At 60.8% G+C, this 108,998-nt stretch carries 115 protein-coding genes (2 of these 115 running past the window's edge); 66 read left to right on the top strand and 49 right to left on the bottom strand.

The genetic code is table 11. From position 1 onward, the window contains the following. Positions 1–328, top strand: partial view of a DUF4159 domain-containing protein gene (locus ACR0J5_RS11225; RefSeq protein WP_480653327.1) — the final stretch only. 2,435 nt of this gene lie to the left of the window's left edge; only the last 328 of its 2,763 coding nucleotides appear in the window; the start codon falls outside the window, past its left edge; it ends in the stop codon at positions 326–328. After that, positions 325–2,367: a hypothetical protein gene (locus tag ACR0J5_RS11230; protein WP_480653329.1), complete on the top strand. Its 2,043-nt coding sequence runs from the start codon at positions 325–327 to the stop codon at positions 2,365–2,367. The genes ACR0J5_RS11225 and ACR0J5_RS11230 overlap by 4 nt, the downstream gene beginning before the upstream one ends. Here the strand turns inward: ACR0J5_RS11230 and ACR0J5_RS11235 are convergent, their stop codons facing one another. After that, positions 2,368–3,219, bottom strand: a complete 852-nt coding sequence (locus tag ACR0J5_RS11235; protein WP_480653331.1) for a 2-keto-4-pentenoate hydratase — start codon at positions 3,217–3,219, stop codon at positions 2,368–2,370. It lies immediately after the preceding gene. Positions 3,220–3,334: 115 nt separating this feature from the next. Between ACR0J5_RS11235 and ACR0J5_RS11240 the strand changes: the two genes are divergently transcribed. Next, entirely contained in the window at positions 3,335–5,536 is a 2,202-nt protein-coding gene (locus ACR0J5_RS11240) for a response regulator (RefSeq protein ID WP_480653333.1), read from the top strand. A gap of 9 nt (positions 5,537–5,545) precedes the next feature. Then, complete coding sequence (locus ACR0J5_RS11245) at positions 5,546–6,004, top strand: VOC family protein (protein ID WP_480653335.1); 459 nt, start codon at positions 5,546–5,548, stop codon at positions 6,002–6,004. Here the strand turns inward: ACR0J5_RS11245 and yaaA are convergent. The 3 genes from yaaA to ACR0J5_RS11260 form a co-directional block, all read right to left on the bottom strand. Further along, positions 5,995–6,765, bottom strand: a complete 771-nt coding sequence (gene yaaA, locus ACR0J5_RS11250; RefSeq protein ID WP_480653337.1) for a peroxide stress protein YaaA — start codon at positions 6,763–6,765, stop codon at positions 5,995–5,997. The two genes, ACR0J5_RS11245 and yaaA, sit on opposite strands and share 10 nt — an antisense overlap. Before the next feature lie 33 nt (positions 6,766–6,798). Further along, positions 6,799–8,838 (bottom strand): DNA helicase RecQ, encoded by a 2,040-nt coding sequence (gene recQ, locus ACR0J5_RS11255; RefSeq protein WP_480653339.1) that lies wholly within the window; start codon positions 8,836–8,838, stop codon positions 6,799–6,801. Positions 8,839–8,915: 77 nt separating this feature from the next. Next, positions 8,916–9,203, bottom strand: coding sequence for a YggT family protein (locus tag ACR0J5_RS11260; RefSeq protein ID WP_480653342.1), 288 nt, complete (start codon positions 9,201–9,203; stop codon positions 8,916–8,918). 127 nt (positions 9,204–9,330) lie between these two features. Here ACR0J5_RS11260 and ACR0J5_RS11265 point away from each other — a divergent pair, with 127 nt between their 5' ends. The 10 genes from ACR0J5_RS11265 to smpB all read left to right on the top strand — a co-directional run bounded on the left by ACR0J5_RS11265 (position 9,331) and on the right by smpB (position 17,596). Further along, the gene (locus ACR0J5_RS11265) at positions 9,331–10,698 is read left to right on the top strand and encodes an MFS transporter (protein ID WP_480653343.1); all 1,368 of its coding nucleotides are present in this window, start codon (positions 9,331–9,333) and stop codon (positions 10,696–10,698) included. Continuing rightward, positions 10,695–11,558 (top strand): penicillin-insensitive murein endopeptidase, encoded by an 864-nt coding sequence (gene mepA, locus ACR0J5_RS11270; protein WP_480653344.1) that lies wholly within the window; start codon positions 10,695–10,697, stop codon positions 11,556–11,558. The genes ACR0J5_RS11265 and mepA overlap by 4 nt, the downstream gene beginning before the upstream one ends. Continuing rightward, positions 11,531–12,415, top strand: a complete 885-nt coding sequence (locus ACR0J5_RS11275; RefSeq protein ID WP_480653346.1) for an esterase-like activity of phytase family protein — start codon at positions 11,531–11,533, stop codon at positions 12,413–12,415. The genes mepA and ACR0J5_RS11275 overlap by 28 nt, the downstream gene beginning before the upstream one ends. Before the next feature lie 91 nt (positions 12,416–12,506). After that, positions 12,507–13,151 (top strand): queuosine precursor transporter, encoded by a 645-nt coding sequence (locus ACR0J5_RS11280; RefSeq protein WP_480653348.1) that lies wholly within the window; start codon positions 12,507–12,509, stop codon positions 13,149–13,151. Between the two features lie 321 nt (positions 13,152–13,472). Beyond that, the gene (arfB, locus tag ACR0J5_RS11285) at positions 13,473–13,892 is read left to right on the top strand and encodes an alternative ribosome rescue aminoacyl-tRNA hydrolase ArfB (RefSeq protein WP_480653929.1); all 420 of its coding nucleotides are present in this window, start codon (positions 13,473–13,475) and stop codon (positions 13,890–13,892) included. Positions 13,893–13,947: 55 nt separating this feature from the next. Next, positions 13,948–14,691 carry an SDR family oxidoreductase gene (locus tag ACR0J5_RS11290; protein ID WP_480653350.1) on the top strand — a complete coding sequence of 248 codons (744 nt, stop codon included), beginning with the start codon at positions 13,948–13,950 and terminating at the stop codon, positions 14,689–14,691. Between the two features lie 81 nt (positions 14,692–14,772). After that, on the top strand, positions 14,773–15,789 hold the full coding sequence (locus ACR0J5_RS11295) for a P1 family peptidase (RefSeq protein WP_480653351.1): 1,017 nt from the start codon (positions 14,773–14,775) through the stop codon (positions 15,787–15,789). 114 nt (positions 15,790–15,903) lie between these two features. After that, the gene (locus tag ACR0J5_RS11300) at positions 15,904–16,317 is read left to right on the top strand and encodes a c-type cytochrome (protein WP_480653353.1); all 414 of its coding nucleotides are present in this window, start codon (positions 15,904–15,906) and stop codon (positions 16,315–16,317) included. A 206-nt stretch (positions 16,318–16,523) separates the two neighbouring features. Beyond that, on the top strand, positions 16,524–17,066 hold the full coding sequence (idi, locus tag ACR0J5_RS11305; RefSeq protein ID WP_480653355.1) for an isopentenyl-diphosphate Delta-isomerase: 543 nt from the start codon (positions 16,524–16,526) through the stop codon (positions 17,064–17,066). A 47-nt stretch (positions 17,067–17,113) separates the two neighbouring features. After that, positions 17,114–17,596, top strand: coding sequence for an SsrA-binding protein SmpB (gene smpB, locus ACR0J5_RS11310; protein WP_209195765.1), 483 nt, complete (start codon positions 17,114–17,116; stop codon positions 17,594–17,596). A gap of 13 nt (positions 17,597–17,609) precedes the next feature. On the opposite strand, the gene glpK is transcribed toward smpB, so the two are convergent. The 3 genes from glpK to panB all read right to left on the bottom strand — a co-directional run bounded on the left by glpK (position 17,610) and on the right by panB (position 20,837). Beyond that, positions 17,610–19,088: a glycerol kinase GlpK gene (gene glpK / locus ACR0J5_RS11315; RefSeq protein WP_480653358.1), complete on the bottom strand. Its 1,479-nt coding sequence runs from the start codon at positions 19,086–19,088 to the stop codon at positions 17,610–17,612. Between the two features lie 70 nt (positions 19,089–19,158). Continuing rightward, positions 19,159–20,001, bottom strand: a complete 843-nt coding sequence (panC, locus tag ACR0J5_RS11320; protein WP_480653360.1) for a pantoate--beta-alanine ligase — start codon at positions 19,999–20,001, stop codon at positions 19,159–19,161. Continuing rightward, complete coding sequence (panB, locus tag ACR0J5_RS11325) at positions 19,998–20,837, bottom strand: 3-methyl-2-oxobutanoate hydroxymethyltransferase (RefSeq protein ID WP_480653362.1); 840 nt, start codon at positions 20,835–20,837, stop codon at positions 19,998–20,000. Before panB ends, panC begins: the two co-directional genes overlap by 4 nt. A 171-nt stretch (positions 20,838–21,008) precedes the next feature. Here panB and ACR0J5_RS11330 point away from each other — a divergent pair, with 171 nt between their 5' ends. The 5 genes from ACR0J5_RS11330 to ACR0J5_RS11350 are packed head-to-tail and all read left to right on the top strand — an operon-like array spanning position 21,009 to position 27,385. Beyond that, a complete protein-coding gene (locus tag ACR0J5_RS11330) occupies positions 21,009–22,496 on the top strand; it encodes an ABC transporter substrate-binding protein (protein WP_480653363.1) in 1,488 nt (495 codons plus the stop codon). A 49-nt stretch (positions 22,497–22,545) separates the two neighbouring features. Next, positions 22,546–23,493, top strand: a complete 948-nt coding sequence (locus tag ACR0J5_RS11335; protein WP_480653365.1) for an ABC transporter permease — start codon at positions 22,546–22,548, stop codon at positions 23,491–23,493. Next, positions 23,490–24,305 (top strand): ABC transporter permease, encoded by an 816-nt coding sequence (locus ACR0J5_RS11340; RefSeq protein WP_480653367.1) that lies wholly within the window; start codon positions 23,490–23,492, stop codon positions 24,303–24,305. The genes ACR0J5_RS11335 and ACR0J5_RS11340 overlap by 4 nt, the downstream gene beginning before the upstream one ends. Further along, entirely contained in the window at positions 24,302–25,900 is a 1,599-nt protein-coding gene (locus tag ACR0J5_RS11345) for an ABC transporter ATP-binding protein (protein ID WP_480653369.1), read from the top strand. The genes ACR0J5_RS11340 and ACR0J5_RS11345 overlap by 4 nt, the downstream gene beginning before the upstream one ends. A 33-nt stretch (positions 25,901–25,933) precedes the next feature. After that, a complete protein-coding gene (locus tag ACR0J5_RS11350) occupies positions 25,934–27,385 on the top strand; it encodes an aldehyde dehydrogenase family protein (protein ID WP_480653371.1) in 1,452 nt (483 codons plus the stop codon). A 3-nt stretch (positions 27,386–27,388) separates the two neighbouring features. Here ACR0J5_RS11350 and pncB read toward each other — a convergent pair whose 3' ends face one another. Further along, the gene (pncB, locus tag ACR0J5_RS11355) at positions 27,389–28,681 is read right to left on the bottom strand and encodes a nicotinate phosphoribosyltransferase (RefSeq protein ID WP_480653372.1); all 1,293 of its coding nucleotides are present in this window, start codon (positions 28,679–28,681) and stop codon (positions 27,389–27,391) included. A 166-nt stretch (positions 28,682–28,847) separates the two neighbouring features. On the opposite strand from pncB, the gene ACR0J5_RS11360 reads away from it, so the two are divergent. Then, positions 28,848–29,381 (top strand): hypothetical protein, encoded by a 534-nt coding sequence (locus ACR0J5_RS11360; RefSeq protein WP_480653374.1) that lies wholly within the window; start codon positions 28,848–28,850, stop codon positions 29,379–29,381. Here ACR0J5_RS11360 and pncA read toward each other — a convergent pair. Further along, positions 29,378–29,971, bottom strand: a complete 594-nt coding sequence (pncA, locus tag ACR0J5_RS11365) for a bifunctional nicotinamidase/pyrazinamidase (protein WP_480653376.1) — start codon at positions 29,969–29,971, stop codon at positions 29,378–29,380. The two genes, ACR0J5_RS11360 and pncA, sit on opposite strands and share 4 nt — an antisense overlap. 93 nt (positions 29,972–30,064) lie before the next feature. Here pncA and trhO point away from each other — a divergent pair, with 93 nt between their 5' ends. Both trhO and ACR0J5_RS11375 read left to right on the top strand, forming a co-directional pair. Then, positions 30,065–30,970, top strand: coding sequence for an oxygen-dependent tRNA uridine(34) hydroxylase TrhO (gene trhO, locus ACR0J5_RS11370; RefSeq protein WP_480653378.1), 906 nt, complete (start codon positions 30,065–30,067; stop codon positions 30,968–30,970). A gap of 64 nt (positions 30,971–31,034) precedes the next feature. Continuing rightward, positions 31,035–31,541, top strand: coding sequence for a potassium channel family protein (locus ACR0J5_RS11375; protein WP_480653379.1), 507 nt, complete (start codon positions 31,035–31,037; stop codon positions 31,539–31,541). A 7-nt stretch (positions 31,542–31,548) separates the two neighbouring features. Here the strand turns inward: ACR0J5_RS11375 and ACR0J5_RS11380 are convergent, their stop codons facing one another. Beyond that, positions 31,549–31,878, bottom strand: coding sequence for a hypothetical protein (locus ACR0J5_RS11380; RefSeq protein ID WP_480653381.1), 330 nt, complete (start codon positions 31,876–31,878; stop codon positions 31,549–31,551). Positions 31,879–32,258: 380 nt separating this feature from the next. Between ACR0J5_RS11380 and ACR0J5_RS11385 the strand changes: the two genes are divergently transcribed. Together ACR0J5_RS11385 and ACR0J5_RS11390 are read left to right on the top strand one after the other, a co-directional pair. Further along, positions 32,259–34,697, top strand: a complete 2,439-nt coding sequence (locus tag ACR0J5_RS11385; protein ID WP_480653383.1) for a GcvT family protein — start codon at positions 32,259–32,261, stop codon at positions 34,695–34,697. After that, entirely contained in the window at positions 34,697–36,040 is a 1,344-nt protein-coding gene (locus ACR0J5_RS11390; protein ID WP_480653385.1) for an MmgE/PrpD family protein, read from the top strand. Before ACR0J5_RS11385 ends, ACR0J5_RS11390 begins: the two co-directional genes overlap by 1 nt. 37 nt (positions 36,041–36,077) lie before the next feature. On the opposite strand, the gene ACR0J5_RS11395 is transcribed toward ACR0J5_RS11390, so the two are convergent. Genes ACR0J5_RS11395 through ACR0J5_RS11415 form a run of 5 tightly spaced genes read right to left on the bottom strand, consistent with a single transcriptional unit; the run spans position 36,078 to position 40,771 of the window. Beyond that, positions 36,078–38,222, bottom strand: coding sequence for a hypothetical protein (locus tag ACR0J5_RS11395; protein WP_480653387.1), 2,145 nt, complete (start codon positions 38,220–38,222; stop codon positions 36,078–36,080). After that, positions 38,219–39,088: a flagellar motor stator protein MotA gene (gene motA, locus ACR0J5_RS11400; protein WP_480653389.1), complete on the bottom strand. Its 870-nt coding sequence runs from the start codon at positions 39,086–39,088 to the stop codon at positions 38,219–38,221. Before motA ends, ACR0J5_RS11395 begins: the two co-directional genes overlap by 4 nt. A 37-nt stretch (positions 39,089–39,125) precedes the next feature. After that, the gene (locus tag ACR0J5_RS11405; protein ID WP_480653391.1) at positions 39,126–39,701 is read right to left on the bottom strand and encodes a MotE family protein; all 576 of its coding nucleotides are present in this window, start codon (positions 39,699–39,701) and stop codon (positions 39,126–39,128) included. After that, complete coding sequence (locus ACR0J5_RS11410; protein ID WP_480653393.1) at positions 39,698–40,231, bottom strand: hypothetical protein; 534 nt, start codon at positions 40,229–40,231, stop codon at positions 39,698–39,700. The genes ACR0J5_RS11405 and ACR0J5_RS11410 overlap by 4 nt, the downstream gene beginning before the upstream one ends. Before the next feature lie 9 nt (positions 40,232–40,240). Next, positions 40,241–40,771 (bottom strand): flagellar basal body-associated FliL family protein, encoded by a 531-nt coding sequence (locus ACR0J5_RS11415; RefSeq protein WP_480653395.1) that lies wholly within the window; start codon positions 40,769–40,771, stop codon positions 40,241–40,243. 86 nt (positions 40,772–40,857) lie between these two features. Between ACR0J5_RS11415 and fliF the strand changes: the two genes are divergently transcribed. The 4 genes from fliF to fliP are packed head-to-tail and all read left to right on the top strand — an operon-like array spanning position 40,858 to position 44,048. After that, a complete protein-coding gene (gene fliF, locus ACR0J5_RS11420; RefSeq protein ID WP_480653397.1) occupies positions 40,858–42,447 on the top strand; it encodes a flagellar basal-body MS-ring/collar protein FliF in 1,590 nt (529 codons plus the stop codon). Continuing rightward, positions 42,447–43,043 carry a FliH/SctL family protein gene (locus tag ACR0J5_RS11425; protein ID WP_480653399.1) on the top strand — a complete coding sequence of 199 codons (597 nt, stop codon included), beginning with the start codon at positions 42,447–42,449 and terminating at the stop codon, positions 43,041–43,043. The genes fliF and ACR0J5_RS11425 overlap by 1 nt, the downstream gene beginning before the upstream one ends. Continuing rightward, on the top strand, positions 43,036–43,317 hold the full coding sequence (locus ACR0J5_RS11430) for a FliM/FliN family flagellar motor switch protein (protein ID WP_480653402.1): 282 nt from the start codon (positions 43,036–43,038) through the stop codon (positions 43,315–43,317). Before ACR0J5_RS11425 ends, ACR0J5_RS11430 begins: the two co-directional genes overlap by 8 nt. Then, on the top strand, positions 43,317–44,048 hold the full coding sequence (gene fliP / locus ACR0J5_RS11435) for a flagellar type III secretion system pore protein FliP (RefSeq protein WP_480653404.1): 732 nt from the start codon (positions 43,317–43,319) through the stop codon (positions 44,046–44,048). The genes ACR0J5_RS11430 and fliP overlap by 1 nt, the downstream gene beginning before the upstream one ends. 4 nt (positions 44,049–44,052) lie before the next feature. Here the strand turns inward: fliP and ACR0J5_RS11440 are convergent, their stop codons facing one another. Continuing rightward, on the bottom strand, positions 44,053–45,504 hold the full coding sequence (locus ACR0J5_RS11440) for a sensor histidine kinase (RefSeq protein WP_480653406.1): 1,452 nt from the start codon (positions 45,502–45,504) through the stop codon (positions 44,053–44,055). Then, positions 45,501–46,238, bottom strand: a complete 738-nt coding sequence (locus ACR0J5_RS11445; protein ID WP_480653408.1) for a response regulator transcription factor — start codon at positions 46,236–46,238, stop codon at positions 45,501–45,503. The genes ACR0J5_RS11440 and ACR0J5_RS11445 overlap by 4 nt, the downstream gene beginning before the upstream one ends. A gap of 219 nt (positions 46,239–46,457) precedes the next feature. Between ACR0J5_RS11445 and ACR0J5_RS11450 the strand changes: the two genes are divergently transcribed. The 4 genes from ACR0J5_RS11450 to ACR0J5_RS11465 are packed head-to-tail and all read left to right on the top strand — an operon-like array spanning position 46,458 to position 50,635. Continuing rightward, positions 46,458–47,702, top strand: a complete 1,245-nt coding sequence (locus ACR0J5_RS11450; protein ID WP_480653410.1) for an ABC transporter substrate-binding protein — start codon at positions 46,458–46,460, stop codon at positions 47,700–47,702. Positions 47,703–47,761: 59 nt separating this feature from the next. Further along, positions 47,762–48,634, top strand: a complete 873-nt coding sequence (locus tag ACR0J5_RS11455) for a carbohydrate ABC transporter permease (protein ID WP_480653412.1) — start codon at positions 47,762–47,764, stop codon at positions 48,632–48,634. Continuing rightward, positions 48,627–49,532, top strand: a complete 906-nt coding sequence (locus ACR0J5_RS11460; RefSeq protein WP_180885230.1) for a carbohydrate ABC transporter permease — start codon at positions 48,627–48,629, stop codon at positions 49,530–49,532. Before ACR0J5_RS11455 ends, ACR0J5_RS11460 begins: the two co-directional genes overlap by 8 nt. 5 nt (positions 49,533–49,537) lie before the next feature. Then, positions 49,538–50,635 (top strand): ABC transporter ATP-binding protein, encoded by a 1,098-nt coding sequence (locus ACR0J5_RS11465; RefSeq protein ID WP_480653414.1) that lies wholly within the window; start codon positions 49,538–49,540, stop codon positions 50,633–50,635. A gap of 65 nt (positions 50,636–50,700) precedes the next feature. Here the strand turns inward: ACR0J5_RS11465 and ACR0J5_RS11470 are convergent, their stop codons facing one another. After that, the gene (locus ACR0J5_RS11470) at positions 50,701–51,309 is read right to left on the bottom strand and encodes an MlaC/ttg2D family ABC transporter substrate-binding protein (protein WP_480653416.1); all 609 of its coding nucleotides are present in this window, start codon (positions 51,307–51,309) and stop codon (positions 50,701–50,703) included. Beyond that, a complete protein-coding gene (locus ACR0J5_RS11475) occupies positions 51,299–52,069 on the bottom strand; it encodes an MlaA family lipoprotein (protein WP_480653931.1) in 771 nt (256 codons plus the stop codon). The genes ACR0J5_RS11470 and ACR0J5_RS11475 overlap by 11 nt, the downstream gene beginning before the upstream one ends. Positions 52,070–52,406: 337 nt before the next feature. Here ACR0J5_RS11475 and ACR0J5_RS11480 point away from each other — a divergent pair, with 337 nt between their 5' ends. Genes ACR0J5_RS11480 through ACR0J5_RS11495 form a run of 4 tightly spaced genes read left to right on the top strand, consistent with a single transcriptional unit; the run spans position 52,407 to position 55,149 of the window. Beyond that, positions 52,407–52,862: a RidA family protein gene (locus ACR0J5_RS11480; protein ID WP_480653418.1), complete on the top strand. Its 456-nt coding sequence runs from the start codon at positions 52,407–52,409 to the stop codon at positions 52,860–52,862. Next, complete coding sequence (locus ACR0J5_RS11485; protein WP_480653419.1) at positions 52,859–53,626, top strand: glycerophosphodiester phosphodiesterase family protein; 768 nt, start codon at positions 52,859–52,861, stop codon at positions 53,624–53,626. The genes ACR0J5_RS11480 and ACR0J5_RS11485 overlap by 4 nt, the downstream gene beginning before the upstream one ends. 45 nt (positions 53,627–53,671) lie before the next feature. Further along, complete coding sequence (locus ACR0J5_RS11490) at positions 53,672–54,859, top strand: GNAT family N-acetyltransferase (RefSeq protein WP_480653421.1); 1,188 nt, start codon at positions 53,672–53,674, stop codon at positions 54,857–54,859. Then, positions 54,856–55,149, top strand: coding sequence for a 4a-hydroxytetrahydrobiopterin dehydratase (locus ACR0J5_RS11495; RefSeq protein WP_480653423.1), 294 nt, complete (start codon positions 54,856–54,858; stop codon positions 55,147–55,149). The genes ACR0J5_RS11490 and ACR0J5_RS11495 overlap by 4 nt, the downstream gene beginning before the upstream one ends. Here the strand turns inward: ACR0J5_RS11495 and ACR0J5_RS11500 are convergent. From ACR0J5_RS11500 to ACR0J5_RS11515, 4 genes are all read right to left on the bottom strand, one after another. After that, a complete protein-coding gene (locus ACR0J5_RS11500; RefSeq protein ID WP_480653425.1) occupies positions 55,146–55,457 on the bottom strand; it encodes a hypothetical protein in 312 nt (103 codons plus the stop codon). The genes ACR0J5_RS11495 and ACR0J5_RS11500 overlap by 4 nt on opposite strands. Before the next feature lie 52 nt (positions 55,458–55,509). Then, entirely contained in the window at positions 55,510–55,857 is a 348-nt protein-coding gene (locus ACR0J5_RS11505; RefSeq protein ID WP_480653427.1) for an EF-hand domain-containing protein, read from the bottom strand. An 11-nt stretch (positions 55,858–55,868) separates the two neighbouring features. Further along, positions 55,869–56,114 carry a glycine zipper 2TM domain-containing protein gene (locus ACR0J5_RS11510; protein ID WP_480653429.1) on the bottom strand — a complete coding sequence of 82 codons (246 nt, stop codon included), beginning with the start codon at positions 56,112–56,114 and terminating at the stop codon, positions 55,869–55,871. Positions 56,115–56,221: 107 nt separating this feature from the next. After that, a complete protein-coding gene (locus ACR0J5_RS11515; protein ID WP_480653431.1) occupies positions 56,222–56,707 on the bottom strand; it encodes a redoxin family protein in 486 nt (161 codons plus the stop codon). A 99-nt stretch (positions 56,708–56,806) separates the two neighbouring features. On the opposite strand from ACR0J5_RS11515, the gene ACR0J5_RS11520 reads away from it, so the two are divergent. The 4 genes from ACR0J5_RS11520 to ACR0J5_RS11535 all read left to right on the top strand — a co-directional run bounded on the left by ACR0J5_RS11520 (position 56,807) and on the right by ACR0J5_RS11535 (position 59,313). After that, positions 56,807–58,018, top strand: a complete 1,212-nt coding sequence (locus tag ACR0J5_RS11520; RefSeq protein ID WP_480653432.1) for an NAD(P)/FAD-dependent oxidoreductase — start codon at positions 56,807–56,809, stop codon at positions 58,016–58,018. Continuing rightward, a complete protein-coding gene (rsmD, locus tag ACR0J5_RS11525) occupies positions 58,015–58,569 on the top strand; it encodes a 16S rRNA (guanine(966)-N(2))-methyltransferase RsmD (protein WP_480653434.1) in 555 nt (184 codons plus the stop codon). Before ACR0J5_RS11520 ends, rsmD begins: the two co-directional genes overlap by 4 nt. Before the next feature lie 151 nt (positions 58,570–58,720). Further along, on the top strand, positions 58,721–59,068 hold the full coding sequence (locus ACR0J5_RS11530; RefSeq protein ID WP_480653436.1) for a hypothetical protein: 348 nt from the start codon (positions 58,721–58,723) through the stop codon (positions 59,066–59,068). A gap of 65 nt (positions 59,069–59,133) precedes the next feature. Further along, positions 59,134–59,313, top strand: a complete 180-nt coding sequence (locus tag ACR0J5_RS11535; RefSeq protein WP_480653437.1) for a hypothetical protein — start codon at positions 59,134–59,136, stop codon at positions 59,311–59,313. Here ACR0J5_RS11535 and map read toward each other — a convergent pair. Next, positions 59,301–60,113, bottom strand: a complete 813-nt coding sequence (gene map, locus ACR0J5_RS11540) for a type I methionyl aminopeptidase (RefSeq protein WP_480653439.1) — start codon at positions 60,111–60,113, stop codon at positions 59,301–59,303. The two genes, ACR0J5_RS11535 and map, sit on opposite strands and share 13 nt — an antisense overlap. Positions 60,114–60,482: 369 nt before the next feature. Here map and ACR0J5_RS11545 point away from each other — a divergent pair, with 369 nt between their 5' ends. Then, the gene (locus ACR0J5_RS11545; RefSeq protein ID WP_480653441.1) at positions 60,483–60,848 is read left to right on the top strand and encodes a hypothetical protein; all 366 of its coding nucleotides are present in this window, start codon (positions 60,483–60,485) and stop codon (positions 60,846–60,848) included. Between the two features lie 9 nt (positions 60,849–60,857). Here ACR0J5_RS11545 and sfsA read toward each other — a convergent pair whose 3' ends face one another. Then, complete coding sequence (gene sfsA / locus ACR0J5_RS11550; protein WP_480653443.1) at positions 60,858–61,559, bottom strand: DNA/RNA nuclease SfsA; 702 nt, start codon at positions 61,557–61,559, stop codon at positions 60,858–60,860. Positions 61,560–61,610: 51 nt separating this feature from the next. On the opposite strand from sfsA, the gene ACR0J5_RS11555 reads away from it, so the two are divergent. Genes ACR0J5_RS11555 through ACR0J5_RS11570 form a run of 4 tightly spaced genes read left to right on the top strand, consistent with a single transcriptional unit; the run spans position 61,611 to position 64,526 of the window. Beyond that, positions 61,611–62,333 (top strand): competence/damage-inducible protein A, encoded by a 723-nt coding sequence (locus ACR0J5_RS11555; RefSeq protein ID WP_480653445.1) that lies wholly within the window; start codon positions 61,611–61,613, stop codon positions 62,331–62,333. Then, positions 62,330–63,058: a GNAT family N-acetyltransferase gene (locus ACR0J5_RS11560; RefSeq protein WP_480653447.1), complete on the top strand. Its 729-nt coding sequence runs from the start codon at positions 62,330–62,332 to the stop codon at positions 63,056–63,058. The genes ACR0J5_RS11555 and ACR0J5_RS11560 overlap by 4 nt, the downstream gene beginning before the upstream one ends. Next, the gene (locus tag ACR0J5_RS11565) at positions 63,055–63,627 is read left to right on the top strand and encodes a peroxidase-related enzyme (protein ID WP_480653449.1); all 573 of its coding nucleotides are present in this window, start codon (positions 63,055–63,057) and stop codon (positions 63,625–63,627) included. Before ACR0J5_RS11560 ends, ACR0J5_RS11565 begins: the two co-directional genes overlap by 4 nt. Next, complete coding sequence (locus tag ACR0J5_RS11570; protein WP_480653451.1) at positions 63,624–64,526, top strand: OmpA family protein; 903 nt, start codon at positions 63,624–63,626, stop codon at positions 64,524–64,526. The genes ACR0J5_RS11565 and ACR0J5_RS11570 overlap by 4 nt, the downstream gene beginning before the upstream one ends. A gap of 68 nt (positions 64,527–64,594) precedes the next feature. Here the strand turns inward: ACR0J5_RS11570 and ACR0J5_RS11575 are convergent, their stop codons facing one another. Next, a complete protein-coding gene (locus ACR0J5_RS11575; RefSeq protein WP_480653453.1) occupies positions 64,595–65,500 on the bottom strand; it encodes a LysR family transcriptional regulator in 906 nt (301 codons plus the stop codon). Positions 65,501–65,728: 228 nt separating this feature from the next. On the opposite strand from ACR0J5_RS11575, the gene ACR0J5_RS11580 reads away from it, so the two are divergent. Both ACR0J5_RS11580 and ACR0J5_RS11585 read left to right on the top strand, forming a co-directional pair. Continuing rightward, positions 65,729–66,169 carry a DUF4399 domain-containing protein gene (locus ACR0J5_RS11580; protein ID WP_480653455.1) on the top strand — a complete coding sequence of 147 codons (441 nt, stop codon included), beginning with the start codon at positions 65,729–65,731 and terminating at the stop codon, positions 66,167–66,169. 74 nt (positions 66,170–66,243) lie between these two features. Next, complete coding sequence (locus ACR0J5_RS11585) at positions 66,244–66,852, top strand: LysE family translocator (protein WP_480653457.1); 609 nt, start codon at positions 66,244–66,246, stop codon at positions 66,850–66,852. Here ACR0J5_RS11585 and ACR0J5_RS11590 read toward each other — a convergent pair whose 3' ends face one another. Next, a complete protein-coding gene (locus ACR0J5_RS11590; RefSeq protein ID WP_480653459.1) occupies positions 66,853–68,880 on the bottom strand; it encodes an FAD-dependent oxidoreductase in 2,028 nt (675 codons plus the stop codon). A 138-nt stretch (positions 68,881–69,018) separates the two neighbouring features. On the opposite strand from ACR0J5_RS11590, the gene ACR0J5_RS11595 reads away from it, so the two are divergent. The 3 genes from ACR0J5_RS11595 (at position 69,019) to ACR0J5_RS11605 (ending at position 71,822) form a co-directional block, all read left to right on the top strand. Further along, positions 69,019–69,504, top strand: coding sequence for an RNA pyrophosphohydrolase (locus tag ACR0J5_RS11595; RefSeq protein ID WP_480653461.1), 486 nt, complete (start codon positions 69,019–69,021; stop codon positions 69,502–69,504). 108 nt (positions 69,505–69,612) lie between these two features. Then, a complete protein-coding gene (locus ACR0J5_RS11600; RefSeq protein WP_480653463.1) occupies positions 69,613–70,986 on the top strand; it encodes a radical SAM protein in 1,374 nt (457 codons plus the stop codon). After that, the gene (locus ACR0J5_RS11605) at positions 70,983–71,822 is read left to right on the top strand and encodes a DUF547 domain-containing protein (RefSeq protein ID WP_480653465.1); all 840 of its coding nucleotides are present in this window, start codon (positions 70,983–70,985) and stop codon (positions 71,820–71,822) included. Before ACR0J5_RS11600 ends, ACR0J5_RS11605 begins: the two co-directional genes overlap by 4 nt. Before the next feature lie 16 nt (positions 71,823–71,838). Here ACR0J5_RS11605 and ACR0J5_RS11610 read toward each other — a convergent pair whose 3' ends face one another. Together ACR0J5_RS11610 and nth are read right to left on the bottom strand one after the other, a co-directional pair. Next, entirely contained in the window at positions 71,839–72,828 is a 990-nt protein-coding gene (locus ACR0J5_RS11610) for an adenosine kinase (protein WP_480653467.1), read from the bottom strand. Next, on the bottom strand, positions 72,825–73,469 hold the full coding sequence (gene nth, locus ACR0J5_RS11615) for an endonuclease III (protein WP_480653469.1): 645 nt from the start codon (positions 73,467–73,469) through the stop codon (positions 72,825–72,827). The genes ACR0J5_RS11610 and nth overlap by 4 nt, the downstream gene beginning before the upstream one ends. A 116-nt stretch (positions 73,470–73,585) precedes the next feature. On the opposite strand from nth, the gene ACR0J5_RS11620 reads away from it, so the two are divergent. Next, positions 73,586–74,428, top strand: a complete 843-nt coding sequence (locus ACR0J5_RS11620) for a methylated-DNA--[protein]-cysteine S-methyltransferase (protein WP_480653471.1) — start codon at positions 73,586–73,588, stop codon at positions 74,426–74,428. 51 nt (positions 74,429–74,479) lie between these two features. Here the strand turns inward: ACR0J5_RS11620 and ACR0J5_RS11625 are convergent, their stop codons facing one another. Then, positions 74,480–75,919, bottom strand: a complete 1,440-nt coding sequence (locus ACR0J5_RS11625) for an aldehyde dehydrogenase family protein (protein ID WP_480653473.1) — start codon at positions 75,917–75,919, stop codon at positions 74,480–74,482. A gap of 184 nt (positions 75,920–76,103) precedes the next feature. Here ACR0J5_RS11625 and ACR0J5_RS11630 point away from each other — a divergent pair, with 184 nt between their 5' ends. Then, entirely contained in the window at positions 76,104–76,754 is a 651-nt protein-coding gene (locus tag ACR0J5_RS11630; RefSeq protein ID WP_170794155.1) for a peroxiredoxin, read from the top strand. 70 nt (positions 76,755–76,824) lie between these two features. On the opposite strand, the gene ACR0J5_RS11635 is transcribed toward ACR0J5_RS11630, so the two are convergent. The 3 genes from ACR0J5_RS11635 to ACR0J5_RS11645 all read right to left on the bottom strand — a co-directional run bounded on the left by ACR0J5_RS11635 (position 76,825) and on the right by ACR0J5_RS11645 (position 78,933). Beyond that, positions 76,825–77,556, bottom strand: a complete 732-nt coding sequence (locus ACR0J5_RS11635; RefSeq protein WP_480653475.1) for a glycosyltransferase family 25 protein — start codon at positions 77,554–77,556, stop codon at positions 76,825–76,827. A 69-nt stretch (positions 77,557–77,625) separates the two neighbouring features. Continuing rightward, positions 77,626–78,315, bottom strand: a complete 690-nt coding sequence (locus ACR0J5_RS11640; protein WP_480653477.1) for an outer membrane protein — start codon at positions 78,313–78,315, stop codon at positions 77,626–77,628. Between the two features lie 141 nt (positions 78,316–78,456). Then, positions 78,457–78,933, bottom strand: coding sequence for a PACE efflux transporter (locus ACR0J5_RS11645; protein WP_480653479.1), 477 nt, complete (start codon positions 78,931–78,933; stop codon positions 78,457–78,459). A gap of 249 nt (positions 78,934–79,182) precedes the next feature. Here ACR0J5_RS11645 and ACR0J5_RS11650 point away from each other — a divergent pair, with 249 nt between their 5' ends. Next, positions 79,183–79,818, top strand: coding sequence for a DUF1326 domain-containing protein (locus tag ACR0J5_RS11650; protein WP_480653481.1), 636 nt, complete (start codon positions 79,183–79,185; stop codon positions 79,816–79,818). 184 nt (positions 79,819–80,002) lie between these two features. Then, positions 80,003–80,728, top strand: a complete 726-nt coding sequence (locus ACR0J5_RS11655; protein WP_480653482.1) for an ImmA/IrrE family metallo-endopeptidase — start codon at positions 80,003–80,005, stop codon at positions 80,726–80,728. A 57-nt stretch (positions 80,729–80,785) separates the two neighbouring features. Here ACR0J5_RS11655 and pnp read toward each other — a convergent pair whose 3' ends face one another. From pnp to rbfA, 8 genes are all read right to left on the bottom strand, one after another. Continuing rightward, positions 80,786–82,933 carry a polyribonucleotide nucleotidyltransferase gene (pnp, locus tag ACR0J5_RS11660; protein WP_480653484.1) on the bottom strand — a complete coding sequence of 716 codons (2,148 nt, stop codon included), beginning with the start codon at positions 82,931–82,933 and terminating at the stop codon, positions 80,786–80,788. Between the two features lie 199 nt (positions 82,934–83,132). Further along, positions 83,133–84,014 (bottom strand): hypothetical protein, encoded by an 882-nt coding sequence (locus ACR0J5_RS11665; protein WP_480653486.1) that lies wholly within the window; start codon positions 84,012–84,014, stop codon positions 83,133–83,135. 162 nt (positions 84,015–84,176) lie between these two features. Further along, positions 84,177–84,446: a 30S ribosomal protein S15 gene (rpsO, locus tag ACR0J5_RS11670; RefSeq protein WP_068336567.1), complete on the bottom strand. Its 270-nt coding sequence runs from the start codon at positions 84,444–84,446 to the stop codon at positions 84,177–84,179. Positions 84,447–84,591: 145 nt separating this feature from the next. Then, positions 84,592–85,629 carry a calcium-binding protein gene (locus ACR0J5_RS11675; protein ID WP_480653488.1) on the bottom strand — a complete coding sequence of 346 codons (1,038 nt, stop codon included), beginning with the start codon at positions 85,627–85,629 and terminating at the stop codon, positions 84,592–84,594. Between the two features lie 94 nt (positions 85,630–85,723). Next, entirely contained in the window at positions 85,724–86,227 is a 504-nt protein-coding gene (locus ACR0J5_RS11680; protein WP_480653489.1) for a DUF1643 domain-containing protein, read from the bottom strand. A gap of 20 nt (positions 86,228–86,247) precedes the next feature. Next, the gene (truB, locus tag ACR0J5_RS11685; protein WP_480653491.1) at positions 86,248–87,153 is read right to left on the bottom strand and encodes a tRNA pseudouridine(55) synthase TruB; all 906 of its coding nucleotides are present in this window, start codon (positions 87,151–87,153) and stop codon (positions 86,248–86,250) included. A 54-nt stretch (positions 87,154–87,207) separates the two neighbouring features. Then, positions 87,208–87,951, bottom strand: a complete 744-nt coding sequence (locus tag ACR0J5_RS11690; RefSeq protein ID WP_480653493.1) for a phosphodiester glycosidase family protein — start codon at positions 87,949–87,951, stop codon at positions 87,208–87,210. Next, positions 87,948–88,343 (bottom strand): 30S ribosome-binding factor RbfA, encoded by a 396-nt coding sequence (rbfA, locus tag ACR0J5_RS11695; protein ID WP_170401134.1) that lies wholly within the window; start codon positions 88,341–88,343, stop codon positions 87,948–87,950. Before rbfA ends, ACR0J5_RS11690 begins: the two co-directional genes overlap by 4 nt. A gap of 91 nt (positions 88,344–88,434) precedes the next feature. Here rbfA and dapB point away from each other — a divergent pair, with 91 nt between their 5' ends. Then, a complete protein-coding gene (gene dapB / locus ACR0J5_RS11700; protein WP_480653496.1) occupies positions 88,435–89,244 on the top strand; it encodes a 4-hydroxy-tetrahydrodipicolinate reductase in 810 nt (269 codons plus the stop codon). 6 nt (positions 89,245–89,250) lie between these two features. On the opposite strand, the gene ACR0J5_RS11705 is transcribed toward dapB, so the two are convergent. The 3 genes from ACR0J5_RS11705 to tmpA form a co-directional block, all read right to left on the bottom strand. Further along, on the bottom strand, positions 89,251–90,102 hold the full coding sequence (locus tag ACR0J5_RS11705) for a hypothetical protein (RefSeq protein ID WP_480653498.1): 852 nt from the start codon (positions 90,100–90,102) through the stop codon (positions 89,251–89,253). 77 nt (positions 90,103–90,179) lie between these two features. Then, positions 90,180–90,770 carry a (R)-1-hydroxy-2-trimethylaminoethylphosphonate oxygenase gene (tmpB, locus tag ACR0J5_RS11710; RefSeq protein WP_480653500.1) on the bottom strand — a complete coding sequence of 197 codons (591 nt, stop codon included), beginning with the start codon at positions 90,768–90,770 and terminating at the stop codon, positions 90,180–90,182. Continuing rightward, a complete protein-coding gene (gene tmpA, locus ACR0J5_RS11715) occupies positions 90,767–91,903 on the bottom strand; it encodes a 2-trimethylaminoethylphosphonate dioxygenase (protein WP_480653502.1) in 1,137 nt (378 codons plus the stop codon). The genes tmpB and tmpA overlap by 4 nt, the downstream gene beginning before the upstream one ends. A 99-nt stretch (positions 91,904–92,002) precedes the next feature. Here tmpA and ACR0J5_RS11720 point away from each other — a divergent pair, with 99 nt between their 5' ends. After that, positions 92,003–92,857 (top strand): LysR family transcriptional regulator, encoded by an 855-nt coding sequence (locus tag ACR0J5_RS11720; protein ID WP_480653504.1) that lies wholly within the window; start codon positions 92,003–92,005, stop codon positions 92,855–92,857. Between the two features lie 4 nt (positions 92,858–92,861). Here ACR0J5_RS11720 and ACR0J5_RS11725 read toward each other — a convergent pair whose 3' ends face one another. Continuing rightward, positions 92,862–93,044, bottom strand: a complete 183-nt coding sequence (locus ACR0J5_RS11725) for a DUF1674 domain-containing protein (RefSeq protein WP_480653506.1) — start codon at positions 93,042–93,044, stop codon at positions 92,862–92,864. An 89-nt stretch (positions 93,045–93,133) separates the two neighbouring features. On the opposite strand from ACR0J5_RS11725, the gene ACR0J5_RS11730 reads away from it, so the two are divergent. The 7 genes from ACR0J5_RS11730 (at position 93,134) to ACR0J5_RS11760 (ending at position 101,594) form a co-directional block, all read left to right on the top strand. Continuing rightward, positions 93,134–94,390, top strand: coding sequence for an RsmB/NOP family class I SAM-dependent RNA methyltransferase (locus tag ACR0J5_RS11730; protein WP_480653508.1), 1,257 nt, complete (start codon positions 93,134–93,136; stop codon positions 94,388–94,390). A 90-nt stretch (positions 94,391–94,480) separates the two neighbouring features. Further along, entirely contained in the window at positions 94,481–96,220 is a 1,740-nt protein-coding gene (locus ACR0J5_RS11735) for a heparinase II/III family protein (RefSeq protein WP_480653510.1), read from the top strand. A 22-nt stretch (positions 96,221–96,242) separates the two neighbouring features. After that, the gene (purH, locus tag ACR0J5_RS11740; RefSeq protein ID WP_480653512.1) at positions 96,243–97,832 is read left to right on the top strand and encodes a bifunctional phosphoribosylaminoimidazolecarboxamide formyltransferase/IMP cyclohydrolase; all 1,590 of its coding nucleotides are present in this window, start codon (positions 96,243–96,245) and stop codon (positions 97,830–97,832) included. Beyond that, positions 97,832–98,302: a signal peptidase II gene (lspA, locus tag ACR0J5_RS11745; RefSeq protein WP_480653514.1), complete on the top strand. Its 471-nt coding sequence runs from the start codon at positions 97,832–97,834 to the stop codon at positions 98,300–98,302. The genes purH and lspA overlap by 1 nt, the downstream gene beginning before the upstream one ends. Positions 98,303–98,352: 50 nt before the next feature. Next, positions 98,353–98,871 carry a DUF3035 domain-containing protein gene (locus tag ACR0J5_RS11750; RefSeq protein WP_480653516.1) on the top strand — a complete coding sequence of 173 codons (519 nt, stop codon included), beginning with the start codon at positions 98,353–98,355 and terminating at the stop codon, positions 98,869–98,871. Between the two features lie 81 nt (positions 98,872–98,952). Further along, on the top strand, positions 98,953–100,293 hold the full coding sequence (locus ACR0J5_RS11755; protein WP_480653518.1) for a M16 family metallopeptidase: 1,341 nt from the start codon (positions 98,953–98,955) through the stop codon (positions 100,291–100,293). After that, positions 100,290–101,594 carry a M16 family metallopeptidase gene (locus ACR0J5_RS11760; RefSeq protein ID WP_480653520.1) on the top strand — a complete coding sequence of 435 codons (1,305 nt, stop codon included), beginning with the start codon at positions 100,290–100,292 and terminating at the stop codon, positions 101,592–101,594. The genes ACR0J5_RS11755 and ACR0J5_RS11760 overlap by 4 nt, the downstream gene beginning before the upstream one ends. Before the next feature lie 6 nt (positions 101,595–101,600). Here the strand turns inward: ACR0J5_RS11760 and ACR0J5_RS11765 are convergent, their stop codons facing one another. From ACR0J5_RS11765 to deoC, 4 genes are all read right to left on the bottom strand, one after another. Continuing rightward, positions 101,601–102,332 carry a cyclic nucleotide-binding domain-containing protein gene (locus ACR0J5_RS11765; RefSeq protein WP_480653522.1) on the bottom strand — a complete coding sequence of 244 codons (732 nt, stop codon included), beginning with the start codon at positions 102,330–102,332 and terminating at the stop codon, positions 101,601–101,603. Positions 102,333–102,419: 87 nt separating this feature from the next. Beyond that, positions 102,420–103,235, bottom strand: a complete 816-nt coding sequence (locus ACR0J5_RS11770; protein ID WP_480653523.1) for an SDR family oxidoreductase — start codon at positions 103,233–103,235, stop codon at positions 102,420–102,422. Between the two features lie 26 nt (positions 103,236–103,261). Beyond that, on the bottom strand, positions 103,262–105,595 hold the full coding sequence (locus tag ACR0J5_RS11775; protein ID WP_480653524.1) for an aldehyde dehydrogenase family protein: 2,334 nt from the start codon (positions 105,593–105,595) through the stop codon (positions 103,262–103,264). 10 nt (positions 105,596–105,605) lie between these two features. Next, positions 105,606–106,604, bottom strand: coding sequence for a deoxyribose-phosphate aldolase (gene deoC / locus ACR0J5_RS11780; RefSeq protein ID WP_480653525.1), 999 nt, complete (start codon positions 106,602–106,604; stop codon positions 105,606–105,608). 201 nt (positions 106,605–106,805) lie between these two features. On the opposite strand from deoC, the gene ACR0J5_RS11785 reads away from it, so the two are divergent. The 3 genes in view from ACR0J5_RS11785 to ACR0J5_RS11795 are tightly spaced (at most 4 nt apart) and all read left to right on the top strand, a layout consistent with a single transcriptional unit that may run on beyond the window. Continuing rightward, positions 106,806–107,759 (top strand): metal ABC transporter solute-binding protein, Zn/Mn family, encoded by a 954-nt coding sequence (locus ACR0J5_RS11785; RefSeq protein ID WP_480653526.1) that lies wholly within the window; start codon positions 106,806–106,808, stop codon positions 107,757–107,759. A gap of 4 nt (positions 107,760–107,763) precedes the next feature. Beyond that, the gene (locus ACR0J5_RS11790) at positions 107,764–108,567 is read left to right on the top strand and encodes a metal ABC transporter ATP-binding protein (RefSeq protein WP_480653527.1); all 804 of its coding nucleotides are present in this window, start codon (positions 107,764–107,766) and stop codon (positions 108,565–108,567) included. A 2-nt stretch (positions 108,568–108,569) separates the two neighbouring features. Continuing rightward, a protein-coding gene (locus ACR0J5_RS11795) for a metal ABC transporter permease (protein ID WP_480653529.1) crosses the window boundary here: on the top strand, positions 108,570–108,998 show its 5' end (the start). The gene runs 777 nt beyond the window's last position; 429 of the gene's 1,206 nt are visible here — the first part of the coding sequence; the start codon lies at positions 108,570–108,572; its stop codon lies beyond the right edge, outside the window.

The following is a 108,998-nucleotide window of genomic DNA, read 5'->3' on the forward strand; positions in this document are numbered from 1 at the left end:
GTTGCAGGATTTCCCGGGCCGCTATTCCGGGACCGAGGTCTGGGTTGAGGCCGCGCCGCTGGATGCCGAACAGATTGAGGGGATGCCCTTCCGCAACCTCAATGACAACGTGACGCCGGTGGTCATCGGTGGCAATGACTGGGCCTCGGCCTGGGCCGTGGACCGCAACGGTCAGGCGCTGTTGCCGGTGGGTCGGGGCTATGCGGGCGAGCGTCAGCGTGAGCTTGCGAACCGCTTTGGCGTGAATTTGGTGATGCATGTGCTGACCGGGAACTACAAATCCGATCAGGTGCATGTGCCTGCTTTGCTGGACAGGTTGGGACAATGACCGGAACCGTCATATTCGATCCGTTGGTGCCATGGCCCGTTCTGGCGATTGTCGCAGCGATTGCAGGCACAGGTGTGATACTGGCCCTGTGGCGCGGATTGTCGGGCTGGGCGCTGCGCGGGTTGGCGGCGCTGGTGGTGGTCGCGGCGCTGAGTGGACCTGTGTATCAGGTCGAAGATCGCGCGCCCCTGACCGATATCGTTCTGATGATCGAGGATCAAAGCGCCAGCCAGAGCCTGTCGGACCGGGCCGAACAGACAGCGCAGGCCGCCGACAGCCTGGCTGCCGAAATTGAAAGCCGGGACAACACCGAACTGCGCCGGATCGCGGTCGGGGACGGCGATGGCGATGCGGGCACGCAGGTCATGGCGGCCCTGAATGCCGCGCTGGCCGAGGAACCGCGCGCCCGGATTGCGGGTATTCTGGTGGTTTCGGACGGGATCGTTCACGATGTGGATCAGGCCCCGGACCTGCCCGCCCCGCTGCATTTGCTGCAGACCGGTCGGGCCGGTGACTGGGATCGCCGCCTGATTGTCCGCAACGCCCCTGCCTTTGCCATCATTGATGAGCCGGTGACCCTGACCTTGCGGGTCGAAGACAGCGGTGCCGCCCCGGCCGGTGCTTTGACCGCGCCGCTTGAGGTCTCGGTTGACGGGGCCGAGCCCGAGCAGTTCACCATTCCTATTGGTGTCGATGTGGAATTGCCGATTGCCTTGCCCCATGGCGGGCGCAATGTGCTGCAATTCACCGTGCCGCGCGCCGAAGGGGAACTGACCGATCGCAACAACACGGCGCTGATCCAGATGAACGGCGTGCGCGACCGGCTGCGGGTGCTGCTGGTTTCGGGTGAGCCGCATCCGGGTGGGCGCACATGGCGCAACCTGCTGAAATCCGACAGCTCGGTCGATCTGGTGCATTTCACCATCCTGCGCCCGCCGGAAAAACAGGACGGCGTGCCGGTGGATGAACTTTCGCTGATCGCCTTTCCAACGCGCGAGCTGTTTCTGGAAAAGATCAACGATTTCGATCTGATCATCTTTGACCGCTACAAGCGCCGGGGCATCCTGCCTGCGATTTATCTGGATAACGTCACCCAGTATATCAACGATGGCGGCGCGGTTCTGGTCGCGGCAGGCCCGGATTTTGCCAGTGCCGACAGTATCTTCCGCTCACCACTGGCCCCGATCCTGCCAGCCCATCCCACGGCGCGGGTGATTGAGGAACGCTTTGTGCCAATGGTGACCGATCTGGGGCACCGCCACCCTGTGACCACCGAACTGGGCGATTCCGAGGATTGGGGGGCCTGGCTGCGCCAGATCGATGTCAGCCAGCGTTCGGGCGAGATGTTGATGACCGGCGTTGATGACCGTCCGCTGCTGGTGCTGGACCGCGTGGGCGAAGGGCGCGTGGCGCTGCTGGCGTCGGACCATGCGTGGCTGTGGAGTCGCGGCTTTGAAGGCGGCGGCCCGCAGCTGGAACTGCTGCGCCGTCTGGCCCATTGGATGATGAAAGAGCCCGAGCTTGAGGAAGAGGCCATGTGGGCCGAAGCCAACGGTCAGGTCATGCGTATCATCCGCCAAACGCTGGGGGATGAGATCGGTCCCGTCACCATCACCCGTCCCAACGGTAAAACGCTTGAGATCACGCTGGACGAGGTCTCTCCGGGCCGGTTCGAGGCACAGTATTTCGGCCCCGAGATTGGGTTGTACCGCCTGCAAGAGGGCGATCAGTCTGCCGTGATCGGCCTTGGCCCTGCCGCGCCGAAGGAATTTGAGCGCACAATCGCAACCGATGAGGTTCTTGCGCCCCTGCTGGCCGAAATGCGGGGCGGCGCGCTGGCGGTTGAAGATGGCCTGCCCGCGATCCGCGAGGTGCGCGCCGGGCGTCCCGCTGCCGGGCGCGGCTGGATTGGCCTGACCCCGCGCAACGCTTATGAAACGCGCGATGTCACGCAGGCCGGGCTGTTGCCGCCATGGCTGGTTCTGCTGCTGGCAGGTGGTTTCCTGCTGGGCGGGTGGCTGCGCGAGGGGCGGCGCTGATTACTCGAACACCACGCTGACGCTAGGATTACCCGGCAACCCGGCATAGGTGACCGACGCGCCCCTTTTGCCTTTCGCGGGGGGAACAAGCGGCCCGAATGACCCGACCGAGATCAGGTCTCCGGGCTGGAACGAGATGCCTTTTGACATCAGCCATAGCGCCGCATTGGCCGGATGCCCCAGAACCGCAATGCCCGGGACCTGTGCCAGAATCTCACCATCCGCTGCGAGGAGCGTAACGGTCATATCGGCCAGCGCCTGCGTCATTGACGCTGGGTCTGACACCGGAATCTTTGCACCCAACACGCCCAGTTTTGGCGCAACCCCGATGGCGGTCAGGGTTTCCGGCGTGATCGGTTCACCTTCGGCCAGGGTCAGATCGGGCAACTCGACAAAGGGATGAACGGCCGAGATATGCTCCATGATCTCAACCGGGGTTGTGGCCTGATTGATGTCTGCATCGCCAACGACCAAAATCAAATCGGCCTCAAACACCGGACGGGCGCCCCATTGCGCCGGAACCCTTGCGCCATCGCTTAGCATCATGTCGCGGAACAGCACGCCCTGAACCGGCTCGGACGCGCCGAACCGTTCTTGCGCAGGCGGGCTGGTCAAACCGGCCTTATAGCCAATGACTGGACCCAAATGCGGCTCTAACGCGGCGACAATCCGCGCCTGAGTGCACAGCGCATCCTCCATCGTGCCCGTGGCGGACAGGGCTACGGTCGGGGTGTTGCTCAGGTAGTCTTTTACATACTGCGCGACCTGTTCGTCGGTGGCGCAGTCGGCCCGCGCGACCGAGGTGGATAAGGCGAACACGCAAGCCGCGCAGATAAGTTGGATGGGACGCATGGCAAACCTTTCATTGCCAAAACTCTGACACGGGGCGCATCGGTCCGGCAACGGCTTAAGCACTTTTTCACGCTCTGCCCGGATGCTGGACCCGACTGACCCGGGATCACCTAAGATGAGTCTTGCAAACAAACTGGCGCAGGAACGGCGCGCGCGTCTGGCGGCGGAACGGCTGTTAGAGATGAAACAGGCCGAGCTTTCGGCGGCCAACCGCAAGCTGGGCCTGCATGCCGTGGCGTTGACGAAACGTATCGGTGAAACCCAGGCCGAGGTTGAAACGGTGCGCGGCGAAAACGAAAAGGTCAAATCCGATCTGACACGCGCGAATGCCAAGATGGAACTGGCCGAGCGCCGGTTGTGGCAGTCCATGCAGACCATTCAGGATGGCTTTGCCTTCTTTGATCACCAGAACTGTCTGATCGCGGCGAATGCCACCTATCTGATGCTGTTTGACGGATTGGATGAGGTCGCTCCGGGCATTTCCTATGCGCGTATCCTTGAGATTCTGACCGACGAGGGCCTTGTGGATATCGGCACGGAACCGGCCTCGGACTGGCGGCGCAGAATGTTGGAGCGCTGGACGCTGCCGCATCCTGAATCGGTGGTGATCAAGCTGTGGAATGGCGAGTATTTCAAGATGATCGACCAGCGCGGCAATGGTGGTGACGTCATCAGCCTTGGCCTGAACATCACCGCCACCGTCCGCAATGAGGCCGAGTTGAACGCCGCCCGCGAACGGGCCGAGGCCGCGAACAGAGCCAAATCCGCCTTTCTGGCCAATATGAGCCATGAGATCCGAACCCCGATGAACGGCATTGTCGGCATGACCGAGCTGTTGTCGGAAACCCCTTTGGATGAGGAACAGCGCCTGTATCTCAACACCATCCGCAATTCGGGTGAGGCGCTGTTGGTGATCATCAACGACGTTTTGGACTATTCGAAAATCGAAGCGGACAAGCTGATCCTGCACCCTGAACAGTTCGACTTCGAACGCTGCATTCTTGAGGTCGCGATGCTGTTGCAGCCCAGCGTGCGCGACAAGGGGCTGTCTTTGCTGGTGGATTACGACCTGTTCCTGCCGACACTCTTTGTGGGCGATCCCGGACGTGTCCGGCAGGTGCTGACCAATCTGGTCGGCAACGCGGTGAAGTTCACCTCGGACGGGCATGTGTTGATCCGCGTGACCGGGGTGCCGAATGCCGAGACAAACAGCTGCGACATTCACGTGGCGATCGAGGATACAGGCATCGGGATCGAGGCTGAAAAGGTCACGCATATCTTTGGTGAGTTCAATCAGGTCGAGGATGCGAAAAACCGCGAATTCGAAGGCACCGGGCTGGGTCTGGCGATCACCAAACGTCTGGTGACCCTGATGGGCGGCTCGGTCTGGGTCGAAAGTGAGCCGGGTCAGGGATCATGTTTCGGGTTCCGGGTGTCGCTGCCCACGGTTGAGGGGCCGCAGCCCGCACCGCCCGATCTTCACGGGCGTCTGCGCCATGTCATCGTGGTCGAGGATCTGGCCGTGAACCGCGCGATCCTGTCGAAACAGCTGGGCCGGTTGGGCTCACGCGTGACGGTCTGCGCCACCGGGGCCGAGGCGCTGGCGGCCGTGGACGATTCCGTGGACCTGCTGCTGTGCGATCATGACCTGCCGGATATGGACGGGCTGGATCTGGCGACAACGCTGAAAGACCGCGGCTGGGGCGATGTTCCGGTGGTGGTGATGTCTGCCAATCCCGGCATCATCCACGCCAATCCGGCCCGGCATCTGATCGAAGGTGTGTTGCAAAAACCGATCCCGCGGGCCGAGCTTTATGCCCGCCTGACCACTCTGGGTCGCGCGCCGGTGGACCCGCAGCCGGACGCGCCCGTCGTTCAGCCCGCGCCGACCGCGGACCACCCGCGCAAAATGCGCGTTCTGGCGGCCGAGGATAACCGAACCAACCAGTTGATCCTGCAAAAGATGGTCAAGGATCTGGATATTGACCTGAAATTCGCAGGTAACGGGCTTGAGGCTGTTGAATACTATCAGACATTCGACCCGGACCTGATCTTCATGGATATCTCGATGCCCAAGATGGATGGCAAACAGGCGACCTCGGAGATCCGGTGGCGTGAGGTTGAGACCGGCCGCCATGTGCCCATTGTGGCGCTGACGGCTCATGCCATGGCGGGGGATGACCAGGGCATCCTTGCGGCGGGGCTGGACCACTATCTGACCAAACCGCTGCAAAAACGCAAAATCCAACAGATGATCCTGGATCATCAACCGGAACAGACCTTGCCCGTGATTGCCGACCCCGCCACGGCTGACTAAGTTGGTTTCATGACAGATCGTGGATTTCAGCCCCGCGCTTTGGGCGAGATCGCCATTCGCTGCGCCGATATGGCGGCAATGGTTGCGTTTTACGAAGATGTGATCGGTCTAAAGCGCCTGATGGGCGACCATAACAGTGCCATCACATTCTTTGAAATTGCCCAGGGATTCGGCGGCCATACGCAGGTGCTGGCGCTGTTTCACCACACCGCAGCACCGCGTCCCGGCCTGCATCCCTCGGGGTCTGATGCGCCTGTGACCGGGGCGGGGTCGTCCCTGCATCACATCGCACTCTCGCTGCCTTTTGCCGAACAAGAGGCGGTGATGCGTTGGTATGACAAACTGGGCCAGCCCTACCGCGTTGAACAGTTCGGCTGGATCGGTTGGCGCGGCATTTTCACCGAAGACCCCGAAGGTAATACGGTGGAACTGGTGGCCTATGACCCCTCGATGCGGGATCAGGCCTGATAGGGGCGCACAAAGACCGGTTTGTCTTCTTCCGACAGGTCGGCGCGGTATTCATAGCCTCCGGTGTCGAAATCCAGCAGACCCTTGGGATCGGTCAGGCGATGTTGGACGATGTAGCGCGCCATGGCACCGCGCGCTTTCTTGGCGAAAAAGCTGACAATTTTGGGGGTGCCCGCCTTGTCTTCCATGAAGACGGGCGTAATGACCTGCAGTTTCAGCGCCTTGAGGTCGACCGCACCGAAGTATTCCTGGCTGGCGCAATTCACCAAGACATCTGATCCGATCTGATCGCCTTGGGCGTTCAGCGCCTTGCTCAGCTGGTCGCGCCAATATTCATACAGGTTCTTGCCGCGCCGGGTTTTCAGCTTGCTGCCCATCTCAAGCCGATAGGGCTGAATGGCGTCCAGCGGACGCAGCATGCCGTAAAGACCCGACAGAATGCGCAGGTGATCCTGCGCCCAGGCCATTTCGTCTGCATCCAAAGACGCGGCCTCAAGCCCCTGATAGGTGTCGCCTGCAAAGGCCAGCGCGGCGGGGCGGGTCAGATCGGCCTCGGGCGCGTCTGAGAAGGCGCGGTACCGGTCACGGTTCAGGCGCGCCAGATCATCGCTCAGGTCCATCAGCTTTTTCAGATCGCCCAGCGTCAGGTTGCGGGCGGTTTTCGACAAGCGGATCGCGTCGTCCTGAAAATCGGGTTGCGTGACCGTCACATCGCGCTCGGCCCAGTCCAGCCGCTTGGCCGGGGAAATCACTACCAGCATATCCGCCCTTACTCCTTGCCTGATACCCGGTACTTAGCCCGCCTGTTCCAGCACGTCCAGAAAGGCCGCGCCAAACCTTTCGTGACGACGATCGCCCAGCACCTGTTCCAGCCCGCGCTGATCGCCGGGCCGCAGCTGCGCCACCTTGGCCAGTTGCGAGGCCGAGCAGGTCAGCGGTTTGTCGATCCCGTCGGGCCCGCGCGACAGCTGGGTCTGAACCTCAAGCAGCTGGTCGTAAATATCCCCCTGATCGCGTCCAGCCAGTTTGCGGCGGGCAGGGTGCAGGGCCGCGGCTTCGCCCGCGATCACCTCAAGGAACGTATCGCCATAGCGCTCCAGCTTTTTTGCGCCCACACCGCCGATCCGGGCCATGTCGTCCAGCGTCATCGGGCGGGTTTCGGCCATCTCGATCAGGGTTCGGTCGGGGAAGATGACATAGGCCGGCACCCGCTGCGATTCCGCCAGCGCGCGGCGTTTGGCCTTGAGCGCGGACAGCAGAGGCGCGTCTTCTTCAGCCACCATCGCTTTGACGGCGGGGCGGCGGGTGGCTTTGCGGATCGTGTCCTTGCGCAGGTTGATCTGCGCCTCGCCTTTCAGGATCGGTTTTGCGGCCTCGGTCATGCGCAGGGCACCGTGGCGGTCGGGGTCGGGGCGGACCAGATCGTGCCCCATCATTTGCCGGAAGATCGCTTGCCATTGCGGACGCGACCAATCCTTGCCGATGCCCCATGTGGACAGGGCGTCATGCCGCCGGGCGCGGATTTTGTCGGTTTCATTGGCCAACAGGATGTCGATCAGATGGCCCGATCCAAACCATTCCTCTGTGCGCAGGATACATGAAAGGGCCATACGGACAGGCGTGGTGCCGTCGAAAACCTCGGGCGGGGTGTCGCACAGATCGCATTTGCCGCAGGGCTCGGCCTGTTCCCCGAAATAGCCCAGCAGAGTTTGACGGCGGCAGACCAGCGCCTCGGCCAGCCCAAGTAGAGCGTTCAGACGGGCATGGTCGGCCATGCGCCGTTCCGGCGGGGCCAGCCCCTCGTCGATTTGCGAGCGGCGCAGGCGGATGTCGTCGGGGCCAAAAAGGGTTAGCGTTTCCGCGGGCCCGCCATCGCGGCCCGCACGACCGATCTCCTGATAATAGGCTTCGATGGATTTGGGCAGGTCCGCATGGGCGACCCAGCGGATGTCGGGTTTGTCGATGCCCATGCCAAAGGCCACGGTGGCAACGACGATCAACCCGTCCTCACGCGCAAAACGGGTTTCGACAATGCGCCGATCTTCGGGGTCCATGCCGCCGTGATAGTGGCAGGCCACGTGGCCCTCGGCGCGCAGGGCCTGCGCCAGCACCTCGGTCTTGTTGCGGGTGCCGCAATAGGCGATGCCGGATTGCCCTTTGCGCGCGGCGGCGAAATCCAGCACCTGTTTGCGCGGCCCGTCCTTGGCAGCAAAGGCCAGATGGATGTTGGGCCGGTCAAACCCGCGCAGGAATTTGCGCGGTGCGGTGCCGTCGAACAGTTTCTCGACAATCTCGTCCTGCGTTTCCGCATCCGCTGTGGCAGTGAAGGCCGCCAAGGGCACATTCAGGGCGCGCCGCAGTTCTCCGATCCGTAGGTAGTCAGGGCGGAAATCATGGCCCCATTGGCTGACGCAATGGGCCTCGTCCACCGCAATAAGACTTACATTGATCCGCCGCAGCATGCCCAAAGCCGACCCGGCGGCCAGACGTTCGGGGGCCATGTAGAGCAGTTTCAGCCGACCGGCCTCCAACGCCTCCCACACTGCGTCGGTCTCTTCGGGGGTGTTGCCGGATGTCAGGGCACCGGCCTCGACACCGGCCTCTTGCAACCCGCGTACCTGATCGCGCATCAGGGCGATGAGGGGGGAAATCACCACCGTCACCCCGTCGCGCATCAGCGCAGGCAATTGGAAACACAGGGATTTTCCGCCCCCGGTGGGCATGATGGCCAACACATTTTCGCCCAGCGTGACGGCATCGACGATCTCTTCCTGACCGGGGCGGAAGTCGTCGAATCCAAAGACATCTCGCAGCAAAGGCGCGGCGTCGAACATGTGGGGGGTGCCCTGTTTTAAGGTTTATCTGCTCTTAAGACAGGACAATCACATACTAAGATTCGGTGAACAAGAGGTCAGACGAAATAGACCATATTGTTGATCAGGATGATCCGTAGGGCATAGACCCCGATCAGCACTACCAAAGGCGTCAGGTCCAGCCCGCCCATATTGGGCAGAATGCGCCGGATCGGGCCATAAATAGGTTCCAGTATCCGGTTCAGACCATACCAGATTTGCGCCACCAGCTGCTGGTGCAGGTTGAGCACCTGAAAGTTGATCAGCCAGCTCATGATCACATGGGCCAGAATGATGAACCAGACAATGTCCAGGATCAGCAACAGAATTTGGATCAGCGACAGCATGGGGCCTCCGGGTAGTCGATTGCCTGAGACCTAAGCGCCCCCGCACCAAAGAGCAAGCCCGCCAACAGAGTGCTTGCGAAATGACCCAAAGCCCCGTCTTATGAATGCAACGATAACAGGGGCAGTCATGGCAGAGATTTCCAAGCGCAAGCGCATCTGGGGCTGGTGGTTTTTCGATTGGGCATCGCAGCCCTATCACTCGCTGCTGGTGACCTTTGTCTTTGGACCCTATTTCGCCGGTGTCGCGGCCGGGTATTTCTCGGGCACCGGGCTGGATGCCGAGGCTGCGGCTGCGCGGGCGCAGACGGTCTGGGCCAATTGCCTGACCATTACAGGCCTGATTATCGCCTTTGGCGCTCCGCTTTTGGGGGCGTTGGCGGATGTGTCCGGGCGGCGCATTCCTTGGATATTCGGCTTTTCGGTGATGTATGCCGTGGGATCAGCCGCGCTGTGGTACACGATGCCCGACGGATCAAACATGTGGCTGATGCTGTCGGCCTTTGGTCTGGGGTTTGTGGGTGCCGAATACGCGCTGATCTTCATCAACTCGCAGCTGCCCGAGCTGGGCGATGACAATGAGGTGGGCGAGATTTCGGGCTCGGGATTTGCGTTCGGGTATTTTGGCGGGCTGATCTCACTTGCGATCATGCTGACCCTGTTTGTCGAGCAACCCAACGGCAAAACGCTGATCGGTATTGCGCCGATCCTTGGGCTGGACGCCGCCGCGCAAGAGGGGACGCGGTTCGTCGGTCCCTTTACCGCCGGGTGGTTCATTCTGTTCATGGTGCCCTATTTCCTGTGGGTGCGGGATGACCCGGACAGCAACAAGAAAGGCAGTTTTGCTGAAGCGCTGCGCCTGCTGGGCAAGTCCATTTCCGATCTCAGGCACCGGGGTAGCCTGGCCAGCTATCTGGTGTCGTCGATGTTCTACCGGGATGCGCTGAACGGGCTTTACAGTTTTGGCGGCGTTTACGCGCGGCTGGTGCTGGAATGGGATCTGATCAAGATCGGCGTATTTGGGATTGTCAGCGTTCTGGCCTCAGCCATCTTTGCGTGGATCGGGGGCAAGGCCGATAAGAAATACGGCCCTAAGCCGGTCATTCTGTTGGCGATCTGGGTTCTGATCTTTGTCTGCATCACGGTGGTGTCGATGGACCGCACACAGATTTACGGAATCCCGCTGGCCGAAGGTTCAAACCTGCCCGACATGGTGTTCTTTGGTTGTGGTGTTCTGATTGGTGGCATGGGCGGCATTTTGCAATCGGCCAGCCGATCCCTGATGGTGCGCCACACTGATCCCAAGGCCCCTGTGGAAAGCTTTGGTCTGTATGGTCTGTCGGGGCGTGCCACCGCCTTTGCCGCGCCCTTGCTGATCGGAATTGCCACAACGGTCACCGGCAGCGCGCGTCTGGGGGTGTCACCGATCATCGCTTTGTTTATTCTGGGCCTATTCCTGATGCGCTGGGTGAAACCGGAAGGGGATCAGAGCAGATGATTTTACGACGTTTTTTGGCAATAATTGCCGCGATTACATTGGCAGGAACGGCTGGGGCGCAACCTCTGGCCAAGCAATTGTTCGGGGCGCAAAAGCAAAGCTCAGCCCAAAAACCGGCCGCGTTCGGCAGTTATTCGCGCGGATGTGCAGCCGGATCGGTCCAACTGCCCGAGACAGGGCCAACATGGCAGGCCATGCGCCTGTCGCGCAACCGAAACTGGGGCCACCCCGAGGCGATCGACTATGTGCAGGACCTCAGCCGGTTTGCGGCGAAACAACCGGGGTGGAATGGTCTCTATATCGGGGATATCAGCCAGCCGCGGGGCGGGCCGATGACATCCGGGCATCGCTCTCATCAGATGGGTCTGGATATCGATATCTGGATGCTGCCGGGCGACAACATGCGCCTGAGCCGCAAAGCGCGCGAGAACCTCTCATCGATTTCCCTGCGCCGCGCCAATGGGGCTTTTGTCAATGGCAACTGGACCAAACAACATCATGAGATTCTGAAAGCAGCCGCCAAGGACAAGCGCGTGGCGCGGATTTTCGTCTTTCCCGGTGCCAAGGTTCAGATGTGCAAGGACGAGAAAGGCAACCGCGCATATCTGCGCAAAATCCGGCCATGGTGGGGGCATCACTATCATTTCCACGTGCGTCTCGCCTGTCCGCGCGGTTCCAACGGGTGTGTCAACCAAGATCCGCCCCCCAAGGGGGATGGCTGTGATCAGGCGCAGGAGTGGGTGAACAATATCCTTAACCCGCCGCCGCCTGACCCGAATGCGCCTGCGCCAAAGCCCCGGCGTGAATATCGTCTGGCTGATCTGCCACAGCAATGCGCCGCCGTACTGCAATCCAACTGATCGCAACGCTGCCATTGGCGGGAATGGCATGGGGGGTCGAGGTTAAATCGGCCACCCACCTGCACAGTTTTGCCTGGCGGCACAGTGCCGACTGGTTTGGCGGGTTCTCGGCCCTGCAGATCACCGACAATGGCCGTCAGATGATTGCGCTCAGTGACCGCGCTGTTTTGGTGCGCGCAGCCATCACGCGGGACGGGGACGCGATCACCGGTATTCGGATCACCGGAAACTGTCCGGTCCTGTCCAGCAAGGGTCGCCCGTTGAACGGCGGAGCGGGGGATTCCGAAGGGATCGCCTTTGCCCCGGATGGAAGCTTTTACATCTCGTTCGAGGCCGTCCACCGCGTGGCCTGGTATGCAGGCCCCGATAGCCCCGCCCGCGTGCTTCCGCGCCCGGACAGTTTCAACGGGCTGAACCCCAACGGCTCGTTCGAGGGGCTGGCCATCGATGATCGGGGGCGTCTCTATACCTTACCGGAAAAAAGCCGCACGGCTGAGGGCGCAATCCCGGTCTATCGCTGGGATGGTCAGGCATGGTCGACCCCGTTTGTGCTGCCGCAACGGGGCAAGTTCCTGCCCGTCTCGGCTGATTTCGGGCCGGATGGCCGGTTCTATGTGCTCGAACGCAGCCTGTCGCTGATCGGGTTTCAATCGCGCCTGCGCCGGTGGCGGATCGCGGGATCAAAGGCTGAGGCCGAAGAAACCCTGTTCACAACCGGCATCGGCGCGCATGACAACCTAGAAGGTCTGTCCGTCTGGCGCGACGATCAGGGGCGTTTGCGGGCCACCATGATCTCGGACGACAATTTCCTGGCCCTGCAACGCACCGAGTTGGTGGAATACCTGCTGCCTGATTGACTTGGGCGATCCAAAGGTCTAAACGCACAGCTTGCCTTGGGACGGTCCCTTGGCCAAGTCGCCGCTACCTTGTCAAAACGGGCATCAAAACATGCAACGCGCTTACATCCCCGGCATTATTGCCATGGCCGCCATTGTTGTGGCCTCGAACATCCTGGTCCAGTTCCTTGTCTTTGACGGGCTGTTGACCTGGGGAGCCTTTACCTATCCGCTGGCCTTTCTGGTCACTGATATCATGAACCGCGTCTACGGCGTGGCCACCGCCCGCAAAGTTGTCTTCGCGGGTTTCATAACGGGCATCATCTGCTCGCTGATCGGCAGCCAGATCATGCTGCAGGGTGACGGGTTCACCTATGCCGCCGTGCCGCTGCGGATCGCTGTTGCATCCGGCACTGCCTTTCTGATCGCGCAACTGACCGACGTCACCGTGTTCAACGCGATGCGCGGCGGCCGCTGGTGGCGCGCGCCGCTGGTCTCGACGTTGGTCGGGTCGGCGCTGGATACGACGATCTTCTTCACACTGGCCTTTTCGGCCTCGGTCACGGTCTTCGGTGCCAATGCCGACGCCGCAATCAACTGGGCGTGGGAGCCTGTGCCATTTATGCTGACCGGCCCGATGGCTCCGCTGTGGGTGACGCTGGCCTTTGCCGACTGGCTGGTGAAACTGTCGCTGGCGATGATCGCGCTGGTTCCGTTCAAGGTGATCGTCGCGCGTCTGACCGCACGCCCGGCATAAATGCGCGCTTGACTGCGCATCCGGCATAACTGAGCGCCTGACCGCACGGCCTGCGAAAAAAGTGCTTTGAGAATGGCGCATCTTGTGTCAGGCTTAAAGTTAACCGCAACAGATAGAAAAGGAGGTGATCCAGTGTCAAGAAAGAGATTGGAGAGAGGTGTCGGAACAACCGGGGGGATCGCCTGTTAAGGCAGCCCTTGGCGGAGCGCTCGCTCCGGCTGGTCGATTGATCTAACCGACCCGACCTCCTTATACTTTCGAAGGGCCGTCCCGCCGGGGCGGCCCTTTCTGTTTCCCCGCATGACGGCTATGGTCCGTCTCATGTTGCGCATCACGGACGATATCGCCCTGCAGGATTGGGAAATGACGGAAAGCTTCGTGCGATCCTCTGGCCCCGGCGGGCAGAATGTGAACAAGGTTTCCACCGCCGTTGAGCTGCGGTTCGAGGCCGCGCGCTCGCCTTCTCTGCCTGATCCTGTGAAGAACCGGCTGAAACGGCTGGCCGGTCGCCGCTGGACCAAGGATGGCGCGATTATCATCCAATGCGAAGAAACCCGGTCGCAGGCCCGCAACCGCGAGATCGCCCGCGCCCGGCTGGCTGAACTCATCACCCGCGCGCTGGTCAAACCCAAGCGCCGGATTGCCACCAAGCCCACCTATGGCTCGGTCAAGCGCCGTCTGGCCGCCAAAAAGGCGCGCGGGGATGTGAAGGCGCTGCGCGGCAAGGTGTCCGAAGTTTGAACTGGCAGTTTCGCCGCACCTTGCTAGTCTGACCCCGGCAAGGGAGAGCAAGATCATGAGGTTACAGGGCAAAACCGCAATCGTGACGGGCGGCGCGTCAGGTTTTGGCGCGGGGATCGTGCAAAAATTTCTGTCCGAAGGCGCACGGGTCATGATCGCCGATATCAACGGCGCAGCGGCTGAAGAACTGGCGCAGCAGCATGACAACGCCGTGGCGCAACAGGTTGACGTGGCCGATGCGGCCTCGGTGCAGGCAATGGCCAAGGCGGCGATGGACCAATTCGGCCCGCTGGACATTCTGGTCAACAATGCCGGTGTCACCCATATGCCCACCCCACTTGAGGACGTCTCTGAGGATGATTTTGACCGCGTTTTCAACGTGAATATGAAATCCGTCTACCTCACGGCGCGCGCTTTCGTGCCCGCCATGAAGGCGCGGGGGGCAGGGGCAATCCTGAACGTGGCCTCAACTGCCGGTCTGTCGCCGCGCCCGAACCTGAACTGGTATAATGCTTCCAAGGGCTGGATGATCACCGCAACCAAGACCATGGCCGTTGAACTCGCCCCGTCCGGCGTGCGGGTGAACGCCATCTGTCCCGTGGCCGGAGAAACCCCTCTGCTGAAATCCTTCATGGGCGAAGATACGCCCGAGATGCGTGCCAAATTCCTGTCAACCATCCCCATCGGGCGCTTCTCAACCCCCGAAGACATGGCCAACGCGGCCCTGTTCCTTTGCTCGGACGAGGCCAGCATGATCACCGGCACTGCATTGGAGGTCGACGGTGGCCGCTGTATCTGATCCGCTCTTCATCTGTCCAAAAATATCCCCGCCGGAGGCAGCGCGCCTGCGCGCTTTCCCACGCCAACATCAAAGCCTGCCATGACCCCCGGAACCCGCAACCTGATCACCGATGTCCCCGGCCTGTTGGTCGGCAACGCACAGGACGCGGCACTGAAATCCGGCACCACGGTTCTGACCGCAGATCAGCCCTTCACCGCGTCGGTGCATGTGATGGGCGGCGCACCGGGTACGCGGGAAACCGATCTTCTGGCGCCGGACAAATCTGTCACGCAGGTGGATGCGATTGCGCTGTCGGGCGGATCGGCCTTTGGTTTGGATGCGTGCTCGGGCGTGTCCGACGCCCTGCGCGCGCGGGGCCGGGGCTATGCGGTGGGGGATATTGCCGTTCCGATCGTGCCCGGTGCGATTCTGTTCGACCTGTTGAATGGCGGTCAGAAAAACTGGACCGAGAACCCCTATCGCGCCCTTGGATACGCAGCGTTCGACGCCGCCTCGCAAGACTTCGCGCTGGGAAGCACGGGCGCGGGCACCGGGGCATTGGCAGCCAGACATAAAGGCGGGCTGGGCTCTGCCTCTGTGGTGCTGGAAAGCGGTGTAACTGTCGGGGCATTGGTTGCGGCCAATCCATTGGGCAGTGTGACAACCCCCAATGACCGGCACTTTTGGGCCGCTCCGTTTGAAATTGACGGCGAGTTCGGCGGTTTAGGGCCTGATATCGGTACGGGTCTGGGTCAACCAGCGCCCAGCCTCAAGGCGCAGGCCATGCGGCCCGCCGATCCGGGTAAGGGCAATACCACAATTGCCATTGTCGCCACCGATGCCACGCTGACAAAACCTCAATGCCAGCGGCTTGCCGTGGCAGCCCATGACGGAATTGCCCGCGCGATCCTGCCCGCCCACACGCCGGGGGACGGAGATCTGGTCTTTGGCGTCAGCACCGGTACGCGCGCCTCTTGTACGGATACTGAACTTGGGATGATCGGACACGCCGCCGCGTTGTGCCTGGCGCGGGCCATTGCGCGGGCGATTTATCTGGCGACGCCGGCCGAAGGGGATCTTTTGCCCTGCTGGTCGCAGCCACTTGATCTCGGTTAAGGACGACTAAGGTCGGATTGTGACACGGTGCCCTCGCGCGGCAATCTGCGCGTTGACTCTTTTCTGTGCCGGCGTTCCATTCGGTGCAGCCAAAATGTATCGGAGCAAACAGCTATGAACCGCATTCTCGCGACCGTAATTGTCGGCCTGTTGGCCCTTCCCGCTTATGCAGAAGGTGACGCAGAAGCCGGAAAGAAGGCGTTTAACAAATGCAAATCCTGCCATATGATCGCTGACCCTGACGGCGAAGTGATCGTCAAAGGCGGCAAGACCGGACCGAACCTGTATGGCATCGCAGGCCGTACTGCAGGCACCGTTGAAGGGTTCAAATACGGCGACAGCATCGTTGCCGCTGGCGAAAACGGACTGGTTTGGGACGAAACGACCTTTGTTGAATACGCTCAGGACCCCAAGGCGTTCCTGAAAGACTATCTGGGCGAAACCTCGGCCAAGTCGAAGATGACCTTCCGCCTGAAGAAAGGCGGCGAGGACGTTTATGCCTATATCGTCAGCGTTTCGGGCGAATAACGCCTGACGTCTGCCCATTCCTGTTAACGTTACAAAAGGCCGCAGCCCCTGCGGCCTTTCGTGCGATTGATCACAAGCCGCATCAGCGCCACGTTGGAGGGACGAGGAGCGTCATGACTGGAATCGCTTCTCAGAGCCAAGCCGATCTGGCGGCAGCCAACCCGCATTTCCCGCCATCCCGGCGGATCGGCAGCAGGAGACAACATATGGGAATCATGATCCCGGCCTGGGTTGATGGCGAACTGACCGCAGTAGACAAGCTTGAGGCGCATGAAAAGGGCCTGCGGCACAAGGCTGTGTCTGTTTTCGTTGTTCGGGGCACTGAAATCCTGCTGCAGCGCCGAGCCTTGGGAAAATACCACACGCCGGGCCTTTGGGCGAACACCTGCTGCACCCATCCCCGTTGGGGTGAGACGCCATCAGAATGCGCCGTGCGCCGCCTGAGACAAGAGCTGGGCATCACCGGGCTTTATCCGGAATACCGCCACCGGCTGGAATACCATGCCGATGTGGGCAATGCGATGATCGAGCATGAGGTGGTCGATGTCTTTCTGGCCCATGTCCGCGGCCCATTGCAGATCGAACCGAACCCGGATGAAGTGATGGATATCCGCTGGATCGATTATCATGACCTGTTGGCCGAGGTGCAGCGCCATCCAACACGGTTCACCCCTTGGCTGAAGATCTATCTGCACAACTATGCCGACACGATTTTTGGCCCTGATCTGATCATCTCGGCCGCCACCTGAACGCTACGGCTTGCAAGGGCCGTCCAAGCCGCCTAAATCAACGCGTCATGGCCAAGCAAAAGCAGAAGACCGACCCGAATTACAAAGTCATCGCCGAAAACCGGCGCGCCCGCTTCGATTACGCGATCGAAGAGGATATCGAGTGCGGCATCATGCTGGAAGGGTCCGAAGTCAAATCCCTGCGCGCAGGTGGCTCGAACATTGCGGAAAGCTATGCCTCGGTCGACGACGGAGAGCTGTGGCTGATCAACAGCTATATCGCGCCTTATGAGCAGGCGAAGGTGTTCAAACACGAAGAACGTCGTCGCCGCAAGCTGTTGGTCTCGCGCAAGGAATTGTCGAATCTTTGGAATGCGACCCAGCGCAAGGGCATGACGCTGGTGCCGCTGGTTTTGTATTTCAACCACAAAGGCCGGGCCAAGCTGAAGATCGGCATCGCCAAGGGTAAAAAGCTGCACGACAAGCGTGAAACGCAGGCCAAGCGCGACTGGTCACGTCAGAAACAGCGGTTGATGAAGGATCACAGCTGATCCTTCCCCCGGTTCAGAACGCCATCGCGGCTGACACGGCCCGTTTCCAGCGATCATAGGCGGCGTCACGCTCCTCGGCGGATAGTTCCGGTTCAAACCGGCGATCCAGCGCCCAGGTTTCCGAAAACCCTTCCTGGTCCGGGTAAACGCCTGCGCGCATCCCCGCCAGCCACGCAGCCCCCAATGCGGTGGTTTCCTGCATGACCGGTCGGTCAACTTCGGCCCCCAGATAGTCCGACAACCCCTGCATCGCCCAGTCGGACGCGCTGGCCCCGCCATCCACACGCAGGGTTACGTCAGTCTCGGCGCCCCAATCGCCTTGCATGGCGTGCCACAGGTCGCGGGTCTGGTAGGCGATGCTTTCCAGCGTGGCCTTGGCGAATTCCGCCCGGCCCGAATTGCGGGTCAGGCCGAACACCGCGCCCCGGCAGTCAGGTTTCCAGTAAGGTGCGCCGAGGCCGGTGAAGGCAGGCACCAGCACGACATGCTGGTTCGGGTCGGCTTGCTGTGCCAGTTCCCCGCTTTCGGGGGCTGTTTCGATGATTTGCAGCGCATCGCGCAGCCATTGCACCGCAGCCCCGGCCACAAAGATCGAGCCTTCCAGCGCATAGGTCCGTTTGCCGTCCAGTTGATAGGCAATCGTCGTCAGCAGGCGGTTTTTCGACTCCACCGGCTTGTCGCCGGTGTTCAGCAGCGCAAAACACCCCGTGCCATAGGTCGATTTCATCATGCCCGGCTGGAAACACGCCTGCCCGATGGTGGCGGCCTGTTGGTCCCCCGCCACACCCAGAATGGGGATATTTCCCCCTAATAGGGTCGTTTCGCCGAAGTCCGAGGCACAGTCATGGACCTGCGGCAGCATGTTCATCGGCACGTCCAGCAGGTCGCAGATTTCCGTGCTCCATTCGCCTTTGTGGATGCCGAACAACAGGGTGCGGGCCGCGTTGGTGGCGTCGGTGGCGTGGCTGCGGCCTTCGGTCAGACGCCAGATCAGGAAACAGTCGATGGTGCCGAACAGCAGCTCTCCGGCTTCGGCTTTTTCGCGGGCACCGGGGACGGTATCCAGCAGCCATTTCACCTTGGTGCCCGAGAAATACGGGTCCAGCAGCAAGCCGGTTTGGGCGGTCACGTCATCCTCGCAGCCCGCTTGTTTGTAGCGGGCACAAATCTCGGCGGTGCGGCGGTCCTGCCAGACAATGGCGTTGTGGATCGGTTTCCCGGTGGCGCGGTCCCAGACCACGGTGGTTTCGCGCTGATTGGTGATGCCGATTCCGGCGATCTGGTCAGGGGTGACACCAACGGTTTCCATCACCTCATGGCAGACGCGTAGCACGCTGTCCCAGATTTCCTCGGGGTCGTGTTCGACCCAGCCCTCCTGCGGGAAATGCTGGGTGAATTCGTGCTGCGCGGTGCCTGCGCGCTGCATGTCCGCGTCAAACAAAATGGCCCGCGATGATGTGGTGCCCTGATCAATGGCGAGAATATAGGTCATGCCCCGCGCCCCCCTCCGGTATTGGTTTTGCGGGACTTTAGCGCAAACAATGGCGCGGGGGCCAGTGCGTTCAGACGGGAATATTGTCGATCAACCGAACCCCATCCGCCCAGGCCGCCGCGAACAGCCGCGCGGGACGATCCGCATGGGTCAAAGGGTCCAGCGTTTCAGCGCAGCGCAGCTGGATGTATTCGACCTGCGTGAACCCGGCCGCCAGAAGGTCGGTCTGGGCCTGCGCGGACAAACCGTCAAAGGCTGCGCCATCTTTCAAAGCGGCGGCCAGATCGGTCATGATCCGGTGCTTATGGGCCGCAACCTCCAGCCCCTCGGGCGACAGGCGCAGGTTGCGCGAGGACATCGCCAGACCCGAGGCTTCGCGCACCGTGGGGCAGCCGATCACCTTGATCGGGATATCCAGATCGCGGGCCATGCGGCGGACGACCATCAGCTGTTGATAGTCTTTTTCCCCGAAATAGGCCCTGTCCGCTTGTGTCTGCAGGAACAGCTTTGCAACCACAGTTGCAACCCCGTCGAAGTGGCCGGGGCGGAATTCGCCCTCCATCACATTGGTCAGACCGGCGACGGATACGGTGGTGGCAAAGCCCTGCGGATAGATTTCATCGGGGTCCGGTACATAGATCGCATCAACGCCGTAGGGGGCCAGTTTCTGCGCATCCTCATTTTCGGTGCGGGGGTATTTGGCCAGATCTTCGGGGTTGTTGAACTGTTTGGGGTTCACAAAGATCGTGACGATGACCCGATCCGTGCCCGCCTTGGCGGCCTGAACCAAAGACAGATGCCCCTGATGCAGCGCGCCCATGGTGGGGACGACGCCGATGACCTCGCCCTTGCGGTGCCATTCGGTGGTCAGCGCGCGCAGATCGGACAGGCGGCGCAGGATGGGGGCGGTCATGTGTTGGACCCTTTGCTGGGGGATTGATCGGCAAAGACGTGTTCGTCGGCTGGAAAGGCGCGGCTGCGCACTTCGGCTGCGTATTCGGCGATGGCGGCTTCGGCCTGTGGGCCTAGCTCGGCATAGCGTTTGACGAATTTCGGTTTGAAGGCAGTGAAAAAGCCCACCATGTCGTCGACCACAAGGATTTGCCCGTCACACCCGGCTGAGGCCCCAATGCCAATGGTGGGAATCGCAACCTCGGCCGTGATCCGGTCAGCCAAACCTTGGGGCACCTTCTCAAGCACCACGGAAAAGGCACCGGCCCCGGCCACGGCGCGGGCATCGGCCAGAACGGCCTGTGCCTGTTCGTCGCGACCCTGCACCTTGTAGCCGCCCAGCGTGTTGATCGATTGCGGCGTCAGGCCGATATGCGCCATCACCGGAATGCCGCGCTTGACCAGAAAGCGGATGGTCTCGGCCATCTCAACCCCGCCTTCCAGCTTGACAGCCCCTGCGCCGGTCTCGGCCATCAGGCGGGCGGCATTGCGGAACGCGTCCGCAGGCGAGTGCTCATAGCTGCCAAAGGGCATGTCGATGACCATCATGGCGCGCTCCAGACCGCGTGCGACGGCCTGGCCGTGCATCACCATCATCTCCATCGTCACGCCCAGCGTCGATTCCAGCCCGTGCAGCACCATTCCGACACTGTCACCCACCAGAACAAAGTCGCAATGCGCATCCATCAGCCGTGCCATCGGCGTGGTATAGGCGGTCAGCGAGACCAGCGGCGTACCGCCTTTGCGGGCGCGAATATCCTCGGCATTCGGGGCTTTTTTGCGGGCGGTGGCGCTCATGCTCGCTCCTTGCGGGGTCCATGTTGCAGCGCGGCATAGCAGACCGGGCAGGGTTATAGAAACCCCGGTTGCGCGAACATTCCCTTGATTGACCCAAGGTTTAAAGGGACACTCCCCCCGGAAAAGCCCGCAAAACAGCGGGTTCACAGATTGAAACGTGGGGAGATTATTATGACCAAGCAGATGCTAAGAGGTTTCGCATCCGCCCTTGCATTGGGCGTCAGTGTTCTTGCCAGCGGGGCCTGGGCCAAGTCGGACATCACCATCGCCATGCAGCTGGAACCGCCGCATCTGGACCCCACAAGTGCTGCGGCGCAGGCAATTGATTCCGTGGTCTATACCAACATTTTCGAAGGGCTGACGCGGTTCATGGGCGACGGCTCGGTCGTGCCGGGGCTGGCCGAAAGCTGGGAGATTTCGGAAGACGGCAAAACCTATACCTTCAAGCTGCGCGATGGCGTGACCTTTCATGACGGCACCGTGATGGATGCCGAGGACGTCAAGTTCAGCCTGGACCGCGCCACTGCCGAAGACAGCGCCAATGCGCAAAAGGCGCTGTTTGCCGGGATTGAAAGCACTGAGGTTGTCGATCCGCTGACGGTCAAGGTCAAGTTGTCCGAACCCAACGGGAATTTTCTGTTCAACATGGCCTGGGGCGATGCGGTGATCGTGTCGTCAGACAGTATCGACGATATCAAGACCAACCCCGTGGGCACCGGGGCCTATACCTTTGGCAACTGGGTGCAGGGCGACAGCATCACGCTGAACCGCAATCCGAATTACTGGGGCGAACAGCCCAGCCTGGAGACGGCGACGTTCAAATTCATCTCGGACCCGACCGCCGCCTTTGCCGCCATGATGGCCGAGGATGTGGATGTGTTCGACAATTTCCCCGCCCCGGAAAACCTGCCGCAGTTCGAGGCCGATCCGCGTTTTCAGGTGCTGGTTGGCTCGACCGAGGGTGAAACGATCCTGTCCACCAACAACAAGCAGGCCCCGTTCGACGATATCCGCGTTCGGCAAGCTCTGGCCCATGCCATCGACCGGCAGGCCATCATCGACGGGGCGATGTTCGGTTACGGCACCCCGATCGGCACGCATTTCGCGCCACATAACCCGGCCTATGTCGATCTGACCGGCAATTCGGCCCATGACCCGGAAAAGGCGGCCAAGCTGCTGGCAGATGCGGGATATGCGGACGGGTTGAAGACAACTCTGCACCTGCCGCCCCCCTCTTATGCGCGCCGCGGGGGTGAGATCATCGCCGCCCAATTGGCCGAGGTCGGCATCGAGGCCGAGATTATCAACGTGGAATGGGCGCAATGGCTGGAATCGGTGTTCAAGGGCAAGGATTACGGCCTGACCATCGTCAGCCATACCGAGCCGATGGATATCGGCATCTATGCGCGGCCGGATTATTATTTCCAGTATGACAGCGTTGATGCCCAGACCCTGATGGAAACGCTGACCGCAACCACTGACCCGGATGAGCGGAAAAGGCTGATGGGCGACATGCAGCGGCTGATCGCAAGTGATTATGTGAATGGCTACCTGTTCCAGCTGGCCAAACTGGGCGTTGCCAAGGCGGGTGTTCAGGGCCTGTGGGAGAACGCGCCCACCGCCGCAATCGACCTGACCCAGATCAGCTGGTCCGAGTAAACCGGCAATCCTTCTGGACGCGTAGCACCACCGGGCCTAACGTGGCCTGATGGTGCGCTATACCCTCAAACGCCTGATCTCATTGATGATCAGCCTGGCTGTCGCCTCGGTCGTCATCTTCGCGGTGATCGAGGTGGCGCCGGGCGATCCCGCGTCCTTTATGCTGGGGGTGAACGCACAAGAGGACACGCTGGCCGCGCTGCGGGCCGAGCTTGGATTGGACGTGTCCAAAGCCCAGCGGTATTTCAACTGGGTCGGCGGGATGCTGGCGGGGGATTTCGGCACCTCTTACACCTATCGCACACCGGTGTCTCAGATGATCGCGGACCGGATGTGGGTGTCGTTGCCGCTCGCGCTTTATGCGCTGACGCTGTCCACCCTGATCGCCTTTCCTGCGGGCATCTATGCCGCCGCGCGCCGGGGCAGGCCGGGCGATCTGACGGTGATGGGGGCGACGCAGCTGGGCATTGCCGTGCCGAATTTCTGGTTCGCGATGATGCTGGTTCTGATCTTTGCCATCAACCTGCGCTGGTTCAACGCCGGTGGCTTTGCCGGTTGGCAGGATGGTGTCTGGACCGGTCTGCATTCCCTGACCCTGCCGGCCATTGCGCTGGCCCTGCCGCAGGCGGCGATTCTGGCGCGGGTCATGCGATCCTCTCTGCTGGATATTCTGGGCGAGGATTTCATGCGCACCGCCCGCGCCAAGGGGCTGTCGCGCCGTCAGGCGCTGTGGCGGCACGGGGTGCGCAATGCGCTGATCCCGGTGCTGACCATCATCGGCCTGCAGTTTTCCTTTCTTCTGGCCGGGTCGATCATCATCGAACAGGTCTTTTACCTGCCCGGCCTTGGCCGTCTGGTGTTTCAGGCCATTTCCGCGCGCGATCTGATCGTGGTGGAATCGGTGGTGATGCTGCTGGTCTTTGCGGTCATCACCGTGAACTTTCTGGTCGATCTGGCCTATGCCGCCGTTGACCCAAGGCTAAGAGGCCGGACATGAGCCGAAACCTGATCCTTGGCGCGGTCTTGTCCTCGCTGGTTCTGCTGGCAGCGCTGCTGAGCTTTGTCTGGACGCCCTATGACTATGCGGCTTTGGATATTCCCAACAAGTTGAAACCTCCGAACGCGCAGCACTGGTTCGGGACGGATCATTTCGGCCGCGACATGTTCTCGATGATCATGGTGGGCGCGCGGACGTCTATTGCGGTGGCCTTGGTGGCGGTGGGGATCGGCATGGCGCTGGGCGTGCCGCTGGGTCTGACGGCGGCGGCGCGCAAGGGGTCGTGGCTGGATGAGGTGATCATGCGCGGCAATGATCTGGTCTTTGCCTTCCCGTCGCTGGTCATTGCAATCCTGATCACCGCCGTATTCGGTGCGGGGGCGATAAACGCCATCATCGCCATCGGCATCTTCAACATCCCCGTCTTTGCCCGCATCACCCGAGGGGCCGCCCTGTCCTTGTGGGAGCGTGAATTCATCCTCGCCGCCCGTGTCTCGGGCAAAGGGGCAGCGCGGATTTCGGCGGAACATATCCTGCCTAACGTGGCGAACCTGTTGATTGTGCAGGGGACCATTCAGTTCAGCCTTGGTATTCTTGCCGAGGCGGGTCTGTCTTATGTCGGCCTTGGCGCGCAGCCCCCCACGCCCAGCTGGGGCCGTATGCTGGCCGATGCGCAGACAATGGTCAGTTTTGCCCCGCATTTGGCTCTGATTCCGGGATTGGCGATCATCGTCACCGTACTGGGGCTGAACCTGCTGGGCGACGGGTTGCGCGACTGGCTGGATCCTCGGATACGGGTGGCGCGCGCATGACTCTGTTGCAGATCGAGAACCTGTCGCTGTCCATCCACGGGGCGGGAATCTTGAAACAGGTCAGCCTGACCATCGATCCCGGTCAGATCGTGGCGGTGACGGGGGAAAGCGGTTCGGGCAAATCGATGACCGCCTTGGCCGTGTTGCAATTGCTGCCGAATGGGGCTGACCCGCGCGGTGCGATCCGGTTGGAAGGGCGCGACCTGCTGACCACCTCTGAACCCGAAATGTGCGCCCTGCGCGGGGCAGAGATCGGGATGGTGTTTCAGGAACCGATGACGGCGCTGAATCCGGTCAAGACCATCGGGGATCAGGTCATGGAAACAATCCTGATCCACAAAGCCATGACGCCTGCTGAGGCCCGCGCCCGCGCGGCAGAGGTTCTGGCGCGTGTGGGCCTGCCGCCGGATCGCTTCCCCCTGAGCCGCTACCCGCATGAGCTGTCCGGCGGGCAACGCCAGCGTGTCGTCATTGCCATGGCCATTGCCCTGCGCCCCAAACTGCTGATCGCGGATGAACCGACAACCGCCCTGGACGTGACCACGCAGGCGCAAATCCTTGAGCTGCTCAAAGGGTTGGTGCGCGAATACGGTATGGGTCTGTTGATGATCACCCATGATCTGGCGGTTGTCGCCGATATGGCCGACCGCATTGTGGTCATGCGGCACGGAGCGGTTGTTGAAAGCGGCGCAACCGCCGACCTGTTGCGCAACATGCAGCACCCCTACACGCGGATGCTGTTTGAGGCGTCGGGCCATCAGGTGGCACTGCCCGACACGGCGGCCAACGCTCCGCTGTTGGAGGTCACACAGGTCGTCCGCGATTACCGCCTGCCGCGCAAACGTCTGTTCTACAAGCCGGGCCTGCACCGCGCTGTGGATCATGTCAGCTTTACGCTCAATCGTGGTGAGAGGTTGGGGCTGGTCGGAGAGTCTGGTTGCGGAAAATCGACCCTAACTCGGGCTATTTTAGGGCTGGAAGACGTGCAGGGCGGGGACATCCGGCTGGAGGGTGAGCCTGTCTTTACCGGCCACAAGCCGAACCCGGCGGTGCGTCGTAAGATGCAGGTGGTGTTTCAGGACCCCTATGGCAGCTTTAACCCTCGCCACAAAGTCGCGCGGCTGATTACCGAGCCGTTTCACCTGCTGGACACGCCGCCCACCGGTTCCGAGCGGCAGGACCGGATTGCCGAGATGCTGACCGCCGTGGGCCTCAGCCCCGATGATGCGGGCAAATACATCCACGAATTCTCGGGCGGGCAGCGGCAGCGCATTGCCATCGCCCGCGCCCTGATCATCCGGCCGGAACTGATCTTGTTTGATGAGGCGGTCTCGGCCCTGGATGTCTCGGTCCGTGCGCAAATTCTGGACCTGCTGGCGGACCTGTGTGCGGCCTATGATCTGACCTATCTGTTCATCAGCCACGATCTGAGCGTCGTGCGCACGATCACCGACCGGGTGATGGTCATGCAGGCGGGCCGGATCGTCGAACAGGGCGCGACCGAGCAGGTCTTTTCCAACCCGCAACATGCCTACACAAAAACCCTGATCGAAGCCGCGCCGACCTTGCCGGAAATCGGCAGCCAAGTGGCCTGAAAAGTCCAATTTAGAGCCTATATGGAGGCCCCAATGTCCAATCCCCTCTGGTTCAATCCCACCCTTTGTTTGATCGGGGGCGAATGGGTCGCCCCAGCCTCGGGCGCTGATCTGCCGTTGATCAACCCATCCGACGGGTCCGAGATTTGCCGCATTGCGCGTGGGGATGGTGCGGATATCGACGCGGCGGTTGGCGCTGCGCAGGCCGCGCTGGACGGCGATTGGGGCCGCAAAACCGCGTTGGAGCGCGGCCGCGTCCTGACCCGGCTGGGACAGCTGGTGTTGGAGCGCGTCGACGATCTGGCCGCGCTAGAGGCGATGGATGTGGGCAAACCGCTGACACAAGCCCGTGCCGATGCGGTGGCCTTAGCGCGATACTGCGAATTCTACGGTGGCGCAGCGGATAAAGTGACGGGCCAGACCATCCCGTATCTGGATGGCTACACCGTATATACTTTGCGCGAACCGCACGGGGTGACGGGTCATATCGTGCCTTGGAATTACCCGATGCAGATCATCGGACGCTCGGTCGGGGCGGCGTTGGCGATGGGCAATGCCTGTGTGCTGAAACCGGCCGAAGAGGCGTGTTTGACCGCGTTGGCCTTTGCCCATCTGGCGCAACAGGCGGGGCTGCCCGCTGGCGCGTTGAACGTGGTCCCCGGCATCGGGGCCGAGGCTGGGGCGGCGCTGTCAGGGCATCCGGGTGTGCATCATATCTCGTTCACCGGGTCGGTCGCGACCGGCGCCTTGGTGCAACAGGCAGCGGGCCGCAATGTGGTGCCGGTGACGTTGGAATTGGGCGGGAAATCCCCGCAGCTTGTCTTTGATGACGCCGATCTGGACGCCGCGCTGCCGTTTCTGGTGAATGCAGGAATTCAGAACGCAGGTCAGACCTGTTCGGCCTCGTCCCGCATTCTGGTGCAGCGCGGGGTGTATTGCCAGGTCAAACAGCGCATGGCCGCCGCTTATGCCGATCTGACCGTTGGCCCGGCGGCGCAGGACTTGCGCGTGGGGCCGCTGATCTCGGCCCGTCAAAAGCAGATTGTTGAGGGGTTTCTGACCAAAGGCGCAGACTTGACCATCGCGGGGCAGGGGCATATCGTGGCGGATGCGCCCGCGTCAGGGGCTTATGTCCAGCCCACTTTGTTCGCTGATGTGCCGCCGGATCACAGCCTCGCGCAGGATGAGATTTTTGGCCCCGTTCAGGTGTTGATCCCGTTTGAGACCGAGGACGAGGCGGTGCAGATCGCCAACGGCACCGACTATGGCCTTGTCGCCAGTGTCTGGACCCGCGACGGCGCGCGGCAGATGCGGCTGGCAAAACACCTGCGCGCGGGTCAGGTCTTTGTCAACAATTACGGGGCCGGGGGCGGGGTTGAGCTGCCCTTTGGCGGGGTCGGCAAATCAGGCCACGGCCGCGAAAAGGGGTTCGAGGCGCTGTACGGCTTCTCGCAGCTCAAAACCGTGGCAAATCACCATGGTTAGGGTCTAAACGATCACCTCAATCGCCTCTTGCGCCCCGACGCCAAAGACACGTTTGTAGCGTGCTATTTCATCCTGCGGGCCCATCGCCTTTTCCGGGTTGTCCGACAATTTGACCGTCGGGCGCCCATTGGCCGAGACCGCCTTGCACACCAGCGAGAACGGCGCCAGCGCGTCATCAGGGACCAGGCCGCGGAAGTCGTTGGTCAGCAATGTGCCCCAGCCAAAGGACACTTTGGTCCGCCCGGCGAACTGGGTCTGCAATTCGCGAATTTTCTCTACGTCCAGCCCATCGGAAAAGATCACGCGTTTCTGCTTTGGGTCTTCGCCGCGCGATTTCCACCATTTGATGGCCACTTCGGCCCCGGTGGCGGGATCGCCGCTGTCGATGCGGATGCCGGTCCAGCCCGCCAGCCAATCCGGCGCGCGGTCCAGAAATCCCTGCGTGCCATAGGTGTCGGGCAGAATGATGCGCAGATTGCCTTCGTGTTCGTCGTGCCAATCGCTCAGAACGTCATAGGGCGCGCGGGCCAAAGCCTCATCGGTGTCGGCCAGCGCAGAATAGACCATGGGCAGCTCATGCGCGTTGGTGCCGATCGCCTCAACCTCGCGCCGCATGGCGATCAGGCAGTTGGATGTGCCCGAAAACGCGGGGCCCAGCCCCTCGATCATCGCCTGCACGCACCAATCCTGCCATAGAAAGGAGTGGCGGCGGCGGGTGCCGAAATCGGCGATGCCCAGCCCCTCGATCTGGCGCAGCTGTTCGATCTTTTCCCATACGCGGGTCATGGCGCGGGCATAAAGCACTTGCAGCTCGAAGCGGCGCATGTCGTTCAGAACCGCGCGGGATCGCAGCTCCATCAGTACCGCCAGTGCGGGGATTTCCCACAGCATGACCTCGTGCCATTTGCCCTCAAACGTCAGCTCATACTGATCGCCCTTGCGCTCCAGATGATAGGGCGGCAGGCGCATATTCTCGAACCACTCCATGAAATCGGATCGGAACATCTGCCGTTTGCCGTAGAACGTATTGCCCCGCAGCCAGGTGCTTTCCCCCCGGCTGAGACCCAGCGACCGGATGTGATCAAGCTGTTCACGCAGTTCGCCTTCGTCGATCAATTTGGCGAGAGGGATGTGATTCGACCGGTTGATCAGCGAAAAAACCACATTCGTTTGGGGCTTATTTCGAAACACTGACTGGCACATCAGCAGTTTGTAGAAATCTGTGTCGATCAAAGACCGCACAATCGGGTCAATTTTCCATTTGTGATTGTACACACGCGTCGCAATATCGACCATGAGTGAACTCCAGCGATTTCTTTCGTTAGATCAATAGGCGAAAGGATTGGCAAGAGTCGCCGGATCGTAGACAATGACAAGGTGAGGTCACAAATCGAGCATATTGTGTGATCCTTTCATTTATTAGTGAAAAGGAAGGGACGGAAGAACAAGGTTTAGTCGGTGAATGGGTTTCGAGTACGACTTTGATATTGTAGCGATTGCACCGGATGAAGTGGATCCTGAACATGGCGTGGCCGCCGTGACCGGGAACCGTGCCGTTCGCGCATCCTTTCGCAGTGCCCAAACGGTCGAGGCGCTGCACAGCGCGTCCCCTAAGATTCGGCGTATTTTTGAGGAATCCGGCTTTAGCCTGGAATGCCGGGGCAACGGTTTGCCACATGGCTATTACCTGCCCGAGGACGGCCCCGACCGCGAACGCATTCTGAAGCGTCTGTTCGCCAATATCCGCAATATGGGTGTTCAGGGTGAAAGCTGCGGGGATTTCGATTTTTGGCAGTTTCTGGATGACGTAAAGCGCGCACGTCCGCGACCGGGCATGACGCGCGCCGTACAGGACTGGAAGCCCAAGCCGGAACCGACCGAGGCGCAAAAGCCCAAGCGGCGTTCGATTCAAGGCCGTATAGGCGTGGCACTTGGGCTTGCCGTTTTGGTGATTGTGGTCCTCAGATATCTGGCATCCGAAGGGGCAGCGCCTTAGGCTAGGCGCGCACCGACCGCCCGCATTGCCTGCTCGGCCGCAGCAAGCGATCCGTTCAGATCGATGGCCCGGCAGGCATCCAGCCGCACAGTCACGTCAAACCCAAGCCGGGCGGCATCCACAGCCGAGAAGTGAACACAGAAATCCGTGGCCAATCCGACCATCGTCAGCCGGTCAATGCCGCGCGTTTTCAAATAGCCCTCAAGCCCGGTCGGGGTCGATTGATCGTTTTCGAAAAATGCGGAATAGCTGTCGATCGCAGACCGAAACCCTTTGCGTATGATCAGATCGGCATCGGTGCGAAGATCGGGATGAAACGCAGCCCCTTGCGTACCCTGAACACAGTGATCGGGCCACAAGACCTGCGGGCCATAGGGCATGTCCGTCATATCATAGGGGTTTTTTCCGGCGTGCGAACTGGCGAATGAGGAATGCCCCGCCGGGTGCCAGTCCTGGGTCAGGATCACGGCGTCAAAATCGTCCATCATGGCATTGATCAGGGCCACGATCTGATCCCCTTCGGGCACGGCCAATGCGCCACCGGGGCAGAAATCGTTCTGGACGTCGATTACGATCAGGGCATGGGTCATCGCTGTCTCCTTTTGCTGTATCGGTAAGGGGGTGTGCGGGGGGCGTCAATCCGATCCCTTGCGACTCTGCGCGCGTGGGGCTAGACCGCGCGCATGTATACTATTGCTGCTCTCTATCATTTCACCCGTTTCGCTGATCACGTTGCCCTGCGTGAACCCCTGTTGGACCTCTGCCGCGCGCAATCGGTCAAAGGCACCCTGTTGCTGGCGCAAGAGGGGATCAATGGCACAATCGCAGGCCCGCGCGCCGGGATCGACGCGGTGCTGGCGCATATCAAAGCGCTGCCGGGATGTGCGGATCTGGACTGGAAAGAGGCCACCGCTGACCATCCGCCCTTTGGCAAAATGAAGGTGCGCCTGAAGAAAGAGATCGTCACCATGGGTCAGCCGGATGTCGATCCGCGCGCCCGTGTTGGCAACTATGTTGAACCCGAAGATTGGAACGACTTGATCCGCTCGGACGACGTGGTGGTGATCGACACGCGCAACGATTACGAAGTGGCGATTGGCACGTTTGAGGGCGCAATAGACCCTGAAACCGCCAGTTTCCGCGAATTCCCCGCATGGTGGGAGGATAACAAGGACCGCTTTCACAACAAGCGCGTCGCCATGTTCTGCACGGGCGGTATCCGGTGCGAGAAATCCACCAACTTCCTGCTGGGGCAGGGGGTTGAGGATGTGTATCACCTGAAAGGCGGCATTCTGCGCTATCTCGAAGAAATGCCGGCCGAGGACAGCACCTGGCAGGGTGAGTGTTTCGTGTTCGACAACCGCGTCTCGGTTGGTCACGGGCTGGTCGAAGGGCCGCATAACCTGTGCCACGGCTGCCGTCGCCCCATTCTGCCCGAGGATATGAAACGCCCTGAATATGAACATGGCGTGTGCTGTCACCAGTGTATTGATGAGACCTCTGAGGCGGATAAGGCCCGCTTTCGCGAACGTCAGAAACAGATCGGCCTGGCCCTTCAACGCGGGCAAGAGCATCTGGGCGCGGATTGAATCCGGTTGCGGCGTCCGGCCCAAACCCGGATGATCCAAGGCAATTGAACTGATCGGAGGCGCAATGTCCCGCAAGCCCACAACTCTGGCCGAATGGAAATCGACCCTGCTGGCGGCGGGGGGCATGGTTGTGGCCAGCTTTTTGGCCTGGTTCGGCCTGTCCCGCCTGAGCGAAGCAACCGCAGGCGATACGCTGGGCACGTTTGCGTCCGTCGGGCTGTTGCTGTGGATCGTGTCGCAATCCTGGTTCTACCTGACTCAGGTAAAATCACCACGCCGCCTGCTGTTTTTGATGGGAGTGTCCTTTATTCAGGTCGTCCCCTTCCTGTTCGCGGCCGTTTATGGCGCGTTTGGCTATACTGACAATTGCGTCATTGGTGCACGTGGGCCGGGTGACATCCTGTATTTTTCATATGTCACCTTCACCACAGTTGGATATGGCGACATGTCCCCAACCGGGCTGTGCCGGGGGTTGGCAGTGTCCGAAGCGGTAACAGGCTATATCCTGCTGGGGATGTTCGTGGCCGCAGCAGTATCGCTTTATTCCCATAACCACGAGAACAGACCCTGATCAGGTTCTATTTGTTGTGATCGATCCAGCGCGACATCATCTGCTTGTCGCGAAAACACTCGGCCGGGATCGGACGGCGCTTGCTGCGTGAAATACGCTCGGCAAAGGCCACCTGTTTGCCGGTGGGATAGTTGGCAAAGGGGGACGGGTCGACTGGTTTGTTGGCAGAAATCCAGTTCGACAAAGCCTTGCGGTCGCGCTGCGCTTCAACCGGGATTTCCAGGGCGGACTTCTCGGCGATTGCACGGGCATAGCGCATCTGCCGGTCGGTGACAGGCAGCATGTGATAATCGTTGCTGGGTGCGTCGTACCAGCTTTGACGGGCAGCATTGGTCATAGCTCGAATACCTCCGTTCCACCTTTGACATCCGCCTGGAACAAATATAGAACATTTTAGGAACTTTATCAAGATTTCCGCTGATCCACGCAGTTTTCACCGCGTTTCAAACCAGCCTGTCCCGTCGTTTTCGACCAAATCGGCACGTATTTTCGTGCTTCTTTAACTAATCAAAGAATCGGCGAGTCTTATTTCAATACACAGGCGCTCACGACATCGCGCGCGCGGGTGACAAAGGCGATGTTCCGCCGATGCCGGGCTTGTTTCCGCCGCTTTGATCGCCATTACCGACATTTTGCGTCGGGAACAGAGCATAAGCCGCACCGCTCCTGTGGCTGACTTTCCAACAAGCGCCCAGTTTCCACGCAGGAGGTTCCGCCATGAAAACCCACGCTCAGGCCGTCGTGATCGGAGGAGGGTTGGTCGGATGCTCGATCCTTTACCATCTGGCCAAGCTCGGCTGGACCGATGTGATCCTGCTGGAACGGGATGAGCTGACCTCGGGCTCCACCTGGCATGCGGCGGCCAATATTCACGGGCTGCACGACAATAACAACATCACGCGCATCCAGCACTATACGATGAACCTGTACAAAGAGCTGGAGAAAGAAACCGGGCAGGGCTGCGGCGTGTTCCAGTCCGGCTCACTGTATCTGGCGCAGACCGAAGATCGTGAACACCAGCTGCGCCTGCAAGAGGCCAAGGCGCGGTTCTATGGTCTGAAGTTTTATGAGGTCAGCCGCGCACAGGCGATGGAGCTGCATCCGCTGGCGCAGTTCGATGACGTCAGGTGCATCATGTTCGAACCCGATGGCGGCAATGTGGACCCCTCGGGCGTAACCCATGCCTATGCCGCCGGTGCGCGGGCGATGGGGGCCACGATAGAGCGGTTTTGCCCTGTAATAGGGACTGAACAGCAGCCAGACGGGTCGTGGATCGTGCGCACGGAAAAGGGTGACATCCACACGCAATGGGTGGTGAACGCAGGCGGTCTTTGGGGACGCGAAGTGGCGGCGATGGCCGGGATCGAATTGCCCCTGCAACCGACCGAGCACCAATATTTCGTCACCGAAGCGATTGACGAGGTTGCCGCCCTGGGCCGCCGCCTGCCGTCCATCGCGGATCGGGATGGCGAGTATTACTTTCGGCAGGAAGGCAACGGGTTGCTCATCGGGGCCTATGAGAAAGACATGCGCTTTTGGGCCGAAAACGGCACGCCGCTGGATTTCGCCCATGATCTGTTCCCCGACGATCTGGACCGCATCATGGAGAACGTCATCCGCGCCACGGAACGAGTGCCGGTGGCCGCGACCGCCGGGGTTAAGCGGGTGATCAACGGGCCGATGATCTGGTCGCCGGATTCCAACGCGATCTGGGGGCCTGTGCCCGAGCTTCGGAACTATTTCTGCTGCAACGGAATCATCCCCGGCTTTTCGCAATCCGGCGGGCTTGGGCTGCTGTCGGCGCAATGGATGATCGAGGGTGAGCCGCAATACGACATGTTCGCCTGGGATCTGGCGCGGTTCGGCGATTGGGCCGACAAGTCATTCACCAAGGCGCGGGTCGAGGATGCCTATACCCACCGTTTTGCCATCCATTTCCCGAACGAAGAACGCAGCGCAGGCCGCCCGGCCCGCCTGCGCCCGGCCTATCAGATGCAAAAAGACATGGGCTGCGTCTTTGGCCTGAACTGCGGGTGGGAGCATCCGCTGTGGTTCGCCGACCAGCCCGGCACGGTCGAAACCAACGGCTTCACGCGCCAAAACTGGTGGGAGCCCGTGGGCCGCGAAGTGAAGATGCTGCGAGAGCACGTCGGTGTCATCGATATCTCGAACTTTGCAAATTACGTGATCAAGGGGCCGGGCGCGCAGGCATGGCTGGATCGTCTGGTTGCCAACCGGGTGCCGTCCGAGGTCGGGCGGTCCTGTCTGACCCCGCTGATCTCGGTCCGGGGTGGGGTGGCCGGGGATTTCACCATCACCATGGTGGCCGAGGATGAATACATGATGATCGGCTCGGGCATGGCCGAGCGGTATCATCAGCGCTTTTTCAATATGGTCGATCTGCCCAAGGACACGACGTTCGAGGTCGCGACCAATCGCATTGCAGGCTTTAATGTGGCCGGCCCGAAATCGCGCGACCTGTTGCAACGCCTGACCAATGCAGACCTGTCGAATGAAAGCTTCCGCTTTATGCGATCCCGTACGATCGATGTTGCCGGTGTAACCTGCCTTGCCATCCGCGTCAGCTTTACCGGCGATCTGGGGTGGGAGTTGCACTGCGCCGAAGAAGACCAAATCAGGCTCTACACAGCGCTTTTGGACGCTGCGACCGCACTGAATGGCGGCCCGGTCGGGGGACGGGCTCTCGGGTCGTTGCGCATCGAAAAAGGGTATGGCTCGTGGGGCCGCGAGTATTCTCAGGAATACTGGCCGCAAGAGGTCGGGCTGGCAGGTCTGATCAAGCTGGACAAGGATTTCCTGCACAAGGACGCCTATCTTGCCATCAAGGACAACCCGGCGCGCGAAGTTCTGTCGATCTTCGAAGTCGATGCGGATCAGGCCGATGCCTCGGGTGGTGAACCGATCTTTACACCCGATGGCAAACCCGTCGGGCGCGTGACCTCGGGCGCTTATGGCTATTCGGTCGGTAAATCGCTGACTCTTGGCTATGCCGACCCGAATGTGGCTGGGCCGGGGGATGACGTAGAGATCTTTATCCTCGGCAAACCGCATCGCGCGACAATCCTGCACAAGCCCCCCTTTGATCCCGAAGGCCACCGTTTGCGCGATATCCGTCCTGCGCTAGAGGCGACCTGATGACCGACAGTTTCACACGCGTGGCGGATTTCACCTTGCACCGGTCTGCCGATGATATGCCGGACAGTGCCAAAAAGGCTGCTGCCCTGATGATGCTGGATACGATGGGTATCCTGATCGCCTCTGGCCCGATGGAGGCCGGGGTGATCGCGCGCGACACCGCAGCCTTGCTTTATGCCAGTTCCGACCCGGCCTATAGCGCGCGCATGATGTTCGATGGCCGTTCGGTCAGCATGGCGGGGGCGGCCTATGCGGCGGCCACCCAAACCGACAATCTGGATGGGCATGACGGGTACAACCCGACCAAAGGCCATATCGGTGTTGTGGTTTTGCCCACGTTGGTCGCCCTTGCCGAACATCACCCTGACCTGACGGGGCCGCAGGCTTTGGCGGCGGTTGTGACAGGGTATGAGATCGCGGGTCGGGCCGGGCTGTCTCTTCACGCGTCGGTCAGCGACTACCACACCTCGGGCGCATGGAATGCGCTGGGCGTTGCAGCGATGGCGGCGCGGCTGCGGGGCTTTTCCCCGGATCAATTGCGGCAGGCGATGGGCATTGCCGAATACCACGGCCCCCGCAGCCAGATGATGCGCGAGATTGCCAATCCCACGATGCTGCATGACGGGTCAGGCTGGGGCGCGATGGTTGGCGTTTCGGCCGCCATTCTGGCCGAGCGTGGATTCACCGGAGCGCCCGCCATTACGATCGAGGCTGAAACCGCCGCCCCCCATTGGGGCGATCTGGGCCAGTTCTGGCAGGTGGAACACCAATACGTAAAACCCTATCCGATCTGCCGATGGGCGCATGCGGCGATTGACGCGGTGCGTGCGGTGATGATGGAACATGATCTGTCCATCGACCAGATCCGGCAAATTCGCATCAACAGCTTTCACGAGGCCGCGTGCCTGTTTGCAGGAATGCCTGACACGACCTCGCAAGCGCAATATTCGCTGCCTTTTGCGGTGGCGGTTCAGGCGCTTTACGGGCGGATCGGGGTCGAACATATCTCTGGGCCGGGCCTGTCCGATCCGCGCGTGGCAGAGTTTATCACTCGGATCGAGGTGGCCGAAGTAGACCGCCACACCGCCCGCTTTCCGCGGGGTCGCTGGGCTGATGTCAGCATCACAACCGTGGACGGAACAGTTCTGCAATCGGGGGACATCCACGCCCGAGGCGGCCCCGAAGCGCCATTCACCCAAGATGAGGTGTTCACAAAATTCAACGATTTCGCAGCCCCGATCCTGGGGCAGGCCCGAGCCGATGCGATACGGGATGCCATCCTGAATTGGGAGAGCCCGAAATCCCGGTTTGCCGACCTTTCACCGCTGATTTTTGAACCCTGACGGACGACATGTACCGTATTATACCTTTATTAGAGTCTTATTCATTGACGTCGAGGATTGAGAGCAGCCCCGTAATCCTATCCCGCGTCTCCGCACTCTCCACCAGCAATGTCGCTGCTTCGGCCAATGGCGTCTCGGGCAGCTGAGGGGGCTGGGTCAGCAGGTTTTGCGTGGTGTCAGAGACCTCGCTGAATGTCTCGCCCTCTTGCAGAACGGTGTTCTCGGGCAGATCGGCCAACCAGAACAGGCGGTTGGCCCCATCCCGATTGCCCGCAGCCAGTTGCAGTTCACCCGCCGCAGCGAACTCTCCGGCGGCCTCAAGCGCGGTTGCCCGCAATGTCTCCGCCTCGGGCGACGGGTCATCGCCAAGCTCCAGCATGGCCTGATGCGGTCGCTGCGCCGACAAGGCTGCCTTGGCCCGCAATCGCGCCCGTTCGCCCCGTTTCAAACTGTCCTGAGGTCGCTTGGCCAGAGCCTGCGCTTGCCGCGAAAATCCAAGTCCTGCCAACCGGTGGGCAACAGCGATGGCGGCGTCCAGCGTAAGCTGTTCCACCTGATCCTGAGACAGGATCAACGTGCGGCGCAGAAACGTCGCATCATCCGCACGCTCGGTCAGTATCCAGATCACGCGGTTCAACGGGTCGGCCGCCGCCTCTGTCGGCAGTTCAGTGACAAGGTCCAGCGCCGCGTCGAATTCCTGACCCAGGCTCAGGGCAACTGCTTGCGTCTGCTGCATCTGAAGGCCGATGTCCGAGCGGCGAAATTCGACCGTATAGGATTCCGCAAGGTCCAGTTCCTGCGGTGACACGGCCCCCCGCTCGCGCCAGCGCGTGTCGACCAGTTGTGCCAATGCCAGCGGGGCCTCAAGCGTTGCGTCCGAGGTTTCGATCGCTTCGGTCAGCAAAGCCTCGGCCTTGGGGGCGTCGTCCTCGGCCGTTGCGACCTTTGCCTTGGCCTGAACCGTATCGGCGCTGGTTTGCGTTTCCACACGATCCACAGACCGCAAAACGCGCCGGGCGGCCTCTACCTCTTCACCGTCGACCAGAATGTCCGACAGCATGGGGCCAACATGACGCCGCAAATGCTCGGGCAGGCGTGCAAAAGCTTGCTCTATCGCGACCAGATTGGCATCCGCTTGCAAATGGCCTTCGGTCAGCGTGGCCCACAGGGATGCGTCGCTGTCACAGCGTTGCAGGCCCGTGAATGGATTGGACTCACTTAATGGGCCACTATCCAGAACGCGGGCGATTGCAGCAATTCGCTCGGTCTCGGGGGTGCGCTGACCCAACAGGTCCAGCGCTTTGACCGCCTCGGCCCCGAACCCGGAATGAGCGTAAAGCTTGGCCAATCGCAGGGCGGCGTCTTCGTCGATGACGTCAAATTCCTGGTAGAGCCCTGCGCGCAAATGTGCGGCCTGTTCCGCAAAGGCAAGGTCGCCCGACCAGTCCTCAAAACCCAGTTCGGCGGTAGACACACAGGGGGGGCGGCGTTCCAGTTGCGGTACATCCGGCCCCAACAGCCCGTTCAGATCGTCCAGGATCGAGGTGACCTGAACATTCAGCTCAACATCAGGCGGTATGAACAGGCTCTGGTTCCCGGTCGAGGCGCGCGGGCCGACTTGCGCGATATTCAGATCAACGATCCCGCGGTCGGCCCCTTGCAGCAGGCGTGAGGACAATTGGTTTTCAAACCCGTGCGCGTTCAGGTTCAGCAAGGGCAATTCCAGAGCGGCAATTTCCTGATCCGGCTTTGGCCTCTCATCCTGTTGTGGCGCTTTGGGAAGGGTCAGGCCGGGAATATCGCTGGTGATCGGCGGTAAGAAAGTGCCCGGAGCAATGTCGACCACGATCATCGTGTTCTTGAACAAAAAGGCCGAGGCGACACATTCGCAGCCAAACTCCATCTCAAGCGCGGCACCGGGTTCCGTTTGTGAGACACTGGCCAATCGGTCCTCGGTCAGGCGTTGAAAGACGGCCCCGGTCCGGAACGTCGCATCCTCAAGCGCGATGTTCAGACGGGCGCCGTTTTTGGTCTGTTTCAGAACCCAATCTGTGTCGCGTGGGACCTGAACAACCAGTCGCGTATAGCCGTCATGTTCGCCCGAACGCACGGTCAGATCCTGTGCCGCCGCGCCAGTGGCTGCCACCATCAGCGCAGCCGAGAGACATGCAAACCGGGTCATGCCGCCGCCTGTTTGAGTTCTTTCAGCGCCTCTTCCAGCTCGGTAAAGCCGGGGCGATTGTGCGTTGGGGTATTCTGACGTCCGACCTCGATACACAAGGCGGCGTTGTGGTTGTGCAGATTGGCAACCAGCACCTCTTTGATCAGCTGGTAGAAATGGTTGTCTTCTTCCACCACGGCCTTCAATTTGCCTGCGAACGGGCCGACAAGACCATAGGCCAGGAACACGCCCAAAAACGTCCCCACCAGCGCGCCACCGATCAGCTTGCCCAACACCTCAGGCGGTTGGTCGATTGAGCCCATCGTTTTGATCACACCCAGAACAGCGGCCACGATGCCCAGGGCGGGCAGGCCATCGGCAACGGTTTGCAGCGCGTGGCTGGAATGCATGGCGTGGTGGAAATTGGCCTCCATCCGCTTTTCCAGCACCTCTTCGACCTGATGCGGGTCGTCATAGTTCATTGAGGCGGAACGCATCGTGTCACAGATCAGGTCCACAGCTTCTTTGTCGGCTTGAATCCTGGGGTAGGCCGAAAACAGGGCAGAGCCCTCGGGGTCTTCGATATGCTGTTCAACCTCAACCGGGTTGGCCTTGGCGATGCGGATCAGTGAAAACAGCAGGCACAGCAGGTCGCGGTAATCCTCGGGCTTCCATTTCGGGCCTTTGAACACTTTGCCCATGTCTTTGAGTGTGTGTTTGACCGCGCTCATGTCGTTGCTGATCATAAAGGCCCCAACGGCGGCACCGCCGATCATCATCATCTCAAACGGAAGGGATTTCATGATGATGGTCATCTTGCCGCCGGCAGCCAGATAGCCGCCGAACACCATGGCGAAAATGACGACAATTCCGAGTATTCCGATCATGGGAGGTCTCCAGCAAAGTCCTGTGCGGGGTTAAATCTTATTCCTGCGGTGCCGCAGCGTTGCGGCCCGCCATTATGACACTGATGGTATAGGCGGCCTCGGGGCTCAGCCCCGCCAGAACGCCCGCCGCTGCGTCAGGGGGCATGCGCGACAGGAAACCAGCGGCAAAGCTGGGATCCATTGTTTCAAACAACGCTGCCGCGTCCTTGGGTTTCATGCTTTGGTAGACATCCGTCAGGCGCGTCAGGTCCGTCTCGGCCGCCTTTTCGGCAAGGGCGAGCGTGGAGCGCAGTGCTTCTTCGGCCTCTTGCAGGGCAACCAGGCGGGTTTCGATCGCCTGTTCTGCGATAGACAGCGCCTTTTCTTTGTCCAATGCCGCAGCCTCGCGCTGTTTCAGCGCCTCTTCCCGGCGCAGCAACTCGGTCAGCAGAACCTGAGCGCCGGGCAAGTCCGATTGCGTTTGCTGGGGTTTGGGGGCGTCAGACTCTTCGGTTTTGGCCAGTGCAGGGCCCGCCTCCAGCCCCAGACGAATCGCGGCGGACCCGATCATCAGCATCGAAATGACCGCCAGCACGCCGCCCCTTGGACGTTTATCGCGTTGCCTGCGTGTCATGTCGCGACCTCGGGCTGGGCACGTTTGTGACGGAAGAACATCACGCCGCCGGGTTTCTTTGCCGGAGGTTCAGCGGGTGTCTCTTTTTCCGGTTCGACTGAGTCGTTTGTATCGTCTGCGTCGTCCGCTGCTGTGACGGTGTTGTCCTCAGCCGCGGTGACTTCAACCGACTCAGTCTCGGCTTCAGTCGAAACTTCGGTCTTAGATGCCTGTTCCTGCTGCGGCTCAGGTGTGCTTTGTTGCTGCGCTTCAAGGTCGTGCATCGACGCCATCATCAGCTCAAGCCGCTGCGCAACCGATTCGGCGCGTTGGGTCAGCTCTTTCAGAACTGCGCCCGACTGGTCCGAGGCATCCCGCGCCGAATCCAGGGATTTCTTCAATTCATCCGCCTGGCTGGACAGCACCGCCACTGCGCCGCCAACGCCTTTTTCCAGATCGGTAAAGCGTTTAAGGCGCCGGGACAGCACGAAACAATAAAGACCCGCACCCAGCGCGCCCGCGACCAGCAAAATATCTGCAATAAGCTCCAATTTCGCCTCCTAGTTCATTACAAATTCCATCACGAGGACATCGCGCACGCGCCCCTCGCCGACGACAATTTCGATGCGCCGCAGCAGGTGGCCGCGAATGCGCATCAGGGCCAGCGAATCCTCAAGATCCGACACTTCGACCGCCCGCAGATACCCGTTCAGGATGTCCATGATTCGCGGCTTCATCTTTTCGACATCGGCGGCGTATTCGCTGTTCACCTCAAGCTGAGCGTGAAATTTCAGATGTCGCGAATCGCCCGTGTTGACCGACACGATCACCGGCGGCAGATCGATAAAACCAACCTGCGGCAACGCCTTGACGTCCTTGCCTTTGTCTTCTGTCTTGACCTCTTCGCCCGTGGCCTTGCCGCCAATGGGCAGCATGCCGGACGTGGTTGCGAAATACCCGCCACCAGCCCCGGCCAGGGCCAGAATCACCCCGATGATCAATCCCTTTTTCCCAGACTTTTCCGGGCTTTCTGCCTGTTCCGCCGTTGCGTCAGTCATGACGTCCTCATCCATCCGTTCTGCAATCGTCATAACCCGGCAGGGACTAACCGATTGTTAAGGGCAATCGTTCAAACAAGGGATGCGCCGGGCAGAATGTCGGCGAGTCGGAGGTGAGCGTGCAGCAGATCGGAACTGTCTGGGCAAGTTTGGACAGGCGTAAACAAATCATCGTAGCCGGTGCAGTTGTGCTGGTATTTTTTGGGGTTCTGGCGATGTCGCGTCTGGTGACGGCGCCGTCGATGACCTTGCTATATGCCGGGCTGGAAAGTGGCGCGGCGGGGGATATCGTCCGGTCGCTGGAACAACGCGGCGTTCCCTATGAGATCAGGGGCGGCTCAATCTACGTGCCGGGCGCGCAGCGGGATGAGCTGCGCATGACCCTGGCCAGCGAGGGCCTGCCAGCGAACGGCAATCAGGGGTATGAGCTGCTGGATTCGCTCAGCGGTTTCGGCACCACCTCGCAGATGTTCGACGCCGCCTATTGGCGCGCGAAAGAAGGTGAACTGGCCCGCACCATCGTCGGCAGCCCGCATGTCAGTCAGGCGCGGGTGCATATTGCCAATGGATCGACCAACCCGTTTCAGCGCAGCGTCGCGCCGACGGCCTCGGTCTATCTGGTGCCGTCGGGAGGGCAGATCACTGCGGAACAGGCCAAGGCGATCCGCTTCTTGGTGTCTTCTGCCGTCAGCGGTCTGGCACCGGAGAATGTGACGGTCGTTGATTCGAACGGCGCCGTGATCGGCGCGCAAGAGACGGCCGTGGCCGCAGATACCGCCGATGACAAGGCGCGCCAACTGCGCGAGCGCGTGATGCGTCTGGTTGAGGCGCGGGTTGGGACCGGCAACGCGGTGGTCGAAGTCAGCGTGGATACGGTGACCAAGACCGAATCCATCCGCGAACGCCGCTTTGATCCCAATGGCCGCGTCGCGATCAGCACCGATATTGAAGAGCGGTCTGACAGTGCCCGCAACCAGTCGGCGGATGTCACCGTGGCTTCGAACCTGCCCGATGGTGATGGGGCCGGAGGGGACGAATCGAACTCGAACGCGACGCAAACACGCGAGCGGGTGAATTATGAGGTCTCGGAAACCGAGCTTGAGGTTCACAATGCCCCGGGTGCGATCAAACGCCTGACCGTGGCGGTTCTGGTCAACGGCACCACCGTAGTGGACGCGAATGGCGTGGAAGTCTTTGAGCCCATGCCCGAGGGGGAGATGCAGGCGCTTCGCGAGCTGGTCGCCTCGGCCGTTGGGTTTGATGAGGCGCGTGGGGATGTCATTACCCTGAAATCTCTGGACCTGCCGATGGTTGAACCGCAAGGCACGCTGGCTGCGTCCTCGATCTGGCAAAAAGTGCATTTCGACGCGATGTCGCTGATCCAGATGGCGGTCTTGGCGATTGTGTCTCTGATTTTGGGTCTGTTCGTGATCCGACCCATCCTGACGAAGCCCGCGATGGCACCTGCGTTGTTGCCTGCAGGGGCCGCGCCCGAGCCAGACACAGTTCTGACCGGCGAAATCGCCACGGATGAGAACGGTCAATTCACCCCGCTTCCCGGGCAGGCTGCGGGCGGTGACGTTCCGGCGCTGGCCGCACAGCAAGGCGCTGATCCGGTCGACCGGCTGCGCGCGATGATTGGCGACAAGCAGGAAGAAACCGTGGAAATTCTGCGCAGCTGGCTTGAAGAAAGCGAGGAGCGTGTCTGATGTCGATTGCTCATCTTCTTGAGGATTTCACGCTGCAGGCCGGAGGCGGTCAGTTGCATCTGCTGGATGAGGACGCGTTGGAGGAACAACGCCTCGCCTCGTTCGAACAGGGCTACAGCGCCGGGTGGGAGGACGCGGTACAAGCGCAGGAGCAAAGCCGGGGGCAGGTCTCGGCCGAGCTGGCCAAATCGCTTGAGGACATGTCCTTTACTTATCATGAGGCCACCACGCGCATGACCCTGTCGCTGGAGCCGATGTTCCAGAGCCTTGTGGATGCGGTCCTGCCCGAAACGCTGGATCGTGGCTTTGCGGCCCGATTGGTCGAGCAGCTGACCGATATGGCCCGCGATCAGATCGGCCAGCCGATGCAAATCTTTGTCCCCCAGGGGCGCGTGGCTGAGGTTGAGGCGTTGCTGCCACCCGAGATGACGACGCCCACCCGAGTGATCGAGGACCCCGCGCTGGAGCCCGGGCAGGCAAGGCTGCAGGTGGGCACATCCCAGCGCGAGGTGGATTGCAGCGGCCTGCTCGCCTCGGTCGCCGGGGCATTCGACGCATATGTATTTGAGGCAAAAGAGGCAGTGACCCATGAGTGATGCTCAGAAACCCGAAAAAGCCAACCCGTTCGAAGCTGTCCCGATTGAGGTCACCGTCTCGGTCGGGCGTGCGCGCCCCTTGATCCGGGACTTGCTGAATATGGGCGAAAACGCCGTTTTGACGTTGGACAAGCGGATCGAGGACCCGGTTGACCTCTATGTCGGGGACCAGTTGGTCGCGCGTGGTCTGCTTGAGGAGATGGAGGGCGATCAAGCGGGTCAGCTTGCGGTGCGCCTGACCGAGATCGCGGATTTGCAGAACGGGATCGGTTGATGCGCGGTCTGCTTTGGCTGGTGGTCGCGCTGGCGACGCTGTCCCCATCTCTGGCTGCGGCGCAGGACGTGTCGCTGTCGCTGGGTGAGGGCGGATCCATCTCGGCGCGCACGATCCAGCTGATCCTGTTGATCACCGTCCTCAGCCTTGCACCGGGGCTGGCGATCATGATCACCTGTTTCCCGTTTCTGATTACCGTTCTGGCCATTTTGCGCCAAGGCATCGGGTTGCAGCAATCTCCGCCCAATATGCTGATCGTCAGTCTGGCGATGTTCCTGACCTATTTCATCATGGAACCGGTCTTTACCGAGGCTTGGATCACCGGCATCAAACCCATGGTCGATGAAACGATGGAGGTGGAACCCGCGCTTGAGATCGCCCTGCAACCGTTTCGCGCCTTTATGGCCGCGCGGCTGGACCCGGACACGTTTCACTCGATGGCGGCGCTGCGCCCCGGCGGTGACGCGATTGATTTGACGCCTGAGGCCCCGCTGTCGATCCTGATGCCATCTTTCATGCTGTCCGAGATCGCGCGCGCGTTTCAGATCGGTTTTCTGATCTTTCTGCCGTTCCTGATCATCGATCTGGTGGTGGCGGCGGTTCTCATGTCGATGGGGATGATGATGGTCCCTCCGGCAACGGTTTCGCTGCCGTTCAAGCTGGCGTTTTTTGTCATCGCAGACGGATGGTCGCTGATCGCGGGCGCCTTGGTGCGCAGCTATATGAATTGACGCGCTATTGCCGGGTGATCTGCAACCGCGCGCGCAGGCCCTGATCCCCGGCCTCAAAGCTTAACGTGCCGCCATGTTGTTCGGCGATTGTGGCGACGATGGTCAGGCCCAGCCCGAACCCGTCGGACGACCCGGTGTTTGACCCGCGCCGGAACGGGGCCATGAGGTCTTCGATATCCGAAACGGACAGATCGGTGCCTTTATCCTCGACGGTGATGGTAGCCGTGCGGGCATCGGTTTCCAGCTGAACCTCGGCGCGGCGGCCATATTTCAGCGCGTTGTCGATCAGGTTGGTCAGCGCGCGTTTCAGCGCGATGGGCCGCCCCGTCACCAGCATGCGCCGCGTTTCGGGCAAGGACCCGTGCCCGCGCCGCGACATGAAGACCGAGGGCGCGCCTTCGACCGCGACCGGTGCGATTTTCCGCAGACTCACCGGCAGGTCCATATCCTGATAGTCGGCCACGAGGGACTCGACCAAAGCCGTCAGTGAAATCTGGCGCGGCTCTTCAACGCTCAGCTCGGATCGCGTGTAGGTCAGCACGCTTTCGATCATGCCAGTCATCTGATCCACGTCGGCCTCAAGCTTTTCGCGAAGATCATCATCCGGGATAAGCGCGGCGCGCAGACGGACACGCGTAGCCGGGGTGCCCAGATCGTGGCTGACACCGGACAGGACAGTGGCGCGTTTCTCCAGCTGCATACGCTCGGCATCCAGATGATCGTTCACGGCCGAGACGATCTCGCGCAGTTCGGCGGGGCCGCCGGCCTCATAGCTGTTTGGCCCGCCCCGGCGCTTGCGGTCCCGCAGCGCGCCCGAAAACCGGGTGAAACTGTCCGAGACATTGCCGATCGAGGTCAGGATGACCGCCAGCGCCACAATCGCCACCAGAATGGCGGGCAGGCGCAGATCGGCGGGGGCGGCCTTACAGCCCCAGACCTCGGTCCCGTCCACGTACTGCCAATCGTTACGCCCGAATTGCGCGATCAGGATCGGTTCGCTGCAATAGGTGGCCAGCAGGCGGGTCAGGTTACCCATCTTCTCAGCCGCAGTCTGATCGGCGCGCGACAGGATATCCGAGACCGGATAGATCAGCCGGTCGGACATCACGGCCAGCGTCAGCTCACGACCGGCCAGAGGGGCGGAATTGTCGGTGCGGATCGACAGGTTGGTGACAAAGCTGCGGTCTGACAGGCCGGGCAATTGTTCAAACTGTCCGGCATTGGCCAGCTGCGCCATTTCTGGCGACAGCGGGCGCACCGACACACCCGGCGGCGGTGCCAGGCCAACGCGCAGCTCTTCGTAGACCGAAAACCCGGCCACATAGGCGCGGGTCAGGAACTCATCCCAGGCCCGCGCCGAGGAAAACCACATCCCGGCCGACAACAGCCCCGCAGCAAAGGCCGCGACGGTCCAGATCCAGCCCAGGCTGCGCAAGCGCGGCGCGCGCGCTGTCATGCGTCCTCGTCCACCGCAACCTCGGCGGCAAAGATATAGCCTACGCCCCGTTCGGTGCGCAGCATTTGCGGGTCTTTCGGATTGGCCTCGATCTTGGAGCGCAACCGTCCGACCAGCATGTCGATGGCGCGCCCCTGCGCCTCGGGCTTGTCGGCGCTGCCGGTGACATCCAGCGCGGCGGCGATCTCATCGCGGGTCAGAGGAATATGGGGATTGGCCAGTAAAACCTTGAGCAGCGCGGTTTCCCGCTGCGACAGGGGCACCAGATAGCCCTCGGGCGAGTGTACCTCATCCCGCTTGCCATCATAGGTCCAGCCGTTGAACTGAAACCGACGCGTGCGGCGGCGATAGGCCAGCGACGGTGTCCGGCGCGCGCGCTGCATCACCGCGCGGACCCGCGCCAGCAGCAGCTGCGGGTTGAACGGTTTGGCTATATAGTCATCGGCGCCGACCTCATAGCCTGCCATGCGCTGATGATCGGCTGACAGGGCCGAAACCAGAATGATCGGCACATCCTGTTCGGCGCGCAGGCGGGCGCAAATCTCAACTCCGTTTTCGTCACCCAGCATCACATCCAGCAGGATCAGGTCGATGCGGCCCGCATTCAGGTGCCCCCGAATTTCGGATTCGGAACTGCCGGGCAGGGCGATGAAGCCGTTCTGTTGCAGGAACTGAGTCATCATCGACCGCATCTCGGGGTCGTCATCTACCACCAATAGGCGCGGAATGCTCACGCGGTTGATCCTCCCAAACTTTGCTCCTCTGGCATCATCCATTGTAACGAACGGAAACAGATTCAATGTCAACGTAACACGCTGTAACAGATGTGACGAAAATCTGGGCGGCGGTGGGCATTTACCCCGTATTTCGCGTTGCCAGATGGCAATCCGGACGCAGTATGTCGGGCATCGCTGCGTTTGCAGTCACAAAGTTCTCTAGGGAGGAGACACATCATGAAGCGTTTTGCATGCGCCACCGTTTCGACGCTGGCCGTCATGGCCGGGTCGTCGGTTCTGGCCGGGCCAGAGGCCGAAGTTCTGCATTGGTGGACCTCGGGTGGTGAGGCCAAATCGGTCGCCGTTCTGCAGGAAGAGTTCGCCGCCAATGGGGGCAGCTGGACCGACATGCCGGTTGCCGGCGGTGGCGGTGACGCGGCGATGACCGCGCTGCGCGCTCGCGTTCTGTCGGGCAACGCCCCGACCGCCGTTCAGTTGAAAGGCCCCGCCATTCAGGAATGGTACGAAGAAGGCGTGCTGGCCGACATCTCATCGGTGGCTGAGGCCGAAGGCTGGGCAGATGTTCTGCCCGCCTCGATCGCGGGCCACATGAAGTGCGAGGGCGCATGGTGCGCCGCGCCGGTGAACGTGCACCGCGTTGACTGGATCTGGGCAAATGCCGATGTTCTAGCCGCCAACGGTATCGAAATGCCGACCACCTGGGACGAGTTCAACGCCGCTGCGACCAAGCTGATGGATGCAGGCGTCATCCCGCTGGCCCATGGCGGTCAGGCATGGCAGGACGCCACCGTGTTTGAAACCGTGGTTCTGGGCATTGGCGGGCCGGAGTTCTTCCAAAAGGCGCTGGTCGATCTGGACCCCGAGGCACTGACCTCGGACACGATGGTGCAGGTGTTCGACCAGATGCGCCTGATGCGTGGTTACGTGGACGAAAACTTCTCGGGCCGCGACTGGAACCTGGCAACTGCCATGGTGATGAATGGCGAGGCCGCGTTCCAGATCATGGGCGACTGGGCCAAGGGTGAGTTTCTGGCGGCGGGCAAAAAGCCCGGCGAGGATTTCCTGTGCGCCTCGACCCCCGGTGACGGCTACCTGTACAATGTCGACAGCTTTGCCATGTTCGACGTGGACGGCGACGAAAAGAAAGCCGGTCAGGACCTGCTGGCCAAGCTGATCGTTGCGCCGAACTTCCAGAAAGTGTTCAACCTGAACAAGGGCTCGATCCCTGCGCGTACCGACGTGGCGCTGGATGACTTTGACATCTGCGCCAACCTCTCGGCCGAAGATATGGGCTCGACCTCGGCCAGCGGGTCGCTGCTGCCGTCCTATGCGCATGGTATGGCACTGCGCGGGTCGCAGTCTGGTGCGATCACCGATGTTGTGACCGCGCATTTCAACTCGGACATGTCCTCGGCTGACGCGGTTCAGCAATTGGCGGACGCGGTGGCAAACAGCTACTGATCCGAATCTGCTCTGCCCCCTATACTGACGGGGCAGAGCACCTTTCCCCGGAGGAAATCATGTCCGAATGGCTGGAAAACCACCTGCCCAAGGTGGTGCTGGCACCGTCGTTCATTGCCGTATTGATCTTTGTCTACGGCTTTATCGGATGGACGGCCTGGGTGTCACTGACCCGATCGAAACTGTTGCCGAAATACGAAATCAAAGGCTTCATCCAATATGAACGCCTGTTCGACTCCCCTCGCTGGGATACGGCAATCAACAACCTGTATATCTTTGGCGCGCTGTTCATCGTGATTGCGATGGTGCTGGGCCTGTTGCTGGCCATTCTGCTGGATCAGAAAATCCGCGTCGAAGGAGCTATCCGGACGATTTACCTCTACCCAATGGCGCTGTCGATGATTGTGACCGGTACCGCGTGGAAGTGGATACTGAACCCCGGTCTGGGGGTCGAATCCATGGTGCAGGGCTGGGGCTTTACCAATTTTGAATTCGACTGGCTGGTGAACCCCGATTACGCCATTTACACCATCGTGATGGCAGCGATCTGGCAAAGCTCGGGCTTTGTCATGGCGCTGTTCCTCGCTGGTCTGCGGTCGGTGGACGGAGAGATCATCAAGGCCGCCCAAGTCGATGGCATCCCCACATGGCGCATCTATACGGCGATCATCATCCCCTCAATGGCTCCGATCTTCCTGTCGGCCTTCATCGTGCTGGCTCACCTTGCGATCAAAAGCTTTGATCTGGTCATCGCGCTGACAGGTGGCGGTCCGGGCTACGCAACCGATCTGCCGGCCACATACATGTACGCCATGGCGTTTTCGCGCGGCGATATCGGTCAGGCGGCCTCGTCCGCGATGATCATGATGCTGGTCGTCTTTGCCATCGTCGTTCCCTATCTTTACTCAGAGCTGAGGGCGAAAAATGACTGATCTGTCGATGCCCCAATCCCAAACCGAACCCCGCAGCCAAAGTGCCGCTGGCAAGATTGCCTTGCGTTGGCTGCTCTATGTCCTGCTGGGCCTCTTTGCGCTGTACTACCTGATGCCGCTTTTCGTGATGTTGACCACATCGCTGAAAAGCCTTGAGGAAATCCGCACAGGAAGCCTGATTTCCTTGCCGCGCGAGGTCAGTTTTGACGCCTGGAAAACCGCATGGTCGGGCGCCTGTACCGGCATTCAGTGCGAAGGTCTGCGGCCTTATTTCTGGAACTCGGTCCTGATCGCGGTGCCTGCGGTGGCAATCTCGACCCTGTTGGGCGCACTGAACGGCTATGTCGTGGCACAATGGCGGTTCAAAGGGGCGAATATCATCTTCTCGCTGATGCTGTTTGGCTGTTTCATCCCGTTTCAGGTGGTTCTGCTGCCGATGGCGCGTCTGCTGGGCATGATGGGGATCGCCGGAACCATTCCGGGGCTGATCTTTGTCCACGTGATCTACGGGCTGGGCTTCACCACGCTGTTTTTCCGCAACTACTATGTCACCATCCCGTCCGAGCTGACCAAGGCCGCGCGCGTCGATGGGGCCGGGTTCCTGCGGATTTTCTGGTCGATCTTCCTGCCGCTGTCGCTGCCGATCATCGTGGTGACGGTGATCTGGCAGTTCACGCAGATCTGGAACGACTTCCTGTTCGGCGTGTCGTTCAGCCAAGCGGGCACGCAGCCTGTGACCGTGGCGCTGAATAACATCGTAAACTCCACCACCGGCGTCAAAGAATACAACGTCGACATGGCCGCCGCGATCATCGCGGGGCTGCCGACGCTGCTCGTCTATGTCGTTGCCGGTAAGTATTTCATCCGCGGCCTGACCGCCGGTTCTGTGAAGGGATAAGACCCATGGCACCCATCCTTGATATCAACAAACTCTACAAGAATTACGGCGCGACCGAGATTCTGAAGGACATCAACATCTCGATCGAGCCGGGGGATTTCCTGGTGCTGGTCGGGCCCTCGGGCTGTGGCAAATCCACCCTGCTGAACTGCATCGCTGGGCTGGAGGAGATTACCGGCGGCACCCTGTCTATTGGCGGAAATGACATGACACATGTCAGCCCCAAGGACCGCGACATCGCGATGGTGTTCCAATCCTACGCCTTGTACCCGACCATGAGCGTGGCCAAGAACATCACCTTTGGCATGAAAGTGCGTGGGGTGGATCAGGCGACGCAGGATGCCAAGCTGAAAGAAGTCGCCCAACTGCTGCAGATCGAGCCGCTGCTGAACCGCCGCCCCAGCCAATTGTCGGGTGGTCAGCGTCAGCGGGTGGCGATGGGTCGGGCGCTGGTGCGCGATCCCAAGCTGTTCCTGTTCGACGAGCCGCTGTCAAACCTCGATGCCAAGCTGCGGGTCGAGATGCGGACCGAGATCAAGAAGCTGCACCAGACGCTGGATGCGTCCATCGTCTATGTCACCCATGACCAGATCGAGGCGATGACGCTGGCGACCAAGATCGTCGTGCTGAAAGGCGGTGTTGTGCAGCAGATCGGCACCCCGGCTGAAATCTACAACAACCCGGCCAATCTGTTTGTGGCCGATTTCATGGGCTCACCTGCGATGAACCTGATCCCGGCGCAGGCGCACAAGAATGGTTCGGGCACCCAGATTGCGATTTCGCGCGAAAGCGGCGAGACGCTGGTTCTGAACGATGCCCGCGATCTGACGCTGCCCAAAGATGTGATTTTGGGCCTGCGCCCCGAAGACATCGCCGAGGCCGGGTTCCGCGCAGGCGATGGCGTGCAAGAGGCCGAATGCCTGGTCGACATGGTCGAACCCGCGGGGGCCGATACCTATGTGGTCTCGGAACTGGGGGGCAAACAGGTGACGGCGCGGCTGCATGCGGAAACCAGCGCGCAGGCAGGGCGGACGCTGAATCTGGCCTTTGACATGAGCAAAGTGTCTTATTTTGCCAAGGAAACCGGTGAACGCCTGAACTAAGACCACCCGAACAAAAAAGCGCCGCGCGATTGGGATCGCGCGGCGCTTTTTTCATGTGAACCGGATCAGCTGAGCTTGTTCTGGTTCATATCCTTGATCAGACGGTTCAGATCGCCGCCACGGGCATCCAGCATCGCGCCGATTTCGGTGCGTTCGGTCAGCAGCATATTCACTCCTTCGATGAACATGTTGAAGAACTTGTCGCGGCCCGATTTGTCCGACACCAGGAAGGTCACCTCGAACGGGGACGACCCCTGCAGCTTGACCGAGGTGCGCACCTCGTACCCGGCCTTGATCTTGCGCGCATTTCGAACGGTCACCTGACCGCCTATGAATTCCCGGAAACGGCGGCCATATTTGTTCGAGATATAGCCTTGAAAGGCGCTGGTGAACTGCCGCAGCTGTGCCGGGCTGGCTGATCGGCCATCCGCCCCCAGCACATAGCGCGCCATGATCGGCACATCGGCATATTGCGTAAAGATCTTTTCGAAATCGCGGATCATCGCCTTTTCGGATTTGCCCGAAGCGATCACGCGGTTGATGTCATCCACCACACTGACCACCAGCGCCTTGGCGCTGGCTTCGGTCTGGGCAAAGGCGGGCAGGGCGGTCAGCATCGCGCCGGCTAGGCCGGTGGCGATGAAACCGCGTCGATTCAGATGATTATTCGGCATAGGGGTCCTCGTAGGGGTCTAGGTAGGGGTCCCTGACTGGGTCAGTCCCGATATCTGCATAGGGGTCGTCATACAGGCCCAGATAGGCCTCTTCATCATCCCGTGCCAGTTCGAACCGGCGATTCTGGATGTAGATTGTCTGCGCCTGCGCATAGCTGTCGGCACTTTCATAAAGGATCGAATCAACCGTGTCCGAGAACCGTCCCCGATCCCCCATTCGACGCACGACCTCGGCATAGACACCGATATTGTCGACAGGGCGAACAGGGGTAAAGTTGATCGGGTTCGAGAACAGGTTGACCACGACCCCGATTGCGTCGCGCTGGGTCGAGGGGCCATAGAAGGGCAGCTCGACATAGGCGCCTTCGCCCACGCCCCAGACATGCAGGGTTTCGCCGAAATCCGTATCGACGGGGGGCAGGTTCAATTCATCTGCCGGTTTGGCCAGCCCGGCCCCTCCGACGGTCGAATTCACTGCAAACCGCAGCAGTGCATTGCCCGATTGTTTCAGATTGCCCTGCAGCAAGTAATCCAGTGCTTGCCCTGGCATCGTCAGGTTCTCGGCGAAATTGCTGAAGCTGGTGACCACAGGGTCGGGCACGATCTTCACATAGCCTTTTGAGGCCGGGCGGAACAGGAACCGGTCAACGCCCAGGTTAAACTTGTGAACGCCTCTGTTGTTGCGCTCATAGGGGTCGAATACTTCGCCCGGTGGCGTGCCTTCGGGCGCACGTGTCGCACAGGCGCTGAGCACTGCCATCAGGGACAGGACGATCAGGTGTTTTAGCTTGGGTTTGCTCAACACGGTTTTTGTCACTCCAAACCGCTCGGGACTGGGGATTGCCCGAACTTTCAATCAATACTGTCTTCGGTCACGTAGTGTGACCCAATCCGTTGTCACATAGGCGCGTCACATTCAATATGAAACAGATAGCGTTTAACCCGCCGGGCAGGTCAAGGTAAAGTGACAGTGGGTGAGCTGATCGGAACAAGTGGAGTTATGCCCACACCCTGGGCAGGTCTGCGCCCTTTTCCGGCTTTTCGATCCCGAACTTCCCGGTTAGCTTCGCCGCGACTCAAGATTTGGAGGACCCCTCATGAGCATCGCAGCAAAACTGGAAAGCTTGGGCGTAGCATTGCCCGATGCGCCCGCGCCGGCGGCGAATTACGTGCCTTTTGTCCGCGTCGGTAACACTGTCTATGTGTCGGGCCAGATTTCCAAGGCCGATGACCTGATCACCGGCAAGCTGGGCGATGACATGGATGTCGAAGCGGGCGCTGCCGCGGCCAAAGTGTGCGCGATCAACCTGCTGGCTCAGGTCAAGGCGGCCTGTGGTGGCGATATTGAAAAGCTGGTGCGCGTAATCAAGCTGACCGGCTTTGTGAACTCGACCGCTGACTTCACTGCGCAGCCGCAGGTGATCAACGGGGCCTCGGATTTTCTGGTCGAAGCGCTGGGCGAGGCTGGCCGCCATTCCCGTTCCGCCGTCAGCGCCGCGTCGCTGCCGCTGGGCGTGGCTGTTGAAATCGAAGGGATCTTCGAGGTCGCATGACACCCCCCCTGCCTTCTGCGTTCCTGCAGGTCCCGATTGCGCATCGGGCGCTGCACGATCTTGCCGATAACCGCCCGGAAAACAGCCGGGCGGCCATTCGCGCTGCCATTCACGCCGGGTATGGGATCGAGATTGACCTGCAGCGCACGTCCGACAACCGGGCGATGGTGTTTCATGACTACGACATGACCCGCCTGACCGGGCAGCCGGGCCCGATCCAGCAGATCACCGCCGAACAGGCGCATGCCACGCAGTTGCTGCACGCCGAAGACGGCATCCCGACGCTGGATGAGGTGTTGGACATGGTGGCCGGGCAGGTGCCTCTGCTGATCGAGTTCAAGGATCAGGACGGTGCCATGGGCACTAATGTCGGCGCGCTTGAGGCCGATGCAGTACGTGCCTTGCAGGGCTACGACGGCCCTGTGGCGCTGATGTCGTTCAACCCAAACTCTGTTGCGGAACTGGCGCGGCTTGCCCCGCATCTGCCGCGCGGCATTGTGACCTGTTCCTACCAGCCCAAGGTTGAGCTGTTGCCGCAAGATGTCTGCGATCATCTGCGTAACATTCCCGATTTCGATCGGGTCGGGGCCAGCTTTATCAGCCATGAGGCCGCCGACCTGTCGCGCCCCCGCGTGGCCGAATTGAAGGCGCAAGGCGTGCCGATTCTATGCTGGACCATTCGCTCGCCTGAACAAGAGGCGCAGGCCCGTCAGGTTGCTGATAATGTGACCTTCGAAGGGTATTTGGCCCCGCAAACGGGTTGAACCTGTCCCCTGCCGTCACAGATAAAGATCAGACGCGGAGGGCATATGGATCAGGCGCAAATCGAAGTTCAGGTTCTGGGATCGCTCTCGCAAATCTCTGCGGCCGAGTGGGACAGTTGCGCCTGCCCCGAGACCGCTGATGGTGATCGTCCACTGGACCCGTTCACCACGCATCGGTTTTTGCTGGCGCTGGAAAACAGTGGCTCAGTCGGGCGCGGCACCGGTTGGCAACCGCAATACCTGACGGCCTATATGGACGGGATGCTGATTGCGGCGGCCCCGATGTACGCCAAGTCGCACAGTCAGGGCGAATATATTTTCGACCACAGTTGGGCCCATGCCTATGAAAATGCGGGCGGGCGGTACTATCCCAAATTGCAGATCGCGGTGCCCTTTACCCCTGCCACCGGGCGCCGTTTTCTGGTGCGACCGGGGTATGAGGCGATGGGCATGTCAGCGCTGGTGCAGGGGGCCGTGCAACTGGCCGCCGACAACCGTGTCTCATCGCTGCATGCCACGTTCTGCACCGAAGATGAGGCCATCGCGGGCGAAGAAATGGGCCTGATGGCGCGCCATTCGCAGCAGTTTCACTGGCTGAATGACGGCTACGCCGATTTCGACGGGTTTTTGCAGGCGCTGTCGTCGCGCAAGCGCAAGAATATCCGAAAAGAACGCGCGCAGGCCAGCGGCTTTGGCGGTGAGATCACGGCCTATACGGGCCAGGATCTGCGCCCCGAACACTGGGACGCGTTCTGGCGGTTTTATCAGGATACCGGCATGCGCAAGTGGGGATCGCCCTATCTGACGCGCCAGTTCTTTGATCTTGCGCAGGACACCATGGCCGATGACATGGTTTTGGTTCTGGCGGAACGCAATGGTTATCCCATCGCCGGCGCGCTGAACTTCATTGGGCGGGAAACGCTGTTTGGCCGCTATTGGGGCTGTGTCGAACATCACCCCTGTCTGCATTTCGAACTGTGCTACTATAGGGCGATTGATTTTGCGATCGCCCACGGATTGGCGCGGGTCGAGGCAGGCGCGCAAGGCGAGCACAAGCTGGCGCGCGGCTATTTGCCCACGCGCACGCATAGCCTGCATTGGGTTGGTGATCCCGGCTTTGCCGATGCAATCAGAAAATATCTGGACGCCGAGGCCCACGCAGTGGGAGAAGAGATTGAGATTCTGACGGATTACGGCCCGTTCAGAAAATCGAACCCGGAGGAACAGCAATGACCGAACTTTTGTCGACCGAGACCCGCGGCCCCCTTCTGGACCCGCTATTCAAGAACGGCTGGACCATGGTCGAAGGCCGGGATGCGATTACCAAGACCTTCATCTTTGAGGATTTCGTGCATGCCTTTGGCTGGATGACACAGGTGGCGATTTTTGCGGAAAAATGGAACCACCATCCAGAATGGTCCAACGTCTACCGCACGGTCGAGGTCACGCTGGCCACCCATGATGTGGGCGGGTTGTCGTCGCTGGATGCCAAGCTGGCGCGCAAGATGGACAGCCTGGTTTAACCCCGGTCGCTTTGCGATCCTTCGCCACCGGCCAGGGCTGCCACTGTTCCCAGCTGCCGGAACTCAACTGGCGTCACAGTTCCGTCGCTTGTGTCGATATTGCCCGGAATGCCGGTTGTGCGATTGCCGATCTGGCGCACGCTGCGCGCAAAGGGGTTAATATCGAGGCATTTGTTGTTGTAGCAGGTCAGGCCGGAGGTGTTGATCTGAATGCGCGGCTGTCCATCCGGCCCGGTCACAACCGGGGCCTGCGGCACATCGCAAGCGGCCAGCAGTCCCATAGCGCCAAGAAAAATCCACTTGTTCATAGTCCGCCTCCACCTGATTGGGCCTGCCCCGCAGGTCACGGGGCACGCCGGTTCAATCCAGCAGGCCGTTCTGATCCTGATCGGCGGACTGGAAATCATCGTTCATCTGAGCGTCGTATTCCGCCCTTGAGATAAAGTCATCCTTGTCGCGGTCAACTTTTTGAAACTGCTTGATGTCCAGAAACGGCTTGGCCTCGTCCAGACCCAGCGTGCCATTCTTGTCCTCGTCCATTTCCTGAAAGGCATAGTCGGAAAAGGCGTTAAACTCATCGCGCGACAGGAACCCGTCATTGTTGGTGTCGACGGATTGCAGCTCTTTCTCGTGCAGCTCGCTTACGGTTTCGGAAATGGCCGGGCTGGCCAGGGCGACGGTTGCGGCGAAAATAAATCCACGTGTCATCTCGGCTCTCCTCAGCATGCGTATCTGTTGCCTTCAAACCCACCGGCAGCAGCGCCTGCTGCGGTCAGAATGGTTTTGCCGGACCCGCCGCCGAATTGATTGCCGATGGCCCCGCCGATCAGAGCACCGCCCAAGGTGCCGCTGAGACAGGCGATTTCATGCTGACGTGCGGCCTGTTGTTGCGGTGTCGGGGCCGGACCGCAGGCCGCCAATGCCCCGGCAGTGCCAAGCAAAAGCGTGAATACTTTCAGTTTCATCAAAAATCTCCCTGATCATATGCCACAACTATTGGCTGATCAGGGCATTGCATCAAGTTAAATAGCGGATAAGGCCCCGGCATGGATGGCACCGGGGCCAAACCGTATCAGATCGCGTCCAGCAGGCCCTCACCTGCGGAAATCTCGCAGGCTCCGGGGCTTTCTTCCAGGTTCAGGGCGGCTACTTTGCCGTCCTCAACCAGCATGGCATAGCGTTTGGACCGCGCGATCAGCCCGGCGGGGGGCGCGTCGAACTCCATGCCGATGGCTTTGGTGAATTCGGATGCGGCATCGGCCAGCATTGTCAGACCAGCCTCGGTGGCGCCGGTTGCCTCGCCCCAGGCTTTCATCACGAAGGGGTCGTTGACCGACAGGCAGATGATCTCATCCACGCCTTTGGCGTCGAACTGGTCCTTGGTGCGCATAAAACTGGGCACATGGGCCGAATGGCAGGTCGGGGTGAACGCGCCGGGCACGGCAAAAATCACCACTTTGCGCCCTTTGGTCTTGTCTGAAATCCGCACCTCTTCGGGGCCGTCCGCACCCATTTGGGTCAGCGTGGCGTCGGGCAGCATGTCACCTGTTGAAATCATTTTTAAGCTCCTGTCGTTTGGATTTGCAGAGTCGGGCTCAGCCGCAATATAGGTGGTCGCGTGGAGGAGACCACGGGAATTCGACAGGGTGAGGGACAGATGAGCCATATTGTCGTGATCGGCGCCGGGCAGGCCGGCGCATCGCTGGTGGCGCGGCTGCGCAAAGGTGGGTTTGACGGGGATATCACCCTGATCGGGGCCGAACCGCATTTGCCTTATCAGCGCCCGCCCTTGTCCAAAGCCTATCTGCTGGGCGAGATGGAGCTGGAACGCCTGTTCCTGCGGCCCGAGAGTTTTTATACCGAGAACAACATCACTTTGCGTCTGGGTCAGCGCGTCACGGCGATTGACGCGCAGGCCAAAACGGTAACGGTGGGGGATGAGGTCATCCCCTATGACGAACTGGCCCTGACCACCGGGTCCGACCCGCGCTACCTGCCCGCTGCGATTGGTGGCGACCTGCAGGGGGTCCACGTGGTGCGCGATCTGGCCCATATCGACGAGATGGAGCCCCGCGTGACCGAAGGTGCACGTGCCCTGATCGTGGGCGGTGGCTATATCGGGCTTGAGGCCGCGGCAGTCTGTGCAAAGCGTGGTGTTCAGGTGACGCTGGTCGAGATGGCGGATCGTATCCTGCAACGGGTGGCCGCGCCTGAGACGAGCGATTATTTCCGCGCCCTGCACACGGGATACGGTGCCGATATTCGCGAAGGCGTCGGGTTGGAGCGTTTGGTGGGCGAAAACGGTAAGGTGGTTGGTGCCGTTCTGACCGACGGATCGAAGATAGATGTTGATTTCGTTGTTGTAGGTGTGGGCATTGTGCCTGCGACCCACCTGGCCGAGATGGCGGGGCTGGAACTGGAAAACGGCATCAAAACGGATGCCCATGGCCGCACGTCCGATCCATCGATCTGGGCGGCGGGGGATTGCGCGTCTTTCCCGCATGGCGAGGGCCGTATTCGTCTGGAAAGCGTGCCGAATGCGATTGATCAGGCCGAGATCGTGGCCCAGAACATGCTGGGCGCGGCCAAGGGCTATACGGCGACGCCGTGGTTCTGGTCGGACCAGTATGATGTCAAACTGCAGATCGCGGGTCTGAACACCGGCTATGATCGCGTTGTGACCCGGCAGGGTGAGGGGCAGACGGTGTCCTTCTGGTATTACAAAGGGGATCAGCTGATCGCGGTGGATGCGATGAACGATCCGCGCGCCTATATGGTCGGCAAGCGCCTGATCGACGCCGGAAAAACCGCCGACCCGGCCATTGTGGCCGACCCGGATGCGGACCTAAAGCCGTTGCTTAAGGCGTGAGGATCATCGCGGGCGACTTCCGGGGCCGCGCCTTGGCCTCGGTCGGCAAAGGGGATGCGGGCGCACATCTGCGCCCGACCACGGACCGGGTGCGCGAGAGCCTGTTCAATGTCCTTAGCCATCAGATCGACTTTGACGGTCTGCGTGTGCTGGACCTGTTTGCCGGCACCGGCGCGCTGGGGCTTGAGGCACTGTCGCGTGGCGCCGCACATGCAAGCTTTGTCGATGATGGGCGTGTGGCGCAGGGGCTGATCCGTAAGAATATCGACCTGACTCGCAGTGCTGATCGCACCGACCTGATCCGCCGCGACGCCACGCGGTTGGGCGACAACCCAGGCGCGCCCTATGATCTGATCTTTCTGGACCCGCCCTATGGCAAGGCGCTGGGTGAAAAAGCCCTCGCCAAAGCGGCGGAGGGCGGCTGGATCGCCCCGGACGCGCTGCTGGTTTGGGAAGAGAGCGCGCATATGGCAGCGCCCACTGGGTTCGAACTGCTCAGCACCCGAAAATATGGCGATACGCATATTTCTCTGATGCTTCGCGCTCAATAATATTTTTTAAAATCATGAGCTTATTTGGCTTTCGAGGGGCTGGAGAAGCGCTTTTTTGACCTGCCAGTTTCTGCACATCAATGCGTCACAATTTCGACCAAAATTGCCTCTAGCGGGTGCTGGTTTTTGCAACTTTCACTGAGACCCCCAAATGCTGTCCAAAACTCCCCTAGCTCTGCTCATCACCTGTGCGGCCGCGTCAGCCAGCTTTGCCGAAGCAAAGTTCGATACCAATGAATTTACTGTGAACTGCACATCTGCCGCAGGCGGCGACACCATCACGATCTCGCGGTCTGGCGGGGCTCAGAAAGGACAGATCGCAACCGGTGAAATAGAGGGTGAGGCCCAGATCCTGCTGGGTCTGGGCAATGTGACGTTCCTGTTAATTCAGGGAAAAGACGTCGTTACGTTTGTCGTGGATACGGACAGCATGGACTACGATTTGGCAGTTAAAGGGCCCCATCAGAAAACGGACAGAGGAACATGTGCCGCGTCCTAGGCTGACGCTGCCGGCCCTGTTGATCGTGTTTTGAGGGAACACCCCGGTTGTGCTAAGCTGCAAAAATGGATCGTGCAGTTTCGCCCCCGTTCTGGGGCATCTCTCAGGAAAAAGACACGGCGACGGGGCCGCCATCTAAACCGATGCGCGCACCCGTGTTTATCCACGACGCGGTTATCCCGTGGCGGGATGAGACATTGCTGCTGAAACTGCTTCGGGATCAGGAGGCGGATCAGGATGAATAGGTCGGGTGGTATTTGCCGCCGGGCGACAGGGTAAAAATCTCGACCCCGTCTGCGGTGACGCCGACCGAGTGTTCGAACTGCGCCGACAGGGACTTGTCGCGGGTCACTGCGGTCCAGTCATCGGCCAGCGTTTTGGTCTCGGGGCGGCCCAGATTGACCATCGGTTCGATGGTGAAGAACATGCCTTCTTCCAGCACAGCGCCCGTTCCGGGGCGGCCATAGTGCAGAACGTTTGGCGGTGCGTGGAATACCCGGCCCAGACCGTGACCACAGAAATCGCGGACAACGCTCATGCGGTGTGCTTCGACATATGCCTGAATGGCGTGGCCGATGTCACCGAAGGTGTTTCCGGGTTTGACCATATCAATCCCTTTGAACAGGGCGTCATGGGTCACCTGGATCAGACGCTCGGCCTTGCGGGGCAGCTTGCCTGCCACATACATGCGCGAGGTGTCGCCGAACCAGCCATCCACAATGACCGTGACGTCGATATTCAGGATGTCGCCCTCTTTCAGCCGCTTGTCGCCGGGGATACCGTGGCAGACCACGTGATTGACGCTGATGCAGCTGGCGTGCTGATAGCCCTTGTATCCGATGGTGGCCGAGGTTGCGCCTGCGTCTTCGACCATCTGGGTGATGATGCCGTCGATTGCACCAGTGGACTGGCCCGGAAAGACGTGCTGTGCCATCTCATCCAGAATCTGCGCAGCAAGGGCCCCTGCCGCATGCATGCCGGCAAAGTCACTCTTTTCGTAGATGCGGATGCCGTCCTTTGTCAGGCGGCCACGATGGTCTTTCATCGGTGCGGGGCTCCAAATGTTTCGCGCAGCGCTCCTTTTACGCTGCTTGTGCAGAAAGTTCCAGAGGGCGTCCGGTCGCATCGGCAATGAACGTCCGGTTCAGTCTTTTTTCGTATATACGCCCGACAAATAATCGCGAACCGCCACAAAGCAAGCCTTGTGGGGCGTATGGTGCGTGCCAGACCGTTTGCCTTGGGGCTATGTAGCCGCCGAAACTGCGCCGGATCAGGGAAATTCGTTAGAAATGGCGCCGTTGCCGCATGCGCGCGCAGGCTTTCAAAATCTCTTGAACACATGTTTCGGGCGTGGTCATCCCGCGCAGGATGGTTGCATTCTGCCCGTTCAAAAGGGCGCACCAAGAGGTACGGAATGATCCGACGAGCTGCTGCGGTATTGATTATGCTTGTTGCGGGCTGCCGCGACGAGGTGACGATGCTGTCGCATGACGATCTTGCGGCCCTTTTGTCCGAAGATCGCCACATCGCGTTTCAGCGCAGCGGGGTCAAAGGCACGGCGCGGCTTAACGCGGATTTCACCTTTGACGTTCTTGTTCCGCGGCTGGGGCAGGACAGCGGGGTCTGGTGGCTGGAAGGTGACAGGATCTGCAGCCAATGGGAGGATTTTCGCGCGGGGCGTCCGCAATGTGCCGTGGTGGGGCAGTTGGGGGATGGGACCTATCGCGGATACAGCCCCAAACCCCAAGTCTACCTGGGGGATTTCAGTATTTCCAAATAGGGTGCCAGCCTAGTCCACAGCCCAGGATTTCCTGGCATCCACCCACACGCCTTGCGGTGAAATCCGGGTGCCGACAATCAGCCTTTCGATCCCTTTGGCCGCTTGGAAGGCCCGCGCATAGGTGGGGTCAATATCGGCGGCCAGCGTAAAACGGTCGCAATCGGTGCGCTGCACCAGATACAGCATCACGGCGCGGTGCCCTTGCGCCGCCATCGCTGCCAGCGCGCCCAGATGCTTGGTCCCGCGTGCGGTGACGCTGTCGGGGAATTCGGCCAGACCGGGCTGGCGGGAAAGGGTGACGCTTTTGACTTCGACATAGGCGTCGGGCAGGCCGGGTTGGGTCAGCAGAAAGTCGATGCGGCTGTTTTCGCCGTATCTCACCTCAGGCCGGACGGTTTCATACGCGGCCAGTTGCGGGATTTCGCGGGCCTGTAGCGCGGCGCGCAGGGCTTTGTTGGGGACCAAGGTATCGACGCCGGTGAAGTGCCCGTTCTCATGATCCACCAACCGCCAGCCGTATTTCAGCTTTTTCTTCGGGTCGTCGTTTGGTTCCAGCCAGATTCTCTCACCCGGCTCAGCCAACCCCATCATCGAGCCGGGATTGGCGCAATGGGCCGTGACCTCGCGCCCGTCCTCCAAGGTGCAATCGGCCAGAAAGCGTTTGTAGCGGCGGATCAGGTGGGCGGGGACAAGGGGGGTTTCAAATCGCATGTCTCAGGGCCTATACCTGCCCTGACGGTCGATCAAGAGGGGGCGCATGCCATGGCAAATCCAACCGCTGCAATGCTGGTGATCGGGGATGAGATCCTGTCGGGCCGGACCCGTGACGCCAATATGCACTATCTGGCCGGAGAGCTGACCAAACACGGCATCGACCTGAAAGAGGTGCGCGTTGTCAGCGACGAGGCCCCTGCGATCGAAGGGGCGGTCAAGGCTCTGTCCGACCTCTATGATCATGTGTTCACCAGCGGCGGCATTGGTCCGACCCATGATGACATCACCGCCGATTGCATTGCCCGCGCCTTCGACACGCCGATTGACATCCGTGAGGATGCGCGCGCGTTGTTGCAGGCCCGTTACGATCAGTCTGGGCAAGAGCTGAACGCCGCCCGCCTGCGCATGGCGCGTATCCCGGATGGTGCGGCCCTGATCGACAACCCGGTTTCCACCGCGCCGGGGTTCACCATTGCCAATGTACATGTGATGGCCGGGGTTCCGTCGGTCTTTCAGGCCATGGTGGCCAGCGTTCTGCCCGGTCTGACCGGGGGCAGTCCGATGCTGTCACAGACCCTGCGCGTGGATCGGGGCGAAGGCGACATCGCCGGGCCCTTGTCAGTGCTGGCGGGGGACTTTCCCGACCTGTCCATCGGCAGCTATCCGTTCCAGATCAACGGCGCTTTCGGCTCTAACGTGGTGGTGCGGGGCACGGACGGGGCGCGGATCGATGCGGCTGTGACCCGGCTGGCAAAAGAGCTTGAGCTTTGAGCGCTCATTGGCCCGACATTGTCGACGGAACATGGCCCGCCGCGCAGTATGAACGGCTGGGCCCGTTTCAGCTGCGCCGTGGGCAGGGCGGTGGATCGCGCGTCTCTGCCGCGAATGCGCTGGGCCCTGCCAAAGGGGCTGAGGTAGAGGCGGCTGAAACCGCGATGCGCGCGATGGGCCAAACTCCGCTGTTCTGCCTGCGTCCGGGGGATGAGGCGCTGGATACGCTGTTGGACAGGCGCGGCTATGCCGTGCTTGATCCCGTCAACATATATGCCTGCCCGGTGGAAAATTTGACGGATCAACCGGTGCCCCGTGTGACGGTGTTCAACACCTGGCCGGCACTGGCCATCATGCGCGAAATCTGGACCAAGGGCGGTATCGGCCCGGCGCGGGTCGATGTAATGGCACGCGCGCAGGCCCCCAAGACCGGCCAGTTGCTGCGCCACAAGGATCAACCGGCGGGCGCTGGATTTGTCGCGATGCACGACCGTGTCGCGATGGTGCACGCGCTTGAGATTCTGCCCGATCACCGCCGTCAGGGCCTGGGCGGTTGGGCCATGCGGGGGGCTGCCTTTTGGGCGCAAGCGAACGGCGCACAGGTGCTGAGCGTGATCTGCACCAAGGCCAACGCCGGGGCAAACGGGCTTTACCGGGCGCTTGGGATGGAGGTTGTGAGCGAATACCATTACCGTCGTTATAAAGAAGAGGACAAGCAGACGTGACGCCCCAGACATCTCCGACCGCGCTGGACCTGCCGATGGTCGATCCGCTGCCGCCCGAGACGCAGAAGTATTTCGACATTTGTGTGGAAAAGCTGGGTTTTGTGCCGAATGTCCTGCGGGCCTATGCCTTTGATATCGACAAGCTGAACGCCTTCACTGCGATGTATAACGACCTGATGCTGGGTGACAGCGGTCTGAGCAAACTGGAACGAGAGATGATCGCGGTGGTCGTGTCCGCCATCAACAAGTGTTTCTATTGCCTTGTGGCTCATGGTGCGGCTGTGCGGCAATTGTCCGGTGATCCCAAGCTGGGTGAAATGCTGGTGATGAACTACCGAACCGCCCGCCTTGAGCCGCGTCAGCGTGCGATGCTGGATTTCGCGGCCCGCGTGACCACCGCCAGCGCCGAAATAGAAGAGCCTGATCGCCAGCGCCTGCGGGATGTGGGCTTTACCGACCGCGACATCTGGGACATTGCCAATGTCACCGGTTTCTTCAACATGTCCAACCGGGTGGCCAGCGCGACGGCGATGGCCCCGAATGACGAATACCATACGCAGGCCCGATGATCCGTTTCGCCGTTCTGATCCTTCTGCTTCTGACCCCGCCTGTCCTTGCGCAGGAAATGACCCTGCCCGCAGGATCGCGCCAACTGAGTGATCGCGTCAGCCCGCTGGACAGCTACGCCCTGCCCACCGGCCCGTTTGCGGATGGTGTCTTGCCTGCACGACAGGTCGAAGGGCGGGTTGAACGGATCACGTGGCGCCTGCAATCGGGGTCCAGTACAACCTTGCAGCTTTTGGCACCGTTGCGTGATCAGATCATCGCGCAGGGCTATGAAGTGGTGTTTGAATGCGAGGCCCGCGCTTGCGGCGGCTTTGATTTCCGCTTTGGGACTGAGGTGGTTCCGACCCCTGACATGTATGTGGCGATACAGGATTTCAGGTTCCTCTCGGCCACGCGCGGGGATGAGGTTCTCAGCCTGCTGGTCAGCCGAAACCAACCCAGCGGCTACATCCAGATGATCCGCGTCACACCGGACAAGACAGAAACACCGCCGCCTCTGGTGATCGAGGAATCCGTCGTACCCTCGGGCGATTTGCTGACCGGGCTGACGCGGAACGGCCACGTGATCCTGGATGATCTGCATTTCCGCACCGGAGAGATCACGCTGGGTGAAGGTCCGTTTGCCTCGCTTGCGATGATCGCCAAATACCTTGCTGACAATCCCGGAACCCGTCTGGCGCTTGTGGGGCATACTGATGATACCGGCGCGCTTGATGCCAATATCTCGGTCAGCACGGGCCGTGCGCAGGCCGTGCGCGCGCGCCTGATCGAATCGCATGGGGTCACATCCGACCGGGTCGAGGCGCGCGGTATCGGCTATCTTGCGCCGCTGACGTCGAACGCAACGCCCGAGGGGCGCGATCTGAACCGCCGGGTCGAGGCGGTTTTGCTGGTCAACTGAACATCTGCTGCCGGACAAAAAAAGACCCGCACAAATGTGCGGGCCATCGAGGTTCACCGGGGGAGATATTACCAGTCCATCGGACCCTTTTCGTTGAAGGATTCGACAAGAAAATCAATGAAGGCCCGGACCTTGGGTTGGGTAAAACGTCCAGGCGGGTAAACGGCATAGATGCCTTGCACCTCGTCGGGCAGGGACGGCATCGCATCCAGAACTGCGCCGGTTTTCAGCGCATCAGCATAGAGATAACTGGGCAGATAGGCGATCCCCAGACCCGAGATGGCCGCGTTCAGCAGCGATTGCCCGTCATTCACGCTCAGCCATCCGGCGGTGCGGACCTGACGTTTTTCGCCCGAAGGCGCGGTCAGCCGCCACACATTGCCGGAGGATTGGCTGGAATAGTGCAGCAGCTTGTGTTCGTTCAGATCGTCGATCTTCTGCGGGCGACCAAATTTCTCGATATAGCTGGGGGCCGCGACCATGCGTTTGACGGTTTCGGTCAGCTTGCGGGCGCGCAGGGTGCTGTCTTCCAGCTCACCAATGCGCACAGCCACGTCGAACCCTTCGGAAATCAGCTCAACATAGCGGTTGTTCAGCACCATGTTCACGGTGATATCCGGGTAGGCGGCCAGAAAGTCCGACAGAACCGGCGACAGGTGATTCACGCCGAAATCCGTAGCAACACTGATCCGAAGCAAACCCGAGGGGGCGGATTGCATCGAGGTCACCAACGCATCAGCTTCGCCTGCGTCATTCAAAACGCGGCGCGCGCGGTCATAATAGGCCAGACCAATCTCGGTCGGGGAAACGCGGCGTGTCGTTCGGTTCAAAAGCCTGGCGCCCAACCGGGCTTCAAGGCTTGATACGTGCTTTGACACAGCCGATTTGGAAATGCCCATCTTCTTGGCTGCATCAGTGAATCCACCCTGATCAACCACATTGGCAAAGGCTTCCATTTCGGTCAGTCGATCCATTCTCAGTCCCCGGGTGTTTTTTCGTTGTCTGACATTGGCCTTCAATCTGGGCGGAAACAGGGCAGACATGGGATAATATCAGGGATTTAAATCGGATCGTTTGCAGATGGGAAACGCGGAAACAGTGGTTTCCAGCCCCGCCACAGACCCATCATCATAAGGTTATTCGGCGTTGCAGGCCGCATATGCTAGGATGAGAATGGCAAATTTGTGACCACGGAGGAGATCATGAAAGCCCTATTCGCCCTTGTTGCCCTGTGCCTGTCTGCAACTGTTGCGCTGGCCGCCGGAACAACCCCATCCAGCCCGGATGCCAAGCTTTACTTCGTCAATCTGGCCGATGGGGATGTCGTTCAGTCTCCGGTAACGGTGGTCTTTGGCCTCAGCGGTATGGGCGTGGCCCCGGCCGGGACCGAGGCTGAAAATACCGGCCATCATCACCTGCTGATCAACCGCCCCCCGATCGGTGAGGGCGAGGACGGCGCGGATGAGTTGGCGTATGGTCTGCCCGCGGATGACAATCACATCCATTTCGGCGGTGGTCAGACTGAGGTCACGCTGGACCTGCCTGCAGGCACCCACACGCTGCAGCTGGTGCTGGGCGATGCAGGACATGTGCCCCACAATCCACCGGTCGTGTCCGACGTGATTACAATTAGGGTCGAGTAGGCGCCGAGCGCGCGGAAACCGGTTTACAACAAACTGAATGTCGGAAACTCTGTCGGTCAAAACAGGAGGCCGATATGTCGTTGGAGTTCTTTCTGACTTCCCTGATCGTGGTTTTGTTGCCGGGAACCGGAGTGATTTACACATTGGCTGTTGGCCTGGGGCGTGGGTTTCGCGCCAGCCTTGCGGCAGCGGCCGGATGCACGTTGGGGATCGTTCCGGCAGCTTTGGCCAGTATCATCGGACTTGCAGCTCTACTGCATACCAGCGCGCTGGCCTTTCAGGTCATCAAGTATCTTGGTGTCCTCTACCTGTTCTATATGGCGTGGGGTATCCTAAAAGACGGCGGAGCTATGGAGTTGAACGCCGAGAAATCCTCGGCGGGGTACTTCAAGATCACGGTGACGGGGACATTGATCAATGTTCTCAATCCCAAACTGTCGCTGTTTTTTCTGGCCTTCCTGCCCCAGTTTCTTCCGGCCGGTACGGCGAATGCCGGTTTGGAGCTGCTCAAGCTGGCCGCTGCCTTCATGGTGATGACCTTTGTGGTCTTTGTCGGATACGGTGCCTGTGCGGCCCTTGCACGGGACTATGTCATTCGCAGGCCATCCGTGATGGCCTGGATCAAACGGTGTTTCGCGACAGCATTTGGCGCGTTGGGCGTCAAGCTGGCGCTTTCTGAGTGATCAAAACGTTACCGCCAGCCGTGTGCCCTGATTGATTGCGCGTTTTGCGTCAAGTTCGGCGGCCACGTCAGCACCGCCAATCACATGGGGGGTAATCCCGCGGTCGATCAGTGCGTCAGCCAGGCTGCGCTCGGGCACTTGCCCTGAACACAGCACGATTGTGTCCGCCGCGATGACGGTTGGATCTGCGCGGTCTTCGCCAAAGCTGACATGCAGCCCGTCATCATCGATGCGTTCATAATTCACGCCACCCACGAAATTGACGTCCTTCATCTTGAGCGTCGCGCGGTGAATCCAGCCGGTGGTCTTGCCCAGCCCCTTGCCGTGCCGTTGTGCTTTGCGCTGTAGCAGCGTGACCTGACGGGCGGGGGCTGCGGGTTGCGGGCCTTCGGGGGCCAGACCGGCGCGGTGCTGTTCGGGATCGGTTACACCCCATTCCTTCATCCAGGCGGGCAGGTCGGTGGTGACGCTGTGCCCGTCCTCCAGCAGAAACTCGGACACGTCAAAGCCGATGCCGCCTGCGCCGATGACAGCGACGGATTTGCCGACCTCGGTCTTGTTGCGCAGCACATCGATATAGCTGAGGACATTGTCGCGATCCTGCCCCGGTATCTGTGGATCGCGGGGGATGACGCCCGTGGCGATGACAACCTCGTCAAAGCCGGTCAGGTCATCGGCGCTGACCTCGCGGTTCAGTTCCACCTTCACGCCCAGATCGTCCATCATGGTGCGATACCAATCAACAAGACCCCAGAACTCTTCTTTGCCCGGCACTTGTTTGGCCATGTTCAGCTGACCACCGATTTCGCCGGCCCGGTCGAACAGGGTCACGTCATGGCCACGCTGGGCGGCGGTCATGGCGGTCGACAGACCCGCCGGACCCGCGCCGACAATGGCGACGGTCTTGCGGGTGTCTGCTGTGCCAATCTCCAACTCGGTCTCATGGCAGGCGCGCGGGTTCACAAGGCACGAGGTCAGCTTGCCGCTGAACGTGTGGTCCAGGCACGCCTGATTGCAGGCGATACAGGGGGCGATCTGCGCAGACTGACCAGCAATGGCCTTGTTCACGAAATCCGCATCCGCCAACATGGGCCGCGCCAGCGACACCATGTCGGCACAGCCGGTGGACAGAACCTCTTCGGCAACCTCGGGCGTGTTGATCCGGTTCGAGGTGATGATCGGAATGCCCACCTTGCCCATCAGCTTTTTCGTCACCCAGGCAAAGGCTGCGCGGGGTACAGAGGTGGCAATCGTCGGTATGCGCGCCTCGTGCCAGCCGATCCCGGTATTGATGATCGTGGCCCCGGCCTTTTCGACCTCTTGCGCCAGCTGCACCACTTCTTCGTGGGTCGAACCATTGGGGACCAGATCGATCATCGACAGGCGATAGATGATGATGAAATCGGTGCCTACGGCCTCACGGGTGCGGCGCACGACTTCGATGGGCAGGCGCATGCGGTTCTCATATGACCCGCCCCAACGGTCGGTGCGCTTGTTGGTGTGGGTCACAAGGAACTGGTTCAGGAAGTACCCCTCGGACCCCATGATCTCGACCCCGTCATATCCGGCCTTTTGGGCCAGAACGGCCGCGTTCACGATATCGGCGATCTGTTTCTCGATACCTTCTTCGTCCAGCTCATGCGGCGGGAACGGAGAGATCGGCGATTTCACCGGGCTGGGGGCCACGCATTTCGGCCCATAGGCATAGCGGCCCGCATGCAGGATCTGCATCGCGATCTTGCCGCCCGCCTCATGCACGCGTTGGGTGACGATGGAATGGTTCGCGACCTCTTTGTCATTGGTCATCATCGACGCGCCGGGCAGGACCGAACCTTCGAGGTTCGGACCAATCCCGCCCGTCACCATCAGCGCCACGCCGCCACGGGCGCGGTCGGCATAGAACTCGGCCACGCGATTCCAGTCGCCGGTTTCCTCAAGCCCTGTGTGCATCGACCCCATCAGGACGCGGTTTTTGAGCGTGGTAAAGCCCAGATCCAGCGGGGCCAGCATGTTTGGGTACGCAGTCATGGTGAACTCTCCCTCCCGTTTCTTGGGCGATAGATTGACGTGCACGTAAACATTGTCACGCGAAACCTAACGTCACCCCCTTTGCGGTGGCGCATGTGCTTGTTACAGACAGGACATATCAGATTCTTGAGGCCCCGCATGACCCCCGAAGAAATCGCTAAACTGCCCTATCGCCCCTGCGTCGGGCTGATGCTAATGAATGCCGAGGGCAGGATTTTCGTGGGCCAGCGCAATGATCGCCATGCGGATGCCTGGCAAATGCCCCAAGGTGGTGTGGACAAGGGCGAAGACCCGCGCGATGCCGCCCTGCGCGAGTTGTGGGAAGAAACCGGCGTCACCGCTGATCTGGTCGAGGTGATGGCCGAGACGCCGGGTTGGCTGCCCTATGATCTGCCGCATGACATCGTGCCGAAAATCTGGAAAGGCCGCTATCGCGGGCAAGAGCAGAAATGGTTCCTGCTGCGCTTTACCGGCCGGGACGATCAGATCAACATCGACACCGACCACCCGGAATTCACCCGCTGGAAATGGCAGGAGCCCGCACGCTTGGTGGAAGAAATCGTCCCCTTCAAACGCGAGGTCTATGAACAGGTGGTCGCGGCGTTTGAGGCGCATCTGCGCTGAGGGCCCGGAACCACTCTGACGCCGACAGTTCTGCGCTGCGATCACCCGGCCACAACTTGCCGTGAGGGGGCGTAGTTCGGTTTCCGGCGGACCTCTAGCTTGGTGGGCATGAGAGACACCCAACATACCCATCCCGCCATTTTCCCAGCCGGGCGCAGATTCGAAGGCACTGACCAGCGCGCACCCTTGCGAGAGGGTTTGCAAAGCTGTGGTGAATACCGCGCCGGGCAAACCGCGGGACGGTTCTATCCGGTTGCTTGTGTGGCATTGGAAGTCACGCAGCGGTGCAATCTGGATTGCACGCTGTGTTACCTCTCGGATCGGGCCGAGATGACGTATGATCCGCCGCTCTCGGTCCTGTTTGCACGGCTGGCCACGATCCGCAGTCATTATGGGACCGGGGTTTCGGTGCAGCTGACGGGGGGCGATCCGACGCTGCGCAAGGTTGCGGATCTTGAGGCGCTCTGCCGGGAAATCCGCCGTCTGGGGATGCGGTCTTGCCTGATGACCAATGGTATTCGTGCCAGTCGGGCGTTTCTGACGCGTCTGGCGGCGGCCGGGCTGGATGACGTGGCCTTTCACGTCGACATGACGCAGGAGCGCAAAGGGTTCACAAGCGAGGTTGAGCTGAACACTGTGCGTCGCGCCTATATCCGCCGGGCGCGTGGGCTGGGGCTGCGCATTCTGTTCAACACCACGGTGTATGGCGGCAATTTCGATGAGCTGCCGCAATTGGCGCGGTTTCTGCGTGACCGGCCCGAGGTCGCGTTTGTCTCGTTCCAGATGCAGGCGGATACCGGGCGCGGGGTTTTGCGCGCGCGGCCCGATGCGATCACACAAGACAGTGTGGCGCGGGCAATCGAAGAGGGGTACGAAGCCCCGCTGCATTTCGGAACCGCCACTGTCGGGCATTCCAAATGCAACCGCTATGCCAGCGTTGTCCGCGCCGGTGGCCGCGCGGTGTCGCTGTTGTCGAACCAAAAGCTGGTGCATCGAGTGATTGCCGCGCTGGACGGCGTGGATGACAACCAGGACGCCCATATCCGCATTCGCCCCAAAACCTGGCGCCTGATCCGCCGCCACCCGTTGCTTGCGCTGCTCGCACTTGGGCATTTGGGACTCAGCGTAGCGCGGCTGGGTTCCGGTTTGCTGCGCGGTCCGGTGCGGCGGCAGGCGGTGTTCATCCACAACTTTATGGCCGCCGATGATCTGGACGAAGATCGCTGTGCCTCATGCGTGTTCATGGTGGCGACGGCCAACGGCCCTTTGTCGATGTGCGTGCACAACGCCCAGCGTGATTTTCATCTGGCCAGCCCGGACCGTGTTGATGGCCCCACGGGTTCAAGCTGGTGGAATGCGGCCGTGCCGCGCCTGTCCGCGCAGTCCAGCTTACCGGACCTGAATGATCCCGCTTTGGCCCCGCTGAAACGGTTGAAAGGCCAGATGCGTGCGCTGCGCGAAAACCAAAAGGATGCGTCATGAAAAAGCTGCTGATCCTGATTTTGCTGCCTTTGCTGGCGGCCTGCGCCAGTGTGGAACGTCTGGCCTTGCCCAAACCTGTGCCCCTGTCGGACACGGCGCTGACCCAGGCCGCCCCACCTCCGGGTGAGCGGGTGGACCATGGCGACTGGACCGCCTTTCTGTCCCGCTATGTCGCGCCCGATGCGGCGGGGGTGAACCGGGTGGCCTATGGGCAAGTGACGCAGGCCGACAAGGCGCGGCTGGACGGGTATCTGGCGCAGTTGCAGGCGGTTGATCCGGCGGGGCTGACCCGCGATCAGCAACTGGCATATTGGATCAACCTCTATAATGCGGTGACCGTGGATGTTGTGCTGGAAAACTACCCCGTTGCCTCGATCCGCGACATCAAGGACGGGCCATTGTCAATCGGTCCGTGGAACCGCCCGCTGGTGCAGGTGGATGGCGAAACCCTGACCCTGAACGACATCGAGCACCGCATCATCCGGCCTGTTTTTAACGAGCCCCGCATCCACTATGCGCTGAACTGCGCTGCCGTGGGGTGCCCCAACCTGATGGACCGCGCGTGGCAGGCCGAGACGCTGGAGCGGGACTTTGCCGCCGCCGAGCACGCCTATGTCAACGACCCGCGCGGGGTGCGGTTTGACGCGCGCGGCGGGCTGATCCTGTCGAAAATCTACATCTGGTTCCGCGAGGATTTCGGACCGAACGAGGCGGCGGTTCTGGCCTATCTGCAAACCGCCGCTGATCCTGACCTGCAAGCACGGCTGCAGGATGTCCCGCGCGTCAAAGCCTATCAATATGATTGGGCTTTGAACGATGCGGCAGCGGGATCTTAGGGCTCGGCTTGGCGCTTTACAGCAACCCCTCGGCGCGCAGCAGTTCTTGCATATTGGCCTCGGGGCGCGGGCCGATATGGCTGATCACTTCGCGGGCGCAGACATTGCCGATCTTTGCGCAGGTCTCGTAATCGCGGCCCGTGGCCATGCCAAACAGGAAGCCCGCAGCAAACTGATCGCCCGCGCCGGTGGCGTCCACAGGAACCACTTTCTCGACCGGGATGTCAAAGCGTTGGCCGTCATGCAGGACGGTGACACCGTCCCCCGAACGGGTGCACACGACCAGCGCGCAAATCTCAGCTGTCTGTGCCAGCGCCTCTTCCAGATTGTCGGTTTCGAACAGCGATTTGATCTCGGCCTCGTTGCCGATCACGAAGTCCAGCTCATTCTCGATTAGCAGCAGGAAATCGACCCGGTGCCGTTCCACGCAGAACGGATCGGAAATGGCGATCCCCGCTTTGCCTCCGCCAGCGTGGCAGGTGCGCGCAGCCTCAAGAAACGCGGCTTTGCCCTTTTCCTTGTCGAACAGATACCCTTCGAGGAACATGATCTGGCTGTTACCGGCAACCTCGGACGACACATCCGACGAAGACAGCTCGGACGAAATCCCCAGATAGGTGTTCATTGACCGTTCCCCATCCGGCGAGACAAAGATCATCGAGCGCGAGGTCGGCAGCTCACCGCCCGGCACCGGCGGGTTGACGAAATCCACGCCATCCTCGTTCATCGCATCGGCATAAAACCGACCCAGAGCGTCATCATGGACGCGCCCGATAAAGGCCGCATCCAGACCCAGCGCCCCCGCGCCTGCTATGGTGTTGGCGACGGACCCGCCCGGCGTCTGCACCCGACCCTCCATCGAGGCATAAAGAACCTCACCGCGTTCCTGTTCGATCAGCTGCATGATCCCTTTTTCGATGCCCATCAGTTCCAGGAAACTGTCATCGGCCTGAGAGATCACGTCCACAACGGCGTTGCCGATGCCAACAAGCTGGTAGGTTTTCATAGGGTTTTGTCCTCAAATTCGCAGAGATCGCGGATGATACAGGTGGGGCATTGCGGCTTGCGCGCTTTGCAATGATAGCGGCCATGCAGGATCAACCAGTGATGCGCATGCAGCTGGAAATCGGTTGGGATATTGTCTTCGATGGCGCGTTCCACCGCATCCACGTTTTTGCCGGGGCAGATGCCGGTGCGGTTGCCGACGCGAAAGATATGCGTGTCCACCGCCTGCGCCGGATAGCGCCACCACATGTTCAGCACCACATTGGCCGTCTTGCGCCCGACACCCGGCAGCGATTGCAGCGCGGCGCGGGAATTGGGCACCTCGCCACCATAGTCTTCGACCAGAATACGGCTGAGCTTGATCACGTTCTTGGCCTTCTGGCGGAACAGCCCGATGGTCTTGATATGTTCGGTCAGGCCCTCTTCGCCCAGATCCAGCATCTTTTGCGGCGTGTCGGCGATCTTGAACAGCTCTTTGGTGGCCTTGTTCACACCCGCATCGGTCGCCTGCGCCGAAAGCGCTACGGCAACGACCAGAGTATAGACGTTCACATGATCCAACTCGCCCTTGGGTTCGGGGTCGGCCTCGTGAAAACGCGTAAATATCTCGCGGATCTGGTGATATCCAAGTTGCTTTGCCATCCGGGCCTTAATGCCGCCCGCAGGGCCCTGACACAAGCCCTAAGCCAATGCGCAAGTTCCGGGTCGCGGTGGCGCGATGCGAGCGCTATGGTCCGGGTCAGCAGATGAGGTGCGAAATGAACGTCCAGACCCCGGAAAGCAACTACCACTATAACGTCATGCGCCGCGCGATTGAGCTGATCGATCAGGGGGGCGAAACCCTCAGCCTTGAGGACCTGGCCCGGCAGATGGATATGAGCCCCGCGCATTTCCAACGCCTGTTCTCGCGCTGGACCGGGGTGTCGCCCAAACGCTATCAGCAATACCTGACGCTGGGCCATGCCAAGGCGTTGTTGCGCGACCGGTTCACCACGCTTGAGACGGCGCACAATGTCGGCCTGTCCGGCAGCGGCCGCCTGCACGATCTATTCCTGAAATGGGAATCCATGAGCCCCGGCGAATACGCCCGCAAGGGTGCGGGGCTGACGATCTACTGGGGCTGGTTCGATTGTCCCTTTGGTCCGACCCTGGTGATGGGAACGGACAAGGGTATCTGCGGCATGGCCTTCGGGGCCGAAACCGGCCAAGACCCCGCGATGGAGGATATGGTCAGCCGCTGGCCCAAAGCCACCTACGTGCAAGACGAGGACAAGCTGCGCCCATGGGTCGATGCCTCGTTCGGGTCGGATCGGGCGGAAACCCCGTTGCACCTGATCGGTTCGCCCCTTCAGATCAAAGTGTGGGAGGCACTGATGCATATCCCGTCAGGTCAGGTCACCACCTATTCCGAAATCGCGCAGCGGGTGGGGTCTCCGCAAGCGGTGCGCGCCGTGGGAACTGCAGTGGGGCGCAATCCGGTCAGTTGGTTGATCCCATGCCATAGGGCATTGCGGAAATCTGGCGGTTTGGGGGGGTATCACTGGGGTCTGCCGGTCAAACGCGCCATGCTGGCCTATGAGGCCGCTCAGGCGGATGCCTGAGAAATAGAGCGAGGCACCGTCAGGTGCCTCACCGCTGAGTTACACCAAAGGTTATTCGGCTGCCCAGCCACCAACGGCCTTGACCTCAAGGAAGTCTTCCAACCCCCAAACGCCGCCTTCGCGCCCGTTACCTGATTGCTTCATCCCACCGAACGGCGATCCTGCCGAACGTGACTTGCCGTTCATCTCCACCATGCCCGAGCGCAACACCCGCGCCATGCGGTTGGCGCGGTCGCCATCTTGTGTCTGGACATAGTTGGTCAGGCCATAGGGCGTGTCATTGGCGATTTCGACGGCCTCTTCCTCGGTATCAAACGGGATCATGGTCAGGACCGGGCCAAAGATTTCCTCGCGCGCGATGGTCATCTGGTTGTTGGCATCGGCAAAGACGGTGGGGCGCACGTAATAGCCTTTGTTCAGGCCCTCGGGTCGTCCTGTGCCACCTGCGACCAGACGCGCGCCCTCATCAATGCCTTTCTGGATCAGGTCCTGAATTTTCGTCCACTGGACCTCATTCACCACGGGGCCAATATGGCGGCCTTCCTCCATCGCGGGGCCGACCGAGACGTTGCTGGCCACCTCGGCCGCGGTTTCGACCGCCTTGTCATAGATCGGGCGCTGCACCAGCATCCGGCTGGGTGCGTTGCAGCTTTGGCCGGTGTTGTTCATCATGTGCAACACACCGCGTTTGACGGCCTTTTCATCCGCATCAGCAAAGATCACATTCGCACCCTTGCCGCCCAGTTCCAGATGCACTTTCTTCAAGGTATCGGCCGCAGCCTTGGAAATCGCGGTCCCCGCACGGGTTGAGCCTGTAAAGCTGACCATATCCACATCCGGGTGCGCCGACAGTTGCGAGCCGACACCCACGCCATCGCCATTCACAAGGTTGAACACACCGGGCGGGAAGCCTGCCTCATCCATCATCTCGGCAAAGATCATCGCGTTCAGCGGGCTTTGCTCGGACGGTTTCAGCACCATGGTGCAGCCCGCTATCGCAGCCGCGCCGACCTTGAGCGTGATCTGGTTCATCGGCCAGTTCCACGGCGTGATTAGGGCGGCGACGCCCACCGCTTCGTGAATGATACGGTCATTGGGGGCGTGATCGCCCAGGGGGCGTTCGAATTCGAACGCTTTGGCGGCGCGGATGAAGTTCTTCAGGTGATAGATACCTGCGCCCGACTGCGCGCTGCGCGACAGGTCCAAAGGTGCGCCCATTTCCATCGACATCGCTTGGGCCAGATCCTCGGACCGGGTCTGGTAGATTTCGGCAAGCCTTTCCACCAGCGCGATACGGTCTTCAACCGGGGTCGCCATCCAGCCGGGCAGGGCCGCCTTGGCCGCAGCCACCGCCGCGTCGGTATCGGCCTGCGCGCCCAGAGAAATCACCGCGCAGGGTTCCTCGGTCGAGGGGTCTATGACATTGCAATCATTGATGCTTGTGGGCGGAACCCACTGGCCGTTTATATAGAATTCGCGTTTTTCGATCATGGCGCATCCTCCTGATCCTGCAGCCTGATACCTGTGTATCGGCGCCACTGTGTCACTGGTCCCGAAAGGGAGCAAGGAGATATATGATCAAATATTTTCGCGTGCCGGGACGGTTTAACAATTGCGCAAAGTGTTTAGGTTGGCTGCAACCGACTCGGGTTTTTCACAGGAAAGGAGATTCTCCATGGGTTTGCGCATCAACGATACGGTTCCGAATTTCACCGCAGAAACGGATCAGGGCACCATTCAGTTCCACGACTGGATCGGGGACAGCTGGGCCATTCTGTTTTCGCATCCCAAGGATTTTACCCCTGTTTGCACCACCGAGTTTTCCGCCGTTGCCCAGTTGAATGACGAATGGGCCGCGCGGGGGACCAAAGTGATCGGTGTGTCGGTCGATGGTGTTGAGGACCACAAGAAGTGGAAGAAAGATATCGAAGCCTATGGCAATGCCAATCCCGGCTTCCCGATCATCGCGGATGATGGGCTGGCTGTCTCCAAGGCATTCGACATGCTGCCTGCCGAAGCCTACCTGCCCGATGGCCGGACCCCGGCGGACAGTGCCACCGTGCGGTCGGTCTTTATCATCGGACCCGACAAACAGCTGAAGCTGTCGATGACCTATCCAATGACCGTGGGCCGGAACTTTGCCGAGATCCTGCGCGCGTTGGACGGGTTGCAGATGTCTGCCAAGGGTGTGGCGACGCCTGCGAACTGGGTGCCGGGTGAGGATGTGATCATTCCACCTGCGGTGTCAAACGAAGATGCCAAAGCCAAGTTTGGTGAGTTCGAGACGATCTTTCCCTATCTGCGCAAGACCAAGGCGCCGTCGTAAGGGCGGGTTGGGTCAGGGGGGCTGTCTGCCCCCCATCGCGCCATAGGCGCGATTCCCCCCGAGGATATTTTTAGACAGATGAAGCAGGCGGGCGCTGGGGGTGCAGTTGGAGCTTTGCCCGGTAGGCCGCGCGTTTGAATTCGCGTGTCAGCTTGTCTGAGACCGGTGGTTTGACCTGAATGGTCGAGCCTCCGATTTCGCGGGCCACTTCCTGATTTCCGCTGCCCAGCAGGGCGTGGATGGGTTGGCCGGTCAGCCAGTGCATTTGCATGAAGGTGTCTACGGGCCGGTCGATTTGTTCCGTGGCGGCCAGCAAACGGTTGGCGGCGCGCCGTCCCACCAACTGACACACACATTGCAGGCCAATCACCTTGGGCAGGATCAGGCGCAGCCCGTCCTGTTCCGCCAGCGTCTGCACGGGCGTTTCGCGTTGTTTCACCGGGATGCGGATATAGTGGTCGGGGGTGGCGATGGGCTCTAGCATTTCTAACACCTGGGCCATTCGATCCGGGTCGATGCGCAGGTCATCCTCGGTTATGATTGCCAGATCGATCTCTTCCTCGACCAGTTTGCGCCACAGGCGGCGGTGGCTTTCAAACACCCCGATTTCAGCCGGGCGCAGGGCAAACGGGTAATGCGGTTTGTGCAAGTCGCCGGGATGGAGGTTCACATGGCTGACCTGGCTGGGGTCTTTGCCATTTACGGCCTCGAACAATTCGGCATTGGGCAAATCGGCGCAGAGCTTGTCAGCATTGGGGCGCCGGGCCGTGCTGGAGGACATATGGATGATGAACGAATGCATGTTCCCGTGCATAGAACACGGGAACATGGGGGGGAAGAGTAACCCGATAAAAACTGGCCAATCGGCAGCTTAGAACCCGTAACGCAGACCGACATTGACGCTGAACACGTCGATATCGTCCTCCACGGTGCCGGTCGATGCGCCATTTGGGGCAAAGCGTTCGGCCGAGACGTCAAAGGCGCGGGAATAGCGGGTGTCCAGCGTCAGCGCGACATTCTGATCGATCTCATAGGCGACACCGGCGATGACCTGTGCGGCAAAGCTGGTGTCACTGTCGTCAATATTCACGCCCGGACCGTATGAGAAATCCAGATCGGAATAGGTCGCACCGATGCCCAGACCCACATAGGGGGTGAAGGCCCCGGCCTGGTTGAAATCGACCAGCACATTGGCAAAGAGCGAGGTCTGGGTCACATCGCCGGACACATTGACCTCGGGCGCGGGGCCGTTGCCGGAAAAGCTGACGCCATCCACGTCGCTGTCGCGATAGGACAGTTCCAGTTCGACGCGCGTGGTGAACTGATCATTGGACCATTGCGGAATCTCGGTGCCGACCGCAACACCCAGCCCAAAGCCCGAGTCAAAATCCGTATCGACCGACTCGGACGATCCGTTGATCGTGCCGCTGAAATCGGTGTCCTGCAATTGGCTGTAGCCCGCGAAGCCCTGAATATACAGACCATCTGAAAGGCTTTGCGCGGCCAGCCCGGATGCGCTGATCGTCAGGGCCGCTGAGGCCAGAATAAGACGCTTAACCATAACCATGTCCTCTGTTCCAAGTTTGGTATGACGCTCATGTGGGCATCTGACGGGCGAAAGAAAGGCGCTGAAGTCTCACTTTGCGTCACAGGTTTTTGGACGGGCGTGAAGGGGGATCGGCGCGTCAGGGATTTTGGTGCGTCAGCTGGCTGGAGCGGGGGTGGTTCGGCTGGATTGGAACGCGATGGGATCGGGGGATTGAACCGGGCGGAACCGATCATAAACGATATGAAAAACATAGGTATAGGCCGAATAGGTCAGGGTCAGGCCAAGGTTGAACAACAGCGCCTCTTTCACGCCGTGGCCACCCGCAAAGATCAGCAACGGACAGGTGATCATGACGGCTGTGACCTCATGCAAGACCGCGTGAACGATGCGCAACCGGTGCGGGCGTGCGCAGGCCAATCTGCAGGTCCGGTTCCGCTCGATCAGATCGAACAGGGTGTTGAAAATAGGGGTCCAGATCAGAATGGCCATTGAGAGCAGGGCGATCAACGCAAACCCATGCGCCATCGACGCCCCCGCGACATAGGCATAGACAGGTGAGACGCAGGCGATCCCGATCAGCTCAAAACAGCTGGTCTGAATGACACGTTCCTTCAAGGTTCTGAGTGTCATTGTCTGCCCCTTCGCGCCCGTGGAACGGCTGGGATGCCGTTTTGATTGTTTCTTTTTTGCAAACTGTCATACTTGGAGAAGCATGACTGTGAACAAGACCACAGTGGCCGCGGGGGCGTCGCACGATCAGCAAAGACCTGTGCTGGTTCGTGATTTGGACGAATTGTGGTAAGGTCGCGTTGGCAAGTTAGGATACAGGCAGGCCGCAACAGCATCGGGCATTCAGACTGTGGGACACAGGAGATGACGATGGAATTTACAGATTGGTATTTGGAAGGTGAGGCATTCGGGAACTGCAATTGCGGATATGCGTGCCCCTGCCAGTTTGAGGAATTACCGACCCACGGGCATTGCCGTGGGTTCGAGGTTCTTGAGGTCTCGAAAGGGCATTTTGCCGACACCGACCTGAAGGGAACCAAAGCCGCGTTGATCTATGCCTGGCCCGGCCCGATTTTTGAGGGCGGGGGCGAGATGCAGGTGATCATCGACCCGGCCGCCTCGGACGCGCAGCGCGCGGCGCTGGAAAAGGTCTTTCATGGTGAAGAGACCGAAGAAATGGCGACTCATTGGTATGTCTTCCGTGCCATGTGCAAAACCGTGCATGACACCCTGTACCTGCCCATCGATTTCGAAATGGACATGGAGGAGCGCACCGCCCGTGTGGACATCGGCGAAGTGCTACGCTCAACCGGTGAGCCCATACAGGCCCCGCATGGTGGTGGCCCCCACCGCGTGCGGATCGACATCCCCGGCGGGATTGAATTCACGCTGGCCGAGATTGGCAGTGCCTCAACCAAGGCAGATGCGGCGATCAAACTGGATTTGACCGACAGTTACGGCCAATGGCACGTGATGAAACACGGGCCGTCGGGCGTGGCGCAGTAAGGCCGTGAATTGGTCAAGTCCAGATAGCTGAGGTTGATGCTCGCCCAGATTGCCACCGACTGCGACGTTGCTTAGGATTGATGGGAGTTGAACAGGGAAAACCGGGTTGCAAATTGTGTGGAGGCCAGAGCGTCGAAACAGGAAAATAGGAACGAAGCATGCGGGATTCTCCAAGTCCAATGACATGCGCATCCCCAACAGCTGGTTGGACAAGCACGGAAATTATTCGGCTTTCTACGAACGACTTGATGCGCCGCAAGTTACAGAAATCGACATTGGCGACCACAGGCTAACACTGCTTTATGAAACTCCGAGAGAGGGGTTTTGCTATGGCTGTTCGCCGTCTGATGTCGCTCGAATTCTGGCCTCGTCGTCAGACCTTGCCCCAACCTTGCCTGATGTAGTTGCTTTTCGACAGCCAACAAGGAAGCAGAAACAGCAGAATCCAGTTTGGGGACGGTTCGTTTATTTCTCCGAATTCAAAGAACACGAAGGCACGGCCATTGTGCTAGAGGCGCAGGAATTGGGTTCGGCGCTCAAATGGCCGAAACGAATGACGCTTGAGGATCGCATCGAATATCAGAGACTGGTTCAAGACGGGCATGTGTTTATTGAAGACAAGCGCCATTTTGTGGCTGAACTGACCGAAACGGGTGTTCGCAATACTATTTTGTATCGCACCTTGCTGCATGAATTGGGGCATTTGGCCGATTACGTCCAGAAAGTACTGATTGCTTCTATGATGCTTGATCCTGATTCAGAGGTTGCGTCAGAACTTTTCTTTGCCCGGCCGCCTTCTGAACGGGAAGCTTTTGCAAACAGGTTTGCAGAAGAGCTTAGGCAAAATTTGGTACGCGATGGAGAAATACCTTTTGAGCCTGAGCCTTTCCCCGTCGACTCGTTTCCCTGAAATCAAGAAGGCCCCGGCGTTTCCGCCGGGGCCATAGGTCTTTGAAAAAGGCGCAGATTATTCCGCGTCTTCTTTCTTTTCTTTCTTCTCTGGAACGATCTCTTCGCCGGTTTCCTGATCGACCACTTTCATCGACAGGCGCACCTTGCCGCGGTCGTCAAAGCCCAGCAGCTTGACCTTTACTTCCTGACCTTCCTTCAGAACATCCGAAGGATGGTTCAGGCGGCGGTTTTCGATCTGGGACACGTGGACCAGACCGTCGCGCTTGCCAAAGAAGTTCACGAACGCACCGAAGTCGACGATCTTGACCACTTTACCGGTGTAGATCTGACCTTCCTCCGGCTCGGCCACGATCGAATAGATCATGTCATATGCCTTTTGGATAGATTCTCCATCCGGCGAGGCGATCTTGATCACGCCATCGTCGTTGATGTCGACCTTGGCACCCGAAACTTCGACGATTTCGCGGATGACCTTACCGCCCGAACCGATCACTTCGCGGATCTTGTCGGTCGGGATGTTCATGGTCTCGATGCGCGGGGCGTGGACCGAGAATTCGTTGGTCTCGGAGAGCGCCTTGCCCATCTCGCCCAGAATGTGCATCCGGCCGTCCTTGGCTTGCGCCAGGGCTTTCTCCATGATTTCGGGCGTGATGCCCGCCACCTTGATGTCCATCTGCAGCGAGGTGATGCCGTTTTCGGTACCCGCAACCTTGAAGTCCATATCGCCCAGGTGGTCTTCGTCACCCAGAATGTCGGACAGGATGGCATAGTTGCCGTCATCTTCGAGGATCAGGCCCATGGCCACACCGGCAACCGGCGCTTTCAGCGGAACGCCCGCATCCATCATCGACAGCGAACCGCCGCAGACCGACGCCATCGAGGACGATCCGTTGGATTCGGTGATCTCGGACACGATGCGGATCGTGTAGGGGAAGTCAGTTGCCGCAGGAAGAACCGCCTGCAGGGCGCGCCATGCCAGCTTGCCGTGGCCGATCTCACGACGGCCGGGGCCACCCACGCGGCCAACTTCACCCACCGAATAGGGGGGGAAGTTGTAGTGCAACAGGAAGTTCGATTTGAAGTTGCCGTGCAGCGCGTCGATGAACTGCTCATCGTCGCCGGTGCCCAGCGTGGTCACGGCCAGCGCCTGTGTTTCACCACGGGTGAACAGGGCGGAACCGTGGGTCCGGGGCAGCATCGAGGTTTCTGCAACGATCGAACGGATATCTGTGGTCGAACGACCGTCGATCCGCTTGCCGCCTTTGACGACGTCGCCGCGCAGAATGCCGGCTTCCAGCTTTTTCATCGCGGAGCCGAGGTTGCCGTCTTCCAGCTGTTCTTCGGTCAGTGCTTCCTTGATCGCCTCACGGGCAGCGGCGACAGCGGCGGTGCGCTCTTGCTTGTCGGTGATTGCGAAGGCGGCGCGCATCTGCTCTTCACCGGCGGCTTTGACCGCAGCGTACAGGTCCGAATAGTCGGGGGCCTGGAAGTCAAACGGCTCTTTCGCGGCGTCTTCTGCCAGCGAAATGATCAGGTCGATGACCGGCTGGATCTGCTCATGCGCAAAGTTCACCGCGCCCAGCATTTCCGCCTCGGACAGCTCGTAGGCTTCCGATTCAACCATCATCACGGCGTCTTTGGTACCGGCAACAACCAGGTCCAGACGCTGTTCAGGGTTCAGGCGCAGGTCCTGCATGTCATCGACGGTCGGATTCAGGACGTATTCGCCATCCTCGAAACCAACGCGGGCACCGGCGATCGGACCCATGAACGGCGCGCCGGAAATTGTCAGGGCAGCGGAGGCTGCGATCATTGCGACGATGTCGGGGTCGTTGACCAGATCGTGGCTCAGCACGGTGCACATCACCAGAACTTCGTTCTTGAAGCCGTCAACGAACAGCGGGCGGATCGGACGGTCGATCAGACGCGCGGTCAGCGTCTCTTTCTCGGTCGGGCGCGCCTCGCGCTTGAAGAAGCCGCCCGGAACCTTACCGGCGGCATAGTATTTTTCCTGATAGTGGACGGTCAGCGGGAAAAAGTCCTGACCCGGTTTTTGCGCCCGTGCAAAGGTCACGTTTGCCATGACGCTGGTCTCGCCCAGCGTGGCAATCACGCTGCCGTCGGCCTGACGGGCAACCTTGCCGGTTTCCAGTGTCAGCGTCTCTTCGCCCCACTGCATTGATTTCTTTGTTACATCAAACATATGCGTATCCTAGAACGGAGCACTCCCGCCCCTGCGGGTCTCCGGTTTGCATGGCGGCCCCATTGCCGCCGACCCCATTTATCTTCCATTCGAGTGCCGGGGTCAGGGCACAACGTCTCAGATACCCGCGCGCATACATGAGTTTGTGCAAGAAGGGAAGGGGAACCGCATGCGCGGCGCGCAAGGGTACCGGAAAGGTTCAGAAAGACCGCTCACGTGATTTGCGCAGCGATCGAATGTCTTGCGCAGTCTCTTCCTCGGGCGGGGGCGTGACAGTTGGTGCGCCCGTGTCCTCTGATCTCAGAAACGCCAGAGCGGAAACAGACCAGAGCCATGCATTCAGCCAAAGCAATGCACCGCTTGCGGCCAGCCCCTTCAGGATGACCTCAAGATCGAAATTTGGCAAAGTCTGGTCAGTCAGGATCGTGAACACGGACAAGATGACAGGAAGCAGGGCGTAAACAGCGGCAAGTATCCCGAAGTAAATCTGCAGGAAGATTGAAACGAAAAACACGCAGAATAGCGGGATAAAGCTGCGCCCGAACCCGTTGAAGAACGTATGGCTTGGTGCCCGCAGCCCAGCGGATTGCGCGGCGCTTGCCATTGGCACCGCCATGACCGCGTAAAATGCAGCCAGAGCGAAGAGTATGACGATCAGCTTGCTGCCCACGGCGATCAGGGCGAAGGCGACTTGCGTGCTTTCCGCGGCGTTCTGCAGGGCGCTCCACGAGAAAGGCCCCCCGACCTGCCACATGGCGAACAGGATGGCAGAGAGGTTCACAATAAAGGTCAGGCACCATAGCGCGACTGCAAAGAACAGGCCGTACATGACCGAATACAGAATCAATGCTCTGTAATCCGTGCGCCGCCTGTCCCCTTTTGCCTCCAGCGCTGCGCGTATCCCGAACAGGCTGATAAAAGCGTTTGTGATCGGCTCACTGACGAAACCGGCTAGCCCTAGCGTGAAGACGCCCAGAACCATCCATACAACGATTGAGGCAAGGCTGATCGCAAGGATGGGAAGGATCATGCGGGGTGTCACACGGAGCGACAGCACCAATGAGTTCAGGATAAGGAGCATAATACAGGCTTTTGACAAAACTTATAGTTGTGCAAGAAGACACACCGCAACCCAGTGGCAATGTCAACGGTGCGGATCGACCGTTTCGGAAAATACAGTTCGATGGCCCCAAAAAAAACGCCCGCCAAATTGGCGGGCGTCTGAAATGAATGCAAAAAGCGATTAGCGGCGGATGCCCAGCTTTTTGATCAGGTCCTGATAGCGTGCTTCTTCCTTGCCCTTCAGGTAGTCCAGCAGCTTACGGCGCTGGGCAACCATTTTCAGCAGACCGCGACGACCGTGGTTGTCTTTCTTGTGGGTCTTGAAGTGCTCGGTCAGGGTGTTGATGCGCGAGGTCAGGATGGCAACCTGGACTTCTGGCGAACCGGTGTCACCGTCCTTGGTTGCGAATTCTTTCATGACGCGTGCTTTTTCAGCGGCAGTAATCGACATCGGGGTCTCCTTGTAAAAGGTTAAGGGTGATGGCGCAGGCCGGGATGTCGTCCAGCACAGGCCCATGGAGAAAACCACACCGATTCCGGTGCAGATGCGCGCGTATAGGCGGAATTGGGGTGAATGGCAAAGGGATTCTGCGGGGTCAGCCCAACGCGGTCAATTGCGCCAGTTGCGCCTCGGCGATCAGATGGATGTCATCCGCCGTCATCCCTTCGGCCCCCAAAAGCTGTGCCACGTTTTGCCCGTCAACCAGAACATGGGTCAGGTTTTCGTTCTCTTCATCGGGCTCAATCCGAATGTCAGGGTCATCCTGACCATCCCAGGAAACAAACAATTTGTCCTGCCCGGGTTGGAAATCCATCACCGTCACAGCCTCATCCCCGGCCTCGGGGGTTAGGATGATGTCATCGGCATCGTCCCCGCCTGTGACGATGTCACCACTCTCGGCGAGAATCGTGTCTTCACCGGCACCGCCATTCAGGAAATCGGTGGCCGGTGCGCCGTCGCCATCTGCGCCGGTCAAAAGGTCATCACCGTCCCCGCCAAACAGGACATCCTCACCCGCGCCTCCGGCCAATGTGTCGTCGCCATAGCCGCCGTGCAGCGCGTCGTCGCCTTCGCCCCCGGTCAGGGTGTCATCATCCTGCCCACCATAGAGCGTATCGTCCCCGTCCCCGCCATCAAGCTGATCGTCACCGAAATGGCCATAGAGGCGATCCTCGCCATCCTCTCCGGCCAGCTGATCGTCACCATCTTCGCCATGCAGGGTATCGTCGCCCTCACCGCCCTGAAGGGTGTCGACGCCTTCGCCCCCGTACACCACATCATCGCCAGCACCGCCAAGGATCGTGTCATTCCCACCAAAGCCGTTGATCTGATCGTCCCCGTCCTGTCCGGTCAGCAGATCCGTGCCTTCGGACCCTGCAATGACCAGATCGCCTTCGTATTCGGATTCGATTGTTCCGGTGGATGGGCTGTCGTCCCCATCGGTTTCAGCGGAGGTTTCGTCAACGGCCTCAGTGTTTTCGTCAAGGTCGAGGAACTTGCCCTCGGACACCTCATCCACCTGATCGTCCGAGATACCGTCATCCTCAGGCGTGTCTTCGGGAATGAACGCATCGCTCATGGCATAGGCGGCACCGCCGACGGCGGCCAGGCTTAGCAATCCGATCAGAAACATGGGAACCCTCCGTGAACGCACTGCCCCACGGATAAATCTCTCATGCAATCAAGTGTTTGGTCAAAGCCAAGCTGATCTTGTGGTTAACCCTTTGTCACCAGGGCTCGGGTTGCTGGGTATACGCGATATAGAGCGGGTGTTTCGGGTGTCCGGCCTTGCTCAGCCCCAGATGGAACAGCGGCTGGCCGGTGCCCCGCAGCAGGGTTTCAACCGCAGGCCCTCGGTCCAGATGTGCGCCGTGGGTGCCCCATGCGGCGATGACCTGATCGGCCCATTGGACGCCCTCCAGAATGGCCGCGTCATTTGCGGGGCCGACCGGATCGGCAGCGGCCCGCATCTTTCGCGGGTCGGTGTCGCGCCACGCAAAGATGTTGGTCACCTGAAACGCGCCGAACCCCAGCGCCCGTGCACGGCGTTCGCAGCGTTCGACTGTGGGGTCATTCTGCACCTCGGTCGCGGTCGAGGGGTTCAGCATCACAAACAGCGCCTTGCGCCCGTCCGGGTCCCAGACCCGGGTCAGGCTATAGCGATACTTTTCGCAATCGGAATAGACGGCGGTCGAGGGCGCATCGCCCTTGGTATGCGTTCGGGTGATCATGCCCCCGCCTAACACGGAGTTCAGGTGACGAACACCCGGCTGGGATGCAATTCGCCCGATTTATATATGCCCACCGCCACGGCCTTGCCATCCAGCGAGGCCCATGCCTCGTCGCCATATTCAACGTCTGAGGCCAGCACCATGCCCGGATTGCCGTTGCGCAGGCGGGTGGCGCCCTCAGCGGTGCATTTCAGCTCGGGCAGGTCGGCGAGGCCGGTTTCCAGCGGGTGCAGGTAGTCGTCCAATGCCTCGGTCTTGGCCATCTCGTCGATCTGTTCGATCGACAGCCCGTCTTCGACCTCGAACGGGCCTGACCAGATGCGGCGTAGTTCTTTCACATGGCCATGGCATCCCAGCGCCGCGCCCAGATCGCGGGCGATGGAGCGGACATACCCACCTTTGCCGCAGGTCATTTCCAGTACCACGTGATCGTCATCCGGGCGGTCCACAAGGATCAGTTCCTCAACCCACAGGGGGCGGGCGGACAGCTCCACATCCTCGCCGTCGCGGGCCAGCTTATACGCGCGCTGGCCGTCGATCTTCACGGCGGAGAATTTGGGCGGCACCTGCATGATGTCGCCCAAAAACGGGGTCAGCGCCTGTTTGATATCGTCATCCGAAGGGCGCGCATCGCTGGAGGCGATCACCTCGCCCTCGGCATCGTCGGTGTTGGTGGCCTGACCCAGACGCACGGTGAAGGTGTAGGCTTTCAGCGCATCGGTGATATAGGGAACCGTCTTGGTCGCCTCACCCAGTGCAACGGCCAGAACGCCGGTTGCCTCGGGGTCCAGCGTACCTGCATGGCCCGCCTTTTTCGCATCCATTGCCCAACGCACTTTGTTGACCACGGAGGTCGAGGTCATGCCCGCAGGCTTGTCCACCACCAGCCAACCGGAAATGTCGCGGCCCTTGCGTTTGCGTCCCATGTCTTACCTTGCCTTTTGCTGAGGCGCGCGGGTTAACGGATCACGTGGGCACTGTCAATTTGCGGGCGCGTCTTCGACCACGCCCACGATCGGCCCCAGCGAGAACCCGATATCCGAACGGCCCCCGGCCCGGTCATACATGCGGGAAATATTCCCATCGAAGAACAGCGCATTGGGTGTTTTCAGCACGTCCCGAAACAGGCTGCCGAATTCGTGGAAGGTAACGTAGTCCTCGGAAATCGCGAACACCGCGCGGGTGCCATCATCGCTGGTCCCCACCCCGTTGCGCACAAACAGCGAGGTTGAATCGGGTAGAAAGCGGGGGTGCAATTCCCCGTCGATCACCAGCATGGGGCCGGATTGGGTGGCAAAGCGGCAGTCGGGCGCCTGATCGACATAGTCGAGCGTCTCGAACACATCGGCGCGGCCGTCGCGGATGCAGAACACGCCATTGGGCAGCAGGCCGAAATTGCCGGGGCCGGGGTTCGAGATCACGCGCATCTGCTCTTGCCCGTCCTCGACATAATGGCCCACGGGCGAACGGTCGTCGTGATACATGCCCGCGTTCATCGCAAAGGCCAGACGTTCGCCACCAGGGGCCAGCGCCTCATTCACCGAGGAAAAATGACCCAGCAGATCGCCATTGTCGTCGTTCAGAAACAGGCGCAGGTCTTCGTTTGCGGCGCCCACCTCGCAAACAGTATAGCGTTTGTCCTGATGGGAGACCTTCTCACAGCTCACCGCACCAGCCTGCGCGGCCCACAGGAGCGCGCAAAATGTGGCCAGTGTGCGGATCACTCGTCCAAATCGCGGCGCACCGCGTCCTGTTCGAACATGCGGCGGGTGTCGTCCAGACGGTCGAACGTGTCATCCAGACGGAACCGCAGATCGGGCGAAAATTTCAGGTTCAGCTTCTTGCCGATCACGCGCCGCAGCTCACCTTTGTTTCGGGCCAGCAGGTCGATCACATCCTCTTGCCCCTTGCCGCCTAAGGGCAGCACATAGGCGGTGGCGATCTTCAGATCGGGCGAGGTGCGCACCTCACCCACGGTTATCGACATGCGGTTCAGGTCGGGGTCGTGGACATCTCCGCGCGCCAGAACCTCGGACAGGGTGCGGCGGATCAGTTCGCCGACGCGCAGCTGTCGTTGGGACGGGCCGGGGCCATCGTGGAATTTGTTCTTTGCCATGTCTTCGATCTAAGCCCAAATCCCGCCTTTGCCAAGCGGGCGCGAACCGGGTAGGAGGCTTTGAGCCGACTAACGCGAAAGGACCAGCACAATGACCCATATTCCGGGGATCGTCATCACAGGGGCTTCGGGCCGTATGGGGCAGATGCTGATCAAGACCGTGACTGACAGCGATCAGGCGCGTCTGGTCGGCGTGGTTGAACGCGCGGGCCATGACTGGATCGGTCAGGATGTGGGTACGGCCATGGGCGGTCAGGCGCTGGGCGTCACAGTCACCGACGACCCGCTTGAGGCATTTGCGCAGGCGCAGGCCGTGATCGATTTCACCGCGCCTGAGGCAACGCTGGAATTCGCGGCACTGGCCGCGCAGGCACGTTGTGTGCATGTGATCGGCACCACCGGCATGACGGATGAACAGATTGCCGCGTTGGAGCCCGCATCCCGCCACGCTGTGATCGTCCGCGCTGGCAATATGAGCCTTGGGGTCAACCTGCTGGTGCAGCTGACCAAAAAAGTTGCCGCCGCGCTGGATGAAGATTTCGATATCGAAATCATCGAAGGCCACCACCACCACAAGGTCGACGCGCCCTCGGGCACGGCCTTGATGCTGGGCGAAGCTGCCGCCGAAGGGCGTGGCGTCAATCTGGCGGATGTGTCCGACAGGGCGCGCGACGGCATCACCGGCGCGCGCCAACGGGGCAATATCGGCTTCCACGCCATTCGCGGCGGAGACATCGTGGGCGAGCACGACGTCCTGTTCGCCGCGCCGGGTGAGCGCATTGTCCTGCGCCATCTGGCCACCGACCGGGCCATCTTTGCCCGCGGCGCGCTTAAGGCGGCGCTGTGGGGGCAGGGCAAAGCCCCCGGTCAATATGACATGGTGGATGTGCTGGGGCTGTAGGCGCGCTTAGCGGAATGCTGCCAGACCGGGCGGCTCTGCCCCATTTTGCTCAGCTTGCGCAAACAAAGCGTCTAACCGCTGATCCCATGACGGGAATTGTCCGGTCAGGGCATAGGTCAGCCGTTCAGCCCCCATGGAAATGCCCAGAGGCGCGGCCTTGCCATCGATGACGATCTCGCCAATCTCGGTCCAGTTGGCCGAGGGGGGATAGGACGTAGGCGCGGGTTCATCCGTGTCCCCGACGCGATAATAGACGCCCATCGTGACCAGATAGTCCTCACCAAACGGATCGGGAAAAAAGAACCCGGACGCGTCACGGGCGGCCAGGGCTTCGGCCTCATTCCGCAACAGAACCTTTTGCGCAAAAGGCAGGTTCAGGTCATCCAGAACAGGGCGCATCCCATCGGATTGCGGTACGCTGACAAAGGCAAGGCGCGCCGGGTCGAGGCCAAGCTCTTGCGTCAGAATCCGTATCATCAGGCGCGTTGTCATCTGACCATCTGCATCGCCTGCCGGATGGCACCCGACTTCGTGAAACAGCGGAAGGACATCCGGGCGGGATCTTTCGGCAACGTCTCCGACGCGGGCCAGCGGCTGAACCACATAGTGCCCGATCTGCAAGCTGGATTGATCGAAATCGTGGCGCAGCCCGCCGTTGTAGTCGGCGTCGCCCGACGCCAGGGGCAAAGGCGTCGTCTCAGTAAAGCCAAGCGCGGCAAAGACTGCGCCAAGACGGTTTAGTGTTTCGGCAAATGCGTCCTCGAACCCGTCGTTGCGAGCAAGGGCGATGCCGGGCAGCAACGTGCCTGCCGCTGCTGCCGAGCCCAGTTTTACAACCGCGCGCCTATCCAGTTCCATGCAAGCCTCCACATAGCTTCATGTGGAAAGTATCGCAGAACTTCACGGTTTAGGTGAAGGAATTCTGAATTCCGCGATCAGCCCTGTCCCAGATGCCGGTCGACCATACGCTGCACCATCGGCGCGAAATGCGCAAAATCCGGGGTTTCCATATCGGCGCGCTTGCCGGCCTCATCCAGATATCGGACCTGAATGATCTCTTTCAGGTTCGGGTTGGATTCGAATTCGGCCACCTCTTCGGGGCTCATGGGGCCGCCCTGCAATTCCAATGTGTGGACCGAGGCAGCGGACAGGCGGTTGAAATACTCAGGCTTGGTGGCGCACAGATACCGTTTGGCCGCCACATGATAGCGGCAGCAATCGGTGATGACCGAGGGGAAGAACTGTTCCAGCACTTCCGCGCCTGCGTCTTCGTGGTGGCGGTCCTCGGTGTCGTCAGGGTGATAGGTGCCGAACTCGGACGTAAAGTGCCCGATGTCATGCAGCAGGGCGCCGACGATGATTTCCTCGGGCTGGCCGTTTTGTTCGGCGATGGTGGCGCCTTGCAGCATGTGTTCGGCCATTGTGACGGGCTCGCCCAGATATTCCTCACCGCCGCGGCGGTCGAAGATATCAGCAATAAAGGCCACGATATTGTCGCGGTTCAGGGTCGAAAAATCGGGTTTCATTCCGCCGCCTCCGGCTGTGCCATCTCCATCGCCGCCAGCGTCGACAGCAGCCCGTCCTTGTCGGCGTAGCACCCTTGCAACCAGCGCGAGCCTGCGCCGGAATATCCCAGCCGTGCATGCAGGACGCGGGTGTTGTCGACGATAAAGCTTTCACCCGGTTCCAGTTTGAACGACACGCCCATGGCCGGGTCATCGATGATTGCACCCAGTTGGCGATAGGCGGCGTAATAGGCTTCCATCTGGTCAAAGGGGATGTCGACGAAGGGCGCGGACGAGCGGTTGTTGAAGCGGATGCCGATCAGCTCACCATCGGGGGACAGTTCGATCATCGGGCGGCGTGATCGCAGGCAGACCCCGTCCGAGCCTTTATATTCGAACCGGGCCGGGAACCCGGCCAGCAGGGCAAAGCCCGCGGGGTTCTGATCGCGCAGTTTTTCGGCGGCGCGGAAGCCGTCAACCACGATGGAATCGCCGCCCTCGGCGCTGTTCTCCAGGCAGTACAGAATTTGCAGCGTCGGTACCGGATCGCGATAGGGATTGTCGGTATGGGCCTGCAAACCCAAGCCGGTATAGGCGAGGTTGGTGGGGTTCACCTCGGTCCGGACCTCGAAATAGGGGCCATAGTTTGTCTCGCGCACATAGCCGAACAGATCAGCCACCTGCAGCAGCGATTCCGGCTTAGTCGGGCCGCCCGTCAGCTTGGCAAAGCCATACTCGGCCACCGCAGCCAGCCAATCGCGCTTGGCGGCGGGGGTGGCGTGCACGGCGGCCCAGTCACCGCTGGGCGCGTCGATGCCGCGTTCCCAGGTGGTAATGCCGGGGCCGGTGCGGCCCGTTTTTTCAGCGTGGCCGCAGTCATAGATGTGATCGGCCAGCCAGTCGGCGGGGAAGGTCACGGTTTTGTCTTCAGGCTGAAAGGTGACGCTTAGATCGCCATTCAGAACTTCGGCCGCGCTGACCGAGACATCGGCGGGAATGTCGCCGATGGTGATCAGGCGCTGACCATTGCCCGGCGCGCGGGTGTCGGGGTCCAGCGCGTTGTCGCGCAGCCAGATGGCGTGAAAGCGGGCTTGGGCGCCATCGGAAAATTCGACAGTCACGATCTGGGGCGTGTGGGTGGCGGTGCGCAGCATGGGGTCTCTCCTGTTCGGCGCGGGCTATGGTTGAGGAAATACGCGCCCCGTGGCATCACCACAATTAAACCTTATTGCGACTGAGGGTTGGAAAAACTTATGGCTAAGAAAAAGATTGGCCTGCCGCCGCTGGACTGGTTGCGCGTGTTCGAGGCCGCCGGGCGGCTGGGCGGGTTTTCTGCCGCAGCCAAGGAATTCGGTCTGACGCAGGCGGCGGTCAGTCAGCGGATCGCAAACCTTGAGGCATGGCTGGGCCGGACGTTGTTTGTGCGCGAGGCACGCGGTGTGTCGCTGACGGTCGCAGGCGAAAGCTATTTGCCGTTGGTGCAGGACAGTTTGCAGGCGCTGGAACGCAATACCGAAGACCTGTTCGGCAAATCCCCGCGTGAGCTGCGCGTGGCCGCGCTGTCGTCAAGCATTCATGCACTGGTTCTTCCGGCGATTCCCCGGTTTCAGCAGATGCGCCCCAAGGTGCGGGTGGTGACGGATTCGGTGGCGCGGCGGTCCTCGCTGGATGAGGAACGGACATGGCTGCAAATCCGCTATGGGCGCGGCACGTGGCCGGGGCGGGACGCAGAGCTGATCGCACCCGAGGTTCTGGTGCCCATGGCCGCGCCGGGCGTGGAGTGGGGTGCCCCCCTGATCGATCTGCGGGGGGAGAGGCCCGGCTGGCGCGACTGGGTGCGCAAGACCGGCCATGACGACATGCCGCCTTCGGTGATCAGTTTCGATTCTATGGAACATGCCATTTCGGCTGCACGGCAGGGATTGGGTGTCGTTTTGGGGTCGGAACCCTTGGCCAATGCCGATTTGCAGGCGGGGCGCTTGCACCGGCTGAACCTGCCCGCGCTGAACACCAAAGACGGCTATTGGCTGACATGGCCCGAGGATCGGGCGGCGTCCAAAAAGCAGCGCGCATTGATCGCGGATTTCCTGCAGGCGCTGCGGGGCTGAGCGATCAGAAATCGATCGCGATGCCCTTCTTTTCCCAATCGCCATAGCGGGCGGGGTCGGGGCCATCACGACCGCCCAGTTCCTTGGGCATCTCTTTCGCTTCGGCCTCGGCCTTGCGGCGACGGTCCTCGGCCTCGGCCAGGGCGCGCTGGGCGGCGGGCGGCAGGTCTGTGCGGTCGTCACTCATGAGATCGGGTTCCTTTCCGTTCCATGGCTTGATATACGCCCCCGTCCGCGTTTGGCAATGCGGGCGAGGGTCACACAAAAGGCGGTTCCATGTCCGACAACGCAACAGCGGCGCGACGCAGCGCGATCTATCTGCTGGATCAGATTCTGGGCGAAGGGCGGCTTTTGCCTGAATGTCTGGCCGCAGGGGCGCTGGACCGGCTGGACCGCGAAGACCGCGCCCGCGCACAACGCCTGACGCTGGAAACCCTGCGCGGGTTGGAGCGTGCTGACCGTCTGCTGGACAACCACTTGAAACGGACACCTGACCTGACCGTCCTCAACGCCCTGCGCCTTGGCGCGGTGGAACTGTGCCACGGAGAGGCCGCTCATGGCGTTGTCAATTCCATGGTCGAAATCGTGGGCCGGTCGCGCAAGCATGGCCGCCTTAAGGGGCTGGTGAACGCGGTGCTGCGCAAGGTGGCTGCCGAAGGGCCTGACGCGTGGCCCAAGATGCGCGTGCCCCGTCTGCCCGAATGGTTGCGCGAACCTTTGACCATGGCATGGGGACCAGAGGCCGTCTCGGGTATGGAGCAAGCGCATTTCGCAGGCGCGCCGCTGGACATCACCACAAAACCCAACGCAAACGGTCCCGGAGAAAAACTGCCCACCGGATCGCGGCGGGTGCAGGATGCGGGGCAGGTCTCGGCCCTGCCGGGCTTTGAAGCGGGCGATTGGTGGGTGCAGGACGCGGCAGCGGCGGTTCCGGTTCGGGTGCTGGCCCCTCAGGCGGGTGAAACCGTGTTGGACCTGTGCGCTGCACCGGGGGGCAAGACCTTGCAACTGGCCGCAGCCGGGGCGCAGGTCACGGCGCTGGATATATCAGAGTCGCGGCTGGACCGGGTGCGCGAGAATCTGGCGCGCACTGGCCTCAAGGCCGAGGTCATCGCGGGTGACGCGCTGGATCATCAGGGCCAATACGACGCCATCCTGCTGGACGCGCCCTGTTCGGCCACCGGCACCATCCGCCGTCACCCGGACCTGCCCTTTGCCAAAGACGGCTCGGAATTCGGCGGGCTGATCGAGTTGCAGACGCAGATGCTGGCCCATGCGTGGACCCTGCTGAAACCCGGCGGGCGGCTGGTCTATTGCACCTGTTCCCTGCTGCCGGATGAGGGCGAAGTGCAGATCGAAGAGGCGCTGGGCATGTTTCCCGACATGCTTGTGAACCGCGATGCGCTGAACATCGCCGGGATCGACCCGAACTGGATCACTGAAGAAGGCGGGCTGCGCCTGCGGCCGGATTATTGGGCGGATCGCGGCGGGATGGACGGGTTCTATGTGGCCTGCCTGAACAAATCTGCCTGACGCGTCGCTTTTCGGTGACTTGACGATCCGTGCGGTCTATCGTTGGGTCTCAGGCGCCAGCAGAGCGCAAGGGGCAGTGTAACGAGCGTCATGTCAAACCACGAGACCATGAGCAACCGGTGGAAACGGTTCCAGAACCGTCTGTTTGCGCGGCTGAGCCAGCGGCGCAAGGCGGTTGCGGGGTTTGTGGTCGAGCCCGAACCGCGCACGGTCGGCTCATTCGCGCGCGGGCGGCAATTGGTTGCGGGCAATCTGTTATTCGCAGGCTATCTGGTCGAGGCGCAGGATACAGGCCTGTGGGATGTCGCGGCCCCCAGCACCGGGTTTGACAATGAACGTCACGGCTTTGCCTGGCTGGATGATCTGGCCGCCGTGGGCGACATGCGTGCCCGCGACAAGGCGCAGCGCTGGGTCTGGGGCTGGATCGACGCGCATGGCCGCGGGCAAGGGCCCGGATGGGCACCGGATCTGACCGGCCGGCGGGTGATGCGCTGGATCAACCATTCCGTCTTCCTGCTGCGTGGTATGGATGACACGCAGAGCAAACTGTTTTTCCGCTCGCTGGCACAACAGACATGGTTCCTGTCCAAACGCTGGCATGCCGCCACGCCGGGCCTGCCCCGGTTTGAGGCGCTGGCCGGGCTGGTGCAGGCGGGGCTGGCGCTGAAAGGGTTGGAGCAGGTGGCCGACCCGGCCCTGCGGGCGCTGGCTAGGGAATGCGAAAAGCAGATCGACGCACAAGGCGGGCTTTCGACCCGCAACCCCGAGGAATTGCTGGACGTGTTCACGCTGCTCTCGTGGACCTCAGCTGCGCTGAGCCAGCAGGGGCGGGGAACTCCGGCGGCGCAGGCCGACGCGATCAAGCGGATGGCCCCCACATTGCGCAGCCTGCGCCATGCCGATGGCGCGCTGGCCCGGTTTCATGGCGGAGGGCGCGGTATCGAAGGGCGGCTGGATCAGGCGCTGGCCCAAAGCGGGGTGCGTGCGCAACATGCCACCGGTCTAGCGATGGGTTTTGCACGGCTTTACGCAGGCCGGACCAGCGTCATCGTGGATGCCAGCGCGCCGCCCAAGGGTGCGGCTTCGCATAACGCCCATGCCTCGACCCTTGCGTTTGAGCTGACATCCGGGCGGCGGCCCTTGATCGTGAATTGCGGCTCGGGCGAAAGTTTCGGGTCGGAATGGCGGCGGGCCGGACGGGCCACACCTTCGCATTCGACCCTGTGTCTTGACGGCTATTCCAGCGCCCGGCTGGCCCCGGCCGGTCATGGCAGCGAGGCCGAGGCGCTGGTCGATGCGCCCAAAGACGTGCCCGTGGATACCGAAGAAGCGTTCGAAGGCAGCCGTTTCATGGTTGGCCATGATGGCTATACCAAAACCTTTGGCCTGACCCATGCCCGCACGTTTGAGCTGCGCTTTGACGGGCGCGAGCTGACAGGCGAGGACATCCTGCTGACGGCTACCGACAAGGCCAAGCGGCAGTTTGACAAGGCGATGGATGCCTCGGGGCTGAAAGGCGTGGGCTTTGACGTGCGTTTTCATCTGCACCCCGATGTGGATGCAGCCATCGATCTGGGCGGCGCGGCGGTGTCGATGGCGCTCAAAAGCGGTGAGATCTGGGTTTTCCGCCATGATGGTGTGGGAAAGTTGTCCGTGGAACCAAGCGTTTATCTGGAAAAAACCCGATTAAAGCCGCGCGCGACAAAACAGATCGTTCTATCCGGGCGCGCAATGGAGTATGCGACGCGCATCCAGTGGACGTTGAGCAAGGCGCAGGATACAGCCTATGCCGTGCGCGACCTGCACCGGGACGAGCCCGATTTCGACTGACGCCAAAAGGACCTTTGGACCCATGACCGATTTTCACCCCGTGCGCCGCGCGTTGCTTTCCGTATCCGACAAGACCGGATTGATAGACCTCGGCAAGGCACTGGCCGAGCGCGGCGTTGAGCTGTTGTCGACCGGCGGCACGGCACGCGCGCTGCGTGATGCGGGGCTTGCGGTGAAGGATGTCAGCGAGGTCACGGGTTTTCCCGAGATGATGGATGGCCGGGTGAAAACCCTGCATCCGATGGTGCATGGTGGCCTGCTGGCGTTGCGTGACAATGACACCCATGTGGCCGCAATGAATGAACATGGCATCGATGCGATTGATCTGCTGGTGGTGAACCTCTACCCGTTCGAGGCGACCGTGGCCAAGGGTGCCGACTATGACGAATGCGTCGAGAATATCGACATCGGCGGCCCCGCGATGATCCGCGCTGCGGCCAAGAACCATGCGTTTGTGAACGTGGTCGTGGATGTCGAAGATTATGAAAAACTGCTGGGTGATATGGACCAGCACAACGGTGCGACCTGCCCGAAATTCCGTCGCAAACTGGCGCAAAAAGCCTACGCCCGCACCGCAGCCTATGACACCGCCGTGTCCAACTGGCTGGCCGATGCGCTGGAGCTTGAGGCCCCCAAGCGCCGCGCCTTTGCCGGTGAGCTGAAACAGACCCTGCGCTATGGCGAGAACAGTCACCAGACGGCGGCTTTTTATACCGACGGCACCAATCGCCCCGGCGTGGCGACTGCTGTGCAGCATCAGGGCAAGGAACTGAGCTATAACAACATCAACGACACCGATGCCGCGTTCGAGCTGGTGGCCGAATTCGACCCTGCGCAAGGCGCGGCCTGTGCCATCATCAAGCACGCCAACCCCTGCGGTGTGGCGACGGGTGATACGCTGATCGAGGCTTACAAGGCGGCATTCGACTGCGACCGCACCTCGGCCTTTGGCGGGATCGTGGCGCTGAACCAGCCCTTGGACGCGGAAACCGCGCAGGAAATCACCGGGATTTTCACCGAAGTGGTGATCGCCCCCGGTGCCTCGGATGAGGCCAAGGCGATCTTTGCCGCCAAGAAGAACCTGCGCCTGCTGACGACCGAAGGGCTGCCGGATGTGACCGCAGGCGGCAAGACCGTTCGGCAAGTGGCCGGTGGCCTGTTGGTGCAGGACAAGGACAATGGCTTTGTCGGCATGGACGATCTGAAGGTTGTGACCAAAAAGGCCCCGACCGAGGAGCAGATGCGCGACCTGCTGTTTGCGTGGAAAGTGGCGAAACACGTCAAGTCCAACGCCATCGTCTACGTCAAAGATGGCGCAACCGTGGGCGTGGGTGCAGGGCAGATGAGCCGCGTGGATTCGGCCTTGATCGCGGCCAAAAAAGCCGAACGCATGGCCGATGCGCTGGGGCTGCCGCAACCGCTGACCATCGGCTCGGCCGTGGCATCGGACGCGTTCTTCCCCTTCCCCGACGGTCTGATGGAAGCCGCTGAGGCGGGCGCGACCTGCGTCATTCAGCCCGGTGGCTCAATGCGCGATGACGAAGTGATCGCGGCGGCGGATGAGGCCGGGCTTGCCATGGTCTTCACCGGCATGCGCCACTTCCGCCACTGATGCGGTACCGTCTTCTGCTCTGGGCCGCGCTTGTGGCGTTTGCGATCGACCAGATCAGTAAGTATCTGGTCGTTCACGTCATGCGCGTGGCCGAGGGCGATATCGACGTGCTGCCGCCCCTGCTGGTGTTCAAATACGGTGAGAATCGCGGCATCAATTTCGGCCTGTTCCAAGGCGATACCGATGCGGCCCGTTGGGTCTTGATCGGGATATCGCTGGCCATTTCAGCGGGTGTTCTGATCTGGCTGCTACGGTCCGCGCCATCCAAACTGATGCAGTTCTGCGGCGGGCTGTTGATCGGCGGAGCGCTGGCAAATGTGCTGGACCGGGTGCTTTACGGCTATGTGCTGGATTTCCTGAATATGTCCTGCTGCGGCATCAACAATCCGTTCGTGTTCAACCTTGCGGATGTGTTCATCTTTGCCGGTGCCATCGGACTTGTGTTGTTCGAGGGCAAAAAGCCCTCGTGACGCGCCTTGGGAAATGCGATAAAAGCGCCTGAAACAGGCTGGAGACTCTGATGCGGTTGCCGCGTTCCATATTTGCTGTGACATTGGCCTTTGCGGCTGCGGGTTGTTCCGATATCGGTCTGCGCCATCTTCAGGCCCCCGGCGATGGCCCCGATGAATTCTCGGTGATGCCGGTGCGCCCGCTGACCCAGCCCGCGGATTATCAGTTCCTGCCCGCCCCAACGCCGGGTGGCGCGAATCTGACGGACCCCAATCCCAAGGCTGATGCAATTGTCGCGCTGGGCGGCAGTGAGGCGGCGCTGAACGCAAATGCTGCCATCCCCTCGGGCGATGCGGCGCTTGTGACCGCGTCCAGCCGCTATGGCGTGCCGTCGAATACCCGTCAGGTTGTGGATGCCGAGGACGCCGAGTTCCGCCGCAAGCAGGGCCGTCTGACCCGCCTGCGCCTGTTCAACGTGGATCGCTATTCGCAGGTTTATCAGCGTCAATCGCTGGATGCCGCGCAACAGAACGAAGCGGCGCGACGTGCGGGGATTGAGACGCCATCGGCGCCCCCGGCTGATGAATAAACTTTAACTTTCCGTCATCGGCCTTGAACCTGCGCAGGACCACCGTAGTTTATCTTCATTAAACGAAACGGAGGACGCCCCATGGTTCGGGCCCTGGCATTGTCTGCCGCCTTGTTCGCTGCCACCCCTTTAATGGCAAAGGAAGGGCATGAAGCGGTCACAACTTTCACGCTGGATAACGGCATGGATGTGGTTGTGATCGAAGATCACCGCGCACCTGTCGTGCAGCATATGGTCTGGTACCGGGCCGGGTCGGCGGATGAACCCGTAGGCTCGTCCGGTGTGGCGCATTTTCTGGAACACCTATTGTTCAAAGGCACCGATACGCTCGCGCCGGGTGAGTTCTCGGCCACGGTGGCGGCCAATGGCGGCAATGACAACGCCTTCACCTCTTACGATTACACCGCCTATTTCCAGCGCGTTGCCTCGGACCGGCTTGAGTTGATGATGCGGATGGAGGCGGACCGGATGCGCAATATCCGCCTGTCGGAAGACGATATTCTGACCGAGCGCGACGTGATCCTTGAGGAACGCAACCAGCGCACCGACAACAGCCCCCGCGCCCTGTTCGGCGAGCAGATGAACGCAGCGCAGTACCTCAATCATCGCTACGGGGTGCCCATCATTGGCTGGCGGCATGAGATGGAGACGCTGGACATGGACGACGCCTTGTCGTTCTACCAGACCCATTATGCGCCCAATAATGCCATTCTGGTGGTGACGGGCGATGTCGAACCAGACGAGGTCAAAACCCTGGCCGAGCAATATTATGGCGTCATTCCCGCCAACCCGGATCTGCCCGAACGGGTCCGCTCGCAAGAGCCGCCGCAAACGGCGGAACGGCGGCTGACCTATAAGGACGCCCGCGTGTCGCAGCCCTATGTGCAGCGCAGCTATCTGGCCACTGAACGGAACGCGGGTGAGCAGGAAAAAGCGGCAGCACTGTTCATGCTGGCGGAACTGCTGGGTGGCAGCACCACCTCTTACCTGAACGAAAAACTGCAGCTGGAACAGCAAAAGGTCGTCTATGCCGGAGCGTTCTATCGTGGTGTTTCGCTGGATAATACGACCTTTGATCTGCTGGTTGTTCCGGCGCAGGGCGTCTCTCTGCAAGAGGCTGAGGATGCGATGGATCAGGTCGTTGCCGATTTCATCGCCGAAGGTGTGAACCCCGACGATCTGGACCGGATCAAAATGCAGCTGCGCGCGGCACAGACCTATGCGCGCGACAATGTGGACGGGATCGGCAACCGCTATGGTCGGGCCCTGACCAGCGGTCTGACGGTCGAGGATGTGCAAGCCTGGCCCGACATTCTGCAGGCCGTCAACGGGGATGACATCATCGCCGCCGCCCGCGAGGTTCTGCAGCCTGAGACCTCGGTCACGGGCTGGCTGATGAAAGACGAAGAGGTGACGCAATGAACCGTATCTTTGCTACCCTGATTGCCTGCGTCATTGCTCTGCCCGGCTGGGCCGAGATCGAGATACAGGAAATCACATCCGATGGCGGCATCACCGCCTGGCTGGTCGAGGATCATTCGATCCCCTTCACTGCGCTTGAACTGCGGTTCCGGGGCGGCACGTCTCTGGACGAACCGGGCAAACGCGGCGCGGTCTATCTGATGAGCGGCCTGATCGAAGAGGGTGCCGGTGATCTGGATTCGCGCAGCTATGCGCGCGAGCTCGAATCGCTTGCTGCGTCCTTCGGGTACAATGCGGGCGACGATTCCGTCTCGATTTCGGCGCAGTTTCTGACCGAGAACCGGGACGAGGTGATCGATCTGCTGCGCACGACTCTGCACGAACCGCGCTTTGACGTGGACGCGGTTGAGCGGGTGAAGGCGCAGATCGTGTCCGGGCTGCGCTCGGACCAGACGAACCCCAATGACATCGCGGGGCGGAACTTTGCGCAGATGGCCTATGGCGACCATCCTTATGGAACCGAAGGCAAAGGCACGATCGAGAGCGTCAGCGCGTTGACCCGCGATGACGTGGTGACCGCCTATGACAACGTTTTCGCCAAAGACCGCCTGTATGTCAGCGCCGTTGGCGACATCACCGCTGATGAACTGGGTGATCTGCTCGACGAATTGCTGAGCGATCTGCCCGAGACAGGTAAAACCATCCCGGGCCGGGCCGAAGTGACCATCCCCGGCGGCGTGTCTGTGGTCGAGTTTGATACGCCCCAATCCGTCGCCCTGTTTGGTCATGCCGGCATCGACCGCGATGATGAAGATTTCTTTGCCGCCTTCGTCCTGAACCACATTCTGGGCGGCGGCGGCTTTGAAAGCCGCCTGATGCAAGAGGTGCGGGAAGAGCGCGGCCTGACCTATGGCATCTCGACCTATCTGGTGCCCAAGGATCTGGCCTCGGTCTATCTGGGCTCGGTGTCGTCGTCCAATGACCGCATTGCCGAAGCGGTCGAGGTGATCCGCGACGAATGGGCCCGTGCGGCGGAACAAGGCGTCACGCAGGCCGAGCTGGACGATGCCAAGACCTATCTGACCGGGGCCTATCCGCTGCGGTTTGATGGCAATGGCCGTATCGCCGGGATCATGGTGGGGATGCAGATGCAGGGCCTGCCCATCGACTATATCGCCACCCGCAACGATCAGGTGAACGCCGTGACCCTGGACGAGGTGAACCGCGTGGCCCGGGAACTGCTTGATCCCGAAGGGCTGCATTTCACCATCGTCGGCAAGCCCGAAGGTCTGGACGGCTGATCCCGTTCAGGCCGCAGCGGGCCGTTTGTGGGCCTGCAATGTGTGCTTGTTGCTGCTGAGCAGTTTTTGCCGCGCATGCCTGAAATGCGCGGCCTTCAGTGCGTCATCGATGTGACGGTTGCGGCGCAGCAGGCGCGACAGGTTGATATTGTCGAACACCAGACATGTGGTCGGTTCGGTCGCGATAACCGTGGCGGTGGCGGGCAGGCCCAGGCTAAAGGTCAGCTCGCCCAGTATCTCATCCGCGCCGCATTGGTTGATCACCTGACCGTCTTTCAGAACGGTTGTGCGCCCGTTCAGAACATAGCCTAGAAAATCGGTAGTCTTGCCCTCTTCGATCAGAATGTCACCCGTGGCGAATTCCTGAATCGCGGCGGCATTCAGCAGCCTGCGGGCCTGATGCGGTTTCAGCGATTCCAGGTGATGGGCGATGAACTGACGCTCGGGGTCGGAAAAGCGCACCAGATGCCGCGACAGATATCCCCGCAGCAATCCAATCACTGAGATTGCGATATAGGCCATCTGGATGATCGATCCGGCCAGATTGAACTCTTCGGACATGCTGATCAACACGCTTCCGGCGGCGACAATCACCAGGACAGGGTATAAAACTCCGTTGCCCCGGATGATGCCGATCTGCAAAAGGAAATAGTTCAGGATATACAGCCCGGCCCCGAATACCCCGATCATCGTGACCAGATGAACAGAGGTCGGAAGATCAATCGGTAAATTCAACATCGTCGGGCCCACCCTTGGATCAGATGGGCCTTACGGTGGGTCAATCACACGGCGCTGTATATGAACAGCTTCACAGGTTAATCGCCGTTATGAGCGTGATTTTGCCTGCATACGCAGCATCTGGCCCATCATTTGCCCAAACTTGCCCGATCCACGCTGATACAGCGCCCCGTCCACGGACAGCACCGTGCCGCTGATATAGCTGGCCATGTCCGAGCTGAGGAACAGACAGGCATTGGCCACATCCTGAACCGTGCCCCAACGCCCCGCAGGAATATCGCGTCGGATTTCCTCATGCATGTTTTCGTTGGGGGCCAGACGGCGTGCGCCTTCGGTGTTTTCGATGAAACCGGGCACGACTGAGTTCACGCGGATGCCTTCGACACCCCATTCCATCGACAGCGTCCGGGTGATCTGATCCACACCCGCCTTGGCGGCACAGACATGGGCCTGGCCCTCATACGGCAGAAACGCCTGCGGGGCCGAGATATTGATGATGCTGGCGCCGGGGCGTTTCAGGTGCGGGTAGGCCCCTTTCAGAACATGGACGGTGCCCATCAGATCAATATCGACCACGGTTTTGAACGCATTGACCGACATCTCAGACGTCAGCGCCGGAAAATTGCCCGCCGCGCCGGACACCAGCACGTCGAATTCGCCAAACGCCTCATGAAACTGTTGCAGGCCCGTCGCCACGGCCTCGGGGTCGCGCACATCGAAGGCGGTGCCCATCGCGTCTGCCGCGCCCGCCGCTTTTAGCGCGGCTACGGTGTCATCCACCTTGTCCTGTGACCGGCTGGCAACCGCCACCTTCGCCCCAGCGGCGGCGAAGGCTTCGGCGATGCCCCGGTTGATACCACTGGTGCCGCCAATGACGATAACGGTTTGGTTTGCAAAGTCCATGCGGGCCTCCGGTGATGCGTGGGGCCCTACTCGCCGTAGGGCACCCAGATGTTTTTCACTTCGGTCGCAGCCTGCAGGAAGCGGCGGGAATGGTCCATGCTCCAATCGATTGCCGTCGCGTTATTGACCCATGTGCGCTTCAGATTTCCGGCGGACACAGCTTCGATTTCTTTCGACAGGTCGGTGGACGAGAACGACCAGACCGCATCGACGTTCAGGTGTGAGGCCAGCGGTTTCGCCAGCTCCGCGTGGCTGCCGGTCAGGATGTTGACCACGCCTGCGGGTACGTCCGAGGTTTCGAGGATCTGGTAGAAATCCGTCGCGGCCAGCGGGTAGGGCTCGGATGCGGCCAGCACCACCCGGTTGCCCATCGCGATCGCAGGGGCCATGGCCGAGACCAGACCCAGCAGCGGTGCCTCATCCGCGCACAGCGCGCCGATCACGCCCACGGGTTCCTTCATCGCAATCGCCACGCCCCGGATTGGAACACCGTGCACCTGACCGTCATATTTGTCGGCCCAGGCGGCGGCGGTGAACAGGCGCTGGATTGAGGCGTCCACCTCTTTTGCACCGGTCTTGCCGCCGGTCATCGCATCAATCCGCGCCGCGAACTCATCCCCACGGGCCGAGAGGTTTTCGCCGATGTAATACAGGATCTGCGCGCGCAGATGGCCGGTGGTCTTGCTCCAACCTTTGGCCCCTGCGGCGGCTTCAACCGCGTTGCGCACGTCCTTGCGGTTGGCAAGACCCACATGGCCCAGAAGGCCGGATTTGCCCCAGACGGGTTTTGAATAGCCACCATCGGGCCGCGCCTGTTTGCCGCCGATATACATCTTGGCGGTGCGGTCGATGGGATCGACCGGGGCACCGTCGCCCGTTACAGCCTCGACCTTGGCCAGCGGCTTGGTCTTGCCCTTGGGCTTGGTATAGGCGGCCAGCCCCTCCCAACCGCCTTCACGGCCAAAGCCGCTTTCGCGCACACCGCCAAAGCCAGCGGCGGCGTCGAACAGGTTGGTGGCGTTCACCCAGACCACGCCCGCAACCAGTTTGGGCGCGATATCCAGCGCGAGGTTCACATTCTCGGTCCAGACCGTCGCGGCCAGCCCGTAGCGTGTATTGTTGGCCAGTTCGACCGCCTCAGCCGGGGTGCGGAAGGTCGTGGATACCAGAACCGGGCCAAAGATTTCCTCCTGCATCAGCGGGTCCGAGGTCTCCAACCCCGAGATCAGCGTCGGCGGATAATAGCAACCGTTTTCAGGCAACGCGCAGGCCGCCTGATAGACGTCCCCTGCGGTGTTGCTGTCGACCATGCCTTTGATTGCCTGCAACTGGATCGGGTCCACAACCGCGCCCACGTCGATGCATTTGTCCAGCGGGTCACCGATGCGCAAGCCATCCATCCGCGCGCGCAGCTTGGTGTAGAACCGCTCGGCAATGCCCTCTTGCACCAGCAGACGCGAGCCCGCACAGCAGACCTGACCCTGATTGAACCAGATCGCATCCACCAGCCCTTCGATGGCTGAATCAATATCGGCGTCGTCGAACACGATATAGGCGGACTTACCGCCCAGCTCTAACGTCAGTTCCTTGCCCGAGCCTGCCGTTGCCTCACGAATACGCCGCCCCACGGTGGTTGACCCGGTAAAGGCGATCTTGTCCACGTCGGCAGCCACGATCATCTCGCCCACCGCGCCGTCGCCGGTCACGATGTTGACCACACCCTTGGGCAGCCCGGCCTGAGAACAGATGTCAGCAAACAGCAGCGCCGTCAGCGAGGTATACTCGGCAGGTTTCAGAACCAACGTGTTCCCCATCGCCAGCGCAGGCGCGATCTTCCACGCCAGCATCAGCAGGGGGAAGTTCCAAGGGATGATCTGGCCGCAGACACCCAACGCCTGTGCGCCGGGCAACTCGCTCTCCATCAACTGTGCCATGCCCGCGTGGTAATAGAAATGCCGCTGGGCTAAGGGGATGTCGATGTCGCGCGATTCCCGGATCGGCTTGCCGTTGTCGAGGCTTTCCAGAACGGCAAACAGACGCGCGTGTTTCTGCAACAGCCGCGCGATGGCATAGAGATACCGCGCGCGGCCTGCGCCGCCCAGACCTGCCCATTTCGGTTGCGCCTTGCGGGCGGCGGCCACCGCCGCGTCGACGTCTGCCTGCCTGGCTTGCGTCAGTTTGGCCAGAACCTCTCCGGTCGCCGGGTTGCGACTTTCGAACCCTTTGCCGGGCTTGGTGAAAGCCCCGTCAATATAGTGACCGAACTTGTCACCCTGATCGACCAGCCAGGCCAGCGCCTCGGCTGCGCTTTCGGGGGCGGGGCCGTATTCCATGGTCTCGAAAATTTCTTTGACTGTCATTGTTCTGTCCTCAGGCCATGGAGTGGCGATAACCGGCGGAATAAGCGCCTGTCACATAGTGTTCCAACTGCCGTTCGATATCCCCCAGCAGCGAGGATGCGCCAAAGCGGAACAGGTCCGGTTCAAGCCAGCGGTTGCCCAGCTCATCCTTGATCAGCGACAGGTACACCAGCGCATCCTTGGCCTTGGAAATCCCGCCCGCAGGCTTATACCCCACCCGATACCCGGTGCGGTCATAATAGTCGCGGATCGCGCGGATCATCACCAGCGACACGGGCAGGGTTGCGTTGACGCTTTCTTTCCCGGTCGAGGTCTTGATGAAATCCGCCCCCGCCATCATGCATACGACCGAGGCACGGGCGACATTGCGCAGGCTGCCCAGCTCTCCGGTCGCCAGAATGGCTTTGACATGGGCATCGCCACAGGCGGCGCGGAAGGCCTTCATCTCATCATACAAAGCCTGCCAGTCGCCCGACAGGACGTGGCGACGCGAGATCACGATATCGATCTCTTCGGCCCCGGCCTTCACGCTTTCCTCGATCTCGGCCACGCGCAGGTGGAAGGGTGACAGGCCCGCCGGGAACCCGGTCGAGACGGCAGCCACCGGAATGCCGGTGCCCTTCAGCGCCGCAACAGCAGGTTCGATCATGTCGTGATAGACGCACACCGCGCCTGTGGTGATCGGCGGCATATCCATCGCTTGCAATAGCGCGGGCGAAACGGGCTGACGCGCCTTGGCGCAAAGGCGGCGCACGCGGCCCACCGTGTCATCGCCCGCCAGCGTCGTGAGGTCGATCATCGTGATCGCCTTCAGCAGCCATGCGGCCTGAAAATCTTTCTTCACCGACCGTCGGCCGGGCAGGGTGGCGGCACGGCGTTCGATGGCCGAAGTGTTGGCCTGAACGGCGCGCACCCAGTCCAGGTCCAGGTCCATCCCCGGATTTCGGGGCTCGGTCACTTGCGGCAGATGCGCGGTGCGCACGGCGCTGTCATGGCTCTGCGTTTCCATACTCACATCCTTTGGGAGAGGTTTGCGCCAAAATCGCATGGCTTGGCGTCAATTGGAAGGTGTCGCGCTGTGTAAACGGTAATATTTTTGACCAAATGGACAAAAATGATGTTTTATTTGCGAATAATTCGCAATAGCGTTGACTTACTTGCGAATGGTTCGCATATTCATTTGCAAGAAGATAGCAGATCGGGGTCTGACATGATTCGTCGTAGCTTTATCGCGGCATTTGCCTTTGTTGTTGCTCTGCCCGCTATGGCATGGGCTGAAGCACCGCTGAAAGTGGTCGCCACAACGGGTATGATCGCGGATGCCGCGCGTCAGGTCGGTGGCGATCAGGTTGAGGTGAAGGGCCTGATGGGTCCTGGCGTTGATCCGCATGCGTATCGTCAGACCCGCAGCGATATTGTCGCCATGACGCGCGCCGATCTGGTTCTGTGGCACGGTCTGTACCTTGAGGCGCAGATGGAGGGGTTCTTCCACGACCTGAGCCGCAAGAATAACGTGGTGGCGGTGGCCGAAGGGCTGGCGACCGACAAGCTGCGCGCGCATGACGATTATGCCGATAAATACGATCCTCATGTCTGGATGAGCCCCGCCCTGTGGGGCGACGTGGTGGTTGAAGTGCAAAAGGCCCTGACCGAAGCACGCCCCGAGGCAGCCGACATCTTTGCCGCCAATGCAAAGGCGCACCTGACCGAAATTGACGCACTGACCGCCTATGCCGATCAGGTTCTGGCCGCGGTGCCTGAAAGCAATCGAGTTCTGGTGACGGCCCATGACGCCTTTGGCTATTTCGGCGCTGATTACGGCTATGAGGTGATGGGCATTCAGGGCATCTCGACCCAGTCTGAGGCTGGTTTGAACCGGATCGGAGAGCTGGTGGACACCCTTGTCGACAAGCAACTGAAAGCTGTGTTCGTGGAAAGCTCGGTCTCGGACCGGTCGATGCGCGCGCTGATCGAGGGGGCCGCGGCCAAGGGTCATGATGTGGGTGTCGGCGGAGAGCTGTATTCGGATGCCATGGGCGAACCGGGCACCTATGAGGGGACTTATATCGGCATGCTGGATCACAACATCACCGTCATCGCTGGCGCTTTGGGTGCAGATGTACCGGCGCGCGGCCTGAACGGCAAATTGTCGGCGGGGTTCTGAGGGTATGCTGGAACTTGCAACAAACCGGGGTGTGTCCGTCACTGACAGCACAGCTGAAGACAGCCCGCTGGCCATACGTGGCCTGACAGTTTCTTACGGTCAGAAACCGGCGGTCTTTTCGGTCGATATGACCGTGCAGCCCGGCGCGATGACGGCGATCATCGGCCCGAACGGGGCGGGTAAATCGACCCTGCTCAAGGCCGCTTTGGGCATCGTCTCACCTCTGTCCGGTCAGGTCACTGTCTTTGGCAAAGCGCTGGAACAGCAACGGGCCCGTATTGCCTATGTCCCGCAGCGCGCCAGCGTGGATTGGGATTTCCCCACGCGGGTGATTGACGTGGTCCTCATGGGCCTGTCGCGGCAGCTGGGTCTGTTGGGCCGTGTGCGCGCGCGTCACATGGCGCAGGCGATGGATTGTCTGAACCGCGTTGGCATGCGTGATTTTGCTGATCGCCAGATTGGTCAGTTGTCCGGTGGGCAGCAACAGCGTGTCTTCCTGGCCCGCGCTTTGGCGCAAGAGGCCGATCTGTACCTGCTGGACGAACCCTTTGCCGGGGTCGATGCGGCCACCGAAAAAGCCATCATCGCGGTGCTGAAATCGCTGAAAGAGGCGGGTAAGACCGTGGTTGTCGTGCATCACGATCTGGCCACCGTCACCGATTACTTTGACCATGTGTTCCTGATCAATACCCGCAAAGTGGCCGAGGGGCCGGTGGCTGATGCCTTTACCGCCGAAACCCTGCAATCGGCCTATGGGGGCCGTCTGGCCACGGCTCAGATCGACCAGATCTCGCGCGCGCTGGGGTAATCATGCTTTGGGACGCTTTGACCCTGCAGTTGGGCTATAACGCCTCGCTGGTTGCCATTGGTGCAACGTTGCTGGGCGTGTCTGCCGGGGTGACCGGCACCTTTCTGTTTCTGCGCAAACGCGCGCTGGTCAGCGATGCGATCAGCCATGCCACCCTGCCGGGTGTCTGCCTTGCCTTCATGGCGATGGTGGCCTTGGGCGGTGACGGGCGCAATCTGGTGGGGTTGCTGGCCGGATCGGCGATCTCGGCCTGGGTCGGGCTGCTATGCATGACCTGGCTGACCCGTCGTACAAGGTTGGCCGAGGACGCCGCAATTGGTGCCGTTTTGTCGGTGTTCTTTGGTTTTGGCGTCGTGTTGCTGACCGTCATCCAAACCATGGGCGTCGGGCGGCAGGCGGGGCTTGAGGGCTTTTTGCTGGGCTCAACCGCC

The sequence above is a fragment of the Ruegeria sp. BE1 genome, from assembly GCF_056538885.1.

What these genes read in the sequence shown, in the direction of transcription:
- ACR0J5_RS11230 (WP_480653329.1), top strand. Translation starts at nt 325, where the DNA reads ATGACCGGAACCGTCATATTCGATCCGTTGGTGCCATGGCCCGTTCTG.
- ACR0J5_RS11235 (WP_480653331.1), bottom strand. Translation starts at nt 3,219, where the DNA reads ATGCGTCCCATCCAACTTATCTGCGCGGCTTGCGTGTTCGCCTTATCC.
- ACR0J5_RS11240 (WP_480653333.1), top strand. Translation starts at nt 3,335, where the DNA reads ATGAGTCTTGCAAACAAACTGGCGCAGGAACGGCGCGCGCGTCTGGCG.
- ACR0J5_RS11245 (WP_480653335.1), top strand. Translation starts at nt 5,546, where the DNA reads ATGACAGATCGTGGATTTCAGCCCCGCGCTTTGGGCGAGATCGCCATT.
- yaaA (WP_480653337.1), bottom strand. Translation starts at nt 6,765, where the DNA reads ATGCTGGTAGTGATTTCCCCGGCCAAGCGGCTGGACTGGGCCGAGCGC.
- recQ (WP_480653339.1), bottom strand. Translation starts at nt 8,838, where the DNA reads ATGTTCGACGCCGCGCCTTTGCTGCGAGATGTCTTTGGATTCGACGAC.
- ACR0J5_RS11260 (WP_480653342.1), bottom strand. Translation starts at nt 9,203, where the DNA reads ATGCTGTCGCTGATCCAAATTCTGTTGCTGATCCTGGACATTGTCTGG.
- ACR0J5_RS11265 (WP_480653343.1), top strand. Translation starts at nt 9,331, where the DNA reads ATGGCAGAGATTTCCAAGCGCAAGCGCATCTGGGGCTGGTGGTTTTTC.
- mepA (WP_480653344.1), top strand. Translation starts at nt 10,695, where the DNA reads ATGATTTTACGACGTTTTTTGGCAATAATTGCCGCGATTACATTGGCA.
- ACR0J5_RS11275 (WP_480653346.1), top strand. Translation starts at nt 11,531, where the DNA reads ATGCGCCGCCGTACTGCAATCCAACTGATCGCAACGCTGCCATTGGCG.
- ACR0J5_RS11280 (WP_480653348.1), top strand. Translation starts at nt 12,507, where the DNA reads ATGCAACGCGCTTACATCCCCGGCATTATTGCCATGGCCGCCATTGTT.
- arfB (WP_480653929.1), top strand. Translation starts at nt 13,473, where the DNA reads ATGTTGCGCATCACGGACGATATCGCCCTGCAGGATTGGGAAATGACG.
- ACR0J5_RS11290 (WP_480653350.1), top strand. Translation starts at nt 13,948, where the DNA reads ATGAGGTTACAGGGCAAAACCGCAATCGTGACGGGCGGCGCGTCAGGT.
- ACR0J5_RS11295 (WP_480653351.1), top strand. Translation starts at nt 14,773, where the DNA reads ATGACCCCCGGAACCCGCAACCTGATCACCGATGTCCCCGGCCTGTTG.
- ACR0J5_RS11300 (WP_480653353.1), top strand. Translation starts at nt 15,904, where the DNA reads ATGAACCGCATTCTCGCGACCGTAATTGTCGGCCTGTTGGCCCTTCCC.
- idi (WP_480653355.1), top strand. Translation starts at nt 16,524, where the DNA reads ATGGGAATCATGATCCCGGCCTGGGTTGATGGCGAACTGACCGCAGTA.
- smpB (WP_209195765.1), top strand. Translation starts at nt 17,114, where the DNA reads ATGGCCAAGCAAAAGCAGAAGACCGACCCGAATTACAAAGTCATCGCC.
- glpK (WP_480653358.1), bottom strand. Translation starts at nt 19,088, where the DNA reads ATGACCTATATTCTCGCCATTGATCAGGGCACCACATCATCGCGGGCC.
- panC (WP_480653360.1), bottom strand. Translation starts at nt 20,001, where the DNA reads ATGACCGCCCCCATCCTGCGCCGCCTGTCCGATCTGCGCGCGCTGACC.
- panB (WP_480653362.1), bottom strand. Translation starts at nt 20,837, where the DNA reads ATGAGCGCCACCGCCCGCAAAAAAGCCCCGAATGCCGAGGATATTCGC.
- ACR0J5_RS11330 (WP_480653363.1), top strand. Translation starts at nt 21,009, where the DNA reads ATGACCAAGCAGATGCTAAGAGGTTTCGCATCCGCCCTTGCATTGGGC.
- ACR0J5_RS11335 (WP_480653365.1), top strand. Translation starts at nt 22,546, where the DNA reads ATGGTGCGCTATACCCTCAAACGCCTGATCTCATTGATGATCAGCCTG.
- ACR0J5_RS11340 (WP_480653367.1), top strand. Translation starts at nt 23,490, where the DNA reads ATGAGCCGAAACCTGATCCTTGGCGCGGTCTTGTCCTCGCTGGTTCTG.
- ACR0J5_RS11345 (WP_480653369.1), top strand. Translation starts at nt 24,302, where the DNA reads ATGACTCTGTTGCAGATCGAGAACCTGTCGCTGTCCATCCACGGGGCG.
- ACR0J5_RS11350 (WP_480653371.1), top strand. Translation starts at nt 25,934, where the DNA reads ATGTCCAATCCCCTCTGGTTCAATCCCACCCTTTGTTTGATCGGGGGC.
- pncB (WP_480653372.1), bottom strand. Translation starts at nt 28,681, where the DNA reads ATGGTCGATATTGCGACGCGTGTGTACAATCACAAATGGAAAATTGAC.
- ACR0J5_RS11360 (WP_480653374.1), top strand. Translation starts at nt 28,848, where the DNA reads ATGGGTTTCGAGTACGACTTTGATATTGTAGCGATTGCACCGGATGAA.
- pncA (WP_480653376.1), bottom strand. Translation starts at nt 29,971, where the DNA reads ATGACCCATGCCCTGATCGTAATCGACGTCCAGAACGATTTCTGCCCC.
- trhO (WP_480653378.1), top strand. Translation starts at nt 30,065, where the DNA reads ATGTATACTATTGCTGCTCTCTATCATTTCACCCGTTTCGCTGATCAC.
- ACR0J5_RS11375 (WP_480653379.1), top strand. Translation starts at nt 31,035, where the DNA reads ATGTCCCGCAAGCCCACAACTCTGGCCGAATGGAAATCGACCCTGCTG.
- ACR0J5_RS11380 (WP_480653381.1), bottom strand. Translation starts at nt 31,878, where the DNA reads ATGACCAATGCTGCCCGTCAAAGCTGGTACGACGCACCCAGCAACGAT.
- ACR0J5_RS11385 (WP_480653383.1), top strand. Translation starts at nt 32,259, where the DNA reads ATGAAAACCCACGCTCAGGCCGTCGTGATCGGAGGAGGGTTGGTCGGA.
- ACR0J5_RS11390 (WP_480653385.1), top strand. Translation starts at nt 34,697, where the DNA reads ATGACCGACAGTTTCACACGCGTGGCGGATTTCACCTTGCACCGGTCT.
- ACR0J5_RS11395 (WP_480653387.1), bottom strand. Translation starts at nt 38,222, where the DNA reads ATGACCCGGTTTGCATGTCTCTCGGCTGCGCTGATGGTGGCAGCCACT.
- motA (WP_480653389.1), bottom strand. Translation starts at nt 39,088, where the DNA reads ATGATCGGAATACTCGGAATTGTCGTCATTTTCGCCATGGTGTTCGGC.
- ACR0J5_RS11405 (WP_480653391.1), bottom strand. Translation starts at nt 39,701, where the DNA reads ATGACACGCAGGCAACGCGATAAACGTCCAAGGGGCGGCGTGCTGGCG.
- ACR0J5_RS11415 (WP_480653395.1), bottom strand. Translation starts at nt 40,771, where the DNA reads ATGACGATTGCAGAACGGATGGATGAGGACGTCATGACTGACGCAACG.
- ACR0J5_RS11425 (WP_480653399.1), top strand. Translation starts at nt 42,447, where the DNA reads ATGTCGATTGCTCATCTTCTTGAGGATTTCACGCTGCAGGCCGGAGGC.
- ACR0J5_RS11430 (WP_480653402.1), top strand. Translation starts at nt 43,036, where the DNA reads ATGAGTGATGCTCAGAAACCCGAAAAAGCCAACCCGTTCGAAGCTGTC.
- fliP (WP_480653404.1), top strand. Translation starts at nt 43,317, where the DNA reads ATGCGCGGTCTGCTTTGGCTGGTGGTCGCGCTGGCGACGCTGTCCCCA.
- ACR0J5_RS11440 (WP_480653406.1), bottom strand. Translation starts at nt 45,504, where the DNA reads ATGACAGCGCGCGCGCCGCGCTTGCGCAGCCTGGGCTGGATCTGGACC.
- ACR0J5_RS11450 (WP_480653410.1), top strand. Translation starts at nt 46,458, where the DNA reads ATGAAGCGTTTTGCATGCGCCACCGTTTCGACGCTGGCCGTCATGGCC.
- ACR0J5_RS11455 (WP_480653412.1), top strand. Translation starts at nt 47,762, where the DNA reads ATGTCCGAATGGCTGGAAAACCACCTGCCCAAGGTGGTGCTGGCACCG.
- ACR0J5_RS11460 (WP_180885230.1), top strand. Translation starts at nt 48,627, where the DNA reads ATGACTGATCTGTCGATGCCCCAATCCCAAACCGAACCCCGCAGCCAA.
- ACR0J5_RS11465 (WP_480653414.1), top strand. Translation starts at nt 49,538, where the DNA reads ATGGCACCCATCCTTGATATCAACAAACTCTACAAGAATTACGGCGCG.
- ACR0J5_RS11470 (WP_480653416.1), bottom strand. Translation starts at nt 51,309, where the DNA reads ATGCCGAATAATCATCTGAATCGACGCGGTTTCATCGCCACCGGCCTA.
- ACR0J5_RS11475 (WP_480653931.1), bottom strand. Translation starts at nt 52,069, where the DNA reads ATGGCAGTGCTCAGCGCCTGTGCGACACGTGCGCCCGAAGGCACGCCA.
- ACR0J5_RS11480 (WP_480653418.1), top strand. Translation starts at nt 52,407, where the DNA reads ATGAGCATCGCAGCAAAACTGGAAAGCTTGGGCGTAGCATTGCCCGAT.
- ACR0J5_RS11485 (WP_480653419.1), top strand. Translation starts at nt 52,859, where the DNA reads ATGACACCCCCCCTGCCTTCTGCGTTCCTGCAGGTCCCGATTGCGCAT.
- ACR0J5_RS11490 (WP_480653421.1), top strand. Translation starts at nt 53,672, where the DNA reads ATGGATCAGGCGCAAATCGAAGTTCAGGTTCTGGGATCGCTCTCGCAA.
- ACR0J5_RS11495 (WP_480653423.1), top strand. Translation starts at nt 54,856, where the DNA reads ATGACCGAACTTTTGTCGACCGAGACCCGCGGCCCCCTTCTGGACCCG.
- ACR0J5_RS11500 (WP_480653425.1), bottom strand. Translation starts at nt 55,457, where the DNA reads ATGAACAAGTGGATTTTTCTTGGCGCTATGGGACTGCTGGCCGCTTGC.
- ACR0J5_RS11505 (WP_480653427.1), bottom strand. Translation starts at nt 55,857, where the DNA reads ATGACACGTGGATTTATTTTCGCCGCAACCGTCGCCCTGGCCAGCCCG.
- ACR0J5_RS11510 (WP_480653429.1), bottom strand. Translation starts at nt 56,114, where the DNA reads ATGAAACTGAAAGTATTCACGCTTTTGCTTGGCACTGCCGGGGCATTG.
- ACR0J5_RS11515 (WP_480653431.1), bottom strand. Translation starts at nt 56,707, where the DNA reads ATGATTTCAACAGGTGACATGCTGCCCGACGCCACGCTGACCCAAATG.
- ACR0J5_RS11520 (WP_480653432.1), top strand. Translation starts at nt 56,807, where the DNA reads ATGAGCCATATTGTCGTGATCGGCGCCGGGCAGGCCGGCGCATCGCTG.
- ACR0J5_RS11530 (WP_480653436.1), top strand. Translation starts at nt 58,721, where the DNA reads ATGCTGTCCAAAACTCCCCTAGCTCTGCTCATCACCTGTGCGGCCGCG.
- ACR0J5_RS11535 (WP_480653437.1), top strand. Translation starts at nt 59,134, where the DNA reads ATGGATCGTGCAGTTTCGCCCCCGTTCTGGGGCATCTCTCAGGAAAAA.
- map (WP_480653439.1), bottom strand. Translation starts at nt 60,113, where the DNA reads ATGAAAGACCATCGTGGCCGCCTGACAAAGGACGGCATCCGCATCTAC.
- ACR0J5_RS11545 (WP_480653441.1), top strand. Translation starts at nt 60,483, where the DNA reads ATGATCCGACGAGCTGCTGCGGTATTGATTATGCTTGTTGCGGGCTGC.
- sfsA (WP_480653443.1), bottom strand. Translation starts at nt 61,559, where the DNA reads ATGCGATTTGAAACCCCCCTTGTCCCCGCCCACCTGATCCGCCGCTAC.
- ACR0J5_RS11555 (WP_480653445.1), top strand. Translation starts at nt 61,611, where the DNA reads ATGGCAAATCCAACCGCTGCAATGCTGGTGATCGGGGATGAGATCCTG.
- ACR0J5_RS11570 (WP_480653451.1), top strand. Translation starts at nt 63,624, where the DNA reads ATGATCCGTTTCGCCGTTCTGATCCTTCTGCTTCTGACCCCGCCTGTC.
- ACR0J5_RS11575 (WP_480653453.1), bottom strand. Translation starts at nt 65,500, where the DNA reads ATGGATCGACTGACCGAAATGGAAGCCTTTGCCAATGTGGTTGATCAG.
- ACR0J5_RS11580 (WP_480653455.1), top strand. Translation starts at nt 65,729, where the DNA reads ATGAAAGCCCTATTCGCCCTTGTTGCCCTGTGCCTGTCTGCAACTGTT.
- ACR0J5_RS11585 (WP_480653457.1), top strand. Translation starts at nt 66,244, where the DNA reads ATGTCGTTGGAGTTCTTTCTGACTTCCCTGATCGTGGTTTTGTTGCCG.
- ACR0J5_RS11590 (WP_480653459.1), bottom strand. Translation starts at nt 68,880, where the DNA reads ATGACTGCGTACCCAAACATGCTGGCCCCGCTGGATCTGGGCTTTACC.
- ACR0J5_RS11595 (WP_480653461.1), top strand. Translation starts at nt 69,019, where the DNA reads ATGACCCCCGAAGAAATCGCTAAACTGCCCTATCGCCCCTGCGTCGGG.
- ACR0J5_RS11600 (WP_480653463.1), top strand. Translation starts at nt 69,613, where the DNA reads ATGAGAGACACCCAACATACCCATCCCGCCATTTTCCCAGCCGGGCGC.
- ACR0J5_RS11605 (WP_480653465.1), top strand. Translation starts at nt 70,983, where the DNA reads ATGAAAAAGCTGCTGATCCTGATTTTGCTGCCTTTGCTGGCGGCCTGC.
- ACR0J5_RS11610 (WP_480653467.1), bottom strand. Translation starts at nt 72,828, where the DNA reads ATGAAAACCTACCAGCTTGTTGGCATCGGCAACGCCGTTGTGGACGTG.
- nth (WP_480653469.1), bottom strand. Translation starts at nt 73,469, where the DNA reads ATGGCAAAGCAACTTGGATATCACCAGATCCGCGAGATATTTACGCGT.
- ACR0J5_RS11620 (WP_480653471.1), top strand. Translation starts at nt 73,586, where the DNA reads ATGAACGTCCAGACCCCGGAAAGCAACTACCACTATAACGTCATGCGC.
- ACR0J5_RS11625 (WP_480653473.1), bottom strand. Translation starts at nt 75,919, where the DNA reads ATGATCGAAAAACGCGAATTCTATATAAACGGCCAGTGGGTTCCGCCC.
- ACR0J5_RS11630 (WP_170794155.1), top strand. Translation starts at nt 76,104, where the DNA reads ATGGGTTTGCGCATCAACGATACGGTTCCGAATTTCACCGCAGAAACG.
- ACR0J5_RS11635 (WP_480653475.1), bottom strand. Translation starts at nt 77,556, where the DNA reads ATGCATTCGTTCATCATCCATATGTCCTCCAGCACGGCCCGGCGCCCC.
- ACR0J5_RS11640 (WP_480653477.1), bottom strand. Translation starts at nt 78,315, where the DNA reads ATGGTTAAGCGTCTTATTCTGGCCTCAGCGGCCCTGACGATCAGCGCA.
- ACR0J5_RS11645 (WP_480653479.1), bottom strand. Translation starts at nt 78,933, where the DNA reads ATGACACTCAGAACCTTGAAGGAACGTGTCATTCAGACCAGCTGTTTT.
- ACR0J5_RS11650 (WP_480653481.1), top strand. Translation starts at nt 79,183, where the DNA reads ATGGAATTTACAGATTGGTATTTGGAAGGTGAGGCATTCGGGAACTGC.
- ACR0J5_RS11655 (WP_480653482.1), top strand. Translation starts at nt 80,003, where the DNA reads ATGCGCATCCCCAACAGCTGGTTGGACAAGCACGGAAATTATTCGGCT.
- pnp (WP_480653484.1), bottom strand. Translation starts at nt 82,933, where the DNA reads ATGTTTGATGTAACAAAGAAATCAATGCAGTGGGGCGAAGAGACGCTG.
- ACR0J5_RS11665 (WP_480653486.1), bottom strand. Translation starts at nt 84,014, where the DNA reads ATGCTCCTTATCCTGAACTCATTGGTGCTGTCGCTCCGTGTGACACCC.
- rpsO (WP_068336567.1), bottom strand. Translation starts at nt 84,446, where the DNA reads ATGTCGATTACTGCCGCTGAAAAAGCACGCGTCATGAAAGAATTCGCA.
- ACR0J5_RS11675 (WP_480653488.1), bottom strand. Translation starts at nt 85,629, where the DNA reads ATGTTTCTGATCGGATTGCTAAGCCTGGCCGCCGTCGGCGGTGCCGCC.
- ACR0J5_RS11680 (WP_480653489.1), bottom strand. Translation starts at nt 86,227, where the DNA reads ATGATCACCCGAACGCATACCAAGGGCGATGCGCCCTCGACCGCCGTC.
- truB (WP_480653491.1), bottom strand. Translation starts at nt 87,153, where the DNA reads ATGGGACGCAAACGCAAGGGCCGCGACATTTCCGGTTGGCTGGTGGTG.
- rbfA (WP_170401134.1), bottom strand. Translation starts at nt 88,343, where the DNA reads ATGGCAAAGAACAAATTCCACGATGGCCCCGGCCCGTCCCAACGACAG.
- dapB (WP_480653496.1), top strand. Translation starts at nt 88,435, where the DNA reads ATGACCCATATTCCGGGGATCGTCATCACAGGGGCTTCGGGCCGTATG.
- ACR0J5_RS11705 (WP_480653498.1), bottom strand. Translation starts at nt 90,102, where the DNA reads ATGGAACTGGATAGGCGCGCGGTTGTAAAACTGGGCTCGGCAGCAGCG.
- tmpB (WP_480653500.1), bottom strand. Translation starts at nt 90,770, where the DNA reads ATGAAACCCGATTTTTCGACCCTGAACCGCGACAATATCGTGGCCTTT.
- tmpA (WP_480653502.1), bottom strand. Translation starts at nt 91,903, where the DNA reads ATGCTGCGCACCGCCACCCACACGCCCCAGATCGTGACTGTCGAATTT.
- ACR0J5_RS11720 (WP_480653504.1), top strand. Translation starts at nt 92,003, where the DNA reads ATGGCTAAGAAAAAGATTGGCCTGCCGCCGCTGGACTGGTTGCGCGTG.
- ACR0J5_RS11725 (WP_480653506.1), bottom strand. Translation starts at nt 93,044, where the DNA reads ATGAGTGACGACCGCACAGACCTGCCGCCCGCCGCCCAGCGCGCCCTG.
- ACR0J5_RS11730 (WP_480653508.1), top strand. Translation starts at nt 93,134, where the DNA reads ATGTCCGACAACGCAACAGCGGCGCGACGCAGCGCGATCTATCTGCTG.
- ACR0J5_RS11735 (WP_480653510.1), top strand. Translation starts at nt 94,481, where the DNA reads ATGTCAAACCACGAGACCATGAGCAACCGGTGGAAACGGTTCCAGAAC.
- purH (WP_480653512.1), top strand. Translation starts at nt 96,243, where the DNA reads ATGACCGATTTTCACCCCGTGCGCCGCGCGTTGCTTTCCGTATCCGAC.
- lspA (WP_480653514.1), top strand. Translation starts at nt 97,832, where the DNA reads ATGCGGTACCGTCTTCTGCTCTGGGCCGCGCTTGTGGCGTTTGCGATC.
- ACR0J5_RS11750 (WP_480653516.1), top strand. Translation starts at nt 98,353, where the DNA reads ATGCGGTTGCCGCGTTCCATATTTGCTGTGACATTGGCCTTTGCGGCT.
- ACR0J5_RS11755 (WP_480653518.1), top strand. Translation starts at nt 98,953, where the DNA reads ATGGTTCGGGCCCTGGCATTGTCTGCCGCCTTGTTCGCTGCCACCCCT.
- ACR0J5_RS11760 (WP_480653520.1), top strand. Translation starts at nt 100,290, where the DNA reads ATGAACCGTATCTTTGCTACCCTGATTGCCTGCGTCATTGCTCTGCCC.
- ACR0J5_RS11765 (WP_480653522.1), bottom strand. Translation starts at nt 102,332, where the DNA reads ATGTTGAATTTACCGATTGATCTTCCGACCTCTGTTCATCTGGTCACG.
- ACR0J5_RS11770 (WP_480653523.1), bottom strand. Translation starts at nt 103,235, where the DNA reads ATGGACTTTGCAAACCAAACCGTTATCGTCATTGGCGGCACCAGTGGT.
- ACR0J5_RS11775 (WP_480653524.1), bottom strand. Translation starts at nt 105,595, where the DNA reads ATGACAGTCAAAGAAATTTTCGAGACCATGGAATACGGCCCCGCCCCC.
- deoC (WP_480653525.1), bottom strand. Translation starts at nt 106,604, where the DNA reads ATGGAAACGCAGAGCCATGACAGCGCCGTGCGCACCGCGCATCTGCCG.
- ACR0J5_RS11785 (WP_480653526.1), top strand. Translation starts at nt 106,806, where the DNA reads ATGATTCGTCGTAGCTTTATCGCGGCATTTGCCTTTGTTGTTGCTCTG.
- ACR0J5_RS11790 (WP_480653527.1), top strand. Translation starts at nt 107,764, where the DNA reads ATGCTGGAACTTGCAACAAACCGGGGTGTGTCCGTCACTGACAGCACA.